The following is an 89,459-nucleotide window of genomic DNA, read 5'->3' as shown; positions in this document are numbered from 1 at the left end:
GAGAAGGTTAGGATGAGGGTTGTTTTAAACAGTAATCGCTTCCATCGCCTGCAAAATGCGCTTATCAGAAATCGGGTACGGTGTGCCTAATTGCTGTGCGAAGAAACTCACGCGCAGCTCTTCAATCATCCAGCGGATTTCCTGTACGTCGTCGTCAACGCGGCGGGCTGGCGGCAGTTTATTCAGCCACTGCTGCCAGGTTTGCTGCACATGTTCCACTTTCAGCATTTGCACCCGGTCACGATGCGGATCGACCGCCATTTTCTCAAGGCGTTTCTCGATAGCATTCAGATAACGCAGCGTATCGCCTAAACGTTTGTAGCCATTTCCGGTGACAAAACCGCGATACACCAGGCCGCTCATTTGCGCTTTCACATCTGACAAGCCGAGCGCCATGGTCATGTCCACGCGCCCTTTCAGGCGTTTGTTGATGTTGAACACCGCCGTGAGGATTTGTTCGACCTGCTTCGCAATTTCCACCACGGTTTCGTTGAGTTCTGCGCGAACTTTCTCATGCAGCGCCGCAAAACCCTCTTCGCTCCAGACCGGGCCACCGGCCTGCGCAATCAGCTTATCCACGCCGCAAGAAATACAGTCATCAATCAAATCCATCACTTTGCCGTACGGGTTAAAGTACAGGCCGAGTTTGGCTTTGTTCGGCAGCTTTTCATGCAGGTATTTAATCGGCGATGGAATATTCAGCAGCAGTAAACGGCGCAAACCCCGCCACATCGCCTGTTGCTGTTCGAGCGGATTATCAAACAGCTTGATAGCCACGCTCTCTTTTTCATCCACCAGCGCCGGGAATGCCTTCATGCGGTAATTGCCGCGTTTTTGCTCGTAGCTTTCCGGCAGTGAACCAAAGCTCCAGATGTGTAGGCCGCTTTGTTCGATACCGTCGTCTGCCACCGCCGAGAGGGTTTGCTGAACTTTGTCTTTTAGCCCCCCTTTCAACTCGGTGAGGTCTTTACCCTCTTTGAGCTTTTTATTGTGCTCATCAACGATACGAAACGTCATTTTCAGGTGATCGGGCACCTGATCCCAATGCCAGTCTTCACGGTCAATGGTAATGCCCGACATACGGCGGAATTCGCGCTCTAAACTTTCCAGCAGCGGCAATTCCAGCGGTGTGGCGCGGCCTAAAAACGCTTCGGCGTAGTTTGGCGCAGGCACAAAATTGCGGCGCACTGGCTTAGGCAATGACTTGATCAGCGCAATGACCAGTTCACGGCGCACACCCGGGATCTGCCATTCAAAACCGGCCTCTTCAACCTGGTTTAACAGCGGCAGCGGAATATGCACGGTGACACCATCGGCATCCGCGCCCGGTTCAAACTGGTAAGTCAGACGCAGCTTGAGATTGCCCTGATGCCAAAAGTTCGGATAGTCGAGCTTGCTGACCTGTTCCGCGCCCTCTTTGATCAACATACTCTTTTCGAAATTGAGCAGGTCCGGCGTCTCTTTACTGGTCTTTTTCCACCAGTTATCAAAGTGGCGAGCAGAAATGACATCGTGCGCAATGCGCTGGTCGTAAAACTCAAACAGCGAGTCGTCGTCCACCAGGATGTCGCGGCGGCGGGACTTGTGCTCAAGTTCTTCAATTTCATTGCGCAACTTGAGGTTGTCGCGGAAGAACGCATGGCGGGTCTGCCAGTCGCCTTCAACTAACGCATGGCGAATAAACAGCTCACGGCAAAGTGCCGGGTCAATCTGGCTGTAGTTCACGCTGCGGGCGGCAACAATTGGCAAACCGTACAACGTGACTTTTTCTGTTGCCATGACCGCACCCTGCGATTTCTCCCAGTGCGGTTCGCTGTATGAACGTTTGAGTAAGTGCTGTGCCAGCGGCTCTACCCATTCCGGGTCGATGCGGGCGGCAATGCGTCCCCACAGGCGGCTGGTTTCTACCAGTTCGGCGACCATCGTCCATTTTGGCGGTTTCTTGAATAAACCGGAGCCAGGGAAGATGGAGAAACGGGCGTTACGCGCCCCGGTGTATTCCTGTTTATCGGCATCTTTCTGGCCGATATGGGAAAGCAAGCCGGTCAGTAATGCACAATGAACGGAGCGGAAATCCGCTGGTTCGCTGTTGATCGGCAAACCAAGTTCTTTCACCACCTGGCGCAATTGGGTGTAGATGTCCTGCCACTCGCGCACGCGCAGGTAGTTGAGATAATCGAGTTTGCACAGGCGGCGGAACTGGTTCGACGACAGCTCTTTTTGCTGCTCGCCGAGGTAGTTCCACAGGTTCACATAGGCCAGGAAATCAGATTCTTTGTCGTGGAAACGACGATGTTTTTCGTCAGACGCCTGCTGTTTGTCCATCGGGCGCTCGCGCGGGTCCTGAATCGACAAACCGGCGGTGATGATCATCACTTCACGCACGCAGCCAAATTTCTGCGCTTCCAGCACCATACGCGCAAGGCGTGGATCGACCGGCAATTGTGCAAGCTGACGGCCAGAAGACGTTAACTTGTAGACGCTGAGATCGGCCTCGCTGGTAATCGCGCCAAGTTCTTCAAGCAAGCGCACACCGTCCTGAATATTGCGTTTGTCCGGCGCTTCAACGAACGGGAATGCGGCAATATCGCCAAGGCCCAGCGAAGTCATCTGCAAGATAACGGACGCCAGGTTGGTGCGCAGAATTTCCGGGTCGGTAAATTCCGGGCGCGACAGGAAATCGTCTTCGGAATACAGACGAATACAGATCCCGTCGGAGACACGCCCGCAGCGGCCTTTACGCTGGTTTGCCGACGCCTGCGAAACCGGTTCAATCGGCAAGCGTTGCACTTTGGTACGGTAGCTATAACGGCTGATACGCGCCGTGCCGGGGTCAATGACGTATTTAATGCCCGGCACGGTGAGCGAGGTTTCAGCCACGTTTGTCGCCAGCACGATGCGACGCCCGACGTGAGACTGGAACACCCGGTTTTGTTCGCTATTTGATAAGCGTGCATACAGCGGCAGCACTTCGGTGTGCGGCAGATTCAGCTTATTTAGCGCATCAGCGGTGTCGCGAATTTCACGCTCACCGCTCATGAAAATCAGAATGTCTCCGGCGCTTTCGTGGCCTAGCTCATCAACCGCATCAAAAATCGCCTGTAGCTGGTCACGGTCGGTATCGTCAGCATCTTCAACAATCGGGCGATAACGCACTTCTACCGGATAAGTACGGCCAGAAACTTCGATAATCGGCGCATTGTTGAAATGGCGCGAGAAGCGTTCCGGGTCGATGGTCGCTGAGGTAATAATGATTTTCAGATCCGGGCGACGCGGCAATAATTCACGCAAATAGCCCAGCAGGAAATCAATGTTCAGACTGCGTTCGTGCGCTTCATCAATGATGATGGTGTCGTACTGCATCAGCAGTCGGTCTTGCTGAATTTCAGCCAGCAGGATGCCGTCGGTCATCAGTTTGACCATGGTGTTTTCACTGACGTGATCGGTGAAACGCACCTTGTACCCGACGCACCCGCCCGGTTCGGTTTGCAACTCTTCGGCAATACGGTTGGCGACGGTTCGCGCCGCCAGACGGCGCGGCTGCGTGTGACCAATCAGCCCTGTTAACCCGCGCCCCAGTTCCATGCAAATTTTTGGCAACTGCGTGGTTTTACCTGAGCCGGTTTCGCCCGCCACGATAACGACCTGGTTATCACGAATGGCGTCGTAAATATCCTGTTTCTTCTGGCTAACAGGCAGGTTTTCCGGGTAAGTGATTTTTGGGCGCGAGGCTGCGCGCAGCAGAACCTTACCGGCTGCCGCTTCGATTTCCTGGGCCAGTGCATCTAACACCGCCTGTTGCGATTCAGGATTTTTCACCTTCTTCGCGCCATGGATTCGACGGGAGAAGCGTTGTCTGTCGCGTAGCATTAAGCCGTCGAGGCGAGAGAATAATGAGGACAGTGAGGGTTTTATGTTTTCCATTGCGTAGTCATCTGGGCAGCGCACTGCCTGGTAAGTCTGTATCGTGAATTGGCGCTAGATTAGCACATCACGCCTTTTGACGCCTTGTTCAATAAAATCGAACATAGAGTTCGATATATTGCGCTATCACTGCAATCGGATTGTGAATAAAGTACTTCACAGAAACGGGCAATTTGTCCGAATGAACACAACAAAGGAATCACCCATGAGCAAAGTATTAGTTCTGAAGTCCAGCATCCTGGCAGGTTACTCTCAGTCAAATCAGCTGTCTGACTATTTCGTTGAACAATGGCGTGAAGAGCATAGCGCAGATGAAATCACCGTGCGTGATTTAGCTGCAAACCCAATCCCGGTATTGGATGGCGAGTTGGTTGGTGCACTGCGTCCAAGCGATGCCCCACTGTCTCCACGTCAGCAAGAAGCGCTGGCGCTGTCTGACGAACTGATTGCTGAGCTGAAAGCTCACGATGTGATTGTGATCAACGCACCAATGTACAACTTCAACATTCCAACACAGTTGAAGAACTATTTCGACCTGGTTGCACGTGCTGGTGTGACTTTCCGTTACACCGAAAAAGGCCCAGAAGGCCTGGTTACCGGTAAACGTGCTGTGGTTCTGACCAGCCGTGGCGGTATTCATAAAGATACCCCAACCGATTTGCTGGTTCCGTATCTGAACATTTTCCTGGGCTTTATCGGTATTACCGATGTGAACTATGTCTTCGCAGAAGGCATTGCTTACGGCCCTGAAGTTGCGACTAAAGCACAATCTGACGCGAAAGCGGCGATTGATAGCATCGTTACTGCTTAATCGTTCGATATTAATTTTTGAAAACGGCAAACGTCATGTTTGCCGTTTTTATTTTTATAACAACATAAAGATCAACAAGAACGCCGAGACTAAAAAAGAAAGCCCAAACCACTCTGTATAAAGCAATGCAAAAGCGAACAAGCAATTCATCACCCACCAAAGGAAAATGCGCTTGCGCAGTCCACTCCAGTCATATTGTGGGTAACAGAGTCGTAGAATAAAAATAGTTAATGTTGTCAGAATAATCAAAACGTTGTCATCCTTGAAACGCAGGCACAGTCAGTGAATGAACACTGTATAAGCTGATTATGAACGGAATAAATTTCAAGCAATATTAACTGTCTGGAAATTGTTTTGCAATTAGTGTTAATTAATTCTAATAAATAAAAATAAGCACGTTAAATCAATGATTTGAATTTAATTAAACAGGAATGAATAACTTTAATATATACAACTCGAACAATGTATTCACGAAACAAATTGTATCGAGATGAATATTAACGGGGAATAAATCAGAGGTGGAATATAAGAGAGGCGGTTTAAAACCGCCTCTCTTTGGTAACATAATTAGCCGATTAATGGCTGGGCTGTTTTCTCAACCAACGCCAGCAGAAGTTTAATATCTTCCAGCGTTACGGTTGGGTTCAGCAATGTCATTTTCAGACAGGTCACGCCGTTGTGCTCGGTCACACCCACGTTCGCACGGCCAGAATCCAGCAGAGCATCACCGATTTTCTGGTTCAGCAGCGCAATGGCTGCGTCATCGCTGCCAGCCAGTTGTTCAGGACGGAAACGGAACAGCACGCTCGCCAGTTGTGGTTTCATCACCAGTTCCAGAGACGGTTGTTCAGTCACGTACTGCGCAACTTGCTGCGCCAGCGTCACACCGTGGTCGATGATCGCGGCATATTGCTTCTGACCTAACGCTTCGAGGCCCATCCACAGTTTCAGCGCATCGAAACGACGAGTGGTCTGCAAAGATTTAGATACCAGATTCGGTACGCCAGCCGCTTCATCGAACTCAGAGTTCAGATAAGCCGCCTGGTAGCGCATCAATTCATAGTGACGTGCCTCTTTGAGCAAGAATGCACCGCAGCTGATGGTCTGGAAGTATTGCTTATGGAAGTCCAGGGTAATGGAATCCACTAATTCAATACCGTCCAGATAGTCACGGTACTTCTCGGACATCAGCAATGCCCCGCCCCACGCCGCATCAACGTGCACCCAAATCTGGTGCTGCGCCGCAAGGGCTGCGATTTCACGCAGTGGGTCGATAGCGCCCGCATCAGTGGTACCGGCAGTCGCGACAATTGCCAGGATTTGCTCGCCGTTGGCCTGAGCTTGTGCCACTTTCTCGCGCAGATCGTTAATATCCATACGCGCGAACTCGTCAGTTTTCACCAACGTCACGGACTGATAACCAAGGCCCATCAAAGCCATGTTTTTCTGCACGGAGAAGTGTGCATGTTCAGAACACAGGACTTTAATCTTACGCAGATCGCCAACCAGGCCATCTTGTTGGATGGAATGACCCTGACGCGCAAAGAACGCGTCACGCGCCAGCATCAGGCCCATCAGGTTGCTCTGAGTGCCGCCGCTGGTGAATACGCCTGCGTCGCCAGCCTGATAACCAACCTGAGCACGCAGCCATTCAATCAGCTTCATCTCGATGATGGTGGCTGACGGGCTTTGGTCCCAGGAGTCCATGCTCTGGTTAGTGGCGTTGATCAGCACTTCTGCCGCCTGGCTGATAACCAGACTTGGGCAATGCAAGTGCGCAACACACTGCGGGTGATGCACTGACAGACTGTCTTTTAAGAAAAACTCAATCGCACGTTCAATAGCGACCTGGTTGCCCAGGCCCTGAGGATTGAAATCCAGCTGAATGCGCTCGCGCAATTCAGTCACGGATTTACCCTGATACATCTCAGGTTGCTGTAGCCATTGCACAACAGCCGCGCTGGTCTGTGCAATCGCCTGCTGGTAGGCTTCAGTGCTTTCGGCTGAGCCTGCCAGAATTGGGTTTAGTTCGGACATCAGGTCACTCACTCCACTCAAACAGGTTTGATGCCAGACGCCAGCAGCGCTTGCTCAAACTTATCGAGGAAAATAGCCAGCTCATCGTTGGTGATAAGCAGGGATGGCAGCAGACGCAGTACGCAACCATTACGACCACCGCGCTCCAGAATCAGGCCAGCTTTGAAGCAGTTTTTCTGCAACAGTGCGGACAGTTCTGGATCAGACGGGTAGCAACCCATGTGATCTTGCGCTTCGTTTGGTTTAACAATCTCGATACCGATCATTAAGCCCAGACCACGAACCTGGCCGATAACCGGGTAACGTTTTTGCAGGTTAGCCAGTTGGCCTTTCAGCCATTCGCCCTGTGCGGCAACTTTGTCAGCAATCTTGTTTTCAGTCAGATGCTTCAGTGTTGTCAGGCCGGTTGCCATCGCCAGTTGGTTACCACGGAATGTACCGGTGTGGTGACCTGGTGACCATGCATCGAACTCTTTCTTAATGCCCAATACAGCCAGTGGCAAGCCACCGCCCACTGCTTTAGACATAACGATGATGTCTGGCTCAATACCGGCGTGCTCGTAAGCAAACAGTTTACCGGTACGGCAGAAGCCAGCCTGGACTTCATCAATAATCAACAGAATGCCGTGCTCTTTAGTCACTTTACGGATGCGCTGCAACCATTCGGCAGGTGCCGGGTTAACGCCTCCTTCACCCTGAACCGCTTCCAGAATGACAGCAGCAGGTTTGCGCACGCCACTCTCAACGTCGTTGATCAGGTTTTCGAAGTAGTAAGTTAATGCTTTAACGCCAGCGTCACCGCCAATACCCAGTGGGCAGCGGTACTGATGCGGGTAAGGCATGAACTGGACTTCTGGCATCATGCCGTCAACCGCTTCTTTCGGAGACAGGTTACCTGTTACAGAAAGTGCGCCATGCGTCATGCCATGGTAGCCGCCAGAGAAGCTGATAATGCCTGCACGGCCTGTGACTTTCTTAGCCAGTTTCAGCGCCGCTTCAACCGCATCCGCACCGGATGGGCCAGTGAATTGCAGGCAATACTCTTTACCCTGTCCAGGCAATAAAGAGAGAAGATATTCAGAGAACTGATCTTTCAACGGAGTTGTCAGATCCAAAGTATGTAACGGCAAGCCGCTGGTAATGACGTTTTGGATGCTTTGCAGCACATCAGGGTGATTATGACCAAGGGCAAGCGTACCTGCACCAGCCAGACAATCAAGATATTGATTATTCTCCACATCGGTGATCCAAACGCCGTTTGCCTGAGCGATAGCTAAAGGCAGTTTGCGCGGATAACTCCTGACATTCGATTCAAATTCAGCCTGTCGGGCCAAATAGGTTTCATTGTTACCATTTAATGAATTAGCACCTAAACTATCAATACGGACTTTATCCGTCATCATATCTCTCCCACAACTGCCGATTCGTTAATCAGCCGTTGAATAATTAAATGTAGAAAAACTGACCACTCTGTAAAAAACGCCGTCAATATAGGTTCTTTTCTCTCTCTACTCAATATTTTATTTTATTAATGTCTGTATGTTGTCTTAATGTTTTTATCTTGTACTTATTTTATGAAAATCAGTGCGTTATATAATCAACAGCCGTTAACTCTGCCAAATCATGTTCGAGCGGAGTTAAAATCTGGATATGGGGTTTTTGCAGCGGGATCTTTCTTGGAAGGGTAAACACTTATAAACATTAAGAGATATATTTTGAACAATATAAAGCTCTGTTATAGGCATATTATTATTTACGCATCCACTGCCCATTTATTCCACGGACATACTCACCCGCTTGCGCGCGTGCCACTAACTTCTGCCCTGCCAGCTCCGCAACCTGATTTGCCGAAATGTTATTGCTATCTGCCAGCTTCTGATAATTTTGTGAACGCGCTTCGTTGATACTTTTTACCAGGGCCAGCGTCTCTTTATCTTGTTTGATGGGCGCAATATAGCCGCTATAGGTTTCACCTACGCGCCCTTGCTGACGCGCCTCGGTGAGCGTCAACGCCATAACCTGCTGGCTCATCAACAAGCTCGTAAATAAAACAGCCTTGAGGATAGTTTTCATCAGGCTCACTCCTGGCCGAACAAGTCACTGCGGTTTTTAAGCAGGGTTTCAACGTCTTTATCTACCTTAATATGAATCTCATGCTCAATTTTTACGTTCATATTAATGGTGATAGGTTCCTTGGGTGCGGCGACTTCAATACGCGGCGTGCATCCCGTCAGGGTGGCAAACCCTAAAATCATGAGCGTGGCGATGACGATTTTCATTGTGTTTCCTCACAAGCTATATCCCGTGTCTGACAACGCACATCCGGCAATTCGGTATGTTGCTCAAGCCAGGTTTGCAAATTATCCCCAAAACGCAAACTGCGCCAAAGCGTAAAGAGGTTTTCCTGATGGTTATAGTTCAGCCGAACCGCATTCCTTTTCCCTTCAACCTGGCTTATGCCCTGCACATTCGCCTGCAAAGTTAGCACGCCCAGATTATCTAAATTGATATGGGTCCAGGAATGAGAAATTTCCATATATCGCAACCAGTTAACTGCAACACCTGCGGCAATATTGTTTTCGACAATGGCATCCGCCATGTCTTTATCCAACCTTAACGTCAACGGCCCAGGGTTGGTTAGCCAGCCATCTTTAATGATCCACTGCGGATGGTTGAGCCACAGAGGTAGCGCCCCGTTAACGCGCCCGGACATGGTAAATTGTTTAGGATTGACCGCCGTCACCAATTCACTCGAAGAGATGTTCTCTAAGCGTAGCAAGGCGGCGTCGTGCTGTGGCAGGCGGAGCTGCTGCACACGAAGTTTTCCGCCAAGAATATCGACATTCACGTTACTGAGCATCAGCGGCTGCGCTTCGCTCCACGGATACCAGCCTTCAAGATCGGCGGTTATATTGGTGGAGCTGAATTGGTTTTTAACTTCGGCAATGCGCAGCGTGACCGGGCCGTCCGTTCCCAATTGCCACGTGCTATGGCTAAAGCGAAACGGCAGCACAAAATCGACGCCATTAATCTGGTTATCGGGCATCCAGACGCTGCCGTTTTTCACCACGCCATGACCACCGGCTTCAAACCCCTGCCCGGCAGCCGCGGAAAATGCGATCTGCGAATACAGCGTTCCCTCTTTTAAGGTCATCTTCCAGTCGGCGGGGATAAGAGGCTGGAACACGGTCAGGTCCTGTTGCGGCCACCACGCATTGCCTCGCAGGCGCTCGCCGTCCCAGCGGCCATTCACGCGCACCGGGCCAATCGCCCCCGCGTGTAAGTCTCCTTTATACTGGAACGAAGTCGGGTCTTCGCCGTTCACGCTAAATGTTAATATTGAAGGAGGGAGCGTGCTGCCGCCGCTAAAAGTGGTTTCTCCGGCATTCAGCGTGAATGTTCCATCAAACGACGGGGCATTTACGGCGCGTTGCCAGTGCAATGGTTTTTCCAGTTTCAGGCGCGGTTGAGTGACTAACATCGAGCCATACTGAAGTTTATCGAACCCTGTGGAAAGCGAGCTGAGTTCGATGACGCTATCGCGCCATTCACCCTGACCACGCACATCCCACTTCGCCTGCATTGGATTGAACTCGCCATTACCCCAGTATTTCCAGCGCCACAATCCGACATCGGGTAAAAAGTTGTCCGCTCGCCCATCCAGGTGAAGAACGAAACTTCCCATTTCGTTTTCATGAGCGCGCACAATCGCCTGCAAACGCCCATCCACACCTTGCTGCGAAACACTGACACCCGCCAGCGGCCAGCGAATTTCATCCACATCTATAGAATCAATAACCCGGCCACGTGAACGTAAAAGTGCGCCAGGGCGGAACAGCAGTTTCGGGTCGGCAATGGCACCGCTAATTTCCCCTGGCAACATCGCGTAAAACACCATCCCATTTTGCTTTGCCTCACCGGTTAACTGTACCGGCAATGCGCTGTTTTCAAGGCTGAGTTTCCCTGGGCCAATATTGAGCACCGCGTTGCCTTTACCAGCGCTGCCCTGAGTGATGACGTTCATCCGACCGCTGATCACCGCGTTTTCCAGCCCCTTCTTCCAGTCATCCACCCGCAGGGCAACCCCACCACGCAACGGGAAACCGGCATGCGGCCAGAACCACTGTCCACCATTCACTTCAAAAATGTTTTCACTGATTGCCCACGGTAGACTGAGCAGCGCTTCGGCGGAGCCAGGTTTAGACACGATAAAGGTGCCCTCTTCTTCACTCCAGTCCAGCACCAGATCCACCAGTTCAGGCTCCTGCGGAATGCGCAACTTCGTGGATAAATGCCCCTGTTCCGGCACTCCATCAGTCATTAACGGCAGTGTGACGGTTCCGGCTAACTCCAGCGGTTCCATGCCCGCCAATGCCTGAATTTTTAGCTTTTTCAGTTCCAGTATTTGACCGTTCAACTGCGCATCAACATTTATTGATGGCCCATCGTAATGCAGAGATTGTTGTTGGGGAGTCAACGCCAGACGCAAAGCGCCGGAGAACTGTTGAAACGGGGTCACATTGACCCTATCTATAGTTAACAAGCTTTCAGGCAGCAATGATTGCCACTCTTGCAAAGAGCGAGGTGCCGCAGGTGCGGAGGCGTCAGACGGAATTTTACTCAGGCAATCAACATTCAGATTCAGCGTGTTCAGATGGATGCGCCAGCGTTTTGGGTGACTGAGCGTGGCGTCTTTGAGGGTGGCGAGTTCACAATCCCCGGCGAGGTAGCGCAGATCGGGCACCAGAATGGCACCCCGGGCAAAACGTGGGCTGGCCTCCATGGCGATTCGCGTCCCTTGCGGCAGCCAAATTCCGGCAAGCGTCGGTAGCCAATGGGCTATAGTCATCAAGAGCGTTAGTGGCAACAGAATGAGTATCAGCACCAGTGCAATAATGGCTTTATATTTACCCTTCATGGGTGGTTAATATCCTGATTCAGCGACAATTTAAGCCGACATATGAGATGATTCTTGCATGATTCGGACCGGGCGTGAAGGTCGTGTCTGATTTAAGCGTAGCTAACCTTCAGTCAGCAGCAGAATTATGTCGCTAAAAATAAATTTTAAAATTTGTAAGAATTTTTTAAGCGTGGTAATTTTACACTAATATCATTCTGGAGATAAGTCCCATGAAACTCGCAGTGTATAGCACAAAACAGTACGACAAAAAGTATCTGGAGCAGGTTAACAATGAATATGGCTTCTCTCTTGAATTTTATGACTTCTTACTAACCGAAAAAACAGCCAAAACTGCTCATGGCTGTGACGGGGTGTGTATCTTCGTTAATGACGACGGTAGCCGTCCGGTTCTCGAAGAGCTTAAAAAGCAAGGTGTGAAGTTTATCGCGCTGCGCTGCGCGGGCTTTAACAACGTCGATCTCGACGCGGCCAAAGAACTCGGCTTGCCTGTGGTGCGCGTTCCAGCCTATTCCCCTGAAGCGGTCGCCGAGCACGCCATCGGTATGATGATGTGCCTGAACCGTCGTATTCACCGCGCTTATCAACGTACTCGTGATGCCAACTTCTCACTCGAAGGGCTGACCGGCTTTACCATGTACGGTAAAACGGCGGGTGTCATTGGTACCGGTAAAATTGGCATCGCAACGCTGCGAATTTTGAAAGGATTTGGTATGCGTTTGTTGGCATTCGACCCATACCCAAGTGCAGCAGCGCTTGAGCTTGGCGTGGAATATGTCGATTTGCCGACGCTGTTCGCGCAGTCAGATGTGATTTCCCTGCACTGCCCGCTGACGCCGGAAAACTACCATTTACTTAACCATGCTGCGTTTGATCAAATGAAAGATGGCGTGATGGTGATCAACACCAGCCGTGGCGGTTTGATTGATTCCCAGGCCGCAATTGATGCGCTGAAAAACCAAAAAATTGGTGCGCTGGGCATGGACGTCTATGAAAACGAACGTGATTTATTCTTCGAGGATAAATCAAATGACGTGATTCAGGATGACGTGTTCCGTCGCCTGTCAGCCTGCCACAACGTGCTGTTTACCGGGCATCAGGCATTCCTGACAGCAGAAGCGTTGACCAGCATTTCCGAGACAACGCTGGAAAACTTGCGTCAGTTAGAGAATGGCGAGCCTTGTGTTAATCAGGTGAACTAAGTTTCAGTATTAATGCCCTCACCCTAACCCTCTGCCCCAGGAGAGGGGATTAACCGCTCTGCCCCTTCTCCCTCAGGGAGAAGGCTGGGATGAGGGTGGTTTTAAGATTATCCTTACAGAATCACGCGACACTTTTTGCCAAAGTGTCGCCAACTCATTGATGAACTGAATAACTTAGGGAAAAGAAGATGAAAAAATTAGCTTCACTGGCTCTGGCTGCAATGGTACTGGCCGGTTGCGCACAATCGAACGACAAATCCACTGTCACTGCGCAAGATCTGCAACATCATCGCTATGTTCTGCAAAGCGTTGACGGCAAGCCGTTAACGGGCATTGATCGCACGCCAGAACTGAGCTTCGGTGAGAATATGCATGTTTCAGGTGCGATGTGTAACCGCTTTATGGGCCAGGCCACACTTGAAGACGGCACGCTGAAAGCGAAAGGTCTGGGAATGACCATGATGATGTGTGCCGAGCCGCAGCTTAACGGGCTTGACCATATGATTAACGATATGCTGACCAGCGGCGCAAAAGTGGATTTAGCCCCGCAACAGCTGACGCTGAAAACCAGCCAGCATACTTTAGTTTATAAACTGGCCGACCTGGTCAACTAGATCTGAACAGCTAGTACGTTCCACATGTTCCGGCGGCAAGCGCGTTTTCACTACAACGTTTGCCGTTGGGCATCGCACACATACCGATAGCCGAACCATCCAGCTGACGAGCAACACTCAGCGTCCCACCAATCATTGCACAACTTGCTTCACCCTGATTCGACATTGCCGCACGCATTCCAGGTGGAACGTGGGCCGCAGTGGCTTGTTGCGGTGGTTCATTACTACATGCCGACAATAAAATTGCCGCACAACCGGCTAAAAACGCAGCGCGCATGACTCTTCTCCCCCTAAACGTTGCAAAACCCAAGAATCATAAGCGCAGGCGTTAGGTTCCGTCGAGGCCGTAAAGCCATAAAATGTGTGTGATTTTGCAAAGCAGATCACTTTATTGCGCAAAACATCACCAATTACCCTTTTTACAACCTCAATCAAAGCGCAACGCAAGACACAAAAGCGAAAATCACCTTTTGTGTCCTTTGCTAGAATTAAAAGATTATTCTTCGACTCGCGCAAGCATGCGGGTCATTTCAGTTCTTATTGCGCAATGTAAGGGTGTTCTCATGATCACAACTGACGGCAATGGTGCAGTCGCGTCTGTCGCGTTTCGTGCCAGCGAAGTAATTGCCATCTACCCGATAACTCCCAGCTCCACCATGGCAGAACTTGCCGACGCGTGGTCCGGGGACGGGCGCAAAAACGTCTGGGGCGATACGCCTCGCGTGGTAGAAATGCAGTCCGAAGCAGGTGCCATCGCCGCCGTTCACGGCGCTCTGCAAACCGGGGCGCTCTCCACCTCGTTCACTTCATCGCAGGGTTTACTGCTGATGATCCCAACACTCTACAAACTGGCCGGGCAGCTCACGCCGTTTGTATTGCATGTCGCGGCGCGAACGGTTGCGACTCACGCACTGTCGATTTTCGGCGACCATTCCGATGTGATGGCCATTCGCCAGACGGGCTGCGCCATGCTGTGTGCCAGCAGCGTACAAGAAGCTCAAGACTTCGCGCTGATTTCACACATTGCGACACTCAAAAGCCGTGTGCCATTTATTCATTTCTTCGATGGTTTCCGCACTTCGCATGAAATCAACAAAATCGTCCCGCTGGCCGACAGCACCCTTCTGGAACTGCTGCCGCAAAAAGAGATTGATGAACACCGCGCTCGGGCATTAAACCCAGAGCACCCTGTGATTCGCGGGACTTCCGCCAACCCGGATACCTATTTCCAGTCTCGCGAAGCCAGCAACCTATGGTACGACGCGGTTTACCAACACGTTGAGCAGGCGATGGACAGCTTTGCCGCAGCTACTGGCCGCCAGTATCGCCCGTTTGAATACTACGGCCACCCGCAAGCCGAACGCGTGATTATCCTGATGGGCTCCGCCATTGGTACGTGCGAGGAAGTGGTTGATGAACTCCTGACGCGCGGCGAAAAAGTAGGCGTGCTGAAAGTTCGCCTGTTCCGCCCTTTCTCCGCCGACCATTTGCTGGAAGTGTTGCCAGAAAGCGCGCGTCAGATTGCTGTGCTCGACCGCACCAAAGAACCGGGTGCACTCGCAGAACCGCTGTATCTCGATGTAATGACCTCTCTTGCCGAAGCCTTTAACCGTGGCGACCGCGAAACGCTGCCGCGCGTAATTGGCGGGCGTTACGGTCTGTCATCGAAAGAGTTTGGCCCGGATTGCGTGCTGGCGGTGTTCAACGAACTGACACAAACCAAACCGCGCCCACGCTTTACCGTCGGTATTTACGATGACGTGACCAATCTTTCGTTGCCGTTGCCAGAAAACACCCTGCCCAACCGCGCCAAACTCGAAGCGCTGTTTTACGGCCTGGGCAGCGATGGCAGCGTGTCAGCGACCAAAAACAACATCAAGATTATCGGTAACTCGACACCGTTTTATACCCAGGGTTATTTCGTCTATGACTCGAAAAAAGCGGGCGGCCTGACGGTTTCGCATCTGCGCGTCAGTGAACAACCGATTAATTCCACCTACCTGATTGATAAAGCTGATTTTGTCGGCTGCCACCAGTTGCAGTTTATCGACAAATATCAAATGGCCGAACGCCTGAAACCCGGCGGCATTTTCCTGCTCAACACGCCGTATGGCGCGGATGAAGTGTGGCACCGACTGCCGCAAGAAGTTCAGGCGGTGCTGAACCAGAAAAAAGCGCGTTTCTTCGTGGTGAATGCGGCGAAAATCGCCCGTGAATGCCAGTTGGGTGCGCGTATCAACACCGTCATGCAGATGGCGTTCTTCCATCTCACCCACATTCTGCCGGGCGACAGCGCGCTGGCTGAGTTGCAAGGTGCGATTGCCAAAAGCTACAGCAGCAAAGGCCAGGAACTGGTTGAGCGTAACTGGCAGGCGCTGGCGTTAGCGCGTGAATCGCTCGCCGAAGTCACGCTGCAAGAAGTCAACGAAACCAGCCCGATGCGCCCGCCGGTCGTTTCTGATGCCGCGCCAGATTTCGTCAAAACAGTTACTGCCGCCATGCTCGCAGGCCTTGGCGACGCGCTGCCGGTTTCCGCACTGCCACCAGACGGCACCTGGCCGATGGGCACCACGCAGTGGGAAAAACGCAACATCGCCGAAGAAATTCCCATCTGGAAACCGGACATTTGTACCCAGTGTAACCACTGTGTCGCCGCCTGCCCGCACTCGGCAATTCGTGCCAAAGTCGTGCAGCCAGAAGAGATGGAAAACGCCCCTGCCGCACTGCAATCACTGGATGTGAAATCCCGCGATATGCGCGGTCAGAAATACGTGTTGCAGGTGGCACCGGAAGATTGCACCGGCTGTAATTTGTGCGTCGAAGTTTGCCCGGCGAAAGACCGCCAGAACCCAGAAATCAAGGCCATCAATATGATGTCGCGCCTTGAGCATGTGGAAGAAGAAAAAGAGAATTACGACTTCTTCCTCCAATTGCCGGAAATGGATCGCACCAGCCTCGAACGCATTGATATTCGTACTTCGCAACTGCTGCAACCGCTGTTTGAATATTCAGGCGCGTGTTCCGGCTGTGGCGAAACGCCGTACATTAAATTGCTGACGCAGCTGTATGGCGACCGTATGTTGATTGCCAACGCCACCGGTTGCTCGTCAATTTATGGCGGTAACTTGCCTTCTACGCCGTACACCACCGATGGCAACGGACGCGGCCCGGCGTGGGCAAACTCACTGTTTGAAGATAACGCCGAATTTGGCCTCGGTTTCCGCCTAACCGTTGACCAGCACCGCGCCCGCGTGATGCGTCTGGTGGATAAATTTGCTGACCAACTGCCCGCCGAACTTAATGAGCAGCTTCACACCGAAGCCACGCCAGAAGTTCGCCGCGAACAGGTTATCGAACTGCGCAAACACCTGGCAAATATCGATGACCCGGATGCACGCCAGCTCCTCACCGACGCCGATGCGATGGTTGATAAATCAATCTGGCTGATTGGTGGCGACGGCTGGGCCTATGACATAGGTTTCGGCGGCCTGGATCACGTGTTAAGCCTGACCGAAAACGTCAATATTCTGGTGCTCGATACGCAGTGTTACTCCAACACTGGCGGCCAGGCATCGAAAGCCACACCATTGGGTGCGGTAACTAAATTCGGCGAACACGGCAAGCGTAAAGCGCGTAAAGATCTCGGTGTCAGCATGATGATGTACGGGCATGTTTATGTGGCGCAGATTTCACTCGGCGCACAGCTTAACCAGACGGTGAAAGCCATTCAGGAAGCCGAAGCGTATCCGGGGCCGTCGCTGATTATTGCTTACAGCCCTTGCGAAGAGCACGGTTACGACCTCGCACTGAGCCATGACCAAATGCGCCAGCTCACCGCCACCGGCTTCTGGCCGCTGTATCGCTTCGACCCGCGTCGTGCCGATGAAGGTAAATTGCCGCTGGCGCTGGATTCGCGTCCACCGTCTGATGCGCTGGCCGATACGCTAATGAAAGAGCAGCGTTTCCGCCGTTTGAATGCGCAGCAACCGGAAGTCGCCGAGCAACTGTGGAAAGACGCAGCCGTCGATTTGCAAAAACGCTATGATTTCCTGGCGCAAATGGCCGGGAAAGCGGAAAAAACCGATAGCGAGTAACCGCTAAACGTCACGCTCATCAGTCATCTGGTGAGCGTGACGCTTCTTTCAGATAAACTTCAAAACAATATTTCAATAATTTCGCCCACCTGATTCATAAATGAGCACTCCATCCCTTTTCTGATATTAACGGTATGTTATATCTCGGTTAATTATTCTAAAAAGGAAACGTTATGTTAGGTCGAACTCTGCTCGCTACCTCAATTTTGCTGTCTATGAGCGGTGCCGCATTCGCGCTGCCTGAATTTCCTGTCTGGCCGGAAGGCGAAGCCCCAGGCGCTAAAAACAGTCCCGTCAAAGAAGAAACTGTCGACAGGCGTAAAGCGGGTGGGCTGGCAGACAGAGCCGTAACAGGGATACGCACCCCCACCATCACCGCTTATTTACCTAAAAAACCCAATGGCGTTGCGCTGCTTGTCACGCCAGGCGGATCCTATCAGCGCGTGGTGCTCGACAAAGAAGGCAGCGATTTGGCCCCGATCTTCAACGCCAACGGTTACACGCTGTTTGTCATGACCTACCGAATGCCCGCCGACGGACACGCCGAAGGAGCCGATGCGCCACTGGTGGACGCACAACGAGCGATTCGCACACTGCGAGCAGATGCGCAAAAGTGGAAAATTGACCCGCAGCGTATCGGTGTGCTGGGCTTTTCGGCTGGCGGTCATGTCGCGGCAAGCCTGGCGACTCGCTATGACGAAGCGGCTTATCCCGCCACAGATTCAATAGACAAACTAAGTGCTCGCCCAAACTTTCTGGCGTTAATGTATCCGGTTATTACCATGGATAAAAATATCGCCCATCCCGGTTCACGCAACGCATTGATTGGCGATCATCCGACGCCTGAACAGATTAAGAAATATTCACCAGAACAGAATGTGACGGCCCAGACGCCACCAACGTTTATCGTTCATGCGGTGGATGACCCTTCCGTGCCGGTCGATAACAGTCTGGTCATCTTTAACGCGCTGCGTGCCCACCACGTGCCAGTGGAAATGCATCTTTTTGAGCACGGTAAACATGGTTTTGGGATCCGCGGAGCGGTCGGGTTACCCGCGGCCAGTTGGCCTGAATTGCTGATGAACTGGATGGAGGCGTTGCCTGGTTCTGGCGAAAATGGTGCATGACAGCTGCGGCTTCGGGAGTTTTGAAGATCGGGTAAGCGTCGCGCCACCCGATACCTTCTGAACTATTTTTAAATCTTACTTAAAGCTAATGCGCACGATATCGTCCGGGCTGGTTGGCTCTTTTTCGCGGCTGCCCGCTTGTTTCACACTGACATACAGCTGCTGCCCATCCGGAGACAACGCGAGGCTATTTGGCAGCGCTGGCGTGTCGATGGTTTCCAGCACTTTGTAACTCTTCGCATCAATCACGCTGACTTTACCGGCTTTGCGGTGTGTCACGTAAATCTCATTACGCACCGGGTTAAACAGCACATCCAGACCCAGCGGCACATCCACTTTGTTCAGCACTTTGCTGGTTTTGGTATCCACTACCAGCAACTGCGGTGTTTTGGAATCGCTGACGAACGCGCGGTTATTTGCGGCATCCAGCGCAATATTCAGATAGAAATGCTCGCCTTCGGTGTCCAGTTTTGTGCGCGAGACAACTTTGTCGGTTTTGCTATCGATCACAATAAATTCGTTGTCGGCGTTGGTCATGTAAATGCGTGATGCTTTCGCATCAATCGCCAGTCCCGTCGCCATTTTGCCGAGACCTTTAATTGTATCGCGCAACGTTAACGTGCCGCCGTCAATCACCCACAGCACGCTGGATTCGCCCAACCCGCCCATGTATAGCGTGTTGGTCGCTTCATCCACCACCAACTGGCGCGGCATCAGCGGACGCGTGGTTTCGGTGCGTTTGGTTTCATCCACCACCAGCGTCTTAATCACATCTCCCGTTTTGCTGTTAATCGCCGTCACCGCGCTGCTGGTGGTGTTGCCGAGGAACAGCGTGCCTGTTGTTTTGTTGAGCGCCACACCGAACGGTTTCAGGTTGTTATGAATCGCCTGAGTCACTTCAAGAGTCGCGGGATCAAGGCGATAAACCACCCCACCTTTGTCCGTTTTGCGGCTTTGGGAAGTGGCAACATACAGGGCAGATTGGTCTGCGCTATAGGCCATTTCATACGCGCCTTTGCCAACGGGTTTTCTTTCAACCGTGAATGAGGTGTCGGCAAATAAAGATGTGGAAAACAGCAGGCTGGAAAGCATGAGCGCAGGCAAAACGCGCAGACGGGTTTGGGGTAAAACTGGCATAAATGTCCTTATCAATAGCGTGGATAAACCCTTAGCTAACATAGCGTTAGCTAAGGGTGAAAAATACTATTGATAACTATTATCATTTATAGATGAGAAAGTAAATCATTACACCTGCAAATAGACCATCTGCGTTTGCAGATATTCGTTCAGGCCGTGGCGGCCATCCGCTCCACCAATACCCGATTTACGCCAGCCCGCATGGAAGCCCTGCATCGCTTCAAAGTTTTCACGGTTGATGTAGGTTTCGCCGAACTTCAGCCCTTTTATCGCTTTCATGGCGGTGTTTAAATCGCGGGTATAGACCGACGATGTCAGGCCGTAGTCGCTGTCGTTCGCCATTTCCAGGGCTTGCTCCAGCGTTTCAAACGTCGTGACAGGCAGCACCGGGCCGAAGGTTTCGTCGTGCATAATCGCCATTTCCTGACGCACATCCACCAGCAGCGTTGGCGGGTAGAAATACCCTTTTCCTTCCGGCGCTTTGCCGCCCAGCACCACACGGGCACCTTCGCTAACCGCATGAGCGACTTTCTGCTCCACGCGCTCCAGTGCGGCGGCGTTAATCAACGGCCCCATCGACACATCGTCACGCTCGCCAGTGTCGCCAAAACTCACCTGTTTGAAGGCTTCGCTCAGGCGAGTAATAAATTCGTCGTAAATGCCTTTTTGCACATACACACGTTCCGCGCAGTTGCACACTTGCCCGGTGTTAATCATGCGCGAGTCAACAATCGCTTTCACGGCGATATCCAGATCCGCATCATCCATCACAATCGCTGGCGCTTTACCGCCCAGTTCCAGGCACACTTTGGTGATGTTTTTGGCCGCCGCCGCCATGATTTTCTCGCCCGCGCCGACGCTGCCCGTCATGCTGACCATCGCCACTTTCGGGTTGCCTGCCAATTCCTGGCCGACCGTTTCACCGCGCCCCAAGACAAGGTTAAATACCCCTTTTGGCAGCCCGATATCATGGACAATTTCCGCAAAGGCGATGGCGTTATTCGGCGTAAATTCGCTGGGTTTGATGACAATGGTATTGCCGGTAATCAGCGCAGGTGCCAGTTTGCGGGCAATCAGGAAGAACGGGAAGTTCCACGGTAAAATCCCGGTCGTCACGCCCAGCGCACGTTTGAACACCAGAATGTTTTCACCCGGGCGGTCACTTTGCAGAATTTCACCTTCGTAACGACGCGCCCATTCGGACATGTAATCAAGATAATCGGCGGTGAACGCCACTTCGACCTCGGCCAGCTGCTGCGTTTTACCGCCTTCGGCAACAATCAATGCGCTGATGGCTTTTGCACGCTCACGAATACCAGCAGAAATTTTACGCAACCAGCCAGCGCGCTCGATGGCGGGTAACGCTTCCCATCCTGCCTGGGCTTTTGCAGCGGCATCAATCGCATCACGCGCCTGCTGCGCGGTGCCGTCAGGAATGCGCGAAATCAGCGCTTCAGTGGCCGGATTAATCACATCAATCCACTTCTCGCCCTGCCATTGAACAAATTGACCATCAATATACATCGGGTGTTGTACAGGTGCTGTCATGACCGGCTCCTTTGCGCTCGCTATTTTGTTTCGTCTATGTAAAGCATTTGTGAATACTTTAGAGTTCGACAACAGCTATTCGGGCAAAACGGTCATGAAGTGTGATGGGACTCAATAAAAACAACAGAAAAGCAGCAAATTAGCTACAGATTAGAAACATAGGAATGACCGTTTTCAGCATCTTCATCAGAAAACGGTCATTATGGGAGAATTAGAGCAGTTGCCGGGCTGTCGGATAGTCAGTTATCAGCACGTCAATATAACCGCCGTGCAGCGCTCCACGAATGGCATTGGCTTTGTCATTTCCGCCCGCAAGTGCCACCACATGCGGGCAGTCACGAACCTGGCTGAGCTCCATGCCGATAACCGGATCTTCTTCTTTGCTCAAAACCGGCTCGCCCTGCGCATTGAAATAGTGCAGGCAGATATCCCCCACCGCACCGCGCTCGGCCAGCGTTTTCAGCATCGCTTCGCCATAATAGTTGCCCGAATTTTTCAGCAATTGGGACGGTTCAAGCTCACCGATACCGAGAATAGCCACATCGACTTCAGCAAACTTTTTCACGACTTCGGCCACATCGTCGCTGGCGACCAGTTTTGCTCGTTCTTCTACGGAATGCTCAATACTTTGCGACGGTAGCAACCAGGCTGGGCAGTCGAGTTGTGCCGCCAGGTTTTGCGTCAAAATCGTCGCCTGTACATTGCCGTTTGGCCCCACACCACCGAGCAGTTGAATCACACCGCGTGCTTTAATGCTCTGCGGGTGCAGCTCGTCCACCATTGCTCGAATGGTGGAACTCCAGGATGAAATCCCCACCAGATCGTTTGGCCGTAAACGCGTTTCAACATAGTGCGCCGCCGCGCTGCCTATCGCGTGTTTGATTTGCGAGGCAGGGGCTGATTCGTCGACATCCACCACAATCGCCTGGCGAATACCGTACTTTTTCTCCAGCGCCTGTTCGAGCGAGAGAAAAATATTAGCGGGCTGGATAACACTGATTTTTACCACGCCCTCTTTCTGGCAGCGTGTGATGGCGCGTGAGACAAATGATTGCGACAGGTGCAATAACCCGGCGATTTCTGACTGCTTCATCCCTTCTACAAAGTAGAGCGTCGCAATCTTGACCAACAAACGTTGTTCATCCTGCTTTGACATGTGCGCCTCCTGATTCTCTACCTGATATTTTTATTCAAGGCTGCATAAATAACAAGACAGCATTCCTTTTGCCGTTAATTCGTACAATTTGTGATCACATTCGCCTTTTTATCATTTTGATCAATTCCACATGGACAGAACCATAAGCGGGGCATATCGTTACATTGAATAATAAATCATGCTTGAATATATATTCAATGTGGAGATAAAAATGAAACTTACCCTGGTCAAGACCTCACTCGTTGCTGCACTGCTTGCTTCATCTGCCAATCTCTATGCCGCTGATAATGGGCTGATTGCCATTATTACCCCATCGCATGACAACCCATTCTTTAAAGCAGAAGCCGATGGTGCGATGGCGAAGGCAAAAGAGCTGGGCTACACCACGTTGGTCGCGTCACACGATGATGATGTGAATAAACAAAACCAGCTGATTGAGACCGCTATTGCCCGCAAAGCAAAAGCCATCATTCTGGATAACGCTGGGGCGGATGCCACCGTCGGCCCATTAGAAAAAGCCAAAGCCGCTGGCGTTCCTACCTTCCTTATCGATCGTGAAATCAACAAAACTGGCGTTGCCGTAGCGCAGATTGTTTCCAATAACTATCAGGGCGCGCAGTTAGGTGCAGAGAAATTTGCCAAATTGCTCAACGGCAAAGGCAAATATGTTGAATTGCTGGGCCGCCAGTCAGACACCAACGCCCACGTGCGCTCGCAGGGCTATCACGACATTCTCGACGACTACCCGGATATGAAAATGGTGGCGCAGCAAACCGCAAACTGGAGCCAGACCGAAGCCTTCACTCGCATGGAATCCATCTTACAAACTCAGCCCGACATTGTTGGCGTGATCTCCGGTAACGACACCATGGCGCTTGGCGCAGAAGCCGCCTTAAAAGCCGCCGGGAAAACCAATGTCATCGTGGTGGGTTTTGACGGCAGCGACTACGTGCGCGACTCGATTATCGCCAAGAGCAATATCAAAGCCACCGTGCTGCAACCGGGTTGGGAACAAGCGCAAATGGCTGTGGTACAAGCGGATTTTTTCCTGAAAAACGGCAAACCGCAGCTACAGGAAAAACAGTTGATGGACTGCGTATTAATTGACGATAGCAATGCCAATCAGCTGAAAACCTTCAAGCTGGCTAAGTAGTCCAGGAGGCTGTATGTCGCTCAAACAATGGGGTATTGGCTGGTTATGTTGCAGTGCCCTGTTGCTCACTGCCTGCCGGGTGGTGGATCTGGATGAAAACGGGCAACCGATTATTCCGCCAGATCCGAATGCGAAAGCGAGTTTCGCAAACCAGACACCCGCGCAGATAGCGCAACAAACCTGGAACAGCAAAGTACTGACGCCCGCGCAGAGCCATGCGCTGGATAGTACTACCCTGACAACCCGCGCCGCCAACGCCAACAACGAAAGCGTATTCGTCAAAGTACAAGGCAAAGTCGATAGCGTTTCTCTGGATAACGAACGCGAACGCACGTTGACCGTGACCGTCAATGACCAACCGCTGCAGGTGCAAATTGGGCCGATGATTCGCGGCAACGCCATCCGTGATGCGACCGGCTACAAGTTCGAAGATTTCACTAATCAGGTGCAGTTCGCGCAGCTTTCGAAAGCCTATAACCGCGAAGCAGCAAAACACCTGCCGAAAGTCGATGAAAGCTGGCAGCAGCAACCGGTCACCGTGGTAATGGCCGTAACGATGCGTAACGGTGCATTAAGTGACGCGGCGGCAATTTCACTGGAACGGGGGCAACCATAATGTCGCAAGATCCTATCATTCTGCGCACCCGTGGTATTTCGATGCTGTTCCCCGGCACCGTGGCGCTGGACAACATTGATTACAACGTCTGGCGCGGCAAAGTGAACGTCATCATCGGTGAGAACGGTGCAGGCAAATCGACGCTGATGAAGATTCTGGCGGGCGTTCAACAGCCGAGCCTCGGTGAAATGCGCCTGAATGGTGAAGTCGTGCAGTTTAATAGCACCCGCCAGGCCGCCGCGCATGGCATCGGCATGGTTCACCAGGAACTCAATCTTTTCGAAAACCTGACGGTTGCCGAGAACATTTTCCTCGGGCGTGAACTGCAACACGGTTTATCGCCCATTGATGAAGCCACGCAGCAGGCACGCAGCGCGGAATTGCTCAAGCGCCTGGATCAGCCTATTTCCCCGAAAGAGATAGTCGCAAACCTGAAAGTCGGTCAACAGCAACTGGTCGAAATCGCCAAAGCGCTGGCCGAAGACGCCGACATCTTAATTCTTGATGAACCGACCTCGGCGTTAAGCAAAACCGAAGTGGATATTCTGTTCCGGGTGATTCGCGAACTCACCCGCCAGGGCGTCACCATTATTTATATTTCCCACCGCCTCGAAGAGTTAATGGCGATTGGCGACGTGATAACCATTTTGCGCGACGGCAAATTCCAGGCCGAAGCACAGGTGTGTGATATCGACGTGCCGTGGATTGTGCGAGAAATGTTAGGCAGCGAGCCGGTGTCCAGTTTCCTGAAACCCGGGCGTGATTTTGGTGCCGCGATTCTGGAAGCCGAACACATCACCTGCGTCAATTCGGCAGGAAACACGGTGGTGAACGACGTCAGTTTTCAAGTACGCGCAGGTGAAATCGTCGGCATTTATGGGCTGATGGGTGCCGGACGCACGGAGTTGTTTGAATGCCTGTTGGGTACGCAACGCAACTATCTGGGCAAATTATGGCTCGACAGCAAACCGGTGCCACCGCGCCTTGCCACCGCCGAACGCATTCGTATGGGCATGAGTCTGGTGCCAGAAGATCGCAAACGTACCGGGATTTTCCCGATATCGTCGGTCGCCAGCAACCTGACGATTGCCAGTTTATGGCGGCGTTTACAGCGTGGTTTTGCAATTTCGCAGGTTGATGAAACGGCGGTCGTGGCCAGCACCATTGGCAATCTGTCGATTAAAGTCTCATCACCGGATGTGGAAATTCAGGCGCTGAGCGGCGGGAACCAGCAAAAAGTGGTGATTGGCCGCTCGCTGCTGACCAACCCGAAACTGCTGCTGCTCGATGAGCCAACGCGTGGGATCGACGTGGGTGCGAAAGCCGACGTGTTCCGCATGATGGTTCAGCTTTCCGAACAAGGGATTGCGGTGGTGTTTTCCACCTCCGATCTCAAAGAGATTATGGCGGTTTCCGACCGCATTCTGGTGATGTCCGGCGGCAAAGTCACCGCCGATATTCCCCGCGAACACGCCGAAGAGTCGGCATTGGTTTCCGCTAGTGCACAAGGGTTCTGATATGAAAACGAATGATACTGTCGCGCTCAACGCCAGACCAGGCTCGCCGTTCAGCTCGCGGGAAAATCTGCTGCTGTTACTGCTCAAACTGCGCACCTTTATTGCGCTGTTTTTGATTGTCGGTTTCTTCGCCATCATGGTGCCGGATTTCCTCGCCATGGGCAGCATGGTGATCATGATTAAACACATTGCTATCAACGCCTTCCTGGCGCTCGGCATCACCTTTGTCATCATCACGGCGGGCATTGACCTGTCGATTGGCGCCACACTTGGGCTGTGCGGCATGATTGCCGGTTGGCTGATAACCAAGGGCATTGTGCTGCCGATGTTTGGTATCGCCATTTTCCCAAGCGTGTGGGTGATTGTACCGCTGGTATTACTGATTGGCGGGCTGATTGGCGCGGGCAACGGCTGGATTATCACCCGCTATAACGTCGCACCGTTTATCTGCACACTCGGCACCATGTACGTGCTGCGTGGGGCCGCCATGTTGACCTCGGGCGGTGAAACCTTCCCCGGACTTTCCGGCAATCCACAGCTCGGCAATACCGGTTTCGACCTGATTGGCTCTGGCAATTTGTTCGGTATCCCGTGGGCAATCTGGATGATGATTGTGCTCGCCATCGCCATTGCTTATGTGGCTCGCCGCCTGCCCTTTGGCCGCCATGTTTACGCGATTGGTGATAACGAACGCGCCGCCGAACTGTCCGGCGTCAAAGTCCGCCAGGTAAAAATTTGGGTCTACACGCTGTCCGGTTTTTGCGCCGCCATTGCCGGGATTGTCGTTTCCGCGCAGTTGGTTGCCAGCCACCCGGCAAACGGCACGGCATTTGAGATGAACGCGATTGCGGCTGTGGTGCTCGGCGGAACGTCGCTGGCAGGCGGGCGCGGCACCATTCTAGGCACCCTCGTCGGCGCATTTGTGATTGGCTTCCTGGCTGACGGCCTGGTGATGATGGGCGTGAGTGAGTTTTGGCAAATGGTCATCAAAGGCATCGTGATTATTGTGGCGGTCATCATCGACCAGATGCAAAACCGCATGCAGCAAAAAGCGGCGGTCGTGGCCCAGAAAGCAATCATGGAAAGTAGCGGGAAGGTGTAGCGCGTCACAGATCCTCAATGGCGGGTATTTTTTTACCCGCATGGAATAATTATTCATATATGATTTTTAATGCAAGGGGTAACACTATGAATCCGTTCGCACTGTCAGTTACGGATCTGGAAAAGAGAGCGCGCGCCGTCCGTCGCCGCATCGTCCTGCTCAATGCCAACAGCCCGGCTGGCGGCCATACCGGGGCTGATTTATCACAGGTAGAAATCTTAACCGCCCTGTACTTCCGAATACTGAATTGTTCGCCGCAGCTGATTAACAGCGATGAACGTGACATCTACATTCAGTCTAAAGGCCATGCGGTAGGCGGTTATTACTGTGTGCTGGCTGAAGCTGGGTTTATTCCCGTGGAATGGTTGCCGACTTATCAGCATGCCGACTCTCACCTGCCCGGCCACCCGGTGAAACACAAAACGCCGGGTGTTGAACTGAATACAGGTGCGCTCGGCCACGGTCTGCCGGTCGCCGTTGGCATCGCGCTGGCGGCCAAACGCAACAACAGCCAGCGCCGCGTCTTTGTGGTGACTGGCGATGGTGAGCTGGCGGAAGGCAGCAACTGGGAAGCAGCGCTGGTCGCGGCACATTACCAGCTCGATAACCTGATCATCATTAACGACAAAAACAATCTGCAACTCGCGGGCTCGACCAAAGACATTCTCAATACCGACCCGCTGGATGAGAAATGGCGCGCGTTCGGCATGGAAGTGACCGAGTGCCGTGGCAACGACATGGCTGATGTGGTCGCCACAATTGAAGGATTACAGCCGCACGGCAAACCGCACGTTGTCATTGCCAACACCACCAAAGGCGCGGGCATCTCCTTTATTCAGGGACGCGCGGAGTGGCACCACCGGATACCAAAAGGTGACGAAATCGAACTGGCGCTGGAGGAACTGAAAGATGAGTAATAGCGAACACCTGGCAACCGTAATGGTGAATGCCTTTATTGACGCCGTCGAGCGCGGCGTAGACCTGGTACCGGTGGTTGCAGACTCAACCTCTACGGCAAAAATTTCACCCTTTATGAAGCAGTTTCCTGACCGACTGGTGAATGTCGGCATTGCAGAGCAGACGCTGGTGGGCACGGCGGTCGGCTTGTCGATGGGCGGCAAAATCGCCGTCACCTGCAACGCGGCACCGTTTTTGATTTCGCGCGCAAACGAACAGATCAAAGTCGACGTTTGCTACAACAACAGCAACGTAAAATTGTTTGGCCTCAATGCCGGAGCCAGCTATGGCCCGCTCGCCAGCACCCACCACAGCATTGACGACATCGCCGTGCTGCGCGGTTTTGGCAACATCGAAATCTATGCGCCATCGTGCCCGATTGAATGCCGCCAGATTATTGACTACGCGCTGGAACACGTTGGCCCGGTCTACATTCGTCTTGACGGCAAAGCATTGCCGGAACTGCACGACGCAGATTATCAGTTCAAACCCGGTGCCATTAATCAGCTGCGCGAAGGCGATGATGTGGCATTAGTCGCCATGGGCTCAACAGTGCATGAAATCGTCACGGCGGCGGCACAACTCGCAGATTTGGGTATTAATGCGGCGGTGATCAACGTTCCGTCTATCCGCCCTTGCGATACCGCACAACTTCTCACCATGCTTAAAAATTCACGCCACGTGATAACCGTTGAAGAGCACAACGTGAATGGCGGTGTCGGCAGCCTGGTCGCTGAAGTCTTAGCGGAAGCCGGATGCGGTATACCGTTGTTGCGGCTCGGCATTGCAGACGGTAGCTATGCTATTGCGGCGGATCGCAAGGAGATGCGTGCTCATCATGGAATTGATGCCGCAGGAGTCACACGTTCCGCCACGGCGCTTTGCAAAGGAGCATAGCCATGTCCAGCCCGGTAATTCTGGCTATTGATGAGGGCACCACTAACGCCAAAGTGGTGGCGGTGAATCGTAACGGGGAAATCTGCGCCCGTTACAGTGTCGGCGTGGCAATGACGCACCCGGCACCAGGGCTTGCAGAACAAGACCCCGTAGCACTTTGGCATGCCGTGTGTGAAGCATTGAGCGGCTGTCTGCGACAACTCGGCACAGCCAACGTCGCGGGCGTTGCGATAAGCAACCAGCGTGAATCCGTGTTGGTGTGGCAGCGCCTTGATGGTAAACCGTTAACACCCGTTGTGAGCTGGCAAGATCGCCGTTCAGAACAAACTTGCGAGCAACTGTTAACGCAGGGCCATGGTGAACTGATCACTCGCCTGACTGGCCTGCCCGTCGATCCGTTATTCCCGGCGGCGAAAATCCGCGCCCTGCTCGATGCCATTCCGGACGGCATGAAACGTGCCGACGCGGGCGAGCTGTGTATCGGGACAATCGACTCCTGGTTGAACTGGCAACTGACCGCCGGGCATTCGTTCACTACCGACTACTCCAATGCCGCCCGCACCCAGCTGTTTAATATTTACCGGGGCGAATGGGACGACGAATTACTCAAATTATTCGGCATTCCGCGTGCGGCACTGGCGGAGGTGCGCGCATCTTCCGGTCACCATGGCGAAGTGCAAATCAACACCATTGCCGGTTTGCCGATTGGCACGCCAGTGCTGGCGCTTATCGGTGATTCACACGCGGCACTCTACGCGCAGCGCAGTGTCTGTGGCCATGTGGTGAAAGCCACTTATGGCACCGGTTCTTCTTTGATGCTTTCACTCCCGGAGCCGGTAAACCGCAGTAATCGCCTGAGCACTACGCTTGCCTGGCATGACGGTGAGCTGAACTACGCGCTGGAAGGCAATATCACTCACACCGGTTCCGGTGCCGCCTGGTTGGGGAAAATGTTAGGTATCACCGATCCGGCAAAACTCACCGAGCTTGCGCAATCGGCAGAAAGTAACCAGGGCGTGTATTACGTGCCGGCGCTTTCCGGGCTCGGTGCGCCGTGGTGGGATTTATACGCTCGCGGCATGATTTGCGGCCTGACGGATGCCGCTACGCCTGCAGTGCTGGCGCGAGCCGCACTGGAATCGCTGGTCTATCAAATTGCCGATGTGTTTTTCGCTATGGAACAGGCGACTGGCGAGCGCCTCGAATCATTGTGCGTGGATGGCACCGCTACCCAAAACCGCTGGCTGATGCAATTACAGGCAGATGTGCTGCAACGCCCGTTAATCATTCAGCCCGCTGCTGAAATCTCCGCACTCGGCGCAACGCTGCTTGCCGGAAAAACCCTCGGCTGGTGGCAAGACGGAACACCGCTTGCCGCATTAGCCCACTGTGGCGAGCGTTTGCAGCCGCAGGCAGAACAACAAAAAACCATGCAAGAAAACTATAAACAATGGCTTGAAGCCGTGGCGCGTTGCCGCTTTCAGCCAAATTAAATCTATTTTGAGCGGAGTGAAGCTATGTCCAGAATCCCTAAACAACTGACCTTCGGTGTGATCATCGGCAACCGCGGGTTCTTCCCAAGCTATTTAGTGGCGCAGGCGCATGAACAAGCCGAAGCCTTATTTAGCAAACTGGGTATCAAAACCGTGATGCTTAAAGATGGGCAAACGCATCTCGGCGGTGTGGAAACCCGTCAGGATGCTAAAGTCTGTGCCGAACTGTTCCGCCAGCATCGTGACGACATTCATGGAGTGGTGGTGCTGTTGCCAAACTTTGGCGATGAAAAAGCGGTAGCAGAAGCGATTCGTCTTTCCGGTTTGAAAGTCCCGGTGTTAATCCAGGCCGAAGAGGACAATCTCGACAAAATGGGCCTGGCGACACGCCGCGACAGCTTCTGCGGGAAAATTTCCCTGTGCAACAACCTGCGCCAGTACAACATCCCCTTCACGCTCACCACGCAGCATGTGTGTGCGTTAAGCGGTGAAGTGTTCGAACACGATTTACAGCGCTTCGCGCAAATCTGCCGGGTAGTGAAATCAATGCAGGGCGTGCGCATCGGGGCAATTGGTGCGCGCCCGGCCAGCTTTAACACCGTGCGTTACAGCGAAAAACTGCTCGAAAAAATGGGCGTGGCGGTTGAAACCCTCGACCTGTCTGAAATTTTCACCCGCATCAAACACATCAGCGATGACGACCTGCGAGTGCATGAGAAGCGCGGCATCTTAATTGAAAACGCCGATGCCAGCGGCATTCCCGCCGATAAGTTAACCCAAATGGCAAAACTGTTTGTGGTGATCAGCGAATGGGTCGTGGCAAACGACATCGACACCACGGCGATCCAGTGCTGGACGTCGCTTCAGGAAAACCTCGGCATTAATGTTTGTTCGATTATGAGCGTGATGTCCGGGCAGTTGATGCCAAGCGCCTGCGAAGTCGACGTGATGGGCGCATTGTCGATGTATGCCCTCGCCAGTGCGTCGCTTAACCCGGCCTCGATTGCCGACTGGAACAACAACTTCGGCGACGATCGCAACAAATGCGTGTTATTCCACTGCGGGAACTTTGCCAGCAGCAGCCTGGAATCTCCGTCGATGGGCACCGCTGATATTATCGGCACAACGGTCGGCAAAGAGAACACCTGCGGCGCAGTACATGGTCGCCTGAAAAGTGGCCCGCTGACCTACTTCCGCCTCTCTTCTGATGATTTTACCGGTGAGGTGAAAGCCTATGTCGGCGAAGGGCAATCGGTTGATGATGCGTTAGATACCGTAGGTTGCCGCGCGGTGATTGAAGTGCCGCATCTGGAGAATTTACTGGCGTGGATTTGTAACAATGGCTTTGAGCACCACGTCGCCATGAACCATTCGGCGACGGGTGTGGTTTTGCAGGAAGCATTCACTAAGTATTTAGGGGTGAACTGTTACCTGCATCGTTAATCATTTACAAGCCGCGCTCGTGCATTAATTGCGCCAGCGCGGCGTCATTAGCCAGAATTTCCCAGGCACTAATCACCGCAAGCGGAATATCAACATGGCTAATAAAGTCACGCCCTTGCGGCCCGTAGCCCTGCGCATCATCTCTGATTCGCGGGATTTCCCCCAGCGCCAGTGAAATATACCGTTCAACCGGCCATAAGCCCTTTTCATGCAGGCTAAACGCGGTATGGGTTTGGTCACTGACTAACCGAGGCACTAAACCCGGCCAACTGCGCCATTGCGGCTGATGCGCATCACGTTGCCAGACGCGTTCAAAGGTCGCGACGGTACGGCGCTGCATGGTTGGGTCCTGAATGATAATCGCGCGAGCGGGCGTTATTTCCCGCGTTTGCATCAAATCATAAGTGAAGCGTGCGTTCTCGCCACAGTTAGTGGACTTCTCTTCGGTCAGCACTTTTTCTGCCGGGACTTTCCAGAACCCGGTCGCAATGTCTTTAATAATTGCGGCTTCTGCGCGGCCAGTGGTGGGAATGGTGTTGTAGCGCGGGTGCTGAGCGATCGCTGCATATAAAAAAGTGGTCGAATGGCCAATTCCGCCGGTAATCAGCAGCGGCAATTCACTATTGGCGGCAAGCTCGCAAGCTGCATCAATGGTAGGGATAACGGCATTACCCGCGAGGATAATCAATTCACCATCGCAAACCGCAGGTGGCGCGGCAAACTCATTGTGAGAAAGCCACTCGCCAAGGGTATTAATGGCATTGATGGTCGTCGGCTGCAAAGCTGGAAATGTTGTCGTCAACATAACCCCTCCTTGTTAAAAACCAGCGCACATCATAACGCAGGCCGCGCCGTTACTGTATAGGGTTGCTCTGAGACTTCGAGTCGTTTGGCGCAAACGGTGGATGACGCTGCGCTTATCCACCCTACAAAACCGTTTTTCGTAGGTTGGATAAGCGCAGCGTCATCCGACAGGCCTTTTATGCCAACTTATAAATTCGTGCTTCCCACGGGTGCAGCCGATAGAGTTCATCAACCTGCGGATAATTCCCCAACACGCATTCGGCCCATTCGAGCGGCAACTCATCGCTCGTCCAGCGCGCCGATTTCGAGGACATATTGCACAGCACCACGAACTCCGCGCCGTCCAGCACACGCCGATACGCGTAAATTTGCGGGTTGTCTGCCAGCTCCAGCTCATAACGCCCGTAAATCAGCGCTCGCTCCTTTTTGCGTAGCTGAATTAACGCCCGGTAGAAGTTGAGCACTGAGTCCGGGTCTTGCTGCTGGCTGGCGACGTTAATCATTTCAAAGTTGGCATTCACCTTAAACCACGGCTCGCCATCGCTGAACCCAGCGTTCGGCCAGGCGTTCCATTGCATTGGTGTGCGGGAATTGTCGCGCCCGGTATTGGTGAGAAACGCAATAATCTCTTCTTCGCTTTTGCCCTGCGCTTCCATTTCACGCCACATGTTTTTCGCTGACACGTCATCAAAATCGTCGTGGCTGTTGAATCGGGTATTGGTCATACCGATTTCCTGGCCCTGGTAGATAAACGGCGTGCCCTGCATCAGAAAATAGAGTGCGGCGATGCAGGTCGCACTTTCTCGCCAGTGGTGTTCGGTGTCGCCCCAGCGCGAAGTAATGCGCGTCAGGTCGTGGTTTTCCACATACAGCGCGTTCCAGCCTTTTCCTTCCAGCGCTTCTTGCCAGGCGGTGAAAATTTTCTTTAATACCCCAGGTTCCGGGCGCAAACCGGCTTCCGGTTCCCACAGCCGCACGTGTTCAAACTGGAACACCATACTCAGCCGGTTACGATGTTCCCCTACCCATTCTTCGGCGTGATCGGCAAACAGACCGTTCATCTCACCAACGGTGACAATATCGTAGTGCTGCAAGACGTTACGGCTCATGTCATCGACGTAATCGAGTAGCCCATCGTAGTTCAGGTGGCTTTTCATCGACGGGGCATAGCGCAGTTTGTCAGGGTTAGGCACATCAGCCAGCAGCGGCTCTTTTTTCAGGTGCGCGATAGCGTCGATACGGAACCCGTCGATGCCTTTATCCAGCCACCAGCGCATCATGTCGTACACGGCGCGGCGAACATCGTGGTTTTCCCAGTTCAGATCCGGCTGGCGGCGGGTAAACAGATGCAGAAAATATTGCTCTGTTACCGGGTCAAACTCCCAGGTTGAGCCTTTAAAAATCCCCTCCCAATTATTGGGTTCTGCACCATTTTTACCGTCGCGCCAGGTGTACCAATCACGTTTTGGGTTATCGCGTGAGGAACGGGATTCGAGGAACCACGGGTGTTCATCTGACGTGTGGTTCACGACTAAGTCGATAATCAGCCGCATTCCACGGGCGTGAACTTGTTCAAGAAGACGGTCAAAATCAGCCATTGTGCCAAATTCTGCCATGATCTCCTGATAATCGCTGATGTCGTAGCCGTTATCATCATTCGGCGATTTGTACATCGGGCAGATCCAAATTAGATCGATTCCGAGGTCTTTGAGGTAATCGAGTTTTTCGGTGATTCCGTTCAGGTCACCAATGCCATCGCCGTTGCTGTCCTTAAAACTGCGCGGATAAATCTGGTAGGCCACCGCCTCTTTCCACCAGCTCGCCATCGTTTACCTCCCGATTAATAAAGCAAAAGATTCATAAGGTTGCAGCTCGAGACTCACCGCCAACTGGTCGCGCGGTGCGTAGTTGCTGATCAAACATTCACCGTGCCAGTTCTGCATTTCAGGCGGAATATCGAGCGTCAGGTGCTCGGCGGTAAAGTTGTTGACCACCAGCAATCGCTCGCCATCAAGTGCCCTCAGCCAGGCAAACACCTGCGGATGGTCGCGCAAGACAGGCTGAAAATCGCCATAAACCAAAACCGGGTACTGTTTACGCAGCGCCACCATTTTCTGGTAATGCCACAGAATTGAATCCGGTTCGGCGAGGGCTGCGGCCACGTTGATCTCGCGGTAATTCGGATTCACCGCAATCCATGGACTACCAGTGGTAAAACCTGCGTTTGGGCTGTCGTCCCACTGCATCGGCGTGCGGGCGTTATCGCGCCCGTTAGCATGAATGCCGAGCATCATCTCTTCATGGCTGACGCCTTGCGCCAGTCTCTCGTGATAAAGATTCAGGCTTTCAATGTTGCGGTATTCGTCGATATTCCCGAACCGCACGTTGGTCATGCCAATCTCTTCGCCCTGATAGATATACGGTGTGCCCTTCAGGCAGTGCAGCGCGATGGCGAGCATTTTGGCCGACGGCTCACGAAACACCCCTTCGTCGCCAAATTTAGACACCGCGCGCGGTAAATCATGGTTGCTCCAGAACAGCGAATTCCAGCCCTGATGCGCCAGTGCGGTTTGCCACTTCTCAATCACCGCTTTGAAACTTGCCAGTTCAAACGGCTTGCTGCGCCATTTCCCGGCGTGCCCATCCCAGAACTGTTTAATGTGGTCGAACTGGAAAACCATGGAGAGTTCTTCGCGCTCGGCCCCGCTATAAAGCAGCGCGTCTTCAGGCGTGGCACTCCAGGCTTCACCCACCGTCACGTAATCCCCTTTACCAAAGGCGGCGCGGTTCATCTGGCGAATCAGCATGTGCAGATTTTTGCCGTTCGCCATAATCTGCGCGTCCACTTCTTTACCAATCAGATCGATAACGTCCATGCGGAAACCGCCGATACCTTTCGCCAGCCAGCGGTTCATCATGGCGTGAACTTCATCGTGAACGCGCGGGTTGTCCCAGTTGAGATCCGGCTGACGCACAGAAAACTGGTGCAGATAATATTCGCCGCTGGCCTCGTCAAACGCCCAGCCGCTACCGCCAAAGTACGAGCGGAAATCGTTCGGCGGGCCGCCATCTGCCGCAGGTTTGCGCCAGATATAAAAATCACGGTACGGGTTATCTTTCGATTTCAGCGCGTCGATAAACCAGGGGTGTTCATCAGAGGTGTGGTTGACGACTAAATCCATCAGGATATGAATATCGCGCTGTTTCGCCTGCGCAATCAGGGTTTCCATCTGCGCCATGGTGCCAAATTCGGCGGCAATATCTTCGTAGTCGGAAATGTCGTAGCCGTTGTCATCCATCGGCGAACGGTACACTGGCGAGAGCCAAATCAGGTTGATGCCAAGCTGTTGCAGGTAGTCGAGTTTACTGATGATGCCATTGATGTCGCCGATACCATCGCCGTTGCTGTCCATAAAACTGCGCGGATAGATTTGGTACACCACCGCATTGTGCCACCATTTTTTTTCCACTGATTTCTCCTTTTTTGTCGAGCGCCCTCACCCTAACCCTCACCCTCTCCCCAGGAGAGGGGATCTTATGTTTTCTCCTTCTCCCTCACGGAGAAGGCTGGGATGAGGGTGAAATTCGCACAAACGCCCGCCCGTCACTGTTAAACAAGTAGCAATTCTCAGGCGGCAGCCGCAGGCCGATTCGTCGGTCAGCTTTTATCTCAAGCCTGAAAGTATGGCGCATCACCAGCGGTTCGCTACCGTAACCGCTATTTACGTAGAGCAAAGTTTCGTTGCCCATCTGCTCAACAAACAACACTTCCGCTTCAATGTCTGCCTGCGCCAGTTCGGTTATCTGAACATGTTCGGGGCGAATACCGAGGCGCACAGCTTGCCCTTCAGGTACACCAGCCCCGTTCATCGGCAGCGAAATAAGCTGGCGGTTTTCCAGCATTACATCCGTGCGCTGGGCGTTGCCGCTCACCAAAACGCCGGGGATCAGGTTCATTTTTGGCGAGCCGATAAACTGGGCGACAAACACGTTGGCCGGGCGGTCGTACAAATCAAGCGGCGTGCCCACCTGCTCGATTTGCCCTTGATTAAGCACCACGATGCGGTCGGCAAGCGTCATCGCTTCGACCTGATCGTGGGTGACATACAAAATCGTGGCATTAATCCGTTTATGCAGCGCCGCGATTTCCATACGCATCTGCACGCGCAGCGAGGCATCAAGGTTTGAAAGCGGTTCATCGAACAAAAACAGGCTCGGCTCGCGCACAATCGCCCGCCCGATAGCCACACGCTGGCGCTGGCCGCCGGAGAGATCTTTAGGTCGCCGGTCGAGCAAATGCTCGAGCTGCAAAATACGCGCGCTTTCCCGCACTTTTTCGTCGATGGTTTTGACGGGCAGTTTCGCCATTTCCAGCGCAAATGCCATATTCTGGTACACCGTCATATGCGGATAGAGCGCGTAGGACTGGAACACCATGCCGATGCCGCGCTCTGACGGAGAATCGTCGTTGACGCAAACCCCGTCGATACGCATCTCGCCGCCGCTTATCTCTTCAAGACCCGCCACCATGCGTAGCAGCGTTGATTTCCCGCAGCCGGACGGCCCCACCACCACCACAAACTCCCCACTGTTGACTTCGAGATCGAGCGGTTTAATCACCTCTGATGCCGCGCCGTAGCGTTTTTGAATTTTATCGAGTACGAGTTGCGCCATGGTTATCCCTTAATCGCTCCGCTGGTAAGCCCGCTGACAATGCGTTTCTGGAAGATAAGCACCAGCACAATAATCGGCAGCGTCACCACCACCGACGCCGCCATAATGCTGCCCCACGGCAGCTCAAAGGTTGACGCGCCGCTGAACATACTGATGGCGACAGGCACCGTGCGTTTGTCGCCAGAAATAATAAATGTCAGCGCGAACATGAACTCATTCCACGCACCGATAAACGCCAGCAGCCCGGTGGTGACCAGCGCGGGGGCGAGAATTGGGGCAAACACCCGGCGAATAATGGTCCAGGTTTTGGCGCCATCAACAATCGCCGCCTCTTCCAATTCCACGGGAATCGACTTCATAAACGTGGTGAGCACCCAAACGGTGAACGGCAGCGAAAAGGTGGTGTAAGAGAGCACCAGCGCACCGAGCGAGTCATAAAGTCCGAGAAAACGCACCAGCTCAAACATGCCCGTCAGCACCGCCACCTGCGGGAACATGGAAACACACAAAATGGTGAACAGCAGGAATTTACGGCCACGGAACGGCACGCGTGCCAGTGCAAAAGAGGCGGTAATCGACACCAGCAGGCAGACGCCCACGGTTATCGTCGCCACCAGCACCGAGTTAAGCAGGCTGCGGGCGATGCCGTTATCCACCAGCGCGGTGACGTAGTTGCTCCAGTGGTAGCCGCTCGGTAAATAGGCGGGTAAAAACAGCTCCTGCCCGGTGCGCAGTGACGTAATAATCGCGTAATAAAACGGGAAAACACAGAACAGCACAGCGCAGGTCGCACCAAGGAAGATAACCAGACTATGGCCGAATTTGCGCTGCCGACGGGTTATTTTCATCACCGCTTCTCCTTCTCGTTTAAACGTGAGACGCGGATAAAGCAGGCGGCAATGCCTGCCACCATCATAAACACCAGCACCGATGCCGCCGAACCCATGCCCATATCCTGATAGGAAATAATTTGTTCACGGGCGTAACCGGAAACGGACATCGTGGCCTCGCTGTTGGATGTCAGCACGAAGATCAGATCGAAAATGCGCATCGCGTCCATCACGCGGAAAATCAGCGCCACAATCATCGCCGGCATAATCAACGGCAGCGTGATGCGCTTGAACCTTTGCCACGGGCTGGCACCATCCACGCGCGCCGCCTCGTAAAGATCGTTGGGAATCAGTTGCAGTGCTGCCAGCAACATCAGCGCCATAAACGGCGTGGTTTTCCAGACATCGGCAATCACCACCGCCCACATCGACAGCGACGGCTCGGCAATCCACGCCAGATGTGCCTGATAACCAAAGATTTTCGCCAGCAAATCGTTTACCACGCCGTACTGATCGTGGAACATCCAGCCCCACATTTTGGCGCTCACAATGGTCGGAATCGCCCACGGCACCAGAATAGCGGTGCGCACTAAGCCCTGGCCGCGAAATTTCTGGTTCATTAGCAACGCCAGCAACATCCCGAGAAATAGCTCGATGCCAACCGATACCACGGTAAACCACAAGGTGTTGCCGACAGCCTGCCACCACAGAGGGTCAACCAACACCCCGCTGCTGCTGCCGTCATGTGTCGCGTAATAGTTTGCCAGCCCCACCATCTGGTACTCAGACGGGTTGTCGAGCATCGCGTTGGTGAAGCTGAAGAAGAAGGTACGCACCAGTGGCCATCCCGCCGCCAGTGCCAGAAGTAACAGCGCTGGCGCCACCAGTATCCACGCGATACGGCGACGCCGTTGTTGATAGCCTGTATGCGCCAATTAATGCCAGTCCTTACCCTTCACGCGCTCAAGGCGTTTTTGCAGATCGGCGACCGCTGTTTTGCCGTCGCTGCTGCCGTTGAGCACTTTGAAGGTCACGTTAAAGATGGCGTTAGAGACGCGCGGATACTGGCTTTTGGTGGCCGTTGCCGGGCGAGGAACCGCATTGGCGAAGATATCCTTAAACATCGTCAGATGTGGTGCGGTTTCCAGTACCGCTTTGTCTTCATACAGGGCCGATCGCGTCGGTGCGAAGCCGAGATATTTCAGCTGCATTTTCTGCGAATCAGCATCGGTGAGGATTTTCAGCAGCGCAATCGCTGCATCTTTGTTTTTGGTATTGGCATTGACGGACCACTGCCAGCCGCCAAGGGCGTTGGCTGATTTACCATCCGGCCCGGCCGGAAGCGGAGCCACGCCCACTTTGCCTTTCAGCGGGCTATCCGCGCCTTGCGAGAGCAAATACGCGTATGGCCAGTTGCGCATAAACAGCGCATCGCCATTCTGGAACACCGCTCGCGACTCTTCCTCTTTGTATCCTAACGCCCCTTTCGGCGTGATTTTACCCATCCAGCCTGCAACCATATCCAGCGCAGCCGCCGCCTTAGGATTATTTACGGTCACGTTCCCTTTTTCGTCGATAAAGGTGCCGCCGCCATAGGAATCAATCCACTCCAGCGCGTTACAAGTCAGCCCTTCATACGATTTGCCCTGGAAGATCATCCCCCAGAAGTTTTTGTGCCCTGCTTTACGCTCTTCTTCCTGAATTTTAGTGGCGATACGCGTCAGCTCTTCCCAGGTTTTCGGCGGCTGCTCGTTGTATTTTTCCAGCAAGTCTTTGCGGTAATAGAGCACACCGGTATCCAGATACGCAGGCACCGCTTTGACTTTACCGTTCACCGTGTCGTTCGCCCACGGGCCGGGGAAGAAATCGCCTTTCATATCGCCGACGGCGTCGGTTAAATCGAGAGTCTGTTTATCAAGTAACCCCACCCAGATGGTGTCCGACTGGAACAAGTCCACCGCCTTTTCATCTTTGGCGGCAAACAGTTGCTGGAGCAGAGCCAGCTTTTCGTCAGATGCCGCCGGGAATTCGATAAACTCCAGCTTGTTGCTGGTCTGTTTTTCAAAACGGTCTTTGACGTATTTGCAGTATTCCTTACCGCCAGGCGAGATCGGGCATTCCATGCGCAGGGTATCGGCAAACGCAGCGTTAGAAACGCCCGCAAGCGCTAAGGTAATAAAACTTAACGTCAGCTTTTTCATTGTTTCCTCTTTTGTTCAGACCGGACAGGAGGGAGGTGGAAAATAGCCACACCAATCAAAAAGCTAGTAACAATCAGGCAAGGCGACAACTTAGCCGCCTAATCTTTGTGCGAATTCTCGACCTGGTGCACGTATCGTTATTTTTTATGGTGCTTTTGTGCGGGACGGGCTACGGGGTCATTGAGTGGGCGGTTGTACACGGAATGCTGTATTTCGAACGCGTTAATAAGTTTAGATTAAAAATAGGTTCATCCAGGGTATATTCGACTCAATAACCTTTCTTTAATTAATGGATTAATTATGACTATTTATCATCTCAGCACGCGTATCAACTCGAATGTTCCACCCGATTCCCTTCTCTATGATTTATCTATTTATCGGATGGATTCGGATAGAAATAAACACTCTCTGATAAATGTGAAGCAACAACCTATTCAAGGAAATTATGAAACTCTAAAACATCCTACCGATAATATTGGTGAGTCACTTTCGAGAATTTATATTATGGAAGTCACGCTTTATCGGAAAACTATGTTGCACACGCATTGCGTTACATCGTCTCCCTTTACCCGCATGTACACATTAGAAGAGTTTGCCACCGGCAAAGCCTGCTCTCCGGTCAAACGTGAAAATCCTTGTTATTTTGTCTCCACGGGAACATCGGTGCTGGAAAGTGAAGGTGGAAAGATTGTTAAGGTTAATATATCAAAACCGGAAAGGCCGTTTATTGCTGAGCAATATCCCATTGGCGACCCGCAAGATCCATTTGAAAAAAGCATTATTGAAGAGCAAGTAAATAACAGATTTAATCACATTACATTCCCCAATCAGAATACTGGCAGTTTGTGTGGGCCTGCGGCCTTTTTCTATTGCCTGCAAATGGATAGGCCAGATGTTTATGCCCAGGCGGCTAAAGATCTGTGGCAATACGGAAAAACTAAAATTGGTGAGCTTGTGATCGCTCCGGGGGAAGGTTGTCGGCATCCTTCAGGTGATTTTTACGATGGTCCTGATCCATTAATACTTGGTCTGGACTGGCTGATGTTGGCTAGTCTAAGAGATAGTGAAAACAGTATAATGAGTTTTGATACTCTGGATTCCCCCCTTGCAGGGATCACGATGTGGCAAACGTTAACAGAATGGTTTGAAAAGGTTGGATATACAAAAGTGTTTAGTAATGTCGGGGTAACCCAAGCTGGAATCCAGGGTATTCGTGAACTAAATGACTATGTCGAGAAAGGTTATAAGGTTGTCACATTAATTAATGATGGCCTACTGGAAAATGGGCGTTCAACTTTAACAGTTCCGACTCACTGGATTATATGGAAAGGACCTGTAACACAAGATAGCGATAATAATATGCATCTTAATTTATTTTCATGGGGAGAAGCATCTGATCAGATAAAGACTGATACGGATATTTCTTTTTTCATTAACCGTTTTTATGGAGGAATGGTTTTTAAACCAGTCAACTAAACATGAATATACATAAAGCTTTTCTTGTACTTATCGTTATAGGGACCGCAGCATGCACCACGCCTGTAGAATATATCCCGGAGAGTAAAACTTTAAAGCCCGCAACCGTTGGCATGCCTTATTTCTTTAGAATAAAAATCTTAGGAGGCGGAGTCATGAAACATGATACACCTGGAGCAACGGCCCCCTCAAATATGGGTATTTCGCTGCGAAACTGTCAACTTCCTGAATCAAAAATTAAAAATATGCTACCAAAAGATAGCAATGATTATAACTGTATAGAAATATATGGCATCCCCACCAAATCTGGTGTAATAGAAATAAAATTGTGGGGGGGAATGTATGGCAGTATGATCGCCCGCGCAACTAGATTTAAAAAGGAATATACCCTAAACGTCACTCAGCCATAAAATTAACGCTAAAACAGAAAGGATCTCAAAAAGATCCTTTCTACTATTCACCAGGTCACCACTCAACCCACTCCCCACCGCGATCGCTACTCTCGCGCATCGTTTCTATAAACTTCATCCCCGCCAGCCCTGCTGCTATACCCGGCAGAAGCGGCGCATCTCCGCCGCGAATTTTAACCGCAGCTTCACGGTAGATTTGCGCGAAACCTTCCAGATATCCTTCCGGGTGCCCGGCGGGAGTGCGGCACTGATGGCGTACGGAATCATGATTATTCACACCGTTTCGCGTGACAACGTAACTGTTTCCGTGATGCGGATGGATTTCCAGGATTTCTGGCTGTTGCTGGCGAAAACTGATAGTCGCCCTGCTGCCCACGATGCGCAGACGCAGATCGTTTTCAAAACCGGGTGCTACCTGGCTTGCCCACAAACGCCCTCGTGCACCGTTGGCGTAACGCATTTCAGCGTACACTTCGTCATCCAGCACCCGCCCCGGAATGCGCGTCAGCAGTTCTCCACGCAAGGTTTCTGGCTCCATGCCGCTGACAAACGCTGCCAGTTGCCAGGCGTGAGTGCCGATATCCCCAATCGCGCCGGCCCCCGCCATGGCCGGATTTCCGCGCCAGCTCGCCTGTTTGTTGTCGGTCAACTCCAGCCTGTCGTTCAGCCAGTCCTGCAAATACTCCACTTCTATGGCACGAATATCACCGATTTCACTGTTGGCGATGCGCGCCCGGGCTTCGCGCACCATCGGTAGTGCGCTGTAGTTATGGGTCAGAATAAATTGCAGGCCGGATGCGTCGATAACCTGCGCCAGCTCCTGAGCCTCGGCAAGCGTCACCCCGAGCGGTTTGTCGCAGATAACATGAATGCCATGTTGCAGAAATACTTTGGCTATCGGAACGTGCAAATGGTTGGGGGTGACAATCGAGACAACTTCAATGCCGTCCGGCCGCGATGCCTCACGTTCAGCCATCTCCTGCCAGCTGGCATAACAGCGGTCGGCTGCGATAAATAGCGCTTCACCGCTGCGCTTTGCCACTTCCGGCGAGGACGAAAACGCCCCGGCGACCAGTTCAAACTGGTCATCAAGACGAGCTGCAATACGGTGGACACCGCCGATAAATGAACCTTCACCGCCGCCGACCATACCTAAACGAAGTCGTTTCATGGTTACTCCTCCAGCCCGAGCATGCGACGCACCGCTGATTTGTCGCTGTCGCGCAGCGCAAAGTCGTCAAAGGCATATTCGGCAACCGGAATAATGTGTTCCGCGATAAATTTTGCCCCTTCGCGCGCGCCCGCATCGCCTGCTTTCAGACAACACTCCCATTCAAGCGTAGCCCATCCGCTGTAGTCATATTGCGCCAATTTGCTGAAGATCCCGTTGAAATTAACCTGCCCGTCACCGAGGGAGCGAAAACGCCCGGGGCGATCAATCCACGGCTGATAACCCGCATACACTCCGCTTTTTGCCGATGGTAAAAACTCAGCATCTTTGACGTGAAAGGCTTTGATTCGTGCATGGTAATGGTCGATAAAACCGAGGTAATCCATGTGTTGCAACAGCATATGGCTTGGATCGTAGAGAATATTGCAGCGCGGATGGTTATCGACCAGCGCCAGAAAACGCTCGAACGTGACGCCATCATGCAAATCTTCGCCGGGATGCAGCTCAAAACAGACATCTACGCCCGCGTCGTCAAAGCAGTCCAGAATCGGCTTCCAGCGGGCAGCCAGTTCTTGAAACGCTTCATCCAGCAGTTGCTCATTGCGCGGTGGCCAAGGGTAAAAATAAGGCCAGGCTAGTGCGCCAGAAAACGTGGCGTGCGCATTTAAACCTAAGTTTTGCGAGGCACGAGCGGCTTGTTTCAGGCTATCGACCGCCCATTGCTGACGCGCAACGGCATCGTGCGCCAGTTCCTTTGGAGCGAATCCGGCAAATGCTGCGTCATACGCCGGATGTACGGCCACCAGTTGCCCCTGTAAATGAGTTGAAAGCTCGCTGATTTCTAGTCCAACATTTGCCAGCAGATGGCGAATTTCAGCGCAGTATTCCAGGCTTTCGGCGGCTTTGGCGAGGTCAAAAATATGTGGCAGATGTGTGGGGATTTGCACCGCTTTGTAGCCCAACCCCGCAGCCCAGGCGGCTAGCGTGTCGAGCGAGTTGAACGGGGGGTTATCGGATATAAACTGTGAGAGAAATATGGATGGCCCTTTGAGGGTTTTCATTACAACATCTCCTTAATTAAAACCGTGCGTTGCTCGCGAACGGCAAGGTCTGCCGCCAGCACCACGGCCAGGCTTTCAACCGCCTGCTGTTGGTGTAACGTCAAATCGCTGTCGTCAAAGATGGCACGGGCAAAAAACTGTTGTTCGAGTTGGCATAAAGCAAAGTGATCGGGTTCATCGCTTGCCGTCACCCATTCATCCTGGTGAATAAATTCGCCCTGGGCGTTTAGTTGAGAGTGATGAACACGCAGTGATTCAGTGCGGGTATGGGCTTCAACATTAGCTGACCGCCCCTCGCCCCCGGCTTCACGGGCAACAATCGACACTGAACCTTGCGGGCCAATCACATCCTTAATAAAGAATGCTGTCTGGCTCATCATCGGCCCCCATCCCGCCTCGTACCAGCCCACGGAGCCGTCTTCAAAACGCACCTGAAGCTGGCCGTAATTGAACTGTTCGGGGGCGATTTCGTCAGTTAAACGCACGCCAATGGCGCTCACCGAGTGCGGGCTGGATTGCGCCATCTGACACATCACATCGAGATAATGCACACCGCAATCGACAATCGGCGAAAGCGACTGCATCAGCATTTTATGGGTATGCCAGGCGCTCCCGCCGCTTTGCTGGTTGAGGTTCATGCGCATCACCAGCGGTTTGCCAAGCCCGTGCGACAGCTCGATAAACTGCTGCCACACCGGGTGATGGCGCAAAATGTAGCCGACCACCAGTTTTTTACCTGCCAGACGCGCGGTAGCGACCACGCGTTTTGCCCCGCTCACCGTGGTGGCGAGCGGCTTTTCTAAAAACACATGGCAGCCTGCGGCAAGCGCCGTAAGTGCCAGCGCTTCGTGGCTGTCAGGCCAGGTGGCGATGCACACGGCATCTGCCTGTGTTTCTTTAATCGCGCGGTGTAAATCTTCAAACAACGGAATATCGGCGGCGAGTTGCGCCCGCAGACGCACCTTTGAATCCCCGCGAGCCACCAGCCCGCAGAGAGTAAATTCGTCCAGGTGCTGATACGCAAGGCTGTGGGCAGCCCCCATATTCCCGCAGCCCACAACCAGCACGCGCAGCGGCTTATTTGCCATGCTGCTCGCCCTCTTTATAGTTGAAACTAAAGAAGAAGATCGCCGCAATCACCACGGCTGCTATCGCTGGCATCCACCAGAATTGTTGCCATTGCAGCAAGCCTTCAGCCCCTTGCGCCGTGACCGAGCGGTTAAATACCGCGCCGCTGATTTGCGAACCGATTAACATCCCCAGCCCGTAAGTGAACAGCACCAGCAAACTTTGCGCCTGGCCTTTCACTTTGTTGCCCGCCACTTTATCGGTATAGATAAAGCCGATAACAAAGAAGAAGTCGTAACACACCCCGTGCAGAATGATGCCGATGTAGATCATCCAGCGTGTTTCTTCGGTGATGCCCAGGGCAAACATCGCGTAACGTGCAAACCATGCCAGCATACCGATAAGCAGCATCATTTTGATGCCCAGGCGGCGGAAGAAGAACGGAATCAACAGCATAAACAGCAGTTCAGACATTTGCCCTAATGCCATCACGCCGCTGACGTTCTCGAACCCAACTGCGGAAATAAACGGTGCGGCGTAAGCGTAATAAGCCGCCAGAGGAATGGAGATAAGCGTGGCACAGATGATAAACACCATAAAGTGACGCTGTTTAAGCAACGCGAAAGCGTCTGCACAAACCAGGTCACGCATTGAAAGCGGTTTGCCGCGATCCGGCGCGGGGGTATTCGGCAGCGTGAAGCTGTAAATCCCCAATACGACAGAGGCAACCGCTGCCAGGGTGAAGATGCCGGTGCTGTCTGAAAGACCGCTAGTGCCAACAATCAACCCCGCCACAATCCAGCCGATAGTGCCGAACGCACGCACAATCGGGAACCCTTTTTCGCTGTTTGCCAGGCTGTGGAACGCCACGTTATTGCTCAGGGCGATAGTCGGCATGTAGCACAGCATGTAAGCAAAAACGACCCACAACAGGCCGCTCTGCCCGCTTTCAAACATGCCCGGCAGCCACCACAGCAAAGCCGCGCCAATCAGGTGCAACACGCCGAGGACTTTTTGCGAGGCAAAGAAGCGGTCTACCAGCATACCGAGGACAAACGGCGACAAAATGGAGGCAATCGGCCCGGTGGAATACGCATCTCCAATTAGTGCGCTCAGCCCAAACTTGCCCATCACGACGCCCAGCGTCACATACCAGGCCCCCCAGACGAAGAACTCGAGAAACATCATTAACGACAGGCGTGGAATCACCCATTTATGAGTGACCACTTGTGCCCCAACGGCCGACTGAGAAGACATAAATCCTCCGGTACAGAGTATTGATTTAAGGGTAAGAGTTCTTTTTATGAAATCGATTACATTCGCACTTCATTAAAAATGTAATCGATTTCATGGGGGTTTCCATCATGCTGATGAATTATTTGGTAGTATCAATTCAAATATGGAATGTGGTTCACATTTCAACCGTTCGTGCAAAGGATCAACATGTCGATAGATAAAGTGGCGCGCATTGCCGGGGTTTCTACCGCGACCGTTTCCCGGGTTTTAAACGGTAATCCCGCCGTTAAACCCGACACGCGCGACAAAGTGCTGGCGGCGATTAAGGCGTGCGAATACCAACCTAACCTGCTGGCACGCCAGTTGCGCACCTCGCGCAGCCGCATGTTATTGGTGCTGGTGTCGAACATCACCAACCCCTTCTGCGCCCGCGTGGTGCGTGGCATTGAAGAGGAAGCGGAGAAGCATGGCTATCACATTCTGCTGTGTAATTCTGAATCACGCCTGACGCGTGAATCAGCCTATTTGCGCCTGCTCAGTGGCAAAGTGGTTGATGGCGTGATCACCATGGATGCCATCAGTTGTTTGCCTGGGTTGACGACGTTGATTGGCGATTCGCCGTGGGTACAATGCGGTGAAGGCGATCCCGGTTATCGTGCTTCTTCGGTGACAATTGATAACTTTAAAGCGGCGGCGGCTGCCGTCGATCATCTGGCGACCTCAGGCTATAAACGGATTGCGCTGATCAACGGTGATTTACGCTATCTTTATTCGCAACAGCGCGAAGCAGGTTACCGCGCCGCCTGTGGCAAGAACTGGCAAGCGGTGGTTTATGCCGATAGCCTGGAATATCAGGCTGGCGTGCAAGCAATGGCCGAACTGTTCACCATGCCAGAACCACCGGACGCCGTGTTTGCAATTTCCGATGCATTAGCGGGCGGCGCGCTGCATTTTGCCCACGAGCAAGGCCTGCGTGTCCCGGAAGATGTGGCGATAATGGGGTTTGATGGCGTCCCGTTTGGCTCGGTGACTTATCCCCCGCTCACCACCATCCAACAGCCGATGCATCAGCTTGGCGTGCGCAGCGTGCAGTTGTTGCTCGAACGCATCGATAATCCGGAAGTCGAAACTGTGAATGAAATTCTGGACTGGAAGTTGGTGGTACGGGGATCGGTGTAGGTTTTTATCGTGGTCAATAAGCGCTGCTTTTTATATCCGGAAGCAGCGCCGTGTTTATATTACTGGTAATCAATAATCCCGACTTGTTTGGCCATGAATAATTCATTCCTTTCGACAATTTCTTCTTCCACTTTACCTTCGACGTTAAATCTAAAATAAGTCAGCGCCGTCCAGGTGACGTCTTTTCCATGAACATCAAATCCGTGCCATGTATTAGAGCCTCGCGCGACATGTTTCAGATGAACCACAACCACATCGTCGGTCACGACTTCTTTGCTGAAGGTGGTTTCTATCGATTCATAGCGGTTAATAACATGTTCGAGCAGCGCTTTTTTGAAATTCTCAACACCGTGAACAGGCGCATCACAATCAGGGCGATGAATAATAACGTCTTTATCAAAATACTCTTTAACGCGCTCCGCATCTTTTCCATCTACACAATATTTAAAGTATTTCTTTACTGTTTCAAGATTATTTATGCTCATCACTCAATCTCCGATTTAATTATTTAAAACGAGTATAGGGAGGTTTGTGATATTCGTAAATAACATATATATTGCGTGTGGTATGCAAAAAATGGATATCTTATGAAACTCGACAGACTCGAACGCTGGGCAACCGTCAGGCATTTTCGCCTGGCTATCGCACTCTTCGAATACGGCAGTGTTCTGCACGCTTCACGTTCGTTAAATGTGTCACAACCTACAGCCAGCAAGCTGCTGCACGATCTTGAAGATGCGGTAGGCGCAAAGTTGTTCCTGAGAAATCGCCGGGGAGTCACGCCCACCGAATTGGGGCGCGCATTTGTTGACCGCAGCAAAATGGTGCTGGCTCAACTTGATCATGTTTCGCAAGCTATCAGTGCGCTGGGAACGGGTCATGCCGGGCGGGTTGCCATCGGCAGTTTATTAACCGGTTCGAGCTATCTGGTTCCGGCGGCGATTGCAAAACTGAGCGTTTCCCGGCCCGACATTCGTATTAAGATTATAGAAGGAGTCAGCGGAGAATTATTGCCACGACTGGTTTCCGGAGAACTCGATTTTTTAATTGGCAGATTATCAGACATTAGTTCCAACGCGGTGGTCACTCAGGAAGCCTTATTTAATGAGAATGCCATGGTTGTCGTCCGTAAAGGTCATCCGCTGGAGCAAAATCCTCATGCAACACTCGAGAAATTAAAACAGGAAGCGTGGATATTACCGCCCATTGAAACGACATTACGTAAGCAGTTTGATAATACTTTTTATCATGACAATATTGATCCGCCGCATGCGACTATCGAGACGGTTTCATTCTTCAATATATTATGGCTGTTAAAAAAGACCGATTTATTAGGGATTCTGCCACAATCCATTATTACGGATATCACTTACAGCAACGATCTTGTGCGTTTACCGTCATTTGAACCGTTGGTTCTGGAGCAAATCGGTATTTCCCGTTTGACCGGAACGGAACTCTCGCCTGCCGCCGCTGCATTGGTGGAATCCATTCGTGACGTGATGGGAAGTTCATCGGGAATGTAAAACAGGGCAGCCGCGAGGTTGCCCTGTTTGTATTACTTCAACGCTTCTGGCAGCTTAATCACCCAAAGCTCATTTTGCGACTCGGGCTCTTCCAGCGGCTTTAACGAGATTTTGGTGGCAACTTCTTTACCGTCGCGGGTTAAATGCCCTTTGCCGTCCACTTCATATTGGTCAGCTTTTTTAGCGTCGTCCTCAGGATTTTCCAGCACCGGTTGCAGGCCGAAATCGTTGTCATTGATCACCGCGATGGTTTGGTTATCAATCAGCGTCATGCCTTCGGCTTTCTCCTGCTGCCAGCCCAGTTTACGCAGATCAACCACCTCTTTTTTCTGCGCCAGTTTAATACCGCGTGCTTTCAGTTGTGCGGCGTCGTCAAACTCTGGTGCTTTTTCTTTATCAAACGAACTCAGATCGCTGGCCTGGCTAAGATCAACCACATACACCAGGTTGCGCATCACTTTATTTTTGTCGCCGCCCTGTTCGATAAGCAGCAGGCGGTTGTCATCCAGCGCCACAATATCGCCGATTTTGGCATCTTTGGCTTTTTTATAGACATCCACGTCAATCGGATAGCCATACATTTCGGTTTTGCCCGTTGCAGGATTGAAGCTCACCAGGCGGGTAAATTGCGCGGTGTTTTTCGTTTTTCCGTCGATATCCAGCGTACTTTGCACGGCGGCAATAATGCGCCCGTCTGGCATACGCGTAATGCCTTCAAAGCCACGGTTAGCCTGGCGCCATTTGATGATGTTTGGCAAACCACCCGCCACGCCCTGCTCGCCTTGTTCCGCCTGCGGGCCATACTTTTTGAGGATTTTACCGTTGGCATCAATGTTAATGATGAAAGGACCGTATTCATCACACAGCCAGTAACCGCCTTTGCCGTCCGGCGTGATGCCTTCGGTGTCCAGCCCGCGCTTGTCGCTCGATAATTGCTGCAAAGTGTCACCCAGCGCGATTTCATTGGTCGCGCCAATCAAACCTTCAGGCAACGGCAAACCGCTAATTGGCCCGTTTTCATCATGTAATGCGTGTGCATCTGTCGCTTCGGCTTTGCCCCCCGCCACGCGAATGGTCATCAGCAATGGGGTAAACTTTGGATTAGCAAAAATCTTCGACTCTTTTTTACCTGATTTAGGCGAATCGGCATTCGGGCCGCGATCCGTGACTGTGGCAAACACCAGCGCATCGCCGTCTTTACGGATAAATTGCAGGCCGGAACCCACGCCCACCGGCAATCCGTTCGGGAAGTTAGCTGTGTACGCGCCTTGATACTCAACATGATCACCCTGAGGGAACGTGACAACGTAACGATCAACTTGCGGCTCCGCCGCCTGGCTTGCCAGAGGAAATAGTGAGGTCAATAACAGCGCAAAAGGTTTTAATTTCATGATGTTCGCATCCTTTATTTTGGTCATCGATTTATAAAGCAGCCTTATGACAGAAATATGACGAAAATAAGACCGCTAAATTTCCCGCCCCGAATGCCGATAACCCTCACAGCACTGGCTGAAACGAGTCAGGTTATTTTCTAAACATAAGGGTTTTGTATGTCAGTACGGCGTTTTTCGATTTTAGTTTTCAGTACGTTACTGCTTATTTTCTTAGCCAGTACCGCATCCAATATCTGGTCTTTAACGCGTAGCAACCAGTCTCTGGATAACGTCAACCGGGAAATTCGCGTGGTGTTGTCCGTGATCGACCCGATTAACCACAGCCGCACCATGCGTGTTCGCGCCATGGAAGCGTTAGAAGAACGTGAGCAAGGTTCAGGCGACCAAAGTCAGCTGGCGTTGGATGGCGCAAAGCTGGTGCTCGGCAAAGCAAATTCCGCCTTTCAGGCTTATCTGGAAGCGCCAAAACAGCCTGGCGAACAAGTGCTGGCCGATGCTTATCAAACCGCTTTTGTGAATTATCGCGAGCAAGGTTTGCAGCCGTTACTTGATGCGGTTGGCGCGAATGATATGCAGCGCGCCCGCACGCTCGTGACCTCCACTCTGCCGCTTCTCGACAAACAGTTTGAAGTCGCGCTGGATAAGCTGCTGTCGTTTCGCGAGCAGTACGCGCAACAGCTCAACAAAGATGCGCAATCGGGCTTCAACCAAAGTCTGGTGAGTATTGCGATTTTCGCACTGATCTTCGCCATTATTCTCGGAGCAGCGTTTTTGCTGCTGAAAAAACGAGTTCTCAACGAGCTGGATAAAGCGAAAGCACATTGCACTGAAATCGCCAGCGGCATCCTGCATACGCCGATTGTCGCCAACGCTCAGGATGAAATTGGCGCCATGATGCGCGAGCTGGAACAAATGCGCGTTTCGCTGGCGAGTATCATCGGCCAGGTGCGCGAATCCAGCCAGACCGTGGCCTACGCGTCTGAAGAAATCGCGGCCGGGAACACCGACCTTTCTGCCAGAACGGAAGAGCAAGCGTCGTCTTTGGGTGAAACAGCGGCCAGCATGGAACAGCTCACCGTGACGGTGAAATCTACTTCCGACAATTCTCACCAGGCAAATAAGCTGGCAAATGGCATGTTGATTGCCGCCAATGACGGCAACGAGATTGTTAGCGAGGTGATTGATTCAATGCGTAATATTGAGTCTAGCTCCAGCAAAATCGACAATATTATTAGCATTATCGAAGACATTGCTTTCCAGACCAATATTCTGGCGCTGAATGCCGCGGTTGAAGCGGCGCGAGCCGGTGAACAAGGGCGTGGTTTTGCCGTGGTCGCCAGCGAAGTCCGCAACCTGGCGCAACGTTCGTCGGTTGCCGCGAAGGAGATCAAAGAGCTGATTGAGCTGTCTGGTGAGCAGGTAAATATCGGCAGTAATCTGGTGAATCGTGCGGGCGAGAGTATGCAGCGGATTTCCAACGCCATTAAGCAAGTGACGGGATTGATGGAAGAAATTGCGGTGTCAACCGGCGAGCAAAGCCGCGGCATTGAACAAATCAACCTGGCCGTGGTGCAAATGGATGTGGTGACGCAGCAGAATGCCGCGCTGGTTGAACAAGCCTCAGCGGCGGCGATGTCATTAAAAGAGCAGTCGCAGGCGCTCAATGAGACAGTGGCGGTGTTTAAGCTGGCGTAATTTGTTGTCGGGTGACGCTTCGCTTAACCGACCTACAAAATCATGCCCTTGTAGGTCGGGCAAGCGTTAGCGCCCCCGACAAAAACCATAAAACCTTCGTTCGTAGGTCGGGCAAGCGAAGCGCCCCCGACAAAACCCTCTACCAAACCTTTTCGGCAAGCTCCGTCACCAGGCGCACTTTGTCCCACTGCTGCTCAGGCGTCAGGCTGTTACCCTCTTCTGTCGAAGCAAAACCGCATTGCGGGCTAAGGCAAATCTGGTTGATATCAACATATTGTGCCGCTTCGTTTATTCTTGCCTGAATCAACTCCGGGTTTTCCAGTTCGCCATTTTTCGTCGTCACCAGACCTAAAACCACTTGCTGATGGCCGGGACGCACAAAGCGCAACGGCGCAAAATCACCGGAACGATCGTTGTCATATTCAAGGAAGAACGCATCAACGTTCACGGTGCCAAACAGCACTTCAGCCACCGGCTCGTAACCGCCTTCAGAAATCCACGTCGAGCGGAAATTACCGCGACAAACATGCAGACCAATAACCAAATCATCAGGCTTGCCTGCCAGGGCTTTATTCAGCACTTCGGCATAAATCTGCGCCAGTTGGTCCGGGTCATCACCACGCTGGCGAATTTCCTGACGCTGCGCGTCCGAACACAAATATGCCCAAACGGTGTCGTCAAGTTGCAGATAACGGCAGCCTGCTGCGTAAAATGCCTGAATCGCATCGCGCCACGTAGTCGCCAGATCGTCGAAATATTCTTTCAAATCAGGGTACACGTTGCTGTCGATTGCATTACGTCCACCGCGGAAATGCAACACGCTCGGGCTTGGGATCGTCATTTTCGGCACGGCATCGCCACTGATGCTCTTCAGATAGCGGAAATCTTCCAGCATAGGGTGTTCACCGAAGCCCAGTTTGCCGACCACTCGCACGCTGTGCGCTTTGGTCTGCACGCCGTTAAACTGAATGCCCTGCTCGGACTCATAACGCTCAACACCTTGCAGGCCATCGAAAAAGTCAAAATGCCACCACGCACGACGAAACTCGCCGTCAGTCACCACATGCAGGCCGCAGGCACATTGCTGTTCAACCGAGGCACGAATGGCGTCATCTTCCACTTTTCGCAACTCAGAAGCGTTGATATCTCCCGCTGCAAAAGCAAGACGTGCGTTTTTAATGGTGGCCGGGCGTAAGAAACTACCGACGATGTCGGCACGGAACGGGGCGCGATGAGCGGTGGATTGCGGCATGTGTCTTCTCCTTCCCTGGCTAATTAATTTAGTCAGGTGATAATTCATTATTTGAATATTTAGCCATCTGGACGGCTATTGTTTGAATGAGAATGGCAGATAGTGACCATGAGAACAAACGAAGATCTTTCATGGTTATTGAAAATTATTCATGTTGTTAAGACGGTGTAAATTCAAAGTTGATCTGCGTCACACTTTGCCGTTAAATATGACGTCCTGTTTTTGAGCATCCTGATTATGATTGTTCGTCCGCATCAACACTGGTTTATCCGCTTATTTGTCTGGCATGGCTCGGTTCTACAAAAAATCTACTCCCGCCTGCTACTAAACCTTGCCCTTTCGATTGGCATTATTTTCTTTCTGCCCTGGTATGAAACACTCGGCATTAAACTGACCACCGCCCCGTTCAGTATTCTCGGCGTGGCAATTGCTATCTTTTTAGGCTTCAGAAACAGCGCCTGCTACGCACGTTTTAACGAAGCGCGCACGCTGTGGGGAAATCTGACCATTACGCAGCGCTCGTTCTTGCGTGAGGCAAAAAGCGTGCTGGGTGAGAATCAAAGTCAAATCACCGCGCTGGTGAATTTGCAGACTGCGTTTTGCCATGCTTTGCGCCTAACGTTGCGTAAACGCCCGGTGGAAGAGACACTCAAAAAATACCTGAGCGCAGAAGAATTGCAGTGGGTGGTTAAAAGCCAGGCACCGTGCCAACGCATCTTGTTGCTGATGGGGAGCTGGCTCGGCGATAAACGCAAACAGGGGCTGATTTCCGATGTGGTGTGGAGCAGTCTTAATCATCATCTCAACGATCTTTCGGCGGTTGCCGGTGGTTGCGAGCGCATTGCGAGCACTCCCGTTCCGTTCGCCTACACGCTGATTCTGCACCGCACCGTTTACCTGTTTTGCATTATGCTGCCGTTTGCGCTGGTGACAGACCTGCATTACATGACGCCATTTTTGTCGGTGTTTATCTCGTATACGTTTATCTCGCTCGACACATTGGCCGAAGAGCTGGAAGAGCCGTTTGGCACCGAAGATAACGACTTGCCGCTGGATGCGATATGCAACAGCATTGAGCGTGATTTACACGATATGGATGAAAGCGAGGAATTACCGGAGAAGTTGCGCCCGAACCGCCATTATCGGCTGAGCTAACGGGCGCGGATTTCATTAGAAGATTGGGCCGACGAAATCACGCTTACCCAATGGCACACCCGCCTGACGCAGGATGTCGTAAGCGGTGGTGAAGTGGAAATAAAAGTTCGGTGTAGCGAATTTGTAGACATAGCTGCGAGCGGTGAAACGCAGTTCATGTTCGCGAGCCATCACCACGATTGGGCGCTCATCATCACCGTCCAGTTGAGCATCGGTAATGCCTTTCATGAATTCAACCGTTGCGGCAATGCGTGCCTGAAGTTGGGCGATGGTGGTTTCGTTATCTTCCATTACCGGAGCGTCCACACCCGCCAGGCGTGCAACGGCACGTTTGGCCATATCGGTAGAAATTTGCACCTGGCGCACCAGCGGATACATATCTTCCGCAAGTGTTGCCGTCAGCAGGCTCTCTTCAGTTTTGCCATTCTCTTTTGCCCAGTTGACGGCTTTATCAAGAATCGCAGATAAATTGTTTAAACCGAGAATAAACTGAGCGTTAGTTTCGCTGTAAATCGACATTGTAACTTCCTTCAGGGATGACAAAAGTGAGCCAAGATTACACTCACTTCACGCCTCGCGGATAGCAAATTCACTACTCAGGCAAAGCTAAAACCTTCGTCAGCCCAACCCGTTATTCCACCAATCATAATTTTTACCGGGCGACCCAGGCGTGCCAGTTTAAGCGCTGCGCGATCGGCACCGTTGCAATGCGGCCCGGCGCAATAAACCACGAATAAGGTATCGGCAGGCCACTCGGCCATCCGTTCAGCAGACATATCACGATGGCGCAAATGCAAAGCGCCAGGAATATGGCGACGAGCGAAGGCCTCCGGGGAGCCGACCACGTGCAGCAGAACAAAATCCATATCTTCGTCTTTCATCGCGCTATGCACATCGTCGCAGTCTGTCTCGAGACACAGACGCTGGAGAAAATGAGCAGCGGCGATTTCAGGCGCAGCGGCAGGATAATCAGTGACGTAACTCATACAACCTCCTCGTGTGGGTGAGAGACCACTATAGATTGCTGCATGCCGCTTGACGTGTGGCAGAAATGACAGATAACGTGAAGATCATGACAAACTCTCTTCCTCCACATAATCCTCTTGTTGTCGCCCTGGCGTATGACGGTCTGTGCACGTTTGAATTTGGCGTGGCTGTTGAAGTGTTTGGCCTGCCGCGCCCGGAAATGGGCAACGACTGGTATCGTTTTGCAGTGGCGGGAATCGAAGCTGGCGAGTTCCGCGCAACCGGTGGCATACGTTTAACGGTCGATGGCGGGCTTGATTTGCTGGCACTGGCGGGGACGATAGTTGTGCCGGGCTGGCGCGGTGCCGATGAGCCAGTGCCCGAACCCTTATGTGAAGCGCTGCGTGCAGCCCATGCTCGCGGGGCGCGAATTATGTCGATTTGCTCCGGTGTATTTGTGTTGGCTGCTGCCGGTTTGCTGAACGGATTACAGGCTTCCACACACTGGCGTTATACCGAAAAACTGCAACAACGTTACCCCGAAATTCAGGTCATGCCGGATGTGCTCTACATCGACAACGGCTCAGTTCTGACCTCCGCGGGCAGTGCGGCGGGTATCGATTTGAGTTTGCATCTTGTGCGCCGGGATTACGGCCAGGCGGCGGCAAACAGTGTCGCACGTAGATTAGTGGTCCCGCCCCATCGCGTCGGCGGTCAGGCGCAGTTTATCGAGCAGCCGGTGCCTACGCCTTATGAAAGCAAGCGCCTCAGCCCGCTGTTTGATTATCTCCACACTCACCTTGCCGATGAGCATTGCGTGGAATCACTTGCCGCTTTTACCGGTATGAGTCCGCGCACATTTTTACGCCGCTTTAGCGCCGCAACCGGCACCACGCCCGCGCGATGGTTGCTCAATGTGCGCCTGACACGCTGCCGCGATTTGCTGGAAAGCAGCACGCTTTCGATAGATGAAATTGCCGAGCGCGTTGGCTTTGGCAGCGCCGCCACTCTTCGTCATCATTTCAGGGCAAAGCTCGACACCACGCCCGCCGCTTACCGTAAAACATTTACTTCAGGTAACGAAAAAATGATTACTTCACGCGAAACAACGTGATAGAGATAACGGCATTATTTTGATAGCCAGCAGATGAATGTATCTGGAGAAGATATGCGTAAATTGAATGTTTTTGTTTTTTCAGCGGTTTTGATGGCCGGTTCTTTGCCAATGACGTTTACGGCTGTCGCCGCAGACGCACCTGTGACCGCGCCGGGTGCCGTCGCGACACCTGCGCCGCAAAGTTCTTCTTTTGAAATCCAGGAGTTCCACGCCGATTACAAGCCATTTAAAATTGGCGACATCGTGCCGGATTTATACCGCACCAAGCCTTACCAGATTGATGCCTGGCAGATTCGCCATCTCCCGGCACCAGAAGCCGGAAGCCACTGGACATATATGGGTGGGAACTACGTGTTGATCACGGACGCGGAAGGCAAAATTTTACGTGCCATGAAAGGCGAGATTTTTTACGGCCACTAACAGAACAAACCCCGGCATAGCGCCGGGGATTTTTTTACGCAACACGCATCGCTTTAATTTTTGAATACCCGTACTCAAAAATCATATCCGTGGTGCACATAAAGACAATCACATCACCCGACTCGCACTCTTCGATCGCTTCGTTTAATTCCGCATCAAAATCTTTCGACAACTGCGGCATTAGCATCTGCATATCGCCCGGATAATCTTCGTCTTCATCGGCTGGCATATCTTCAATTTTTGAACCGCGAACCACGTAAACCAACAGATTTTTGTCGTTGATGACGATGGGTGCGCGCAGGTGTTTGCCCGTAGGATGCTTGGCCATGTTTATTACCCTTTTGCTGATAGCCGAAATTTGGCGCTATCCTCGCAAAAGATGACGCGAAAATACAGCCTTGCGGTGATGACAAGCCACTAATACCCACTAAGCTGAGGAAAGAAAAACTCAGACGGAGGTCATTATGAACAAAAAGTTGTCTGCTCAATGCCATTGTGGTGCTGTCGCTTTTACCGTTGAACTGACGGACGGGTTCAACACCGCCCGCCGCTGCAACTGCTCATTTTGCCGTATGCGCGGCGCGGTTGCCGTTTCGGCGCAGCTATCCGGCATCGAAGTCATTAAGGGCAAAGACAAGCTAACCGAGTACCGTTTTAACACTGGCGAAGCGGTGCATTTTTTCTGTTCGGTGTGCGGGATTTACACCTTCCACCAGCGCCGCTCCACCCCGGAACAATACGGCGTTAACGTCGCCTGCATTGAAGGCGTTTCGCCTTTCGACTTCCCCAAAGTCACGGTAATGGAAGGCTCGCACCATCCAAAAGATGGCGGTGGCGGCGTGGCGGGATATCTGACGTATACGGCGATTAAGTGAATCCAACGTCTAAGCATTGAGGATACCAGTTGGTATCCTCAGAATCATTAACGCCCTTCGCCCACGCGCCAAATCTTCTCCGCGTAGCGTCCGACAAGAGCCAGCGAAATCGCCAGCAGCAGGAAGAAAATCACTTTGTTGGTATCGTCCCAGAACATTTCGAAATAGCGGGTGTAGAGGTTGATACCTAAAAACGTTAAACCAAAGCCGCGCAACATGCCGTCGTCGGTTTTCAGGCTTATCCAAATACATGCTCCTGCCGCCAGGGCAAAAAGCAACGACCAGTGCATCAACTCCATCTGGCGCACGCTTTGCCAGATATCGTAATCGTAGTTACCGAAGATCGACAAAATCCACAGCGCGATAAACAGGTACAGCAATCCCATCGCCTTGCTGGTGTTAAACAAATTTCGCTGCTGCAAGATGGGTTTCAGCAAATAACAGGCTGCCAGCAGTACTCCACCGAATAACACAAAGCGAATCGGGTAATTCATGCCAAGCCAGTACGCGCCCCAACCGGATGCGTATCCCGTGGAAGTGCCGAAAAAGCTGCCCAGTGCCAGCAGGCAAAATAGCCAGATTAGCCCGGAACGCCCCAGGTAGCCGATTGCGCCGTAGATGGCGCAGCCAAGTAAGAACAGTGGCGCGACGTTGCCGCTGCCGGTGTCCAGCGCCATGCCGACCTGGGACAGGCATAAAGCAGTGAACAGCACGCCCATAAACAGAATCGCTTCGTTGCTGTAGCGTTTTTCAGGTGTGATGTTTTGGCGGCGAAAACCCCAGAAATATAACGCGGCGGAAATGAGCGCCAGAATAATGGCGCGAGTGAGGTAGCCAAAATTGAACAGCAACGCCATCAAATATTCGTCGGCGACCAGGCTTCCAATAGCGATAATGGCGCAGGCCAGCGCAATCCAGAAGGCGTAACGGCTCAGGCGCTGCCAGTCAAAAAGCTGTACCGAGAGATTTTGTTCCAAGCGCTGTTGCTCGGTTTCGTCTATCACCCCTTCTTTGCGCCAGCCTTCAAGCGTATGCCGGATGACTTTTTCCTGTTTGCGTGTCACTTTCATTACGGTTTTCCTTACCTGATTTGATCGACTACGTTACAACAGTTTGGTGTAATCCAGGAGATATACAATTTCCTAATTCATCACGTCGCTCAATGCAATTTTAGCCTCAGGAGAAGCCCATGCGAGACTGGAATCCCGCCCTTTATTTGCAGTTTGAAGCAGAGCGCACCCGCCCGGCAGCCGAGTTAGCCGCCCGTATCCAACACCCTGCCGCGCAACACATTTCTGATTTAGGCTGCGGCCCTGGGAACAGCACTGCGTTACTGCGCAAAGCCTTCCCACATTCAAGCGTGACGGGGGTCGATAACTCTCCGGCGATGCTGGATAAAGCCCGCGCGGCACTACCGGATTGCCAGTTTGAAAGCGCCGATATTGCCCACTGGCAACCCACGGTGAAACAGGATGTGATTTACGCGAATGCGTCTTTGCAATGGCTGGGGGATCATCCGTCGCTCTTTCCACATCTCGCGGCGCAATTGGCTGAAGGCGGTGTGTTAGCGGTACAAATGCCGGACAACTGGCAGGAACCGACGCACACATTAATGCGCCAGGTCGCTTTTGAATTGGGTCAGCCCGACTCGGGGCGTGAGGAATTACTCCCCGCGCAGCAGTATTACGATTTGTTGGCACAGGCGGGTTGTACGGTAGATATCTGGCGCACCACCTATTTCCACGTGATGCCGTCTGCCCAGGCCATTATTGAATGGCTCAGTTCTACCGGCCTGCGCCCTTATCTCGCGAAACTCGATGACATCCAGCAGCAGGCTTTTCTGGCTCGTTATCACACGCTTTTGCAGCAGGCCTATCCGCGGCAACACGACGGAAATGTGCTGATGCTGTTCCCGCGTCTGTTTATTGTGGCGCGTAAAACTAAAGCGTAACGCCCATCTGGCGCAGCGTTTCCACATCCTGCAAAGGGGCTGCGCCGAAGGAACGGCGATATTCGCGATTAAACTGTGACGGCGATTCGTACCCTACAAGCCAGGCGACGTTCGCCACATCCAGGCTACCGCTCAGTAGCAATCGCCGCGCTTCGAGTAGACGGATCTGCTTTTGATACTGCAACGGACTCATCACCGTCAGTGCCTTAAAGCGGTGATGCAGGCTCGATGAACTCATCCCTACGCGTTTTGCCAGCTCATCAATTTTCAGCGGTTCGGCGAAATGGCGCTTAATCCACGCCAGCGCTTCCCCGATACCTTTGCCTTGCGTCCACGCCAGCGTTTGTTTCCAGAATGCTGACCCGGCGGGGGCAGTCACCAGGCGATAGAGTATTTCCTGTTTGATGAGTTTTGATAAAACCGGCAGGTCATCTGGCGTATCCAGCAGTTTAACCAGGCGCAAAAAGGCCTCCTGTAACGCTTCGTCGGATTGCGTCACCCAGGCACCCGCATTGGAGGCTTCGTGCTGTTTTTCAGGCAGGGTAATTTGCAACGAGACAATAAGATCGGCAATTTCTTTGCTGTCCAGATCGATGCGCACGCCATAGTAGGGCGCGGATTCACTGGCTTGTGTGACCTGCCCGGAAACCGGCATATCCACGGCGGCCAGCGAATAACTCCCTGGCCCATATTCCGTGACGTTGTCACCAATCAACATCTTTTTGCGCCCTTGCAACACGATGCACATCGAGGGTTGCAACATGCCGCGATTAAGCACCGTCGGCTCGGGTATGCGCACAAAACTCAGCCATGGCAACGCCGTCACAAAATCACGATCCATTGTGCCTCTGCGCTGATAATGTGCCGCCACGCGCTGGCATAGTTCCGTTAAAATGTGGCCCTCAGGCCGCTGAATATTTGCTTCTTCTGGCATATCACTGCCCCATGATGGCTTTCGGTTCAAGATACCCTTCCAGCCCGTAAGTGCCAAACTCGCGCCCCAACCCTGATTGCTTAAAGCCGCCAAACGGCGCGTTCGGCTCGTCATAAACGCCATTTACGAAGACGCGTCCGGCAATCAATTGGTTCGCCACCGCCGCCGTTCGCGCCGCATCTTTCCCGCTAACGTAAGCCTGCAAACCGTAAATCGTATCGTTGGCGATAGCCACGGCGTCGGCATCATCTTTGTAAGTTATCACTGATAATACCGGGCCAAAAATCTCTTGTTGGGCGATAGTCATCTCGTTGCGAACATTAACAAAAACAGTCGGTTTCACATAGTAACCGCGATCGAAACCTTGCGGGCGACCCACTCCACCACACAGTAATTCAGCCCCTTCTTCGATGCCTTTGCGGATGTAATTCTGCACGCGTTGATACTGCTGGGCGGTGACGGATGTCCCGATGTTTTCGCCGGGTGTCAGGTGTGAAATGTGTTTGCGCAGTTGTTCCTTTACCGCTTCGAGTCGGCTTTCAGGCACCAGTAAACGGGTGCCTGCGATACAGGCCTGCCCGCTGTTCCACGACATCACCTGCAACGCGAGCGGAATCGCTTGCTCCAGATCGACATCATCGAGCAGCACATTGGCTGACTTCCCGCCCAGCTCCAGCGTGACGCGTTTTAAGGTATCCACAGCGCCGCGAGCAATGGTTTTGCCGACCTGAGTCGAACCGGTAAACGAAATTTTAGCGATGTCCGGGTGGCGGGTAATTTCTGCCCCAACGACGTCACCGCGCCCGGTCACAATGTTAATCACCCCATCCGGCAGACCCGCCGCGTGCAGGCATTCGGTGATAATTGCCGTTTGTTGAGCGCTCAGTTCGCTGGGCTTAATCACCGCTGTAGAACCGGAGGCGATGACCGTTGAGAGTTTGCCCGCAATAAAACCATAGTTAGCGTTCCATGGCGTGATAAGGCCGACAACACCAAGCGGTTCCATTACCACGTTTGCGCCGCCGACGCGGGTTTCAAAGGCGTAATCAGCAAGAATATCGCGCATCTGCAAAAAGCCGGTGTATGAGCGTTGAACGGTGCTTTCGGCAAAGAAACGCGGGCAACCATACTCTTCAACCATGGTGTCGATAAGTTCGGCTTCGCGGGATTTCACTGCGTCGTGTAACTGTTGCAGCCACGCCATACGCTGTTCACGTGTTGACAGGCGCATCGCCGGGAACGCTGCTTTTGCCGCCGCAATTGCCCGACGCGTATCGTCCACATCGGCCAGCTGAACCTGTGCGATTTTAGTTTCGTTAGCGGGATTGATAAGGTCGATGATCTCTTCCCCGTGAGGGGTAACAAACTGGCCGTTGATATAGATTTTATTGATAGTTTTCATGTTGCGCTCCAGGTGTGTTTGACCGACTTAGTGTCACCTGGAGCCGAATTTCTCTGTAGCGCAATGCTGTCGGATGATTGCACAATCCTGCAAATATCTAATCTACTTAAGCCGAAGCGGACACCCAACGCGCACGCAAGGTGTCGTACGCCCAGTTGTAAATCACGCTATACGGCAGGAAGAACAGGAAGAAGCCAATCTCGACCATAAACGCCTGTAGCAATGAAATGTTGAGCATCCAGGCGGCCAGCGGCAGGCCAATCAAAATAAAGCCCCCTTCAAAACCCAGCGAGTGCGCGATGCGCAGCGGCAGGCGACGCTTTTGGCCGACCGGGAAAAACTTATCAAACCCGGCGTTATAAATCATGTTCCATACCATGGCGACGGTAGACAGCATGATCGCCAGCGCGCCCATCTGGAATAAGGGTTTGTTCAGGATCCACGCCGCCAGCGGCGCACAAATCGCAATGGCGATAACTTCGAAACCCACTGCATGTACGATGCGTTCGGAAAAGGTTCTTTTTTGAGACTGCATAAAACTCACTCCAGATAAATCAAGCAATATGGCTATGCGGCGTATTATTATCGTAATTCCTGATAGAATTAAGTGATTAGCCATCTAAAAAACCGATACATCATGAATTACTCCCCCGAATCCCTCGAAGCCTTTGTGCAGGCGGTAGAAACCGGATCGTTTTCTGCGGCGGCGCGCAAACTGAAGAAAAGCCAGTCAACGATAAGCAGCGCCATTGCCAATCTGGAAGCCGATTTGGGAGTGACGCTGTTTGACCGCCAGAGTCGCCAGCCGGTTTTGACCGACCAGGGGAAACACATTTTGCCGTACATCCAGTCGATTATGGCGGCAAGCGAGAGGCTGAATGAAGTCTCAGTGCGCCTGGCGGGAAATGTCGAGCCGCGCCTGAGTTTTGTGCTGTCTGATGTGTGGCAAACTTCGCATCACGAGTCGATTCTCCAGCGTTTTTCGCAACGTTTTCCGGATATCGAATTTGAGTGTTTGATTGCAGAAGATGAAGACGTTATCGACCTGATTCAGATTGGTCGCGCCCATGTTGGCGTGTTGCGCGTGCAGCCTCGTTACCCGGTAGATGTGACGGTGGCACGTTTGCAGGTCGGGGCGGAAATGGCGATTTATATTCACCGCCAGCATGAGTTAGCCCGCTTGCCTGCCGTCGAGATGGACACCTTGCAAACCGTGCGTCAACTCAGTTTGAGCACCTTTACCGATCCGACGCGCAATAAAAGCGGCGGCCCGACGTGGTCGTCACCGTCATTGCTGATGCTGCTGGAGATGGCGGAGCAAGGTTTTGGCTGGGGAATTTTGCCACGTTGGTTGGTGGAGCAATTTGGTCACGATGTTTTGCAGGAGTTGCCCGTTGCGGGCTGGCCGCAGCGTATTGACGTGGATGTGTTGTGGTCGAACAAAACGCCGCCTGGCCCCGCCGGGCGCTGGATGATTGACCAGTTACGGGCGCAGAATCCTTGAACAGGTGTCGGATGACGCTGCGCCATCCGACAATCAAAAATTACTTGCGCTTCGGCATCGTCTTCAATAATTCGTCGGGGCTAATGGACGCAACAATATCGCTGCCCGGCAACGGCATTTTCAGGATGTGATTCTTCATCTTGCCAATCACGTGCATTTCACACGGACGGCAGTCGAATTTCAGCGTTAACACTTCATCCTGATGCACCAGTTGCATCGGCGTCGCTTTCCAGCTTTTCACCGAACCTTTTGCCTGTTTCGGGCACAAGTTAAACGCAAAACGCAGGCAGTGTTTGGTGATCATCACCGGCACTTCGCCCTTCTCTTCATGCGCTTCATAAGCGGCATCAATCAGTTTCACGCCATAACGCTGATAAAATTCACGCGCTTTGTGGTTGTAGACGTTTGCCAGGAACGTGAGGTGTTCTTCCGGATAAACCGGTGCCGGCACGCTCACTGGTTTGCGGCTACCACGCTGATATTGCTCAAGTCGCGCATCCGTCAGCGCATCAATCACTTCACGGCGCAGTTGGTTGAGTTGGCTGTTCGGCACGAACAATGGCGCAGGCAAATTCAGGTCAACTTTACGGGCCTGATACATCGTCTGCCCTAGTTTCGCCAGGCTATCGCGCAGGCTCGAGTAGGCTTTTTCCGGGTTGTTTGCCACTTCAAACTGCCCTTCCAGCGTTTTCGTCACGCTAACGCCGTCTTCGCACGTGGCGGTCAACACCAGTTGCTCTTCCCAGCCACCGAGTTCCAGATCGACGCGAATCCGGCGCTCACTGGAGGTTTTGGTTAACGCTTGTTGCCAGTTGTGGTCGAGGTTACGGTTCAGCGGATGGTTTGGACGCACATTTTTCAGCGTGTCCGGCATTTCATTAGGCCAGACGCGATACTGATTTTTACCGGTTTTTTCTACGGTATTGGCGCGAAAACCGACGATATCACGCTTGATAAGGACATTCAGCCCATCGCCATTGGTCAGCGTATCGGTGACATTCACATCCAGAAAGTCTTTGCCCACTTTGAGCACTTCGCCCACCGGCAGGCCGATAAATTTCGGGGAATCAAACGCGCCGATATCAATTTTGCGCTCGTTAACGAAGTAGTCGGTGCTGCCACGGTGGAAGGTTTTATCCGGCGATGGAATAAAGAAATGCGAGGTCACGCCGGAAGAAGCACGAACCAGATCGGTGCGCTGCTCCATTAACTCATCCAGTAGCTGGCGATAATAAGAGGTGATGTTTTTCACATAGCTCATATCTTTGTAGCGCCCTTCAATCTTGAAGGAGCGCACGCCCGCATCGACCAGTGCCGCCAGGTTGGCACTCTGATCGTTATCTTTCATCGACAGCAGGTGTTTTTCATAAGCCACGACGCGGCCTTGATCGTCTTTAAGCGTGTACGGCAAGCGGCAAGCCTGGGAGCAATCACCCCGGTTTGCGCTACGTCCGGTCTGGGCGTGAGAAATATTACATTGCCCGGAATACGCCACGCAGAGCGCACCATGAATGAAGAACTCAATCGTCGCATCAATATTTTCATGGATTGCGCGGATTTGGTTGAGGTTCAACTCGCGTGCCAAAACGATTTGCGAGAAACCCGCATCGGACAGGAATTTTGCTTTTTCTGCACTGCGAATGTCGCACTGGGTGCTGGCGTGCAGCTCAATCGGCGGCAGATCCATTTCCAGCACGCCCATATCCTGCACAATCAGCGCATCGACGCCAATCTGATACAGGTCGTGAATCATACGGCGCGCGGGTTCGAGTTCGTTGTCATGCAAAATGGTGTTAAGCGTAACGAAAATCTTCGCCCCATAACGGTGAGCAAACGGCACCAGTTCTGCCAGATCCTGTAGACTGTTACCGGCATTATGGCGAGCGCCAAAACCAGGGCCACCAATGTAGACCGCATCCGCACCATGCAAAATGGCTTCGCGGGCGATGGCGGTATCACGGGCGGGGCTGAGTAATTCAAGATGATTGGCGTGCAGGCGCATAGTCGGTCTGTTTTCTGTGTTATGGGTGAAAGGCGGCTATTGTAGTCAGATTGGACGCGTAAGCATATACCCAAACGTCGCCAAAACAGCCCTGCCGCTGCGCTTGCGCGGAGTTCGCTGATAATCCATCTTCTCTGTAGCGCAGTTTTTAATTATAATTACAGCAAAAATAATTACATGATGTAATCACATTAGCGTTCTTGATGTTGAGCACCTGTTGAATGACTCAGTTAAGATGATCGGAAATGAAAAAAAACCTCGAACACTCAAAGCTTTACCAATCCGAAGGCGTAAGACTGCTCTACAACAACTCATTACCGGGCATTCTGATTACCTTTGTTGCTTCCAGTGCTCTCGCCTTTACCTTTATTGATGAGAAGAATTTCAACTGCAAATTAGCCTGGTGGGCGGTGATGACTTTAATCCTCGTCAGCCGGGTTTTTGATACGCGTATGTGGTTAAAAAGCAGTGCAGAAAATAAAACCAGCAAGAGCTGGTTAATGCGTTTTTCCTGCGGCTGTTTATTGAGTGCGGCAATGTGGAGTTTGTATGCCGTTATCTTTTACCCGCATTTTTCTATTGAAGAATTAAGCACCACTAATGTGATTCTTGCCGCCATGGCTGGCGGAGCAACCAGTATACTTTCCGGGAATCTGCTGCTCGCCTCGTTCTACAACATTATTATCCTGATGCCGATGTCGATATTGCTGCTGATGCAACCGGAGCAATATAAAATTAATCTCGGCGGCCTCGGCGTGTGTTTCACTCTCATCATGATTGTCTCTTCCGCCCGCTCGTCTAAATATATTAAAGAAGCCATTTTATTGCGCTACCGAAACAAAAACCTGGTGTCACGCATGGAAGAAACCATTCGGGTCCGAACGCGGGAAGTCTACGAAATATCCAATAAAGACTCACTCACCGGGTTGTACAACCGCAGCGCATTTTTATTAGCCGCACAGGTAGTTGAACAAGAGTTTAAAAACCAGAAAAACGCCGGCTTCGCCATTTTCTTTATCGACCTTGATGGTTTTAAAAATATTAACGATACGCTGGGCCACAATGTGGGCGACCGGGTATTAGTCGCCTTAAGCGACAGGTTGAAAACATTTATTGATAGCGAAAATTTAATCTGTCGCTGGGGCGGCGATGAATTTATCCTGCTGGTTAAAGATAAATCCTCGGATGCCATCAGCGATCTGGCCGATAAAATCGTCACCAGCCTTTCACGCCCTATCCGCGTCGATGAACAAAACGTCACGCTGAATGCCACTATCGGTATTTCAGTGTGCCCGGAACATGAAAGCTCCATCACGCGGCTTATTCAGCTGGCAGATATCGCCATGTATTCGCAAAAAGGCAAATATCCGGAACGCGTGGCTTTCTATAATCTCGGCCTCGAGCGCGATTTACACCGTAAAATTATGCTGAGTGAAGCGCTAAAAAGCGCCCTCGACCGCCATGAATTTCGCCTGGTGTATCAGCCGATAGTCGATACCAGAGGCCAGGTGGTCAGTTTTGAAGCCCTGATGCGCTGGCGTTATCAGGAGCAGGAAATCTCTCCCGTCGAGTTCATTCCTTTAATGGAGCAAAGCGGGCGCATTGTTCAGACCGGGCACTGGGTATTAGAAGAAGCCTGTAAAACGCTGGCACAAATGAATAAACGCAATGCAGGAATTTGCATGTGCGTGAATATTTCGCTGATTCAATTCTACGACAAAGGATTTGTGAATAACGTCAACCGACTGATTGAACGCTACGCGATACCCGGCCATTTACTGCATCTGGAAGTGACGGAATCTATATTTCAGTCCGATCAAATGATGATCAACCAGAAAGTAAACCAGTTACAGCAACGCGGCGTGAAATTCTCGGTGGATGATTTCGGCACCGGTTATTCCAGCCTGTCGGTTATCCAGAATATGAATATTGATTACATCAAAATCGACCGTTCATTTATTCAGAATATCGAGCTGAAAGGTCTTTCCATTGTCCAGGCCATGATGAATATTTCCCGCAGCCTCAACTTTAGCGTGATCGCTGAAGGTGTTGAAACAGATAAACAACGGCAGTTGCTCGAAGAGTGCGGTATTCCCTTTTTGCAGGGCTATTATTTTTCACGACCGCTCGAACGCCAGAATGCGCTGGTTTATCTCGAGAATGCTCTACATCCTGTTGTTAACGGTTTGTAAATCTATAGCCGGGTAATGCTATAGTTTCGCCGTCAACAATAAGGAAAACATGATGCGCTTAATTTCGATTCCGTTACCGACGGTATTGGCAGGGTTTGTCGCGGTATTAGTGGGTTACGCCAGTTCAGCGGCGATTATCTGGCAGGCAGCCGAAGCGGCAGGCGCCAACACTATCCAGATCGCAGGCTGGCTGACGATGCTGGGTATCGCGATGGGAATCAGCACCTTAGCGCTCACACTCTGGTATCGCACCCCCATTCTTACCGCCTGGTCAACGCCCGGTGCGGCGCTGCTTGCCACCAGCCTGCCGGGGCATTCGCTGAATGAAGCCGTCGGCGTGTTTATTTTCGCCTCATTTCTGATTCTGATTTGTGGCGCAACGGGTTTGTTCGCCCGCCTGATGCGCCTGATCCCCGCCACGCTTTCTGCTGCCATGCTGGCCGGTATTTTACTGCGCTTCGGCCTGGACGCTTTTACTTCGTTACAGGGGGATTTTTTGTTGTGCGCCAGCATGTTAGTAGGCTGGCTGCTGGCGAAAACCTGGGCGCCACGATATGCGGTGGTAGTGGCGATGGTCGTAGGCCTGGCGGTTTGCCTGCTGAGTGGCAATCTGCAAAGCACCAATATGCCTGTTGCTATTGTGATGCCTGAATTTACTGCTCCGCACTTCTCGCTTTCCAGCCTGCTGGGTATTGGCATCCCCTTTTTCCTGGTAACGATGGCCTCACAAAATGCGCCCGGTGTCGCCACGTTAAAAGCGTCGGGTTATCACGTTCCGGTTTCGCCCTTAATGGTTGTCACTGCCGCGATTGCCTTGCTGCTGGCGCCGTTTGGGGTATTTTCAATTTGTATCGCTGCGATCACCGCCGCAATTTGCCAGGGTTCGGAAGCCCATCCTGATCCCTCAAAGCGCTGGCTTGCCGCCGCTGCTGCCGGCGTGTTTTATTTGCTGGCGGGGGTTTTTGGCGGCTCTATCACCACTCTTCTGACGGCATTGCCGGTCGCCTATATTCATACGCTGGCAGGCCTGGCATTACTGAGCACTATCGCCGGGAGTTTGTATCAGGCGCTTAATCATGAGCGAGAGCGTGACGCGGCAATAGTGACGTTTCTGGTCACCGCTTCGGGTGTGAGTTTGCTGGGGATTGGCTCTGCATTTTGGGGACTGGTCGCGGGTGGAGTTTGCTACGCGTTATTCTCATTTATTCGTCGACCGTAACTGCGAGGGCGTAACGCCGATCGTGGTTTTAAATCGGTTACTAAAATGGCTTGCGGAGCTAAACCCGCAGGCCATCGCGATATCCGTCAGTGACAGCGAACTGTTCTTCACCAGCGTTTGTGCCCGTGACATGCGGCGATGCATCACATATTGATGGGGCGCGAGTTGGGTAGATTGTTTAAACATGCGCGCAAAATGAAACTCACTTAACCCCGCCTCCTTCGCCAGTTCGCTCAACGTTAATGGCTCGCTAAGATGCTGCTCGATATACGCCTGAATATTACGCAACACCGCAGGCGCAAGCCCGCCGCGCACATCCGGCAAACGCCACTGCACATTGCTGTAATTCTGCACCATATGAGTCAGCAATAAGGTTGATGCGGTGCTTAACATCAAGTGATTCGCCTGCTGTTGCCAGTCACTGCTTAACAGAAAATGGCGATAAAGCTGGGTAATACGCGGATCTTCGCTGAAGATTTTCTCATCAAGAGATATCGCGGCCGGGCTGCGATCCCAAATCTGCTCGGCAATATTGCGCAAGTGTTCATCCGTGCAATACAGGTGCACAAACGAAAAATGGTTGCGAATATCCCAGGTGGTTTCGCTGTCTTCAGGCATCAGGCAAAAACGGTCTGGGCCGCCGCCATTCTTCCAGCCCGAAGAGGTTTTCTGATAGGTTTCATAGCCTTCATTCACATACATACTTAATGTGTGATGGTTGCTGCATTGCGTTACGCGATCGAGGCTATTTGACCAGGACGACAGTTGAATGCCAGAACCTAGCTGCACGTTATCTTCCAGCACGGCGTTGTGCTGGCGAAGATTTTCAAATGCGTGATACGGCTGGGTCATGGTTGGCTACCGTCAGAATTCAGGAATAATAGTTTAAGTAGTGTGAGTGCCTGTTACCAGCCTTTAACAAACTAGCGGGTAAATAAAACCGCAAGAATATGCAAGTCCCGCAACTACGTGAAATCATCCTCGCTCCTATTCGCGGATACTCCCGCTATCCGTTCTGGGAGACAACAAGATGAATGCTTTACTTTATATTTCGGTGGTGGTGATTTGGGGCACGACCTGGCTGGCGATTTACATGCAGCAAGGTGTGGTGTCGGTGCCGGTTTCAATTTTCTGGCGTTTTGCGGTAGCCGCTATCGTCATGCTGGTGGTGCTTTTGGCGTTAGGGCGTTTGCGCCGTATCAGCCTGCGTGACCATCTGTTTTGTATGCTGCAAGGCGGCTGCGTTTTCGGCTTTAACTTCTTCTGTTTTTATCACGCGGCGGCGTACATCAGCTCAGGCCTTGAGTCGGTGATCTTTTCTATGTCCGTATTATTTAACGCTATCAATAGCATGATTTTCTTCCGCCAGCGCCCGAGCAAAAATTTGCTGCCCGCAGCGGTACTCGGTATTGCGGGTGTGATCGCGCTCTTCTGGCACGATTTGGTCGCCACTCAGATGGCACCGACTTTATTAATGGGCATTGGCTTAAGCGCGCTTGGCACCTTTGGCTTTTCCATCGGGAATATGATCAGCACACGTCACCAACGACGCGGGCTTGAAACGCTTTCGACCAATACCTACGCCATGTTTTACGGCACCATTATTATGGGCGTGCTGGCTTTGGTTCGTGGGGATTCGTTTATGCCGGAGTTCACGCTGCGTTATCTCGGCTCGCTGTTCTACCTGGCTATTTTCGGCTCGGTCATTGCCTTTGGGGCGTACTTCACGCTGGTCGGGCGCATCGGGGCAAGTCAGGCCGCTTACAGCACATTGCTGTTCCCGCTAGTGGCACTGAGTCTGTCGACGATTTATGAAGGTTATGTCTGGCACAGCAATGCGGTTATTGGTCTGTGTATGATTTTGCTCGGTAATCTGGTGATGTTCTCAAAACCGGGGATGTTGACCACTCTGCCGTGGCGTAAACGCGCCGCATAAATTGACAAAAAAGGGAGCCAGGCTCCCTTTGTGATTTCACGATATCTTCACTATTTCTGTTCGGTATCGAACACCGTCGCGTCGGTTGCGAGATCATCAACCACTTGCTTGAGCGTATCAATCGTCATTGGCGTGTTTTCATTGCTCAGGTCTTTACCCTCGCCTTTACGCACAACGCGCATCACCGTTTTATTGGTCGCCGCATCAATCAACTCCGCCTCAAAATAGAGGTTGGTATCCATGGTACGGTGCCCGGTGGCGACTTGCGTTCCCGCTACGACCAGTGCGATAGGCACCACTTCGTAGAATTGCAGACCTTCTTTAGTACAATCTACTGCGGTAATTGCGCCACGGAAAATCAGGCTATGTGGGCCTGCTTTTGTCACCAGTGGCTTGCGTGCTGCTGCTGCGGTTTTAAGCTGGGTGTTGGTGTAGTTTAATAATCCATCCAGAACTTTTTGCCCCACCTGAGTATTTGGTTTTGGCTCTGGATAATAAGTCACTGGATTAAAAACAAGGCTGTCATAATTACTGCCTTTGAAAGCAGGATCAATCCAACGCAAGATATCTTTACCCGAGTTAGATTTAGTTTCCTGCAAGCCGGAATAATCCTTTAAAAAGCCCGAATATTTTTCAGGCGCCGGTAAAGAAGAAGCACAACCTGCTAGCGCTAAAACTCCCGCCAGACAAGCCGCTTTTAAACAAAATGAAGTGCGCATTATTACTATGACTCCCTGTAGATTGCATGTAAGCGTGCGCGTTATAACAATAAACCCTGTGGAAAAATGAGGTTAAAATGCTACTTATCCAAAATTCGGATATTAGATGTGTATTTTGTTTCGATGAATAATCAACAAGTCATTAACTATTTATTGATAGATGAATTAATATTAAGCACTGCTACACATCGGAGACAGACATGACACCTCATCTGCGGATTGCACGACCCGTAACGAATCTTGCTCAAAGCAAAGAGATGTACTGCCTGGGTTTGGGCTTAAAAGAACTCGGGGAATTTAGTGAACATGACGGCTTTAGCGGCGTGATGCTTGGCCTGGAGGATGCAAGCTGGCACCTGGAGTTCACGGTTTGCCATCGCCACCCGGTAGAACCAACCGCCACGGCGGACGACTTGTTAGTGCTTTATTACCCAGAGAAAGATGCATGGCAAAAGACCTGCCAGCAAATGCTTGACGCAGGTTTTTTGACCATAAATAGTTTTAATCCGTACTGGGATGTCGCCGGATGCACATTTATAGATAACGACGGTTATCGCATTGTGTTACAAAATCGCGCCTGGCCACCCGCTTAAATTTTACGCGCCAGCATTGTGGCGAAGCGTAATTTAATCCGGTTCCCTTGCTCATCGGTTTTATGCAATTGGCCGATATCTTCGTTGTATTTAATTAACTCCCAGCCCGCATAATAATTGCGTAATTCACCTTCAGTAAAAGCAAATGGGAACCCGACATTACAAGGGAAATCTTCGGTATCCATGGCGGCGACAATCAGATTGTATCCGCCCAACTTGGTGCAACGCTGCATATTTTCAATCAGCCCTGGAATGGTTTTACGCTCCAGAAACATCATCACAACTGTTGAAAGAATAAAATCATATTCACCATCTAAATGTATTGAATTCAGATCGACAATATCAGTGACGATATTTTTCAGCCCTTCAGCTGCGATTATTTTATTCAGATTGCTGATGCTCATCGGGTTTTTATCCCACGCCGTCACATCAAACCCTTTCTGATTCAAGTACAGGCTGTTGCGCCCACTCCCGCAGCCAAGATCTAACGTTTTACCCGGCGGGACAATCGTTGCGGCATTGACCACATCAGAATGGGTCGCCGTTAAGCCATATTTCTCGGTGTAATAATTTTCAGAAAGCATCTTAATTTGTCCTTTTTGCAGGCCGTTCGACGCGCAACAGTAACTTCCCCTGATAAAGCAGGATCACCGTGCGCGCAAGCAGCAGGCCAATAATGAAATTAGTGAAGATAAACAGCGGCACCGCGAGTGCGGTAAAAAGCCCGTCATTGCTGGCATGGCTGAGATGCAGCGCAGTGCCAGCAAGGGCTGAAATACCAAATGAGAAGCTCCAGAACGACGCATTAAACGGCTGCTTCAAATACCAGGGCATCAGGCGAAACATAAACAACAGCTGCAACAAGCCATAGCCAAACAGCATTTTGGCAAAGAAATCAGGCTGCCCGCCGTTGACACTAAGATACGCATTACACGCGACCAGTGCGGGCGCAAGCTGAATACCCAGCGCGGTACGCGCGGGCGGCGGTAATTCTCCGGCGCTGCGCAAACGATGCAAAATTGCCGGTTCGAGACTTAACCACGAGAACACGCCCGCGCCGAAAAACAGAATCCCGAGGTCGTTATATCCCAACGCCCCGCAGGCCATCGCACTGATAAAGTTATTGGCCACCGTCGGCAAATATAAACCGGGAGTAGTGTCGGCGTGCGGATGGTTGCCGCGCCATAAACCGGCACTCTGCCAGGCGGCGTAAATCAATTGAACCACCGCGCCAAAGGCAAACATCCCCACGGCTAACGGGCGAAAATAAGGTGCAATGGCAATCGAAACCAGCAGGGTCGTGGCCGGAAACAGGCTGATAAAACTGCCCTTTTGCGGATGGCGAATTTCATCAATAACCGTTTGCGGGTATTTCAGCGCACGCACAACAAAAGCCAGCGCCAGAGCAACCCAGATGGTAATCGCCAGGCTCTCAAATGCCTCACCGATGCGCGGAGATACCGACCAAATCGTTGCCGCATAACGCCACGCAAAACCCATCCCTATGGTTCCAAGCACCATCCCAAAATACCCTGCGGGGAGATTGAGCATGGTGCGCGTTACTGATTTATTCATTTCGTTTAAATTATAAAATGTATTTTAGATGCATTTTATTCGAATGCGCCGCAGAACGCTACCAGGGGATTAATCTGCTACGTTTTAAGAGGGAAAACTCTGGGAAACAGCGATGAAAAAGTATCAATTAACGGGCGATTCGCGACTGCACGACTACCTGGTCGATGGCAAAAAACAGCAGGTCAAACTCTGGCAAGTGGTGGCGCTTTGCGATTTCAGCGACGTTAAAGCCGGGCAATCTGGCGGCTGGATTGAATGCGAAGACAATCTCAGCCAGCTTGGAAACTGTTGGATTTATGGCAGCGACAGCGTGGTGTATGGCGGCTCCAGCGTGAGTGATGATGCGCAAATTCACGGGGAATCGACGCTTTGCCACCAGGCACATATCAGCGGGAAAAGCGTGGTGAAAGAATCGCTGGTTAGCGGTGAATGCCGTATTTTTGATGCCGCCCGTATTCTGAATGGCAGCCAGATCATTGCCGTGCGTGGCCTTACTGCCGACAACGACCAGGTGCTGCAAATTTATGGCAACGCCACGGTAAATGCATCCCGCGTCGTTCACCAGGCCCAGATATTTGGCAACGCCAGGGTGAATAATGCTTTTATTGAGCACCGCGCCGAAGTTTTCGGACAGGCCATTCTTGAAGGCAACGACGAAAACAATATTTGGGTTTGCGACTGCGCTCGCGTTTTTGATAACGCACGGATTATTGCCGGACGCGGTGACGATCAAATTCCTACCATTCGCTACTCTTCCCAGGTGTACGGCAACGCACTCATCGAAGGCGACTGCGTGCTTAAACACCAGGTGCATATTTTCGATGACGCCACGCTTATCGGTGGCCCTATTCAGCTCGATAACCAGGTGCAAATTTACGGCCAGGCACGGATCACCGGCAACGTGCTGATAGAGAATAATGTGCAGATCTACGATAAGGCGGCAGTTGATGGGCTCGATGGCGAGCTGATTCACATTCGCGGTATTAAGGATATTAGTGGCGAACAACGGGTAACGCGCTCGCCGTTTTACGGGGTGTTTTGATGGCGGCTACTCGATTATCCGCCCATATATATTTTGATCGTGAAATTCGCCATTAAGAAACTCGGCTTGCTTCAGTCGCCCCTCAAGCGTAAAGCCATTACGGCGCGCGACCCGATTGCTGGCGGTGTTGCTCACAATGCATTTGATAACAAAACGGCGCACCAGACCTTCACGCGCATATTTCTGCATCACCGCTTCTAACGCACGGGATACTATTCCCTGCCCAAGAACATTCTCATCCAACCAGTAACCGATATACGCCGTCTTATTGGTTGGCTCAATCTGGTTAAATGAAATCACTCCCATGATTTTCTTATCGCGCATTATCAGAAACATTTTTGCGTAACCACGATGATGCAGAATGTAATTGCCCTGCGCGTTCTTACGTGAATCCTCAACGGATACGACAAACTGCGGCCAGTCCATCGCCGTCTGTAACCAGGCTTTATTCTTTTGCACCACGGCAAAAAGTTCATCCGCATAACGTTCGTGGATGGAATGCAGCGCCAGGCTGTCATCCACTTCAATCACTTCATCCTGCCAGTTATCTGAATCCCGCACCCATTTGCTCCTCTGTTCTTCCGCCTGACAACATTATCATCATGGAAAATAATGGTGCAGAAAATCACATTGCACCACTGATGCCCCCCACCATTGCGCAAATCGATTCTACCGTTGCCACGCCCGTTCAGCCATGCGGCTTCGCGGTCTGGTACGGATATTGCTTAACATCTTTGTAACCCAAAGGAGACTCAGATGAAAGCGATCATAATTGGCGGCGGCATTGGTGGACTCTCGGCGGCAATTGCCCTGAAAAGATGTGGCATTGAGACCGAAGTCTATGAGGCGGTAAAAGAAATTAAGCCTGTTGGTGCGGCGATTTCAATTTGGCCCAATGGCGTAAAATGCCTGAACTGGCTTGGCATGAAAGAACCACTCCAGCAATTGGGCGGGCCTATGGAATATATGGCCTACAAAGAATTTGTTCACGGCCAAACGTTGACGCGTTTCAGTCTCGATCCGTTAATCAAAAGTGTGGGCGAACGCCCTTATCCGGTGGCCCGCGCGGAATTGCAGGACATGCTGATTGATACTTACGGGCGTGCCGATATCCGCTTTGGTCAGCGTGTGGCGCGTATTGAAGAGTTCGACGGCGGCGTGCGAGCCTGGTTTGAAAGTGGGCACGTGGCCGAGGGCGACGTGTTGATTGCCGCCGATGGCACTCATTCGGTGATTCGCCCCTACGTCCTCGGCCATCAAACCGAACGCCGTTATGCCGGATATGTTAACTGGAATGGTCTGGTCGAAATCGACGAATCTATCGCTCCGGCGAATCAGTGGACAACGTTTGTCGGTGAAGGAAAACGCGTTTCGCTCATGCCGGTAGCAGGGAATCGCTTTTACTTCTTCTTTGACGTGCCGTTAGACAAAGGGCTGGCAGAAGACCGCACCACGGTGAAGGCCGATTTGACGCGCTATTTTGCTGGCTGGGCGCAACCGGTTCAAAAACTCATTTCTGCTATTAACCCCGACACTACAAATCGCATAGAAATTCATGATATTGAACCCTTTATGCAACTGGTGCGCGGGCGTGTTGCACTACTTGGTGACTCAGGCCACAGTACCACGCCGGATATCGGCCAGGGCGGATGCGCTGCCATGGAAGATGCCGTGGTGCTGGCGATGGCGCTGCAAACCAACTCACTAGGCGTGGAAGATGCCCTGCTGCGTTACCAGGAAAAGCGGGCGTATCGCGTGAAAGATCTGGTGCTTAAAGCCCGTAAACGCTGCGATGTGACTCACGGCAAAGATATGAACGTCACCCACAGTTGGTATGAAGAGCTGAAAAGCGAAACCGGTGAGCGTGTGCTTTCCGGCATGCGGGAAACCATTCTCGGCGGGCCGCTGGAGTAGGTTTTGAGGTTGGAGATGTTAGTTGTCGGATGACGCTGCGCTTATCCGACCTACGAATCACGAACGGCAGTTGTAGGGGGGATAAGCGTTAGCGTCATCCACCACGTGACAAGCCCCGCGAATGCGGGGCTTCAGCTTTTACTTCATAATACGATCGTCAACGTACTTACGTTTATCCGGCGCTGGCGGGAAGTAGTGATACAACCAGGTTTCACTGATGGCATCACCCTGGCAGCGCAGGAACATGCGCATATCTACCGGGTCGGTGGAGTCGTCCGTTGGATACCAGTCGAACAAAATGCGATACCCGTCGAATGGCTCGACATACAGAATTTCAATTTGACGCGCTTCGCCGTTAGACAGGGTAATCACCGGCTCAATACCTTTCGGTGCCGCAGCTTTCAAATCCCCGCCAATGAAATCAATCGCAAAACGGCGCGACCATTTATCCGGGAAATGCTCGCCTGGCGCCCAACCTTCCGGGAAGCTGCCCATGCCGGTACGCGTTGCGTAAACACGCGCCAGCGGCGACTGGATTGGCGGTAAACCGCTCCAGTACAAACGGTATTTAAATTCCAGTTCGTCACCGGCTTTAACTGATTTTTCCGGTTGCCAGAAGCAGACGATATTATCGAGCGTTTCGCCGGTAGTCGGGATTTCCATCAGGCCGACGGTGCCCTTGCCCCACTTGTTCAGCGGCTCCACCCACAGGCTTGGACGCTTGTTATACCAGCCCATAATGTCCTGATAATTAGCAAACTCGTGGTCGAGTTGCAGCAGACCAAAACCTTTCGGGTTATTGTCGGTATAGGCGTTGTACTGCAATTTCTGCGGGTTATTGAGCGGCCGCGTCACCCACTCGCCGTTACCACGCCACATCGCCAGGCGATCGGAGTCATGAATTTGCGGGTGAATGGTGTCACACATGCGGCGTTCATTGGTGCCGCAAGCGAACATACTGGTCATCGGGGCGATACCCAATTGCTTAATATCTTCACGCGCATACAGGTGATTATCGACATCCATCACCACGCGCTGCGCCTCACAATTGATAGTAAATTTGTATGCCCCGGTGACACTGGCGCTGTCGAGCAGCGCGTAGACCACAAATTTGGTGTCGCCTGCTTTCGCCGTTTCAAACCAGAACGAAGTAAAGTCCGGGAACTCTTCGAGCTGATCGGTATAAGTGTTTACCGCAAGGCCACGTGCGGACAGACCATATTGGTATGTGTTATCAACCGCACGGAAGTAGCTCGCGCCGAGGAATGAAACCACGTCACGGCGCGCCAGTTCCGGTGCTTTAAACGCTTTAAAACCCGCAAAGCCAAGATCAATCTGACCTTCGAGTTGTTTGGTATCAACACCTGCGTCGTTGTAGTTAAACAGCTCAGGGCGGAAGTGAATTTCACGCGCCTGATGGCTTGCTGCATCTACGGAGAACATGCGTACACGGCGGCGGAACCCCATGCCAACATGGAAGAACTGCACGTCAAGTTGGCGGTTTTCGATGTTGTTCCACAGCGAGTGTTCAGCATCATACTGAATCGCGTTGTAAGCCTGTGGAGTCAAGTTTGCCAGCGTATCCGGCAGCGGACGCGGTTTGCCAACCCACGGTTGCTTCGACAGGTCATGAGCCATGGACTGAAGCACAGAGAAATCGAATTCAGTGGTGCGACCATCGGCAATTTCAGACTCGCTCGCATAGGCTGCGCGCGAGAAGAGCGTGGCAATTGAAGTAGTGCCGCTGACTGCGGCGAGAGCCATTGAGGCTTTGATAAAACGTCTGCGGTTCATGCCTGAAAAATTGTCCTTCATTGTCGATGTGTTTCACCCCACGAGAGGCAGAACAGCGGCAAAATCTAGACCGCACACTCTAGACAAAAATCACTGAAAAACCAATCAGAGACACAGACCTTTACGCAATATTTGTAGGGGGGAGTTTGTAGGGTGGATAAGCGTATGCATCATCCACCCCATTGTCGGGTGGCGCTACGCTTATCCGACCTAATAACGGCTTGGTGTCTGCCTATTTGACGGCGACATCAATACCCGGGAAATATTTCTTCGCAAGCGCAGTAATCGTGCCGTCAGCACGCACTTTGTCGATAGCCGCATCAAGCTGTTTCTTGGTGGCTTCATCGCCTTTACGCAGACCGTAGCCGATACCGCTTCCCAGAATTGTATCGTCGCTCACCGGCTTGCCGATAAAACCAAAACCTTTGCCCTGTGGCTTGCTCAGGAAGCCCGCCTGACCTGCGGCCGACATCACCAGCGAGGCATCAATACGGCCATTGAGCAAATCACCCCACGCCATATTTTGGTCTTTGTAAGAAACCACCGTCACACCGTGTTTTTCCCAATGCTCTTTCGCATAAGTTTCCTGAATGGAACCTTGCAGAACGCCGATGGTTTTGCCTTTCAGCCCTGTGGGAGTGGCTTCCATACCGCTGTCCGCTTTCCCGACCAGTTGTGACGGAATACGGTAAATTGGCTGGGTAAAATCAATGCTCTTACGGCGCTGCTCGGTGATGTTCATGGCGGAGTTAATCGCATCGAATTTCTTCGCCATCAGCCCTGGGATCAGCGCATCAAAAGATGTCTCGACCCATGAGCATTTCAGGCTCGCCGCTTTACAAATCGCGTTGCCTAAATCGATATCAAACCCTTCAAGTTCGCCCGCCGAATTACGGCTTTCAAATGGCGGATACTCGGCTTCCACGCCGTAGCGCAACTCGCTTGCCGCAGATACCGCGAAAGAAGCGCACATCCCAACCAACAAACTTAACGCATAAACTTTTTTCATTATGACCTCGTATCAGCGTGGCTTAACCTGGCAAAGTGCCTGAGCACCCGCACGTAACGTAGCTTCATCTTTCGCAAATGACAAACGAATCAATTTGTTGTCTGTCCCATCGGTATAAAACGCGGAGAGCGGAATCGTCGCCACGCCGTATTGGGTGATTAAACGCTTCACCATTTCACTGTCAGATTCATCACTGAAATGATCGAACTTCGCCAGCAGGAAGAATGAGCCAGCACTTGGCAACAGTTTAAACGGTGAGTCCACCAGCAATGATTGCATTAAATCGCGTTTGCGCTGGTAAAACGCCGCCAGCGATAAATAGGTTTCCGGGTTCGCCATATATTCAGCAAACGCATACTGCATCGGTGTATCCGCTGAGAACATCAGGAACTGATGCACTTTGCAGATTTCATTCATCAGTTCAGCCGGAGCCAGGCAGTAACCTACGCGCCAGCCGGTCACGTGGAACGTTTTGCCGAATGACGAAACAATCACGCTGCGCTCGGCCAGCGCCGGATGCGTCGCCATGCCGTGATGGTGCTCGCCATCAAACACGATGTGTTCGTACACTTCATCGGAAAGAATAATGATGTCAGTGTTGCGCGTCAGTTCCGCCAGCATATCCAGATCGTGGGCGCTGAACACCTGCCCGCTTGGGTTGTGTGGCGTGTTGATGATAATCATGCGGGTGCGCGGAGTAATGGCAGCACGCACTTCATCCCAGTCGACGGTGAAATCTGGCAGCGCCAGTTTCAACGCCACGGGTGTCGCGCCTTGCAGGCGAACAATTGGCGCGTAGCTATCAAACGATGGCTCGAAATAAATCACTTCATCGCCCGGATGCACTAACCCGCTGATCGCCGAATAAAGCCCTTCGCTGGCGCTGGCGGTAATTAAGATTTCATCGTCAACGTCATAATGAGAGCCGTAAAGCGTGGCGACCTTTTCTGCGATCAGCGTTTTTAACGGCCTGAAACCGGTCATTGATGCGTACTGGTTATGATTATCCTGCATCGCTTTGGTCACACCGGCGATAAGTTTGGGGTCCGGTGCAAAATTTGGTGCGCCCTGAGAAAGGTTGATGGCGTTATGTTGCGCCGAGAGTTGGCCGATAACGGTAAAAATGGTGGTTCCAACATCCGGTAATTTTGAACGAAATTGCACCGGGGTTTGCATAGTCATGGCCGCTCCTGTGAATGCGCGATTTGCATAACTATTCAAACTGTAACAGGTTGCGACCACAACCGAATTGTTGTCATAATAGCCATGCAAAAAATTCATGGCTCAGCGGAGAGTAACCAGACATGCGGCGCAATTTTCCCCTTAATACGGTTGATGCTTTTCTGGTGACGGCCAAGCATCTCAATCTCACTCGCGCGGCGAAAGAACTCTGCCTGACGCAAGGTGCCGTGAGTCGTAAAATTTCCACCCTTGAAGAGTGGTTGGGTTTTTCCCTGTTTGACCGCCATGCCAGGGGGTTGCATCTTACGCCGCAAGGCAGCGCCCTGCTCCCTGAGTTACAGCAAGCGTTCGAGCATCTGCTGAATGTGGCGAGCGATGCCGCTCACAAGCCAAGCATTATCCGCCTGAAAGCGCCGACCTGCGCCATGCGCTGGCTGGTGCCTAAACTGGTGCAACTGGAAAGCGTGTCGCCGGATATCCAGGTGGCATTGACCACGACGGTGGAACATGGCGTGAACTTTAATAACGAACCCTTTGATGCGGCGATTACTTTTGGTAAGCCTTCCGCCAGCGGCACGTTGCTGTTTGAGGAGCGCCTTACGCCGGTGATAAGCCAGCATTTATTACCTGAAAACACGTTAACGCCTGAGGATCTAAGCCGTTATACCTTCCTGCACCCGACGCGCGATCGCACGGACTGGTCGCTATGGTTTGCCCAGAACGTGGCTCATCCGCCTGTTATGAATAAAAATCAACACTTCGACACCATGGACTTAGCCATCAGCGCCGCCATTCAGGGTTTTGGCATTGCGATTGCCGATTCCACGCTGGTGGCGGAGGATTTGCATCGTGGAAGGTTGGTGCAGCCGTTCGCGGGCAGCGTGAAGACGGGGGCGTGTTATTGCCTGGCGCTGCGGCCAGGGGAGGAAAGCCACGCGGGGCTTGAGGCGTTTAAGCGGGGGTTATTGGCGGTAAGTTAGCTGGCAGTTAAGCGATCTATCTATATCGACGTGGTGATTTTCCGTTCACCAGAACGTTATTCGATCCCATAAATTCCAGTGCACGGTGAACGTGTCAAGAAGAGAACGCCCTCTCCTTGACAATCCTGGCGCCCGGCAAATCAATCGCCGCTGCGCGGTAAACACCGTTTTTCACCCAACATTCGCGGCCGTTCGCGACTCGTTCCCGACGATCGCTCTCTCACGTGGCTCCCGGCCACGTGACCCCGAATGAAGGGTGAAAAACGGTGCGATTGAAGCCGGGGACAAGGTCAAAACCAGCTCGGTGTGGTCTTTCGGTTTTGACGTTGACCTTGGGTTCCGGCTTCAATCGCCTCCATTTTGACTCCAGGTGGCCGGGTCCAGCCGTCAGGAACGGCTGGAGGGCGCGATCGTCTGGAACGAATCGCAACCGACCCGGACACGGAGGCAAAATAGAGGTTTACCGCTTGCGGCGATTGATTTGCCGGACGACGGGGTCGCCAGGGGGATGTCGTTATCCACCTGGCACGTTCACCGTTCGCAGATTTATGAAGGATCGAATAACCTTCAGGTGAACGGAACACCACCGTTCTCGGCATAGACATGCCCCCATTTCTGTTACCCCCGTAACATATTCCCTACATCTCCATTGCAAGGAATAGATTCACACGCATGATGTCGCCAGACTCCCCTTATTGAGCAGAACGATGATTGCCGTTGCTTTAGTTGATGACCATGTGGTGGTGCGCTCTGGATTTGCGCAGTTACTCAGCCTTGAAAACGATATCAAAATCGTGGGCCAATACAGCTGCGCCGCCGAAGCATTTCCTGCGTTGATAAAAAACCAGCCCGATGTCGCGGTGCTTGATGTTGCGATGCCGGACGAAAATGGGCTGAGTTTGCTTAAACGCCTGCGCCAGCAGCGTCCAGGATTTCGCGCCATCATTCTGAGCATTTATGACACCACCGCCTTTGTGCAAAGCGCGCTCGACGCCGGGGCCAGCGGTTATCTGACCAAACGCTGCGGCCCGGAAGAGTTAGTGCAGGCGGTGCGTACCGTCGGGATGGGCGGGCATTATTTGTGTGCTGATGCCCTGCGAGCGTTGCGCCATGCGGGCCAGCCCGCCAAAGTGCTGGAAGTTCTCACGCCGCGCGAGCATGAAGTCTTCGATCTCCTGGTCAAAGGCGAAAGCGTGAAACACATCGCGGAGCAACTCAACCTGAGCCACAAAACAGTGCATGTTCATCGCGCTAATATCCTCGGCAAACTGCAATGCGAAAGCACTATCGACCTGGTGCATTTTGCCCTCGAACACCAACTGTTAGCCGGGCACTAAATGTCTCGTTTGTGGCGTCATCTGCTGTTATCGCTGTTTATTGTTTTCGCCTGGGGTTTGACCTGGCTTGCACTCTGGACGATCAGTTTTTATCTCACCGATAACGGTCAGCAAGCCACGCTGTTGCTACCGCAAGGCGTGCATCTGGCACTGCTGATTCTGCTGCATCGCCGCTATTGGCCGGCGCTGTTTATTCCGGTGCTGGGCCTGCTCGGCGGGCTTTGGCAACAGCAATTAATGACCGAACCGGTAATGCTACTCTCGCCTTTCCTCAGCGCCGTCCCCGCTCTGGTTGTTCAACATTACTGGCACCGTTACACGCTTTACTGGCAGCGACTTTCACTGTTAATGGCGGCGATTACCAGCGATGCGCTACTGCACACATTAGTGCTGACACCTTTTCTTTCGAGCACTCCATCTCAAACGCTGCTGGCGGCGTTTACCGGCGGCGTGGTACTGACGCCCTTCGTCTATTTGATTTATGAATATCTGCGTCAGCAACACCTGGAAAGCCTGCTGGCGCAGGAAACGCCGAATCCGCCGCTTCGCACTTCATTGCTCATCTGGTGCAGCCTGTTTTTTATTATCGGCGTCGGCGCACAAATGGTAGTGTCGCCAGAAATCGAGCGGCTGTTGTTGATTGTGGTGTTTTTGCCTAACGTGGTGATGGCCTACAAATTTGGCTGGCAAGGCGGAGTGCTGGCCGCCCTTCTCGGCAGCATGATGATTACCATCGCCCGGCAAATTGGCAGCGGCTTTAACGGCCTGATGGAGATGGAACTGTTCCTTTCAACGCAGGCGCTTTTGGGGATTGGGCTGGGGATTGCGATAAGCCGCCAGCAGCATCTAGCCAATAATCTGCACCGTTATCGCCAACGCCTTGAGATTGAGTTGCAGGCGCGGCGCGAGCTAATGGAACAACTGGTGCACACCGAAGAGGACACGCGCAAAGACCTGGCGCGTGAGCTGCACGACGAAATTGGCCAGAATATTACTGCGATTCAAATTCAGTCGATGCTGGTGAAACGCACCGCCAGCGGCGATGCCACGGTACTCGCCGCCGAGCAAATCAACCAGCTTGCCCAACGAATCCACCACTCGACTCGCCACCTGTTGCGCCAGCTTCGCCCGCCGGTTTTAGACGAAATTTCTCTCGATAAAGCGCTGCATCACTTGATGCAGGAGTTCGCCTTTGCCGAGCGCGGAATTACTTGCCGTTTTCACTACGATTTACCCGGCCAGCCGACCAGCGACCCGGTGGTGTTTACGCTCTACCGTCTGGTGCAGGAACTGTTGAACAACATCTTCAAGCACGCCGATGCCAGCCTGATTGAAATCTCTTTAACTCAACAACCACAAGGCGTGCGCCTGGAAGTCAAAGACGATGGGATTGGTTTTAGCGGCACTACCCATAACGGCCACGGTTTGCAGGGAATTGCCGAGAGGATCCACGCCTTAGGCGGAGATTTGCAGCTCGAAAGCCAGTCCGGTACACGTGTAATTGTTAACCTGCCCACACTTTTTGAACAAAAACAGGGATAACCAGGAATAATTCCTGGTTGGCTAAAACCTTGTCTCATCCCCTTTCTTTCAGCGTTTTCTATAGTCATTTCAACCCGGAGGGCGAGCATGATTTCCGAGCAAACTATCGGTCGTGATTACCGTTACTGGCGCCCACGTTTGCTGCTGTCGATGGTCGTGGGATACGCCGCATTTTATCTGACGCGCAAAAGCGTCAGCTTCGTGCTCCCGGCAATGCAGGTCGATCTGGCGTTAAGTAAAGGCGATATCGGCTTATTAGGCACGCTGTTTTATCTCTCCTACGGCCTGTCGAAATTTGCAGCAGGATTGTGGCACGACCGCCAGGGCGCTCGCTGGTTTATGGGCGCGGGATTACTGGCAACCGGAGTACTGAACATTCTTTTTGCCTTCGGCACAAACCTGCCGATGTTGCTGATTATCTGGACCTTGAACGGCTTCTTCCAGGGTTGGGGATGGCCGCCATGCGCGAGGTTGTTGACGCACTGGTATTCGCGTAACGAACGCGGTTTCTGGTGGGGCTGCTGGAATACCTCTATTAACCTCGGTGGCGCTGCCGTTCCGCTGATTTCCGCGCTGATGGCGCTGTGGTTCGGCTGGCAGGCGTCGTTGTTTGTTTCGGGTGCCATCGGCATCGTGATTGGCATTTGGCTGTGTCGCAGCTTAACCGGCACGCCGCAAGAGTTGGGATTACCCCCGGTCGGCGTCTGGCGACATGACCCGCTGGAAATGCGCCAGCAACAGCTCAGTCCGCCGATGCCGCAGTGGCAAATGTTTCGCAGCACGGTGTTGCAAAACCCGATGATCTGGCTACTCGGCGTGAGTTACGTGTTGGTTTATCTGATTCGTATCGCGCTCAACGACTGGGGCAACATCTGGCTTTATGAAAGCCACGGCGTGAATTTACTCAGCGCCAACGCCACGGTGATGCTGTTCGAAATGGGTGGATTGTTGGGCGCACTGTTTGCTGGATGGGGTTCAGATTTGCTGTTTCGCGGCCAGCGCGGGCCGATGATTTTACTGTTCGCACTCGGGCTGTTTGTCTCGGTTGCCGCCCTGTGGTTATCGCCGGTTCACCACTACGCGCTGCTGGCGGTGTGCTTTTTTTCCATCGGCTTTTTTGTCTTTGGCCCGCAGATGTTGATTGGCCTTGCCGCCGTGGAATGTAGCCATAAACAGGCGGCGGGTAGCGTCACGGGATTCTTAGGTTTATTTGCCTATCTGGGTGCGGCACTGGCGGGATGGCCGCTGTCGCAAGTGATTGAGCGTTACGGCTGGTCCGGGATGTTCGCGTTATTAACCGTGGCCGCCGCACTGATTGGATTTTTGCTGATGCCCCTGCTCATGGCGGGCATCAGCGCGCAAGACAGGAGTGTTGGTGCCATGGACCCGGCAGTGACCTTACCTCAGGACCCTTTATCTCAGGACAAATAGGATAATAATATGAAACTGACCGTGCTCTCTTCTCTGGTTGCTGCGGGTGTGGCGTTGGCTACCCTGTCCGGTGCCGCGCAGGCCAAAGGCCGTCTGGTGGTGTATTGCAGCGCCACCAACGAAATGTGTGAAACCGAAACCAAAGCCTTCGGCGAAAAATACGATGTAAAAACCTCGTTTATCCGCAACGGTTCTGGCAGCACGCTGGCGAAAGTCGATGCCGAGAAGAAAAACCCGCAGGCCGATGTGTGGTACGGCGGCACGCTGGACCCACAATCTCAGGCGGGGGAAATGGATCTTCTGGAGCCGTACAAGTCAGCCAATCTTGCGCAAATTATGCCGAAGTTCCAGGACCCGGCTAAACGCAAAGGCAACTATTCCTCGGCGGTGTACATCGGCATTCTCGGTTTTGGCGTCAACACCCAGCGCCTGAAAGAGAAGAACCTGCCGGTGCCGAAGTGCTGGAAAGATCTGACCAACCCAATCTATAAAGGCGAAATCCAGGTTGCTGACCCGCAAAGCTCAGGCACCGCCTATACCGCGCTGGCGACATTTGCCCAACTGTGGGGCGAAGATCAGGCGTTCGATTACCTGAAAAAACTCAACGGCAATATTTCCCAGTACACCAAATCGGGTATCGCCCCGGCGCGTAACGCCGCCCGCGGTGAAACCGCCATCGGCATTGGCTTCCTGCACGATTACTCGCTGGAAAAAGAGAACGGCGCGCCGCTGGAGTTGATTTCCCCATGCGAAGGCACCGGCTATGAAATCGGCGGTGTCAGCATTCTGAAAGGCGCACGCAACATGGACAACGCCAAACTGTTCGTTGACTGGGTGCTGTCCAAAGAAGCGCAGGAACTCTCCTGGAAAAAAGGCAAGTCTTACCAAATTCTGACCAACACCACGGCTGAAAGCTCCCCGCTGTCGCTCAAGCTCGATGACCTGAAACTGATCAACTACGACATGGATAAATACGGTGCGACCGACATGCGTAAAGCGCTGATCAATAAATGGGTTAGCGAAGTGAAAATGGGTAACTAACCCATCAACAGGTGACATTGTCACGTCACCTGTTCCTCTTTTTTCTTTCGGCCGATGAGGCACTTATGTCTGAAACTTTACTTTTGCGTACGCAGCGATTGCGGGACGCTATTCTCTGGTGGGTGGCGCTTTGCTGGCTGGCTTTCGCCCTGTTGCCAAGCTGGAGCCTGGATTACGGCCTGTTTGAATCGACCCGCGAAGAACTGATCGCGGCTTATAGCTGGTCGGGCATCAATATTAGCCTGCTGTGGTACGTTTTGCCTTCGCTGTTGCTGCTGCGCCCGTTCAATGAACTGGGGCCAGAAAAGCGCCAGCGCCACTACTTTGACGCCGGTTGGGCATTGTTTTGCATGGCGTTTGTGGTCATCAGCGCAACCATAACCGAGCGCGGTATGGGCTACGCCACTATCGTGCTGTTTATCGCCCTCGGCATGGTGATCACACTCGCCTTGACCCGCCTCGAATGGCTGGGTGGCGACAGCTTTGTGATTGGTTCGCTGGTGACGATTGTGGCGCTGATTGGCGTGTTTATCGTCTGGCCGAGTGTCGCCATTTTCATTCCGATGTTTACCAATGATGCCGGGGAATTTGCCCCGCTGGCGTTTATGGCGGTACTCAGCCAGGCGCATATCATTCAGGTGATTATCAACTCCATCGCGCTGTCGATTGCGGTGGGGATCGGCTGTACGTTCTTCGGTCTGGTGCTGGCGATCTACACCACTCGCATCGCCAAACGCAGCGCGATTATTGGCCGTATCTTCTCGATACTGCCGATCGTCACGCCGCCATTTGTGGTCGGGCTGGGCGTCACGTTGATGATGGGGCGCTCGGGTTATGTGACTGAGTTGATGGTGGACTGGTTCGGGCTGACCAACACCAACTGGCTGTACGGTTTTACCGGCATCTGGCTGGCGCAGGTTCTGGCCTTCACGCCGATGGCCTTTATGATCCTCGACGGCGCGATTAAAACTATTCACCCGTCGCTGGAAGAAGCCTCTTATACCCTGCGTGCGACGCGCTGGAAAACGTTCAAAGGGGTGTTTTTACCGCTGCTGAAACCGGCGCTGGCAAACGCCTTTTTAATTGTGATTGTGCAATCGCTGGCGGACTTCAGTAACCCGCTGGTGTTAGGCGGCAACTTCGACGTGCTCGCCACGCAAATCTACTTTTACATCACCGGTTCGCAGCTTGATTACCAGGCCGCCAGCACGCTAGGCGCGTTCCTGTTGCTGTTCTCGCTGCTGGTATTCTGCATCCAGTACATGTGGATTGGAAAACGTTCCTACGTCACCGTTTCCGGTAAATCCAACCGTGGCGATGTACAGCCGTTACCTGTGACGCTGGTGTGGGCGGTGGTCGCGTTATTAGCGGTGTGGATTGCCTTTAACGCCCTGCTCTATGGCAGCATTTTCTACGGCAGTTTCACCGTCAACTGGGGCGTGGATTACACGCTGACCTTCGATAACTTCATCAAGCTGTTTGGCCAGGGAATGAGCGATGGCGCATGGCCTTCACTGCTCGACACCCTGCTGTACGCCGGAATTGCCGCGCCCATCACCGCTTTCTTCGGCTTGTTGATCGCCTGGATTGTGGTGCGCCAGCAGTTCCGCGGCAAAAAGACTATCGAGTTCACCACCATGCTGTGCTTTGCCGTTCCAGGCACCGTGGCGGGCGTTTCGTATATCCTGGCATTTAACAGCGCCCCGGTTTACCTGACCGGAACGGCGGCGATTGTGATTATGTCGATGGTGATGCGTAACGTACCGGTGGGGATTCGTGCCGGTATTGCCGGGCTTGGGCAAATCGACAAATCACTCGACGAGGCCTCGTTGAGCCTGCGTGCCGGGTCGATGCGCACCATTATCAACATTCTGCTGCCGCTGCTGCGCCCGGCGATTTTATCCGCG

At 52.4% G+C, this 89,459-nt stretch carries 76 protein-coding genes; 36 read left to right on the top strand and 40 right to left on the bottom strand.

Features of this window, described 5'->3' with window-relative positions; translation table 11 throughout:
- Positions 1–24: 24 nt before the first annotated feature.
- The gene (gene hrpA, locus GBAG_RS09140; protein ID WP_034495244.1) at positions 25–3,924 is read right to left on the bottom strand and encodes an ATP-dependent RNA helicase HrpA; all 3,900 of its coding nucleotides are present in this window, start codon (positions 3,922–3,924) and stop codon (positions 25–27) included.
- A 205-nt stretch (positions 3,925–4,129) separates the two neighbouring features.
- Between hrpA and azoR the strand changes: the two genes are divergently transcribed.
- Positions 4,130–4,735: an FMN-dependent NADH-azoreductase gene (gene azoR / locus GBAG_RS09135; protein ID WP_034495243.1), complete on the top strand. Its 606-nt coding sequence runs from the start codon at positions 4,130–4,132 to the stop codon at positions 4,733–4,735.
- A 567-nt stretch (positions 4,736–5,302) separates the two neighbouring features.
- Here azoR and GBAG_RS09130 read toward each other — a convergent pair.
- The 5 genes from GBAG_RS09130 to GBAG_RS09110 form a co-directional block, all read right to left on the bottom strand.
- Positions 5,303–6,772 carry a pyridoxal phosphate-dependent decarboxylase family protein gene (locus tag GBAG_RS09130; protein ID WP_034495242.1) on the bottom strand — a complete coding sequence of 490 codons (1,470 nt, stop codon included), beginning with the start codon at positions 6,770–6,772 and terminating at the stop codon, positions 5,303–5,305.
- 17 nt (positions 6,773–6,789) lie between these two features.
- Positions 6,790–8,175, bottom strand: a complete 1,386-nt coding sequence (locus GBAG_RS09125) for a diaminobutyrate--2-oxoglutarate transaminase (protein WP_034495241.1) — start codon at positions 8,173–8,175, stop codon at positions 6,790–6,792.
- 346 nt (positions 8,176–8,521) lie between these two features.
- Positions 8,522–8,848, bottom strand: coding sequence for a YdbL family probable chaperone protein (locus GBAG_RS09120; RefSeq protein ID WP_034495252.1), 327 nt, complete (start codon positions 8,846–8,848; stop codon positions 8,522–8,524).
- Between the two features lie 2 nt (positions 8,849–8,850).
- Complete coding sequence (locus GBAG_RS09115; RefSeq protein WP_034495239.1) at positions 8,851–9,051, bottom strand: YnbE family lipoprotein; 201 nt, start codon at positions 9,049–9,051, stop codon at positions 8,851–8,853.
- On the bottom strand, positions 9,048–11,690 hold the full coding sequence (locus GBAG_RS09110) for a YdbH family protein (RefSeq protein WP_034495237.1): 2,643 nt from the start codon (positions 11,688–11,690) through the stop codon (positions 9,048–9,050). Before GBAG_RS09110 ends, GBAG_RS09115 begins: the two co-directional genes overlap by 4 nt.
- Before the next feature lie 212 nt (positions 11,691–11,902).
- On the opposite strand from GBAG_RS09110, the gene GBAG_RS09105 reads away from it, so the two are divergent.
- The gene (locus GBAG_RS09105) at positions 11,903–12,892 is read left to right on the top strand and encodes a 2-hydroxyacid dehydrogenase (RefSeq protein WP_034495235.1); all 990 of its coding nucleotides are present in this window, start codon (positions 11,903–11,905) and stop codon (positions 12,890–12,892) included.
- Between the two features lie 188 nt (positions 12,893–13,080).
- Positions 13,081–13,506: a heat shock protein HslJ gene (gene hslJ, locus GBAG_RS09100; protein ID WP_034495233.1), complete on the top strand. Its 426-nt coding sequence runs from the start codon at positions 13,081–13,083 to the stop codon at positions 13,504–13,506.
- 10 nt (positions 13,507–13,516) lie between these two features.
- Here the strand turns inward: hslJ and GBAG_RS09095 are convergent, their stop codons facing one another.
- A complete protein-coding gene (locus GBAG_RS09095; protein ID WP_034495231.1) occupies positions 13,517–13,783 on the bottom strand; it encodes a putative hemolysin in 267 nt (88 codons plus the stop codon).
- 286 nt (positions 13,784–14,069) lie between these two features.
- Between GBAG_RS09095 and nifJ the strand changes: the two genes are divergently transcribed.
- Both nifJ and GBAG_RS09085 read left to right on the top strand, forming a co-directional pair.
- Positions 14,070–17,600: a pyruvate:ferredoxin (flavodoxin) oxidoreductase gene (gene nifJ, locus GBAG_RS09090; protein ID WP_034495229.1), complete on the top strand. Its 3,531-nt coding sequence runs from the start codon at positions 14,070–14,072 to the stop codon at positions 17,598–17,600.
- A 173-nt stretch (positions 17,601–17,773) separates the two neighbouring features.
- Entirely contained in the window at positions 17,774–18,727 is a 954-nt protein-coding gene (locus GBAG_RS09085; RefSeq protein ID WP_034495227.1) for an alpha/beta hydrolase, read from the top strand.
- A 75-nt stretch (positions 18,728–18,802) separates the two neighbouring features.
- Here the strand turns inward: GBAG_RS09085 and yncE are convergent, their stop codons facing one another.
- The 3 genes from yncE to GBAG_RS09070 all read right to left on the bottom strand — a co-directional run bounded on the left by yncE (position 18,803) and on the right by GBAG_RS09070 (position 22,568).
- The gene (yncE, locus tag GBAG_RS09080; protein WP_034495225.1) at positions 18,803–19,864 is read right to left on the bottom strand and encodes a 7-bladed beta-propeller protein YncE; all 1,062 of its coding nucleotides are present in this window, start codon (positions 19,862–19,864) and stop codon (positions 18,803–18,805) included.
- Positions 19,865–19,972: 108 nt separating this feature from the next.
- On the bottom strand, positions 19,973–21,412 hold the full coding sequence (gene aldA, locus GBAG_RS09075; protein ID WP_034495223.1) for an aldehyde dehydrogenase: 1,440 nt from the start codon (positions 21,410–21,412) through the stop codon (positions 19,973–19,975).
- A 211-nt stretch (positions 21,413–21,623) separates the two neighbouring features.
- Positions 21,624–22,568 (bottom strand): sugar-binding transcriptional regulator, encoded by a 945-nt coding sequence (locus GBAG_RS09070; RefSeq protein ID WP_034495221.1) that lies wholly within the window; start codon positions 22,566–22,568, stop codon positions 21,624–21,626.
- A gap of 211 nt (positions 22,569–22,779) precedes the next feature.
- Here GBAG_RS09070 and GBAG_RS09065 point away from each other — a divergent pair, with 211 nt between their 5' ends.
- From GBAG_RS09065 to GBAG_RS09030, 8 genes are all read left to right on the top strand, one after another.
- Positions 22,780–23,721 carry a D-ribose ABC transporter substrate-binding protein gene (locus GBAG_RS09065; protein ID WP_034495219.1) on the top strand — a complete coding sequence of 314 codons (942 nt, stop codon included), beginning with the start codon at positions 22,780–22,782 and terminating at the stop codon, positions 23,719–23,721.
- Between the two features lie 13 nt (positions 23,722–23,734).
- Positions 23,735–24,337, top strand: coding sequence for a DUF2291 family protein (locus GBAG_RS09060; RefSeq protein WP_034495218.1), 603 nt, complete (start codon positions 23,735–23,737; stop codon positions 24,335–24,337).
- Positions 24,337–25,854, top strand: coding sequence for a sugar ABC transporter ATP-binding protein (locus tag GBAG_RS09055; protein WP_081908391.1), 1,518 nt, complete (start codon positions 24,337–24,339; stop codon positions 25,852–25,854). Before GBAG_RS09060 ends, GBAG_RS09055 begins: the two co-directional genes overlap by 1 nt.
- 1 nt (position 25,855) lies before the next feature.
- Positions 25,856–26,956, top strand: a complete 1,101-nt coding sequence (locus tag GBAG_RS09050; RefSeq protein ID WP_034495216.1) for an ABC transporter permease — start codon at positions 25,856–25,858, stop codon at positions 26,954–26,956.
- Positions 26,957–27,042: 86 nt separating this feature from the next.
- Positions 27,043–27,873, top strand: a complete 831-nt coding sequence (locus tag GBAG_RS09045; protein ID WP_034495215.1) for a transketolase — start codon at positions 27,043–27,045, stop codon at positions 27,871–27,873.
- Positions 27,866–28,810 (top strand): transketolase family protein, encoded by a 945-nt coding sequence (locus GBAG_RS09040; protein ID WP_034495213.1) that lies wholly within the window; start codon positions 27,866–27,868, stop codon positions 28,808–28,810. The genes GBAG_RS09045 and GBAG_RS09040 overlap by 8 nt, the downstream gene beginning before the upstream one ends.
- A gap of 2 nt (positions 28,811–28,812) precedes the next feature.
- Positions 28,813–30,303, top strand: coding sequence for an FGGY family carbohydrate kinase (locus GBAG_RS09035; protein WP_034495211.1), 1,491 nt, complete (start codon positions 28,813–28,815; stop codon positions 30,301–30,303).
- A 24-nt stretch (positions 30,304–30,327) separates the two neighbouring features.
- Positions 30,328–31,746, top strand: a complete 1,419-nt coding sequence (locus GBAG_RS09030; protein WP_034495209.1) for an L-fucose/L-arabinose isomerase family protein — start codon at positions 30,328–30,330, stop codon at positions 31,744–31,746.
- 4 nt (positions 31,747–31,750) lie between these two features.
- Here the strand turns inward: GBAG_RS09030 and GBAG_RS09025 are convergent, their stop codons facing one another.
- The 7 genes from GBAG_RS09025 to GBAG_RS08995 all read right to left on the bottom strand — a co-directional run bounded on the left by GBAG_RS09025 (position 31,751) and on the right by GBAG_RS08995 (position 40,255).
- The gene (locus GBAG_RS09025; protein WP_034495208.1) at positions 31,751–32,551 is read right to left on the bottom strand and encodes a YdcF family protein; all 801 of its coding nucleotides are present in this window, start codon (positions 32,549–32,551) and stop codon (positions 31,751–31,753) included.
- Between the two features lie 175 nt (positions 32,552–32,726).
- Complete coding sequence (locus GBAG_RS09020; RefSeq protein ID WP_034495206.1) at positions 32,727–34,376, bottom strand: glycoside hydrolase family 13 protein; 1,650 nt, start codon at positions 34,374–34,376, stop codon at positions 32,727–32,729.
- A gap of 3 nt (positions 34,377–34,379) precedes the next feature.
- A complete protein-coding gene (locus GBAG_RS09015; RefSeq protein WP_034495204.1) occupies positions 34,380–36,020 on the bottom strand; it encodes a glycoside hydrolase family 13 protein in 1,641 nt (546 codons plus the stop codon).
- A gap of 85 nt (positions 36,021–36,105) precedes the next feature.
- Positions 36,106–37,224: an ABC transporter ATP-binding protein gene (locus GBAG_RS09010; protein WP_034495202.1), complete on the bottom strand. Its 1,119-nt coding sequence runs from the start codon at positions 37,222–37,224 to the stop codon at positions 36,106–36,108.
- Between the two features lie 2 nt (positions 37,225–37,226).
- Positions 37,227–38,072 carry a carbohydrate ABC transporter permease gene (locus GBAG_RS09005; protein ID WP_034495200.1) on the bottom strand — a complete coding sequence of 282 codons (846 nt, stop codon included), beginning with the start codon at positions 38,070–38,072 and terminating at the stop codon, positions 37,227–37,229.
- Entirely contained in the window at positions 38,072–38,989 is a 918-nt protein-coding gene (locus tag GBAG_RS09000; RefSeq protein ID WP_051873671.1) for a carbohydrate ABC transporter permease, read from the bottom strand. Before GBAG_RS09000 ends, GBAG_RS09005 begins: the two co-directional genes overlap by 1 nt.
- Positions 38,990–40,255 carry an ABC transporter substrate-binding protein gene (locus GBAG_RS08995; protein ID WP_034495198.1) on the bottom strand — a complete coding sequence of 422 codons (1,266 nt, stop codon included), beginning with the start codon at positions 40,253–40,255 and terminating at the stop codon, positions 38,990–38,992. It lies immediately after the preceding gene.
- A gap of 300 nt (positions 40,256–40,555) precedes the next feature.
- Between GBAG_RS08995 and GBAG_RS08990 the strand changes: the two genes are divergently transcribed.
- Both GBAG_RS08990 and GBAG_RS08985 read left to right on the top strand, forming a co-directional pair.
- Positions 40,556–41,731 carry a hypothetical protein gene (locus GBAG_RS08990; RefSeq protein WP_034495196.1) on the top strand — a complete coding sequence of 392 codons (1,176 nt, stop codon included), beginning with the start codon at positions 40,556–40,558 and terminating at the stop codon, positions 41,729–41,731.
- Between the two features lie 2 nt (positions 41,732–41,733).
- Positions 41,734–42,141, top strand: a complete 408-nt coding sequence (locus GBAG_RS08985) for a hypothetical protein (protein ID WP_034495194.1) — start codon at positions 41,734–41,736, stop codon at positions 42,139–42,141.
- A 55-nt stretch (positions 42,142–42,196) separates the two neighbouring features.
- On the opposite strand, the gene GBAG_RS08980 is transcribed toward GBAG_RS08985, so the two are convergent.
- Genes GBAG_RS08980 through GBAG_RS08965 form a run of 4 tightly spaced genes read right to left on the bottom strand, consistent with a single transcriptional unit; the run spans position 42,197 to position 46,698 of the window.
- Entirely contained in the window at positions 42,197–43,312 is a 1,116-nt protein-coding gene (locus GBAG_RS08980) for a Gfo/Idh/MocA family protein (RefSeq protein WP_034495192.1), read from the bottom strand.
- A gap of 2 nt (positions 43,313–43,314) precedes the next feature.
- Positions 43,315–44,373, bottom strand: a complete 1,059-nt coding sequence (locus GBAG_RS08975) for a sugar phosphate isomerase/epimerase family protein (RefSeq protein WP_034495190.1) — start codon at positions 44,371–44,373, stop codon at positions 43,315–43,317.
- Positions 44,373–45,461 (bottom strand): Gfo/Idh/MocA family protein, encoded by a 1,089-nt coding sequence (locus GBAG_RS08970; protein ID WP_034495188.1) that lies wholly within the window; start codon positions 45,459–45,461, stop codon positions 44,373–44,375. Before GBAG_RS08970 ends, GBAG_RS08975 begins: the two co-directional genes overlap by 1 nt.
- Positions 45,451–46,698: an MFS transporter gene (locus GBAG_RS08965; protein WP_034495186.1), complete on the bottom strand. Its 1,248-nt coding sequence runs from the start codon at positions 46,696–46,698 to the stop codon at positions 45,451–45,453. Before GBAG_RS08965 ends, GBAG_RS08970 begins: the two co-directional genes overlap by 11 nt.
- Before the next feature lie 186 nt (positions 46,699–46,884).
- Here GBAG_RS08965 and GBAG_RS08960 point away from each other — a divergent pair, with 186 nt between their 5' ends.
- On the top strand, positions 46,885–47,856 hold the full coding sequence (locus tag GBAG_RS08960) for a LacI family DNA-binding transcriptional regulator (RefSeq protein ID WP_034495184.1): 972 nt from the start codon (positions 46,885–46,887) through the stop codon (positions 47,854–47,856).
- Between the two features lie 59 nt (positions 47,857–47,915).
- Here GBAG_RS08960 and GBAG_RS08955 read toward each other — a convergent pair whose 3' ends face one another.
- On the bottom strand, positions 47,916–48,341 hold the full coding sequence (locus GBAG_RS08955) for an ester cyclase (protein ID WP_034495182.1): 426 nt from the start codon (positions 48,339–48,341) through the stop codon (positions 47,916–47,918).
- A gap of 102 nt (positions 48,342–48,443) precedes the next feature.
- Between GBAG_RS08955 and GBAG_RS08950 the strand changes: the two genes are divergently transcribed.
- On the top strand, positions 48,444–49,379 hold the full coding sequence (locus tag GBAG_RS08950) for a LysR substrate-binding domain-containing protein (RefSeq protein WP_034495180.1): 936 nt from the start codon (positions 48,444–48,446) through the stop codon (positions 49,377–49,379).
- A 32-nt stretch (positions 49,380–49,411) separates the two neighbouring features.
- Here GBAG_RS08950 and GBAG_RS08945 read toward each other — a convergent pair whose 3' ends face one another.
- The gene (locus GBAG_RS08945; RefSeq protein WP_034495178.1) at positions 49,412–50,770 is read right to left on the bottom strand and encodes an esterase-like activity of phytase family protein; all 1,359 of its coding nucleotides are present in this window, start codon (positions 50,768–50,770) and stop codon (positions 49,412–49,414) included.
- A 159-nt stretch (positions 50,771–50,929) separates the two neighbouring features.
- Between GBAG_RS08945 and GBAG_RS08940 the strand changes: the two genes are divergently transcribed.
- Positions 50,930–52,468 carry a methyl-accepting chemotaxis protein gene (locus GBAG_RS08940; RefSeq protein ID WP_034495176.1) on the top strand — a complete coding sequence of 513 codons (1,539 nt, stop codon included), beginning with the start codon at positions 50,930–50,932 and terminating at the stop codon, positions 52,466–52,468.
- A gap of 139 nt (positions 52,469–52,607) precedes the next feature.
- On the opposite strand, the gene GBAG_RS08935 is transcribed toward GBAG_RS08940, so the two are convergent.
- Positions 52,608–53,720 carry a cobalamin-independent methionine synthase II family protein gene (locus GBAG_RS08935; protein ID WP_034495175.1) on the bottom strand — a complete coding sequence of 371 codons (1,113 nt, stop codon included), beginning with the start codon at positions 53,718–53,720 and terminating at the stop codon, positions 52,608–52,610.
- Positions 53,721–53,957: 237 nt separating this feature from the next.
- Between GBAG_RS08935 and GBAG_RS08930 the strand changes: the two genes are divergently transcribed.
- Positions 53,958–54,875 (top strand): bestrophin family protein, encoded by a 918-nt coding sequence (locus GBAG_RS08930; protein ID WP_034495173.1) that lies wholly within the window; start codon positions 53,958–53,960, stop codon positions 54,873–54,875.
- A gap of 15 nt (positions 54,876–54,890) precedes the next feature.
- On the opposite strand, the gene GBAG_RS08925 is transcribed toward GBAG_RS08930, so the two are convergent.
- Entirely contained in the window at positions 54,891–55,394 is a 504-nt protein-coding gene (locus GBAG_RS08925; RefSeq protein ID WP_034495171.1) for a DUF1993 domain-containing protein, read from the bottom strand.
- A 77-nt stretch (positions 55,395–55,471) separates the two neighbouring features.
- Complete coding sequence (locus GBAG_RS08920) at positions 55,472–55,861, bottom strand: rhodanese-like domain-containing protein (protein ID WP_034495169.1); 390 nt, start codon at positions 55,859–55,861, stop codon at positions 55,472–55,474.
- A 65-nt stretch (positions 55,862–55,926) separates the two neighbouring features.
- On the opposite strand from GBAG_RS08920, the gene ftrA reads away from it, so the two are divergent.
- Both ftrA and GBAG_RS08910 read left to right on the top strand, forming a co-directional pair.
- Entirely contained in the window at positions 55,927–56,955 is a 1,029-nt protein-coding gene (gene ftrA, locus GBAG_RS08915; RefSeq protein ID WP_072011161.1) for a transcriptional regulator FtrA, read from the top strand.
- Positions 56,956–57,009: 54 nt separating this feature from the next.
- Entirely contained in the window at positions 57,010–57,378 is a 369-nt protein-coding gene (locus GBAG_RS08910; protein ID WP_034495167.1) for an RcnB family protein, read from the top strand.
- Positions 57,379–57,412: 34 nt separating this feature from the next.
- Here GBAG_RS08910 and GBAG_RS08905 read toward each other — a convergent pair whose 3' ends face one another.
- The gene (locus tag GBAG_RS08905; RefSeq protein WP_034495166.1) at positions 57,413–57,706 is read right to left on the bottom strand and encodes a hypothetical protein; all 294 of its coding nucleotides are present in this window, start codon (positions 57,704–57,706) and stop codon (positions 57,413–57,415) included.
- Positions 57,707–57,842: 136 nt separating this feature from the next.
- Here GBAG_RS08905 and GBAG_RS08900 point away from each other — a divergent pair, with 136 nt between their 5' ends.
- Entirely contained in the window at positions 57,843–58,253 is a 411-nt protein-coding gene (locus GBAG_RS08900; RefSeq protein WP_034495164.1) for a GFA family protein, read from the top strand.
- Between the two features lie 47 nt (positions 58,254–58,300).
- On the opposite strand, the gene GBAG_RS08895 is transcribed toward GBAG_RS08900, so the two are convergent.
- The gene (locus tag GBAG_RS08895) at positions 58,301–59,323 is read right to left on the bottom strand and encodes a hypothetical protein (protein ID WP_034495162.1); all 1,023 of its coding nucleotides are present in this window, start codon (positions 59,321–59,323) and stop codon (positions 58,301–58,303) included.
- 119 nt (positions 59,324–59,442) lie between these two features.
- Between GBAG_RS08895 and tam the strand changes: the two genes are divergently transcribed.
- Entirely contained in the window at positions 59,443–60,204 is a 762-nt protein-coding gene (gene tam / locus GBAG_RS08890) for a trans-aconitate 2-methyltransferase (RefSeq protein ID WP_034495160.1), read from the top strand.
- Here tam and GBAG_RS08885 read toward each other — a convergent pair.
- The 3 genes from GBAG_RS08885 to GBAG_RS08875 form a co-directional block, all read right to left on the bottom strand.
- Positions 60,194–61,138 (bottom strand): AraC family transcriptional regulator, encoded by a 945-nt coding sequence (locus GBAG_RS08885; protein WP_034495158.1) that lies wholly within the window; start codon positions 61,136–61,138, stop codon positions 60,194–60,196. The genes tam and GBAG_RS08885 overlap by 11 nt on opposite strands.
- 1 nt (position 61,139) lies before the next feature.
- Positions 61,140–62,540 (bottom strand): aldehyde dehydrogenase family protein, encoded by a 1,401-nt coding sequence (locus GBAG_RS08880; RefSeq protein ID WP_034495156.1) that lies wholly within the window; start codon positions 62,538–62,540, stop codon positions 61,140–61,142.
- Positions 62,541–62,646: 106 nt separating this feature from the next.
- Entirely contained in the window at positions 62,647–63,075 is a 429-nt protein-coding gene (locus GBAG_RS08875) for a multidrug/biocide efflux PACE transporter (protein WP_034495154.1), read from the bottom strand.
- Positions 63,076–63,177: 102 nt separating this feature from the next.
- Here GBAG_RS08875 and GBAG_RS08870 point away from each other — a divergent pair, with 102 nt between their 5' ends.
- Positions 63,178–64,044, top strand: coding sequence for a LysR family transcriptional regulator (locus tag GBAG_RS08870; protein ID WP_034495152.1), 867 nt, complete (start codon positions 63,178–63,180; stop codon positions 64,042–64,044).
- A 40-nt stretch (positions 64,045–64,084) separates the two neighbouring features.
- On the opposite strand, the gene GBAG_RS08865 is transcribed toward GBAG_RS08870, so the two are convergent.
- Complete coding sequence (locus tag GBAG_RS08865) at positions 64,085–66,046, bottom strand: peptidase U32 family protein (protein ID WP_034495150.1); 1,962 nt, start codon at positions 66,044–66,046, stop codon at positions 64,085–64,087.
- 245 nt (positions 66,047–66,291) lie between these two features.
- On the opposite strand from GBAG_RS08865, the gene GBAG_RS08860 reads away from it, so the two are divergent.
- Positions 66,292–68,238 (top strand): putative bifunctional diguanylate cyclase/phosphodiesterase, encoded by a 1,947-nt coding sequence (locus GBAG_RS08860; protein ID WP_051873670.1) that lies wholly within the window; start codon positions 66,292–66,294, stop codon positions 68,236–68,238.
- 52 nt (positions 68,239–68,290) lie between these two features.
- Complete coding sequence (locus tag GBAG_RS08855; RefSeq protein WP_034495148.1) at positions 68,291–69,457, top strand: benzoate/H(+) symporter BenE family transporter; 1,167 nt, start codon at positions 68,291–68,293, stop codon at positions 69,455–69,457.
- On the opposite strand, the gene GBAG_RS08850 is transcribed toward GBAG_RS08855, so the two are convergent.
- Positions 69,437–70,309, bottom strand: a complete 873-nt coding sequence (locus GBAG_RS08850) for an AraC family transcriptional regulator (RefSeq protein ID WP_034495146.1) — start codon at positions 70,307–70,309, stop codon at positions 69,437–69,439. The genes GBAG_RS08855 and GBAG_RS08850 overlap by 21 nt on opposite strands.
- A gap of 178 nt (positions 70,310–70,487) precedes the next feature.
- On the opposite strand from GBAG_RS08850, the gene GBAG_RS08845 reads away from it, so the two are divergent.
- Positions 70,488–71,393: a DMT family transporter gene (locus GBAG_RS08845; RefSeq protein ID WP_034495144.1), complete on the top strand. Its 906-nt coding sequence runs from the start codon at positions 70,488–70,490 to the stop codon at positions 71,391–71,393.
- A 50-nt stretch (positions 71,394–71,443) separates the two neighbouring features.
- On the opposite strand, the gene GBAG_RS08840 is transcribed toward GBAG_RS08845, so the two are convergent.
- Positions 71,444–72,112 carry a DUF3313 domain-containing protein gene (locus tag GBAG_RS08840; RefSeq protein ID WP_034495143.1) on the bottom strand — a complete coding sequence of 223 codons (669 nt, stop codon included), beginning with the start codon at positions 72,110–72,112 and terminating at the stop codon, positions 71,444–71,446.
- 200 nt (positions 72,113–72,312) lie between these two features.
- On the opposite strand from GBAG_RS08840, the gene GBAG_RS08835 reads away from it, so the two are divergent.
- A complete protein-coding gene (locus GBAG_RS08835; protein WP_034495141.1) occupies positions 72,313–72,705 on the top strand; it encodes a VOC family protein in 393 nt (130 codons plus the stop codon).
- Here the strand turns inward: GBAG_RS08835 and tehB are convergent.
- Complete coding sequence (gene tehB / locus GBAG_RS08830; RefSeq protein WP_425591294.1) at positions 72,702–73,289, bottom strand: tellurite resistance methyltransferase TehB; 588 nt, start codon at positions 73,287–73,289, stop codon at positions 72,702–72,704. The two genes, GBAG_RS08835 and tehB, sit on opposite strands and share 4 nt — an antisense overlap.
- A 1-nt stretch (position 73,290) precedes the next feature.
- Positions 73,291–74,280 (bottom strand): dicarboxylate transporter/tellurite-resistance protein TehA, encoded by a 990-nt coding sequence (gene tehA / locus GBAG_RS08825; protein WP_034495138.1) that lies wholly within the window; start codon positions 74,278–74,280, stop codon positions 73,291–73,293.
- Between the two features lie 112 nt (positions 74,281–74,392).
- On the opposite strand from tehA, the gene ydcK reads away from it, so the two are divergent.
- Positions 74,393–75,322, top strand: coding sequence for a YdcK family protein (gene ydcK / locus GBAG_RS08820; RefSeq protein WP_034495136.1), 930 nt, complete (start codon positions 74,393–74,395; stop codon positions 75,320–75,322).
- Positions 75,323–75,328: 6 nt separating this feature from the next.
- Here the strand turns inward: ydcK and rimL are convergent, their stop codons facing one another.
- Positions 75,329–75,883: a 50S ribosomal protein L7/L12-serine acetyltransferase gene (gene rimL / locus GBAG_RS08815; RefSeq protein WP_034495134.1), complete on the bottom strand. Its 555-nt coding sequence runs from the start codon at positions 75,881–75,883 to the stop codon at positions 75,329–75,331.
- A 195-nt stretch (positions 75,884–76,078) separates the two neighbouring features.
- Here rimL and hpxO point away from each other — a divergent pair, with 195 nt between their 5' ends.
- Positions 76,079–77,236: an FAD-dependent urate hydroxylase HpxO gene (gene hpxO / locus GBAG_RS08810; RefSeq protein ID WP_034495132.1), complete on the top strand. Its 1,158-nt coding sequence runs from the start codon at positions 76,079–76,081 to the stop codon at positions 77,234–77,236.
- A gap of 138 nt (positions 77,237–77,374) precedes the next feature.
- Here the strand turns inward: hpxO and GBAG_RS08805 are convergent, their stop codons facing one another.
- The 3 genes from GBAG_RS08805 to GBAG_RS08795 form a co-directional block, all read right to left on the bottom strand.
- Positions 77,375–79,030 (bottom strand): glucan biosynthesis protein D, encoded by a 1,656-nt coding sequence (locus GBAG_RS08805; RefSeq protein ID WP_034495130.1) that lies wholly within the window; start codon positions 79,028–79,030, stop codon positions 77,375–77,377.
- 232 nt (positions 79,031–79,262) lie between these two features.
- A complete protein-coding gene (locus tag GBAG_RS08800; RefSeq protein WP_034495128.1) occupies positions 79,263–80,039 on the bottom strand; it encodes a transporter substrate-binding domain-containing protein in 777 nt (258 codons plus the stop codon).
- 12 nt (positions 80,040–80,051) lie between these two features.
- Positions 80,052–81,221, bottom strand: coding sequence for a pyridoxal phosphate-dependent aminotransferase (locus GBAG_RS08795; protein ID WP_034495126.1), 1,170 nt, complete (start codon positions 81,219–81,221; stop codon positions 80,052–80,054).
- 122 nt (positions 81,222–81,343) lie between these two features.
- Here GBAG_RS08795 and GBAG_RS08790 point away from each other — a divergent pair, with 122 nt between their 5' ends.
- The 6 genes from GBAG_RS08790 to GBAG_RS08765 all read left to right on the top strand — a co-directional run.
- Positions 81,344–82,201 (top strand): LysR substrate-binding domain-containing protein, encoded by an 858-nt coding sequence (locus GBAG_RS08790; protein WP_034495124.1) that lies wholly within the window; start codon positions 81,344–81,346, stop codon positions 82,199–82,201.
- Between the two features lie 707 nt (positions 82,202–82,908).
- Positions 82,909–83,538 (top strand): response regulator transcription factor, encoded by a 630-nt coding sequence (locus GBAG_RS08785; RefSeq protein ID WP_034495122.1) that lies wholly within the window; start codon positions 82,909–82,911, stop codon positions 83,536–83,538.
- Positions 83,539–85,080, top strand: coding sequence for an MASE1 domain-containing sensor histidine kinase (locus tag GBAG_RS08780; protein ID WP_034495120.1), 1,542 nt, complete (start codon positions 83,539–83,541; stop codon positions 85,078–85,080). It abuts the gene before it with no gap.
- Between the two features lie 87 nt (positions 85,081–85,167).
- The gene (gene uhpC / locus GBAG_RS08775; protein WP_034495118.1) at positions 85,168–86,511 is read left to right on the top strand and encodes an MFS transporter family glucose-6-phosphate receptor UhpC; all 1,344 of its coding nucleotides are present in this window, start codon (positions 85,168–85,170) and stop codon (positions 86,509–86,511) included.
- A gap of 9 nt (positions 86,512–86,520) precedes the next feature.
- Positions 86,521–87,552: an ABC transporter substrate-binding protein gene (locus GBAG_RS08770; RefSeq protein ID WP_034495116.1), complete on the top strand. Its 1,032-nt coding sequence runs from the start codon at positions 86,521–86,523 to the stop codon at positions 87,550–87,552.
- Between the two features lie 65 nt (positions 87,553–87,617).
- On the top strand, positions 87,618–89,459 hold a 1,842-nt coding region (locus GBAG_RS08765), incomplete at its 3' end, for an ABC transporter permease (RefSeq protein ID WP_034495114.1).

Source organism: Buttiauxella agrestis ATCC 33320 (assembly GCF_000735355.1).
In the GTDB taxonomy this organism is placed as follows: Bacteria; Pseudomonadota; Gammaproteobacteria; order Enterobacterales; family Enterobacteriaceae; genus Buttiauxella; species Buttiauxella agrestis.
Note: the sequence above shows the minus strand (reverse complement) of the source record. Positions and strands in the feature narration are given on the sequence as shown.

Bases quoted from the DNA above. Each gene is read 5' to 3' on its own strand.
- GBAG_RS09125 (WP_034495241.1), bottom strand. From the start codon at position 8,175: ATGATGACGGATAAAGTCCGTATTGATAGTTTAGGTGCTAATTCATTA.
- GBAG_RS08950 (WP_034495180.1), top strand. From the start codon at position 48,444: ATGAAACTCGACAGACTCGAACGCTGGGCAACCGTCAGGCATTTTCGC.
- GBAG_RS09025 (WP_034495208.1), bottom strand. From the start codon at position 32,551: ATGTTGACGACAACATTTCCAGCTTTGCAGCCGACGACCATCAATGCC.
- GBAG_RS08930 (WP_034495173.1), top strand. From the start codon at position 53,958: ATGATTGTTCGTCCGCATCAACACTGGTTTATCCGCTTATTTGTCTGG.
- GBAG_RS08795 (WP_034495126.1), bottom strand. From the start codon at position 81,221: ATGACTATGCAAACCCCGGTGCAATTTCGTTCAAAATTACCGGATGTT.
- GBAG_RS08875 (WP_034495154.1), bottom strand. From the start codon at position 63,075: ATGCAGTCTCAAAAAAGAACCTTTTCCGAACGCATCGTACATGCAGTG.
- tam (WP_034495160.1), top strand. From the start codon at position 59,443: ATGCGAGACTGGAATCCCGCCCTTTATTTGCAGTTTGAAGCAGAGCGC.
- hpxO (WP_034495132.1), top strand. From the start codon at position 76,079: ATGAAAGCGATCATAATTGGCGGCGGCATTGGTGGACTCTCGGCGGCA.
- GBAG_RS08905 (WP_034495166.1), bottom strand. From the start codon at position 57,706: ATGGCCAAGCATCCTACGGGCAAACACCTGCGCGCACCCATCGTCATC.
- GBAG_RS08800 (WP_034495128.1), bottom strand. From the start codon at position 80,039: ATGAAAAAAGTTTATGCGTTAAGTTTGTTGGTTGGGATGTGCGCTTCT.
- GBAG_RS08900 (WP_034495164.1), top strand. From the start codon at position 57,843: ATGAACAAAAAGTTGTCTGCTCAATGCCATTGTGGTGCTGTCGCTTTT.
- GBAG_RS08840 (WP_034495143.1), bottom strand. From the start codon at position 72,112: ATGCGCACTTCATTTTGTTTAAAAGCGGCTTGTCTGGCGGGAGTTTTA.
- GBAG_RS08985 (WP_034495194.1), top strand. From the start codon at position 41,734: ATGAATATACATAAAGCTTTTCTTGTACTTATCGTTATAGGGACCGCA.
- GBAG_RS08995 (WP_034495198.1), bottom strand. From the start codon at position 40,255: ATGAAAAAGCTGACGTTAAGTTTTATTACCTTAGCGCTTGCGGGCGTT.
- uhpC (WP_034495118.1), top strand. From the start codon at position 85,168: ATGATTTCCGAGCAAACTATCGGTCGTGATTACCGTTACTGGCGCCCA.
- GBAG_RS09045 (WP_034495215.1), top strand. From the start codon at position 27,043: ATGAATCCGTTCGCACTGTCAGTTACGGATCTGGAAAAGAGAGCGCGC.
- GBAG_RS09035 (WP_034495211.1), top strand. From the start codon at position 28,813: ATGTCCAGCCCGGTAATTCTGGCTATTGATGAGGGCACCACTAACGCC.
- hrpA (WP_034495244.1), bottom strand. From the start codon at position 3,924: ATGGAAAACATAAAACCCTCACTGTCCTCATTATTCTCTCGCCTCGAC.
- GBAG_RS09110 (WP_034495237.1), bottom strand. From the start codon at position 11,690: ATGAAGGGTAAATATAAAGCCATTATTGCACTGGTGCTGATACTCATT.
- ydcK (WP_034495136.1), top strand. From the start codon at position 74,393: ATGAAAAAGTATCAATTAACGGGCGATTCGCGACTGCACGACTACCTG.
- GBAG_RS08845 (WP_034495144.1), top strand. From the start codon at position 70,488: ATGAATGCTTTACTTTATATTTCGGTGGTGGTGATTTGGGGCACGACC.
- nifJ (WP_034495229.1), top strand. From the start codon at position 14,070: ATGATCACAACTGACGGCAATGGTGCAGTCGCGTCTGTCGCGTTTCGT.
- GBAG_RS09085 (WP_034495227.1), top strand. From the start codon at position 17,774: ATGTTAGGTCGAACTCTGCTCGCTACCTCAATTTTGCTGTCTATGAGC.
- GBAG_RS08865 (WP_034495150.1), bottom strand. From the start codon at position 66,046: ATGCGCCTGCACGCCAATCATCTTGAATTACTCAGCCCCGCCCGTGAT.
- GBAG_RS08870 (WP_034495152.1), top strand. From the start codon at position 63,178: ATGAATTACTCCCCCGAATCCCTCGAAGCCTTTGTGCAGGCGGTAGAA.
- GBAG_RS09105 (WP_034495235.1), top strand. From the start codon at position 11,903: ATGAAACTCGCAGTGTATAGCACAAAACAGTACGACAAAAAGTATCTG.
- GBAG_RS09070 (WP_034495221.1), bottom strand. From the start codon at position 22,568: ATGTCAAAGCAGGATGAACAACGTTTGTTGGTCAAGATTGCGACGCTC.
- GBAG_RS08955 (WP_034495182.1), bottom strand. From the start codon at position 48,341: ATGAGCATAAATAATCTTGAAACAGTAAAGAAATACTTTAAATATTGT.
- tehB (WP_425591294.1), bottom strand. From the start codon at position 73,289: ATGCTTTCTGAAAATTATTACACCGAGAAATATGGCTTAACGGCGACC.
- GBAG_RS09005 (WP_034495200.1), bottom strand. From the start codon at position 38,072: ATGAAAATAACCCGTCGGCAGCGCAAATTCGGCCATAGTCTGGTTATC.
- GBAG_RS08770 (WP_034495116.1), top strand. From the start codon at position 86,521: ATGAAACTGACCGTGCTCTCTTCTCTGGTTGCTGCGGGTGTGGCGTTG.
- GBAG_RS08920 (WP_034495169.1), bottom strand. From the start codon at position 55,861: ATGAGTTACGTCACTGATTATCCTGCCGCTGCGCCTGAAATCGCCGCT.
- GBAG_RS09050 (WP_034495216.1), top strand. From the start codon at position 25,856: ATGAAAACGAATGATACTGTCGCGCTCAACGCCAGACCAGGCTCGCCG.
- tehA (WP_034495138.1), bottom strand. From the start codon at position 74,280: ATGAATAAATCAGTAACGCGCACCATGCTCAATCTCCCCGCAGGGTAT.
- GBAG_RS08965 (WP_034495186.1), bottom strand. From the start codon at position 46,698: ATGTCTTCTCAGTCGGCCGTTGGGGCACAAGTGGTCACTCATAAATGG.
- GBAG_RS09055 (WP_081908391.1), top strand. From the start codon at position 24,337: ATGTCGCAAGATCCTATCATTCTGCGCACCCGTGGTATTTCGATGCTG.
- GBAG_RS09030 (WP_034495209.1), top strand. From the start codon at position 30,328: ATGTCCAGAATCCCTAAACAACTGACCTTCGGTGTGATCATCGGCAAC.
- GBAG_RS08880 (WP_034495156.1), bottom strand. From the start codon at position 62,540: ATGAAAACTATCAATAAAATCTATATCAACGGCCAGTTTGTTACCCCT.
- GBAG_RS09115 (WP_034495239.1), bottom strand. From the start codon at position 9,051: ATGAAAATCGTCATCGCCACGCTCATGATTTTAGGGTTTGCCACCCTG.
- GBAG_RS09060 (WP_034495218.1), top strand. From the start codon at position 23,735: ATGTCGCTCAAACAATGGGGTATTGGCTGGTTATGTTGCAGTGCCCTG.
- GBAG_RS09130 (WP_034495242.1), bottom strand. From the start codon at position 6,772: ATGTCCGAACTAAACCCAATTCTGGCAGGCTCAGCCGAAAGCACTGAA.
- GBAG_RS08785 (WP_034495122.1), top strand. From the start codon at position 82,909: ATGATTGCCGTTGCTTTAGTTGATGACCATGTGGTGGTGCGCTCTGGA.
- GBAG_RS08980 (WP_034495192.1), bottom strand. From the start codon at position 43,312: ATGAAACGACTTCGTTTAGGTATGGTCGGCGGCGGTGAAGGTTCATTT.
- GBAG_RS09010 (WP_034495202.1), bottom strand. From the start codon at position 37,224: ATGGCGCAACTCGTACTCGATAAAATTCAAAAACGCTACGGCGCGGCA.
- GBAG_RS08945 (WP_034495178.1), bottom strand. From the start codon at position 50,770: ATGAAATTAAAACCTTTTGCGCTGTTATTGACCTCACTATTTCCTCTG.
- GBAG_RS09040 (WP_034495213.1), top strand. From the start codon at position 27,866: ATGAGTAATAGCGAACACCTGGCAACCGTAATGGTGAATGCCTTTATT.
- GBAG_RS08850 (WP_034495146.1), bottom strand. From the start codon at position 70,309: ATGACCCAGCCGTATCACGCATTTGAAAATCTTCGCCAGCACAACGCC.
- GBAG_RS08860 (WP_051873670.1), top strand. From the start codon at position 66,292: ATGAAAAAAAACCTCGAACACTCAAAGCTTTACCAATCCGAAGGCGTA.
- GBAG_RS08910 (WP_034495167.1), top strand. From the start codon at position 57,010: ATGCGTAAATTGAATGTTTTTGTTTTTTCAGCGGTTTTGATGGCCGGT.
- yncE (WP_034495225.1), bottom strand. From the start codon at position 19,864: ATGCCAGTTTTACCCCAAACCCGTCTGCGCGTTTTGCCTGCGCTCATG.
- hslJ (WP_034495233.1), top strand. From the start codon at position 13,081: ATGAAAAAATTAGCTTCACTGGCTCTGGCTGCAATGGTACTGGCCGGT.
- GBAG_RS08960 (WP_034495184.1), top strand. From the start codon at position 46,885: ATGTCGATAGATAAAGTGGCGCGCATTGCCGGGGTTTCTACCGCGACC.
- GBAG_RS08990 (WP_034495196.1), top strand. From the start codon at position 40,556: ATGACTATTTATCATCTCAGCACGCGTATCAACTCGAATGTTCCACCC.
- GBAG_RS08940 (WP_034495176.1), top strand. From the start codon at position 50,930: ATGTCAGTACGGCGTTTTTCGATTTTAGTTTTCAGTACGTTACTGCTT.
- GBAG_RS08805 (WP_034495130.1), bottom strand. From the start codon at position 79,030: ATGAACCGCAGACGTTTTATCAAAGCCTCAATGGCTCTCGCCGCAGTC.
- GBAG_RS08895 (WP_034495162.1), bottom strand. From the start codon at position 59,323: ATGAAAGTGACACGCAAACAGGAAAAAGTCATCCGGCATACGCTTGAA.
- GBAG_RS08885 (WP_034495158.1), bottom strand. From the start codon at position 61,138: ATGCCAGAAGAAGCAAATATTCAGCGGCCTGAGGGCCACATTTTAACG.
- GBAG_RS09065 (WP_034495219.1), top strand. From the start codon at position 22,780: ATGAAACTTACCCTGGTCAAGACCTCACTCGTTGCTGCACTGCTTGCT.
- GBAG_RS09020 (WP_034495206.1), bottom strand. From the start codon at position 34,376: ATGGCGAGCTGGTGGAAAGAGGCGGTGGCCTACCAGATTTATCCGCGC.
- GBAG_RS08790 (WP_034495124.1), top strand. From the start codon at position 81,344: ATGCGGCGCAATTTTCCCCTTAATACGGTTGATGCTTTTCTGGTGACG.
- GBAG_RS08925 (WP_034495171.1), bottom strand. From the start codon at position 55,394: ATGTCGATTTACAGCGAAACTAACGCTCAGTTTATTCTCGGTTTAAAC.
- GBAG_RS08935 (WP_034495175.1), bottom strand. From the start codon at position 53,720: ATGCCGCAATCCACCGCTCATCGCGCCCCGTTCCGTGCCGACATCGTC.
- GBAG_RS08780 (WP_034495120.1), top strand. From the start codon at position 83,539: ATGTCTCGTTTGTGGCGTCATCTGCTGTTATCGCTGTTTATTGTTTTC.
- ftrA (WP_072011161.1), top strand. From the start codon at position 55,927: ATGACAGATAACGTGAAGATCATGACAAACTCTCTTCCTCCACATAAT.
- GBAG_RS08855 (WP_034495148.1), top strand. From the start codon at position 68,291: ATGCGCTTAATTTCGATTCCGTTACCGACGGTATTGGCAGGGTTTGTC.
- aldA (WP_034495223.1), bottom strand. From the start codon at position 21,412: ATGACAGCACCTGTACAACACCCGATGTATATTGATGGTCAATTTGTT.
- azoR (WP_034495243.1), top strand. From the start codon at position 4,130: ATGAGCAAAGTATTAGTTCTGAAGTCCAGCATCCTGGCAGGTTACTCT.
- GBAG_RS08970 (WP_034495188.1), bottom strand. From the start codon at position 45,461: ATGGCAAATAAGCCGCTGCGCGTGCTGGTTGTGGGCTGCGGGAATATG.
- GBAG_RS09095 (WP_034495231.1), bottom strand. From the start codon at position 13,783: ATGCGCGCTGCGTTTTTAGCCGGTTGTGCGGCAATTTTATTGTCGGCA.
- GBAG_RS08835 (WP_034495141.1), top strand. From the start codon at position 72,313: ATGACACCTCATCTGCGGATTGCACGACCCGTAACGAATCTTGCTCAA.
- GBAG_RS08975 (WP_034495190.1), bottom strand. From the start codon at position 44,373: ATGAAAACCCTCAAAGGGCCATCCATATTTCTCTCACAGTTTATATCC.